Here is a 115,343-nt window from a genome sequence, read left to right as displayed (position 1 = left end):
CCGGTGGCGTCAAAGACCGCCGTCATCACCAGCGCCAGCACGCTGGGCAGCACGACCGGGTTCAGCGCGCCGATGATGTCGAGGCTGCCGATCAGCGAGTTGCCTTTATCATCGCTCAGGGATGGCATGGCGAAAATACCGGAGAAATGGACGTTCGGATCGAAAATCAGGCCGACAATCGACACGCCGATAATGGTCAGCAGAATACCGCCTGGTACTTTCATTTTTTCCAGACCGATGATCACCGCGAGGCCAATCAGCGACATCACCACCGGGAAGCTGGCAAATTTGCCCAGCGCCACCGGCAGACCATCCAGCGGGTTTTTGATCACCAGACCAACGCCGTTGGCAGCGATCAGCAGCAGAAACAGGCCAATCCCGATCCCGGTACCGTGTGCCACACCCTGCGGCAGGTTGCGCAAGATCCAGCTGCGGATGCCGGTTGCCGAAATCACCGTAAACAGGACACCCATCAGGAATACTGCGCCGAGGGCCACCGGAATACTAATGTGCTGCCCCAGCACCAGGCTGAAGGCGGTGAAGGCGGTCAGCGAGATAGCGCAGCCAATGGCCATTGGCAGATTCGCCCATAGCCCCATCGCCAGCGAGCCAACGCCCGCCACCAGACAGGTGGAAACAAATACCGCGGCCGGCGGGAAGCCCGCTTTACCGAGCATTACCGGCACTACGATGACGGAGTACACCATCGCCAGAAAGGTAGTGAGACCTGCAACAATCTCCTGACGCACGGTGCTGCCGCGCGCCGAAATTTTAAACCAGGCGTCTAATGAACCGCCGGTACGCGCTGAAGGCGTAGACATAGAAAACTTCCCCTGAAAATTTTTATTGTTCGTTGGTATGCGTGGTGGACCCTCCACTGCCAGTTAAACGCGATCTCCTTGTACCGAATCGCAGCGCCAGGGGGGCTGCAAAAAAGCAAACGTTTAACTCCACGCATACACTACGGTGTGTCAACCTTGTCTCCTCCCCCTGGATAGCAGATAAAAGAGGGAGCAAAACAGAAAGGCAAACGATTATCCGGCCTTTAGATAACCCTTTTCAACCGATGTTTATCGTATTTCGCTAAATTTCGCTTATGACGAACAGAAAATAACCAGCTGATGCGCAAACGTTATCGTCCATGCGCAATCCGCTAACAATTTTTTAGTCAGTTGCTTTCATTTAGCCGCGTCATCGGATCCGCTGATACCTCAGGCGCCGGGTAAGGTGAAGGGGCCGCCGCGCTCGATGGCCCGCTGCCAGGCCGGGCGCTGCTCCACCCGCTGTCGCCAGGCCTCGATATGGCGAAGATCATCCATGCCGCCGCGGGACAACAGCGCCATCACCGGGAAGCTCATCTGGATATCGGCCATGCTCAGCTGCTCGCCGGCAAACCATGGCCGCGTGGCCAGATGGTTGTCAATGAACCGCGCATGGGTGGCCAGTTGGGGATCGAGCCACGCTTTCTGGATACCTTTGCCCAGCAGCGAGCCCAGCGAGCGGACGCCAAAGGGCACCGGAGGTCTGCCGAGGCTGGCGAACACCAGCTTCATTAACAGCAGCGGCATCAGCGAACCTTCGGCATAGTGCAGCCAGAAGCGGTACTGCAGTTTGTCATCTGTGCCCTGCGGCTTCAGCAGCCCATCGCTGTCCCAACTCTCCTGCAAATACTCAAGGATCGCGCCGGACTCCGCCAGCACATAGCCGTTGTCTTCCAGCACGGGCGATTTACCCAGCGGGTGGATTTTCTTCAATGCCGCTGGCGCCAGCATCGACTTTTCCCGCTGATAGCGGACTATCTGATAAGGCAGCTGTAGCTCCTCCAGCGCCCACAGTACGCGTTGCGATCGTGACTGATTAAGATGGTGTACCGTCAGCATGGGCCTCTCCCGTCGTTTGTTCAAATTAACTATAGGAACAGGCGCTGATTGCCGGGAAAATTTCGGCAAAATAGTGAGGAAAAAACGGCGGCAGATGCCATAGTTAAAGTGTCGACGCAAACCGGAACCTCCATCAACAGATTGCGCAATACTGAGGGACGTCGACGTCGGGGGAAACCCTCTCGTGAACCAACGAGATAATGCGAAAGACCAAGACCGGAAAACAACTAAAGCGCCCAGTTGTGGCGCTTTAGTTTTATCACTCCTCTTCCAGCAGCCGAGCGCCGGTCCCCTCTTCCCCCAGCTTATCGCCCGGGTTGCGTAGCGGGCAGTCGCGCCGCGATAAACAGCCACAGCCAATGCAGCCGTCGAGCTGGTCGCGCAGCGCCGTCAGGGTGTGGATACGCCGGTCAAGCTCCTCGCGCCACTGTGATGACAGCATTTTCCACTCTTTTGCGCTGAGATTGTGCCCTTCTGGCAGCACGCCAAACGCGTCGCCGATGGTGGCCAGCGGGATGCCGATACGTTGCGCAATTTTGATAATCGCCACCGCGCGCAGGACATCGCGCCGGTAGCGCCGCTGATTGCCGGCATTCCGCTGGCTATGGATCAGCCCTTTACTCTCATAAAAATGGAGGGCCGAGACCGCCACGCCGGTTCGTTTTGCCACTTCCCCGGGCGTCAGCAGCATTTTGATGCGGGGTGATTTCTTTTCCATAAAGCGCTTTACCTCAAGTTAACTTGAGGAATTATACTCGCCCGCAGACAAAACGACGAATCGAGAATTGAGAGAGGCCGCTTTATGTCCCATCAGGATATTATTCAAACACTGATTGAATGGATTGATGAACATATCGATCAACCACTTAACATTGATGTAGTCGCCAAAAAGTCAGGATACTCGAAGTGGTACCTGCAGCGGATGTTCCGCACCGTGATGCATCAGACGCTGGGGGATTATATTCGTCAGCGCCGTCTGCTGCTGGCGGCGGAGGCGTTGCGAACCACCCAGCGGCCGATCTTTGATATCGCTATGGATCTGGGCTATGTCTCGCAGCAAACCTTCTCGCGGGTATTCCGCCGGGAGTTTGACCGCACCCCCAGCGACTACCGCCATCAGATCTCCGCGTGACGCGGCGGCTGAGGCACGTTCACGGGCGCGGGCGCATTGGCTAACCACTGCATAAACTCCCGCGCCGGCATCGCTTTCGCAAACAGCCAGCCCTGGCAATACTGCACGCCGCGCTTGTAGAGCCAGCTTACCTGCTCCGGCGTCTCCACGCCTTCCGCGATAGTCTTTAAACGCAACCCGCGCGCCATCTCGATGATGTGCTCGGCAATGAGGTGGCTGGTGTTGTTGGTGGTCAGCGTATCAACGAAGGTTTTATCGATTTTAAGGATATCGACGTTCAGGGCGTGCAGATTATGCAGATTCGAGTAGCCAGTGCCGAAATCATCGATGGCAATTTCATAGCCCGCTTCGCGAAACGCCTGGATCACCGGCGTGGTCTTCGGCACGTCGATAAACCCCCGCTCGGTAACTTCGATTTTGATCTGTCCGATACAGACCGCATAGCTGCGCGCTTTCTCACTGATCTGTGAAATCAGCCGCGCCGAGTGGAAATCCGACGCAGAGAGATTGATCGCCACGTACAGCTGCGGATGGCTGGCAAGAAACTCGCCCATTTCGTAAAACAGCTCATCCACCACGTAGTCCGTCACCTGGGCAATCATGCCTTCATTTTCCGCCAGCGGAATAAACTCCGCCGGGTTCATCACCGGGCCGTCAAACCCTGGCCAGCGCAGCAGCGCTTCCGCTCCGACGCAGCGGTTATTTTTAATATCGATAATCGGCTGGTAGTGCAGGCGCAGCTGGCGGCAGCTCAGAGCCCGCTGCAGCATATTGCGCGGCGAGTGATACTGCCGGCGGGTGCGCGACCACACCAGCACCAGTAAAATACTGCAAATGATCCCCAGCGGCAGCGTCAGGCTGGCCTGGTCACAAAAGTTGTGATAATAGCTGGCCCGCGAGGTGGACATAATGACGGCGATCGGCCGGATAGCGGAGCGGGCTATCGTATACACCCGGCCATTCTGATTAAAAAAGGTATCGCCTTCGCGAATCAACGCATGAAGTTCCGCGGGCTCGACATTGTTACTGACCGAGAAAAAGAGGTTGGTTTTGGTATCAAATACGCCATAGGCTAAATCGCGATCGCTGGCGATTACCGAGCTGTACGAGAAGGGATTGACCACCACCACATAGGGCCCCTTCTGCATATAATTCATGGCAAAGCCCGGATAAAACGGCGTGTCCCGGTAATAGTAAATCGCGACATCCGGCTTTTTGGTGTAATTGGCCGCCGGCATCCGCCAGCCGGTTTGCTGATGAACGGACGTTGAACAGATAAAGCGCTGGCCGTTAGCGTAGATCAGATCTTCCACATACAGCAGGCCACGAACGATATGCAATAAATAACGCTGATGGTCCGCTGAGCATAGCTCCCCGCGATACTGGCTGGCTTTCGCCCGGGCCTGATCCGCTTCGCGGATGACCATTTCCGTTTTTTGCAGCGCCAACTGCGAAAATGAGTGTAATTGATCAATGGTTTCGGCTTTCGCCCGCAGCTGGGCAAACCACAATGCCAGTACCACTGGCAATAAAATAACCAAACCCGTTCCGATGAGCCTTAGCGCCTTATGCGGCGCACTGTCACCCATTTACGCTTACATCCATGCGATATGCCTTAATTAAGGTAGACCAAACACGTTAGCAATCGCGACTGCGATAGACATCAGCAGATTTTCTGCCAGCCCTCACGGGCGTCAGCTTTACCCCTGATGGTGAAGAATAATACTTATTTATCAGGTATTCGGAAGATATTCCGCCAAGATTAAGAATAGACGCGTATCTGACTCGGTTTCTCCGTGTAATAAACAAGAACAGGTAATAAAACCCGCAGAATAATAATCATTAGCAAGGCAATGAAAATAAGATCAGCGGGGGTTGCTCACTAATATCCACACAAATAACGTTGCTATTAAACGCAGCGAAAGCTCATTTTTTGACTGGTGAAGAAAGCGCCAAGTGTGATATAGTTCACACAAGTTGATGAAACAGAAATGGCGTTTCATCACTCTCTAGTACGCCAGTTGAGACCAGAGCGCTATGCCATCGTCAGTCGCGCCAGGTCGTCCATGGCTCCCCGACTTTCTTTGAGGATAGGTTAATGGCTTCCATTACTACCAGTGTCGTGTTGTTGCGCTGGCCCCTGGTGAGCGCAGTACTCATGTTTCTCGCCAGCTCACTGAATATTCAGCTTCGCAAAAGCGATTACGCCGGTCTGGCGGTGATCTGCAGCTGCCTCGGCCTTGCCGCCGCCTGCTGGTTCGCCACCGGTTTGCTCGGCATCACCCTGCTCGATATTGCCAAAATCTGGGGCAATATCAAAGATGTGATGATTGAAGTCATGAGTCAGACGCCGCCAGAATGGCCAATGATGATGACCTGAGGTTAAAAAGCTTCCCGACGGGAAGCTTTTTCGTTTTCTGCAGCTCTTATTTCCCCAATTTCGCCATCATCTCCGGACGCATAAATTTATGGATCACCACCATAAAGAGCAGCGATGGCACCAGCAAAATCAGCGCGGTAATCGACGAGACCTGATAGTTACCCGACATGCTGGCGTTATAGAGCAGCAGCGGCAGCGTAGTGATATCCGGCGCCCCGACGAAGAAGGTGCCGGTAAACTCATCCAACGACTCCAGAAAAACAAAGATGCAGGCGGCAACGATCCCTGGCGCCGCCTGCGGCAGCACGATGTGCCAGAAGGTATACACCGGTCCGGCGCCCAGGTTACGCGATGCCCGCGCCAGCAGCGGGTCGATGGCTGAAAACGCGGCCACACAGATCCACACCGAGTACATCAGACCATGGACGCTATGCACCAGCACCACCCCCGCGATAGTTCCGTTCAAGCCCCACTGGTAAAACAGACGAGCAATATTCATGTATACCGTCAGGTTGGGAAAGGCCTGCGGGAGGAGAAACAGCAGCATAAACAGCACCCGCAGCGGCATTTTCCGCCGGGAAAGCGCATAGCCGGCGGGAACGGAAATCAACAAACAGACCCCCACCGACAGCAGGGCGATCAGTATGCTGGTTAACAGCGAGCTGGAGACATCGCTGTACGGATTGAAAACCTGATACCAGTACTTCAGGCCCCACTGGCTGGGCAGCGAATGGGGAAAATACCAGCTTTCCGCTACGGTCCAGATCAACAGGTTCAGAAGCGGGCCAAACATCGCCAGCAGCATAAACAGCAGCAGCAGGGTCTGCAGCACCGGGCTGGCGTTCACTTTACGGCGTCCTCTTACCCACCATGACGGAGAGGAAGCAAGGTTCAGCGCTTTCATCATTCACCGCCTTTTTGCTGCAGGCTATGGCGCAGGTAAAACCACGACAGCGCGCCGCAGATCGCCAGCGACACCACGCCAAGCGCATTCGCCACCGCGTAATCACCATAGGAATTGACGCGAAACGCCATATCCACGGTCAGCATCGTCGGCGTCCCCACGCCGATCATCAGCGGTACCGACAGCACCGACATCATGGTTACCGTCGACAGCACCAGCGCCACGCCGATGGTCGGCAGGACCTGCGGCAGCATAATATCGAACAGCAGCCGCGGCCGGGAGGCGCCAAGGTTACGTGCGGCGAGGATCTGCGACGGCTCCAGCGCCGCCATCGCTCCGCAGATCAACAGCGTAGCAAAGGCCAGCTGCTTCCAGACAAAGGTAATGACAATTCCCTTCCATCCCAGCCAGGAGAGGGTCTCCAGCGGCCTGACCAGATCGGCCGCCACCAGCGCATTGTTCATCAGGCCATTTTTGGCGAGAAAAGTGCGCATCATCTGAGCGACGACGATAAAAGGAATAAACAGCGGCAGGCGATACAAAAAACCCAGCAGGCGAACAACGGGCCGGCAAGGCGACAGCGCAATCACTGCCGACAGGGTAATGGCGATCAGCGCTAACAACGCCACCGAGATCAGCACGATAAGCAGCGAAAAGAGCACATCGTTGGCGTAAAGCGCGTAGACCTTGCGAAAATGATCGAGGGTGAACGGCTGTCCCGGCGCGGTAAACGCCGAGACCAGCGAAAACCCCAGCGGATACAAAAACAAGATCGCGACCATCAGCGCGGCCGGGGCAACCAGCAGCAAATATTTTAATGAACTGGACATAAAGAACCTGGCGTTGGCACAAGCAAGCGCCCGGGTCGGCGACCCGGGCTGGAAAAAGGGTTAATTGGCCACCTGGCTTTCGTAACCCTCTTTGATATCGTCAAAGTAGGGAGCGATCGGGAAGCTTTTGCCATACTTCGCCAACGCTTCTGGCGAGATTTCGGCAAACAGTTTTTGCCAGGTCGCTGCATCCAGCTTCGGCTTCACCTGCCCGGCGTCGATGCCCGGATACCAGTTGAACTGCTTAACGATCCCCTGCGCCTGCACTTCCGGGCTGGTGGCCAGCGCGATAAAGTCGCGCGCCAGCTGCGGATTCGCCGCTTTCGCCGGAATGACGTAATACATCGGCTGACCCGGCATGCCCGGGGCCAGTAAAGCGAGCTTAATCGATGGCGGCAGCTTGCCCTGATCTTTCCAGCTATAGAACATGTCGACCCATACCGGGCCCATGGCAATCTCTCCCCGACTTAGCATGTCGAGCGTACCAGCGTTGCCCGGAGTGAAAGTGACATTTTTATTGAACGCCTTCAGTTTCTCATAGGCTTGCTGCCAGCCCTTTTCGACGCTTTTATCATAAGGCGCGGAGGAGAGGCGCTCGGCGTCGGTCCCGTAGGCGTAGATCCAGCCCACCACAAAGCTAACGCCGGACATGCCGTTCTTGATGCCGTTATAGCCAAAAGCCTGAGGATGTTTCTGCGTCCAGGCCACCAGCTCGTCATACGACGCCGGTGGCGTATTGACGAGATCGCTGTTCCAGGCGATAGCGGTCTGGCTTAAGAACATCGGCATGACGTATCCGTCGACGTTAACGCCCAGCGCCTGGGTGGCGCTCGGCGAGCTCACCATGCCGCCGGTCTGAATATCCTGGCGATATTTTTGCAGCAATCCCTTTTCCACCTGCTCCCCGCCCGCCTTCTGATGCACCACGGCGACGTCGATATCCCATTGCTGCGCGCCGCTCTCCTGCTGGGCGCTCAGCTTCTCGCTAATTTTATTCGACCCGGCGTCGCCTGGGCCGGTACCGATCACCCGCACCTTGACGCCGGGATGAGCGGCTTCAAATTTTGGCCCCAGCCAGGTTTTCACGTAATCCACCATATTCTGATCGCCCGCGGTGGCGACGTTAAGAAAGGTGTCGGCCTGGGCGCTAACGCTCAGGCAGAGGGTCGTTAAGATCGCTGCTTTCGTCTTAGTAAACATGGATTGTCCCCAGAATGAACACGCTGATATCACTGTGATAGTGGTAAAGGAAAAATATGGAGGGCCGGCATCGGCACATGGAGCCTGACGCGGCTTTTCGTCGGCCAGCACTGAGCGGAGTCGGCCTGCAGCAGGCGGTCATGACAGCGCACGCTGTGGCGATACAGATTGCCCAGAAACGCGCTCTGCTCCACCATCCCCTCCAGGGCGAGCCCTTCCTGCGGCGCGGGCTGCGTTAATTCAGCGAGCGTGGCATCGGCGCTGCGAAAATAAATGACTTTTTCACCCTGCTGAGCAGCGGATAAACCGGATATTGCGGCAGCGGATATTTCATCAGAGGTTATTTTATTATCGGCGCCCATAAAATCAGCGACGAAGGGTGTCGCGGGTCGCTGATATATTTGTTCCGGCGTGCCGGTTTGCTCAATTCGCCCCTGGTTTAATACCGCAATTCGGTCCGCCATCACTAATGCCTCCTGCTGATCGTGGGTGACAATTAATGACGTAAAGCCGAGTTTCTTTTGCAGAGATTTAATTTCATGGCGCACATTGAGCCGCACTTTGGCATCCAGATTAGATAACGGCTCATCCAGCACCAGCACCTGAGGCTCTATCGCCAGCGCCCTCGCCAGCGCCACCCGCTGCCGCTGGCCGCCCGAGAGTTCGGTCACCTTCACGTCAGCCAGCCCGTCGAGATTGACGATCCGTAGCAGCTCCGCCACTCGCCGTGTGATATCCGCCCCGCGCCATTTGCGCAGCTTCAGGCCATAGCCAATATTGCGCGCCACCGTCAGGTGCGGCCACAGGGCGTAGCTTTGAAACACCATGGTGATATTGCGCTGCTCCGGCGCCTGATGGGTGATCGATCGGCTGGCGATGGCGATCTCCCCGCTTTCCACCGGAATAAAACCGCAGAGGGCATTCAGCAGGGTGGTTTTTCCACATCCGGAAGGGCCGAGCAGGGCGATCATCTCCCCCTGTTCGACCGCCAGATCGATATTATGTAAAACCACTTTATCGCCATAACTAATTTTAAGGCCAGAGATCTTTAAATAACTCATATTCGCTACCTGAAAGCGCTGTTGCGGGCATTTTTTATTGGTATGAACACGTGTTCATTTAGCTGTAAAAAAAATGCAACGTTGACTCGACATGATGTGAGCCTACTTTGTCGGGTATTTATGACAATTTAATTAAGCGGCAAAAATTTTTGGCGAGGGTAAATGAAAATAGATGTGCTTGGCTGCGGGAGCGCCTTTTCCTGCACGCAAAATACTTCCGCGTTGCGGGTAATCGACGCGGACAACAAACAGTGGTTAATCGACTGCGGCCCCACCGTTCCCCGCGCGCTCTGGCAGCGCGGCGGCGGGGTCAACGATATCGACGCGATCTACTTCACCCACGTTCATCCGGACCACTGCACCGGTCTGACGGCGCTGCTGAATTACTGGAAAAGCGGCTCCCGCCAGAAGCCGTTGATTATCTACTGCCAGCCGGCGCAGCAGCCGGTGCTCAAGCAGCTGGCCGCGCTGGCGAACTGGCCGCAGGCGGAGCTTGGCTTCACCCTCGACTGGCAAGCGTGTCGCGACGCCTGGACGTGGCAGGACTGGCAGATCCGCACTGCCCCCACCCAGCATGAGCTGAGTAATCGCGCCATCCGTATCACCATTGCCGGGCAGACGCTGTTTTACAGCGGCGATGGCCGGCCGACCGCCGACTCGATGGCCCTGATGGCCGGCGCCGGGCTGGCGTTTCAGGAGTGTGCCTCGGTGGCGGCTCTGGACGATGACGCCTCTCATGGCGATTTCCCCTCTTGCCTGATGCTGTTCAGAACGCTGCAGCTCCCGGCGCTGGGGCTCTATCACTGCGAGGACGCTTCCCTGCCGGCGCTGAAGCAGGCCTGCCAGCCGTGGCCGGGTTTATTCGTTTCCCGGGATGGGCTCGCCTTAACGTTGCCGCGTCCCACGTTTAACGACGAGGCGCATATCCTATGAGCCCTGCACCCCGTAAACCCAGCGTCACCGCCCAGGACGTTGCCCGGCGAGCGGGCGTCTCCCGGGCGGTGGTGTCCCGGGCGTTGAGCAGCAACGGCAGCATCTCTCCCGATGCCCGGGCGCGGGTGTTGCGCGCCGCCGAAGAGCTGGGGTATCAGGTTAATTTCCTCGCCCAGGGGCTGAACCGCCAGCGCAGCCACTTAATCGGCGTGATCGTCTCGCGCATCAGCGATCCTTTTCGCAGCGCCCTGCTTGATGCCCTGCTCAACGAGATCCAACGCCAGGGCTTTCAGGCGCTGGTGAGCGAGATCCATAGCGAGCAGGATCTGGCGCACACCCTGCGCCGTTTCGCTCAGTTTCGCGTCTCCGGAGTTATCGTTACCTCCGGCCAGCCGCCGGAAGCGCTGGTGAACGAGTGCGTTCAGCAGCATATTCCGGTGGTGGGCATTAACCGTCAACCGACGATCCCCGGGGTGGATTATGTCTGCTCTGATAACGCCGCTGGCGCCGAGCTGGCCGCCGACCAGCTGTTGCGCAGCGGCTGTCGGCGCTTCGGCTGGCTCAATATTCACCCTTCCACCTGGGCCGGACGCATGCGCGGGGAAGCGTTCAGCCGGGCGCTACAGACGCGCGGAGTGGACATCGAACGCGACCTGGCGCACCTCGCCTGTCCGGAAGAGGGCTACGTCGGCGGTGAGCAGGCCGCGGCGCTCGCTGGCGAGGTGCCTGAGGGGATCTTTTGCGCCAATGCCCAGCTTGCCTGTGGCTTTCTCGATGGAATGCGCCAGCGCGGCAAACAGGCGCCTGAGGATTACCAGCTGATTGGTTTTGATAACACGCCGCCGACCGCGCAATATAGCTACCAGCTCACCACCCTACATCAGGATGTGGCGGCGATTTCCCGCCAGGCGCTTACCCGGCTGCAGGAGCGCGCCGCCGACCCTTTACAACCTTCACGCACCACCTGGGTGGAGGTGACATTAATTCACCGGCGCACGTCGCCCTTTGTTATCTGAGAGCAGGACTATGACGGAAGCACAACGAGAGTCATTATGCGCCTTGATTCGCCAGGCTGGCGCCCACGCCCAGGCGCTGCGCGATGCGGGATTACAGGTCGATAAAAAATCGCGCCAGGACTTTGTGTCCCAGGCGGATCTCGCGGTAGAACAACAGATTAAAGGCTGGCTGCAGGCCCATTTTCCCCAAGAGGGTTTCCTCGGCGAGGAGAGCGGTTTTGCTGGCGATGAACAGACCGTCTGGGTGCTCGACCCTGTCGATGGCACCACCAACTTTATCCTCGGTATGGATTACTGGTGTATCTCGCTGGCGCGAGTATGCCAGGCCGAGCTGACGCTTGGCATTATCTACGCTCCCGATCGCGATGAGTTGTTCTTCGCCGGCCGCGGCGAAGGCGCGTATCTCAACGGCCAGCGTCTGACGCTACGCGAACCGGATCCGGATGCGGTGGTGGTGGGTATGGGCCGTTCCAGCCGCGCCCCGGCCAGCGACTACGCCCAGGCCATCGCGACCCTGCTCGACGCCGGCCTGGAATATCGCCGCTTCGGCGCGGGGGCCCTGATGCTGGCGCATGTCGCCGCCGGCCAGCTCCATGCCTATTATGAAGCGCATATGAACAGCTGGGACGCGCTGGCAGGCATGCTGTTGATTGAGGAGGCGGGGGGAAAGTGCAATGCGTTTCTCGCCAATGAGGGTCTGCGGCGAGGCAACCTCGTGCTGGCGGGCTGCGCAAGCGTCCAGCCGCGGCTGGCGGCCCTGCTGGCGAAATAACGCCACGCCGCCGGCGGCTGGCCGGCGGCGTGGACTGACTACCGCCAGGGTTCGCTGCGGGGAATATTATTCGGACAGCGCTTAATTGCGCAAAAGGACTGGTAAAAACAGGAGTCAGACCGCTCGCCGCCGGCATGGTATGGGCAAGATGGCCGCTCACGTAATTTTTCCCATTGCGCCTCATCGTACACCGTAATATTGTAGATTTTTAATGAATGATACTGGTCATTAATTAAAACTCTCGAGGAATAGAGCTTCATCGACTCGCCGGGCAGCAGGATCACATCGGCCTCGTACCACATGATAAATTTTAAGAAACGCAGACTGGATATTGCCGAGAAGGCGATGCCGGATTGCGGGCAGATCAGAGTATTAAGAATAGTCCATTTCATATTCCTTCCTTATACAGATGCTACAAATTGTTACCGTATATAGTGATAGCATTCATTATTATAAACCGCAAGCGTCCCTGACAATTATGTGACTTAAGACAATTCCTAACAACACAACCCATTATTAGTAAGGTTTCATTTTCCTCTCAAAATTTATGATTAGGCCCGATAAAAAACAGCCAAATTAACCTTAAAAAAGAAAATATAATAAAAAATAAGATAATATAAACTTAATTGACAATACGTCTTAGTCCCTCTGGATGAGGCCTCAGTCATTGGTATTAGATGATGCAGCACTGAGCATTACCCGCGGTTGTCAAGAAAAGAGGACCGTAGCAGGCAGCTATTTATTGCGCGGTTACCTCGTCGTACGTCACCAGCTCCGCGAGGCCCTCAGACCGCGCTCGGGTAAATGTCGCGGGTGTCCCGCCAGATCGCATTCCTTAGCGATAATATCGACATAGCGATTGAGCATATTCTGCTCAATCGCTATGTCGGAAGACAGTCCACAGAATATTGCCACGCCGGTCTAACAAGCCCCGCTGAGGCCCTACCAGGTTTTGCCGATATTAAACTGAAACTGTTCTGCTTTATCACCATCGTACTTTTTAAACGGCTCTGCCCAGGAGAAGACCAGTGGACCAAGGGGAGACATCCACTGCACGGCAATCCCCGCGGAGAGACGAATATGACTCGGATCGCCGTAGTCAGGGATACCTGCCGCCAGCGTCTGCGCGGTGTTGTGCCAGGAGGTGCTCCAGACCGTCCCCGCGTCAACAAACAGCGAGGTTCGCAGACTATCGGCGTATTTGTCATTCACAAAGGGGGTTGGAATGATAAATTCGCTGTTCAGCACCGCCATGGCATTCCCGCCGACCGCATCAGACGAGGCGTCCAGCGGGCAGGCGCTATAGCTGCTTTCGCTACCATTGCAGCGGTAATAAGCCGCTTTAGGCCCAATGGTGTTAGAAGAGAAGCCGCGCACCGACGACGAACCGCCAGCGTAAAAATTATCGTAGAACGGCACACTTTTGCCGTCTAACCCGCCGGCATAGCCTGCGCGCAGGCGTTCCATCCAGACCCAGCGCTTGTTTTCGCTCAGCGGCAGATACTGGGCGGTGTCAAAAGAGAGTTTGTAGTAGTTATTATCCGAACCGGGGAGCGTCACTTTACCGCTCAGGCTGCTCTTGTTTCCCGCACGCGGGAAGAAGCCGCGATCGAGATCGTTGTAGCCCCATCCAAGACTCACAAAATAATCGTTGGCGCTATATTTTGCGCCACTGTCGCCATCTTTCGTCACCACGCTGGGCTCGATTCCCCGAGAGCTGAGGTAGCGCCAGGTCGTCAGCTCCGGATCCATATTGGTCAGGCGATTATGGACATAATCCAGCCCCAGGTTCAGGGAGTTATTTTCGCTAATGGGAAACCCTAGCGTACTGCCTAAGCCATAGCTCTGCTGGTTATAGCTCCCGGCATCCGCATCGGAAGCATCATAGCTGTTATAAAAAATCTTTCCGCCCAGGCTGATGCCATCAACGGTAAACCACGGGTTCGTCGCCCCCAGTTCAAGATAAGACTGATAGCTGTTGCGCGTCCCATTGAAGCTCACGCTATTGCCCGTACCCAGCCAGTTATCCTGCGTCACGCCAAGCTGATAGCTCACGCCGCTATCCGTACCAAATCCCAGGCCCACGTTGAATGAGCCGGTGTTGCGCTCCTTCACCTTGTAGACCACATCGACCTGATCCGCCGTTCCATTGACCGGAACGATCTGCTGTTCAACGTTCTCAAAAAAACCCGTTCGATCAAGACGTACTTTCCCTTGCTCGACTTTTTCGTTGTTGAGCCACGCCCCTTCCATTTGGCGCATTTCACGACGTAACACCGCGTCCCGGGAGGTGTCGTTACCGGAAAAGCGGATCTGGCGTACCGAGTAACGGCGGCCGGCGTTGACCTGAATATGCAGCGTCACACGATGATGCGCGTCATCGATTTCCGGCGTGGTCGTCACCTGCGGCCAGGCATAACCATACTTACCAAAACGCTTTTTGATCTCATTTTCAACCGTGGTGACTTGCGCCCCGCTATACCATGCCCCCGCCAGCGGCTGGGCAAGGGCCTCGATCTCCGGTCCATGCTGCGCCAGGTCGCCTGTCACCTGAGTTCGGTCGACCTGATAACGTTCGCCTTCATTGAGGGTGATGGTGATATACAGGGATTTTTTATCTGGCGTCATACTGACCTGCGTGGACTGGATCGCAAAGCGCGCATAGCCGCGATCGAGATAAAAACTGCGCAGCGTTTCCAGATCGGCTTCCAGCTTCTGTTTCTGATATTTTTTATCCGCTACCACATTCCACCACGGCACATTATCGCGTAGCTGAAGCTGGTCCAGGAGCGTCTCTTCCCGAAACGCCTGATTACCGATAATGTTTATTTGTGCGATTTTCGCCGATACGCCTTCCTGAAAGACGAACGTTAAGTCAACGCGATTACGCGGTAACGGTGTCACCACAGCGTGAACCTGCGCGCTGTATTTCCCCGCGCTGTAATAGAAATCCTGCAACCCCTTTTCTATTTCGCTAAGCGAATTTCGATCCAGTGCGCTACCTGCTGAAATACCTGTCGCGGTGAGATTTTCCTTTAACGCATCATCCTTCACCGACTTATTCCCGGAAAAACTGATGCTGGCAATAGTGGGCCTCTCCTTAACCTGCACCACCAGCGTTTTCCCATCGCGCAGGATCTGCACATTCTCGAAATTGCCGCTCGCATACAGCGCGCGCACTGCCTCGCTGACTTCCTCTGCCGTCACCGCTTCTCCCGCGTGCAACGGCATACTTAATAGCGCCGCCCCGACGGTCACGCGCTGCAGCCCTTCAAAACGGATATCATCAACTTGATATGAGGTTGCGGCGTACAGCGTTAAAGGAGTAATCAATAATCCGCTGATGATATGAGTCTTTTTTAACATGAATGTGTCGTCTACGAGATAATGAGCAATAGCAGTTATCTGCTGGCGTTGAGCTTATTTGTTCAGGATGCGTATCTAAGATATGCGACAGAAATAACCTGAGCGAGGCGCAGAATTACATGCAATTATGGCGACAAAATGGAGAAAAAAAGGATGTTAAATCATGTTTAAAAATATATTTAATGATGGAACTTTTCCTGAACGCCGTGGTTCTAATGGCCAACACCAGAGCTATATTTAGATTTACCTGAACGGTCTTTATTGAAAAAGCCCCCTTTCTTGCTAATGGAAAGGGGGAAGGATCTCGTTAGGAATGTTGTTCTCTGGAATCACCAGGAACAGGCACAATCATATTCTTAAAGCCAGCAGATATAATGAAGAGAAATTGAATAAATTATGCAATCGACATCACAACATTTTATCTTGTATTCACCACCAGACGCCGATGGCGAACATCTCCATATTTTCCTCAAAATAGCAGAATACAGTAGGGACGCCTTATCAAGGCATCAAGGAAAGTCTATCGTTATCTACAATAGCCAAGCAGTGGCGCCTCGCCAGGGAAGGTGAGGCATAGGCTTCACCATCCTGCCGCCTCCCATCATCAATCACAGGGAATCGCGTATGACACGCTTACTTAAAACGATGTTACCTATCATTCTCTGCACCCTCGTTGGGTTATCGTTCGCTTCACCCACGCAGGCTGCCTCCAGTCTGCCGATTGTTCTCCCCGCGCTAACATGCGATGCGCTAAGCGCTACCGACTTCAGCGCCGCCGTTGGCGCAAAGGTCACTATCAACCACACTGAAATGCAGACCTCTGCGCAGGGAAGCTGGTGCAAGGTGAGCGCCACTATCGCCCCCCAGATTGGCGTGCAGATTGCCCTGCCGACCCAGCGCTGGAGTCAACGTTTCTTGCAGGTCGGCTGCGGCGGACTGTGCGGGAGTATTAACCTGAGTCTGTCGAATGCCAGCGGCTGCCTACCGGCAATGAACGGCGAGTTTGTGGTGGCAGCAACCGATATGGGGCACCATGGCAGTATGATGGATGCGTCATGGGCAGAAGATCCGCAAAAGCGCATCGATTTTGCCTGGCGCGCCAACCACCTGACCGCAGTGCTGGCCAAAGCGGTGATGCAGACGCTTTACCGCCAGCCGCCAAAGTACGCGTACTTTATGGGCTGCTCAGACGGCGGTCGCGAAGCATTGATGGAAGCGCAGCGCTTTCCGCAGGATTTTGACGGTATCAGCGCTGGCGCGCCAGCGGCCTTTTTCCAGTTTCAGAACTCCTTCTTCCACGGCTGGAATGTGGCCGCCAATCAGCGTCCGGACGGTACCGCTATCTTGTTGAAAGATCGCTTACCTTTGATTCACCAGGCCATACTGGCTCACTGTCCGACGCTTTCCGGCGTGCAGGACGGCATCCTGCAAAACCCCTATGCCTGTCAGTTCTCTGAGACTTGGCTCCCCCGCTGTCCTGCCAACGCTCAGGACCGTTCCGCCTGCCTGACACAGGAAGAGATTGAGGTAGTGAAAAAGCTCTACCGCGGCGCTTACGACAGCCACGGCGCCCAGTTCGTCGCTGGCGGTCTTCCGCTGGGCTCCGAGCTACGCTGGCCGGTGCCGGAGACGCCGACCGGCCACTCAATGTCGGAAATGATGGTACTACCGGCTCTGCAATCCGTGCTCCTGCCGGGAGGAAAACAGAAGATCCAATCGATGCGGGATTTCCCACTTAATCAGCAGAATTTTGACGCCGTCGCTCAACTGGCACCGCTCTATAATGCGGCAAATACCAATCTTCATGCCTATCAGCAGCGCGGCGGCAAGCTTATCCTCTGGCACGGTCTGGCCGATGACTCCGTCAGCCCAGCCTTTTCTATCGCCTATTACCGCGGCGTAGAAGCAGAGATGGGCCATGCCGCAACGGATTCCTTCCTGCGGTTATTCCTGCTGCCTGGGGTAGCACATTGCGGTAATGGCGAAGGTTACGATCAAATTGATCTCCTTACCCCGCTGATGCGCTGGACCGAGGAAGGCATCGCGCCGCAAGAGATTATGGCCGGCAAACGGGCGCCAGCCGCCGCCAGGCTGCCGCCGATGACAGAAAAACCAGATGCCCAAACGCAGTTTCACGGCGTGCAGAAAGTCAGTCAGCCTTACGCTGACGCCGCTCCAGCCGTTATCGCAACGCGTCCGGTGTATCCCTTCCCGGCCATTGCCCGTTATAACGGGCACGGCAACGTGAATGACGGCGAAAATTATCATGCAGAGCAATCAACCGCGTTTGGTCATCTGCAGGTGGCAAAACCCGCCAGCGACTTTATTGGCCCTGATAACCAAAAAAATTATCAGGTTCGCCACGGCGAGCTCACCGTTCAATAAATCCAGGGCTCCTCATTGAGGAGCCCTTCGTTTTTGGGATTGGCCTCAATCATGCATAGCAAAACGCTCCAGCAATCGGTGTTAAGCGACCTGCTCTTGTGGATCGATAATAATCTGGATAAGAAACTGACCGTCGACGATCTGAGCGATATCTCTGGTTATTCCCCCTGGCATTTGTTTCGGCTCTTCCGTCATTATTTTGATCGATCGCCGATGGAATATATCCGCCAGCAGCGCATGTCGCTCTGTCGCCGTTTATTGCTGACGACGCCTGGTTACCGTATTGTCGATATTTGTATTATGGTTGGTTATGACGATCTCAGTGCGTTTAATCGTACCTTCAAAAAATATCATGCGCTCACCCCCACTCAATATCGTCATCAGGTCACCCGGCAAAAATAAGGAAGGTCCCCCTCCTCCGCATCGCTGCGGTTGGGAATGGAAGGGGGACAGGGGGGTATTGCAGAAGGGAAATAGCAGGGTGCTATTATCGAGCCCGATCGGGATCAACGACCTTGCGCGACGGAAATCAGTATAAAAGGATATTTTGAGCTAATAATGTAGAGGGCGTGAAGATTTTGTCACCATTTATAATTGTCTCCACCGCTCTCATCTGAAATAAAAAAACCGGGCCGCGCTGCACCCGGTTTCATTCTCACCAGCACCATCAGAAGTGAGTATTTACGCTCACAAAGAAGGTCCGCCCCGATTCGTTATAGGTCTCGGCACCCGCGCCATACAGATAAGCTCCCGTCGTCGCGTTGCCGGTCGTTTGCGCATTCCCTGCCCGATAGTGGCGGATATCAAACAGGTTATCTATCCCGCTGGTGAAGCTCAGGTTTTTGTTCACATCCCAGGTCGCACTGAGACCAACAATACTGTATGGGCTGACTTCGTTTAATTCGCTGCCGCTGACCGCCTCGCCCTTATAATTAAAGCGTTTTGGTTTCTGTCGGCCATACCAGGTAAAGGTGCTCTGCAGAGAGAGATCTTCACGGACCTGCCAGCTCAAAGTCGAGTTCAGGGTAAACTGCGGGATCACTGACAGTCGGTCGCCTGTCGTCTTATTCTTGCTCTGCAGCATCCATGTCAGGTTATTGCTCCAGTTAACCGTCTCCCCCATCGGAAGATTCAACGTTCCTTCCAGGCCTTCCACTAACGCCTTTGGTACGTTTTCCCACTGATAGATATTGGTGGTGCCGTTGCTGGCAGTGCCCACCGCCGCGTACCCTGACTCAATCTTGTTGTGATAGTCGTTACGGAACCAGGTGATTCCCGCCTGATAGCCCTCATGCTTATACTCAAGACCAATCTCTTTATTAACGCTGGTCTCCGCTTTCAGGTCGCTATTCCCCATCAGATAGCAGGCGGAACTACTGGCGTAACAGCCTTGACCGTTGCTGTAGAGAATATAGTTCGGGTTCAACTGGTAGAGGTTAGGCGCCTTGTAAGCGCGGGCAATGCCCAGCTTCAGCGTCCAGTCGTCCGTCAGCTCCTGGGACAGGTTCAGTGAGGGGCTCCAGTTATTGCCGACGATGCTGTGGTGGTCGAAGCGCAGAGCGGGTGTCAGCATGGTGCTGTCCGTTAGCGCCATATTATCTTCGGTAAACAGCGAGAAGATCTCGGCGCTGGAGTACGGGCTACGACCGGTAGCCGATACGCCATTGATAGCACCGTAAGAGAGCGCCTGGGTTGTCGATACGCCATCTTTCATCCGCTGCTGATTCCATTCTGTCCCCAGCGTCAGATTCTGATCGACCCCCAGCGTAAACGGAATATTCACTTCGCTATGTAGCAGAACATCGGCCAGATCGATATCTGAAAACTCGCTACTGGAGAAGATCCCTTCCGTCCCCCCCGCCAGCCCTTCATTCATTCGCGAGTTGCGGGTGTGTTCGTACTGGGCATAGCTGTTGCTGGTCACGCCATTATCCCAGCCGCCGGTCCATGTCACGCCATAAGTTTGCCGGTAGAGACGGTTAGTCTCTTTCCCGTACATGCTCTTCACCAGCGTACTGGTATTGGTGTTTTGTGTGTCGCCGGCATAGAGGTTGCCCTGTCGGCTGTAGCCGGCCTCAAACTCCAGGGCCTGCATCGGGGCGAACTCCCAGCGCAGCTTACTGTGAATATCTTTGTTCACCACCCCTTCACGCCCGGCAGGATAAGAGCCCGCGTAGGAGCCTGTACGCTCGGCTTCATGCCCGGCGTTAATGTCCTGAGCATCGGCCTGGGTTTTACTCAGATTACCCCAGAGATTGAAGCTGACACTGTCTGACAGCGGACCATTGAGGCTAAAGTTGGTACGTTTCGTCGACCCTTCTTTACGATGCTGCGGAGCATTCATATAGGTATTCCACGACCCATGCCATTCAGGCGTGGTCGGTTTGGTCACGATGTTGACGACCCCGCCCATCGCGCCATTACCATAGCGCGCCGCCGCCGGGCCGCGGATCACATCGATATGATCGATCATCTCTGCCGGCACCCAGTTGGTATCGCCACGGGAATCACGATCGCCGCGCCAGCCAAACCGCACCGAGTTACGGCTGGTGACCGGTTTTCCATCGACCAGCACCAGAGTGTTCTCTGGTCCCATCCCACGGATATCAATTTGCCGGTTGTTGCCTCGCTGACCGCTGGTGGAGTTACCGGTCAGATTGACTCCGGGTTGCGTGCGAATTAACTCCGACACATCGCGGGCGGGGGGATGTTTGCGAATCTCGTCCGCAGTAATGGTCGACACGCCCGGCGCCTGCAGGTTCTGCCTGGCGGCAGTCACCACCATCGTTTCCTCGTGATGTTCAGCAGTGGGGGTGCTCTCGTCAGACGTCGATGGTTCGATAACGCTCTCTGTCGCCTGCAGCGGCACGCTACAGGCAAACAGAGGAATGGCGATCCCCAGTGGGAAGAGAGACGTGTATTTCATAGAATATGCCCTGTTTTCTGTTGCTGTCGGGCATAACGCCTTCCCCAATTGAAAAAACAATGGGATAAAATACTTGCCTCAGCGCCTCGCCAGATTTTGGCGCAGGTCAGCGCCTTCCCGGCATTAATGGGAATAAGAAGACAGCGTGAGGCATAATAAAATTAAGTGCCCTGTTTCATCATTAGAGAAAAAGCGCTGCGCGCTATTCTTTGATAGCGTAATCCAGACAGCGTGTCATTAGAGTAATGTGCCGTGTTACGGTAATAAAAATGAGATTCATTATCAAGATGATAATAATCAATATCAGAGAAAAATAAAATAACATTTACCAATCAGCTGGTTACCAAAAAACAAACGGAAGAGAATAAAGTAAAAATAAAATCATCACTTTCTATTCATCATTAAAAAAACATATTTTTATCATATTATCTCCATAGTTAAATTAAAGACAAAAGCACATTAATAGTAAGTAATACTATTTGCGAAAGACTCTTTGTCGGTATCGTTACACCTTTTCCCCCATGTCCTACCCAGCTAACGGCGGCCGTTCTGCTAAAATAAACACATCCCCCTGCGGAGTGCTCCTCCATGAACGCCAACTCGCTATCACGCCTGTTTATCGCCTGGCTTACCTGCCTCGCGACGCTGTTATTCGCCCCTTTTCTGCCGGCGGCGGAGGCGGAAATCGCGCCGCCGGTGGCAACCGAAGACAATACGCTGTCGATCCATATCGACGACATGCTGCAGCCGTGGAAAGGCGATCTGCCCGGCATGCTCGATCGGCGCACCATCCGGGTATTAACCACCTACAGCAAGACCTTCTTTTTTATTGATAAAGGCACCCAGCGCGGGGCAACGCACGACATTTTTATCGCGCTGGAAAACGATCTGAATAAACAGCTGGCGAAAGATAAAAAGCTAAAACAGCGCCACCTGAAGCTGCACATCGTTTTTGTGCCGGTCAGTCGGGATAATCTCTTTACCGCGCTTAATGAAGGTAAAGGGGATATCGCCGCCGCCAACCTGACTATCACGCCCTCGCGGGAAGCCCAGGTCGATTTCGCCCAACCGCTCTACAGCAACGTGAAAGAATTACTGATCTCCGGCCCGGCATCGCCGAAGGTCGACAGTCTGGAGCAGCTCTCCGGTCAAACGGTCTTTGTTCGCCGCTACTCCAGCTATTACGAAAGTCTGCAAGCGCTGAACGCCCGATTTGCCAGCGAGTCACGACCGCCGGTTACCCTGGAAGCGGCGCCGGAAGCGCTGGAGGATGAAGATCTGCTGGAAATGCTCAACGCCGGGCTGGTGCCGTTGATCATCGTCGATCAGCATAAAGCGGTTTTCTGGAAACAGGTATTTCCGAAAATCCAGGTCCATGACAACGTGGTGCTGCGCGACGGCGGCAACATTGCGTGGGCGGTACGCCAGGACAGCCCGCAGCTGCTGGCGCTGCTGAACAACTTCGTGAAAAAGAATCGTCAGGGCACCACGCTGGGTAATACCCTGCTGCTGCGTTACCTGAAAAATGCCCAATATGTTAAAAATGCCGCAGCGAGTAAGGAACGGCGCAAGTTCCTCGCCATGGTGGACGTCTTCCGTAAATATGGCGATCGCTATGATGTCGACTGGCTGCTGATGGCGGCCCAGGGATACCAGGAGTCGCGGCTGAACCAGTCGGTTCGAAGCCACGTTGGCGCCGTCGGGGTGATGCAGGTGATGCCCCGCACCGGAAAAGAGCTGAAGGTGGGCGATATTAAACAGCTGGATCCCAATATTCATGCTGGCGTGAAATATATGCGCTGGATGATAGATCGTTACTATGCTGATGAGCCCATGACCCGGCTGGATAAAGCGCTATTTGCCTTTGCCTCCTACAACGCCGGTCCGGCGCGTATCGCCCGCCTGCGCACCATGACCAAACAGCGCGGGTTTGATCCAAACGTCTGGTTCGGTAACGTCGAAAATCTGGCGGCAGAAAAAATCGGCGCGGAAACGGTGACCTACGTCAGCAATATCTATAAGTATTACATCGCCTATCGGCTGATCGTCGATGACATGGCCCGCAAACAGAAAGCGACGGCGGCGCCGCGGCAGGAGCCGGTGGCGCCGCCAGCCAAACCGCAGCCCAGCGTGGCGATGCCCGCGACCGCTCAGGTGCCCGCGGCCTGAAGCGCTTGCGGCCAGCGGTCAAAACCACTTCTGAGGCGGTGGTGAAATAATCATAAAAAAAGCCCCGGCGAAACCGGGGCTTTCTGTGTTAACTACGTGGATATTGCGTTTAAGGCAGGCCTTAGAACGGGATATCGTCGTCGAAGTCCATCGGCGGTTCGTTGGAAGGCGCTGCCGGAGCCTGCTGCTGCGGACGGGACTGCGCGCCGCCGCTGAACTGGTTGCCGCCCTGCGGCTGCTGAGGCTGACCCCAACCGCCCTGCTGCTGTCCGCCGCCTGCCGGTGCGCCGCCGCCCTGACGGCCGCCCAGCATCTGCATGGTGCCGCCAACGTTTACCACCACTTCAGTGGTGTATTTGTCCTGACCGGATTGATCGGTCCACTTGCGGGTACGCAGTTGGCCTTCAATGTACACCTGAGAGCCTTTACGCAGATACTCACCAGCGACTTCAGCCAGTTTGCCGAACAGCACAACGCGGTGCCATTCAGTCTGCTCTTTCATTTCGCCGGTCTGCTTGTCACGCCAGGATTCGGAAGTTGCCAGCGTGAAGTTGGCGACTGCGCCGCCACTTGGCATGTAGCGTACTTCCGGGTCCTGCCCCAGATTACCGACGAGAATCACCTTGTTTACGCCTCTGCTGGCCATGTTCGTGTCTCCTGAATACGTTTCTTAATAGTGTAAACGCGCGAGTGTACCATTTCCACGTAGCATTTTAATAGCTGCGAGGCTGATTCCAGAGATAGTACCCGGCTACGACATTGTTGCACACTCGACCTGAATTTGCATTCCGATACTGTATATTCATTCAGGTTAAATTGTGTCATAATTAGCCGTTTCTGCCGTTTGTCCTTCAAGCAAACCAGGCAATCCGTGTATCTACCTACCGGGAAAGGTGAATGGATAAGATCGAAGTTCGGGGCGCCCGCACCCATAATCTCAAAAACATCAACCTCGTTATCCCGCGCGACAAACTCATTGTCGTCACCGGGCTTTCCGGGTCTGGCAAATCTTCACTCGCTTTCGACACCCTGTATGCCGAAGGCCAGCGTCGCTACGTCGAATCGCTCTCCGCCTATGCGCGACAGTTCCTGTCGCTGATGGAGAAGCCGGACGTCGACCATATCGAAGGGCTGTCGCCGGCGATTTCCATCGAACAGAAATCAACCTCTCACAACCCCCGCTCGACGGTGGGTACGATTACCGAAATTCACGACTACCTGCGTCTGCTGTACGCCCGCGTCGGCGAGCCGCGCTGTCCGGACCACGACGTGCCGCTGGCGGCGCAGACCGTCAGCCAGATGGTCGATAATGTGCTCTCTCAGCCGGAAGGTCAGCGCCTGATGCTGCTCGCGCCCATCATTAAAGAGCGTAAAGGCGAGCACACCAAAACGCTGGAAAACCTCGCCAGCCAGGGCTATATCCGCGCACGGATCGACGGCGAAGTCTGCGATCTCTCGGATCCGCCGAAGCTGGAGCTGCAGAAGAAACACACCATCGAGGTGGTCATCGACCGCTTCAAGGTCCGCGACGATCTGGCGCAACGTCTGGCCGAGTCGTTTGAAACCGCGCTGGAGCTCTCCGGCGGTACCGCCATCGTGGCCAATATGGATGATGAGAAAGCGGAAGAGCTGCTGTTTTCCGCCAACTTCGCCTGCCCGATCTGCGGCTACAGCATGCGCGAGCTGGAGCCGCGCCTGTTCTCCTTCAACAACCCGGCGGGTGCCTGCCCGTCCTGCGACGGTCTCGGCGTGCAGCAATATTTCGACCCCGATCGCGTGGTGCAAAATCCGGAGCTGTCGCTGGCGGGCGGCGCCATCCGCGGCTGGGATCGGCGTAACTTCTACTACTTCCAGATGCTGAAGTCGCTGGCGGAGCACTATAAGTTTGACGTTGAAGCGCCGTGGGGCACCCTCAGCGCCAGCGTGCAGAAAGTGGTCCTGTACGGTTCCGGTAAAGAGAATATTGAATTCAAATACATGAACGACCGCGGCGACACCTCGGTGCGCCGCCATCCGTTCGAAGGCGTGCTGCATAACATGGAGCGCCGCTACAAAGAGACGGAATCCAGCGCGGTGCGCGAAGAGCTGGCGAAGTTCATCAGCAATCGCCCGTGCGCCAGCTGCGACGGTACGCGTCTGCGCCGTGAGGCGCGCCACGTGTTTGTGGAAAACACCCCGCTGCCGACCATTTCCGATATGAGCATCGGCCACGCGATGGACTTCTTTAACAATCTGAAGCTCTCCGGCCAGCGGGCAAAAATCGCCGAAAAAGTGCTGAAAGAGATTGGCGATCGCCTGAAGTTCCTCGTCAACGTCGGCCTCAACTACCTGACGCTCTCCCGCTCGGCGGAAACGCTCTCCGGCGGCGAGGCCCAGCGTATCCGTCTGGCGAGCCAGATTGGCGCCGGACTGGTTGGCGTGATGTACGTCCTGGATGAGCCCTCCATCGGCCTGCACCAGCGCGATAACGAGCGCCTGCTCGGGACCCTGATCCACCTGCGTAATTTAGGCAACACGGTGATCGTGGTTGAGCATGACGAAGACGCCATTCGCGCCGCCGACCATGTGATCGATATCGGCCCCGGGGCCGGGGTCCACGGCGGCCAGGTGGTGGCGGAAGGGCCGCTGGAGGCCATTATGGCGGTACCGGAATCCCTGACCGGCCAGTTCATGAGCGGTAAGCGCAAAATTGAAGTGCCGAAGCAGCGCGTGCCCGCCGATCCGGAGAAAGTCCTCAAGCTAACCGGCGCGCGCGGCAACAACCTGAAAGACGTGACGCTGACCCTGCCGGTGGGCCTGTTTACCTGCATCACCGGCGTCTCCGGCTCGGGTAAATCCACGCTGATCAACGACACCCTGTTCCCCATTGCCCAGCGTCAGCTTAACGGCGCGACCATCGCCGAACCGGCGCCGTATCGCGATATTCAGGGGCTGGAGCACTTCGATAAAGTCATCGATATCGACCAGAGCCCGATCGGCCGCACGCCGCGCTCCAACCCCGCGACCTATACCGGGGTGTTTACGCCGGTGCGCGAGCTGTTCGCCGGGGTGCCGGAATCACGTTCCCGCGGCTATACGCCGGGCCGTTTCAGTTTTAACGTCCGTGGCGGTCGCTGCGAAGCCTGCCAGGGCGACGGGGTAATCAAGGTCGAAATGCACTTCCTGCCGGATATCTACGTACCGTGCGACCAGTGCAAAGGTAAGCGCTATAACCGCGAAACGCTGGAGATTAAGTACAAAGGCAAAACCATCCACGAAGTGCTGGATATGACTATCGAAGAAGCGCGCGAGTTCTTTGATGCCGTACCGGCGCTGGCGCGTAAACTGCAAACCCTGATGGACGTGGGTCTGACCTATATCCGTCTCGGCCAGTCGGCGACGACCCTGTCCGGCGGCGAGGCGCAGCGCGTCAAGCTGGCGCGCGAGCTGTCCAAGCGCGGTACCGGCCAGACGCTGTATATCCTCGATGAGCCGACCACCGGTCTGCACTTCGCCGATATCCAGCAGCTGCTGGAAGTGCTGCACCAGCTGCGCGATCAGGGCAATACCATCGTGGTGATTGAGCACAATCTCGACGTGATAAAAACGGCCGACTGGATTGTCGATCTCGGCCCGGAAGGCGGCAGCGGCGGCGGCGAAATTCTGGTTTCCGGTACCCCGGAAACCGTCGCCGAGTGCGAAGCCTCGCACACCGCGCGCTTCCTGAAGCCGATGCTAAAATAATTAGCGAGAAAGCTGCTGCCGGACCGGCTCCGGCAGCATTTTCACCGCCTGCTGATAAGACGCATCGACCAGGTAGTAGATTTGCGAATCCGGCAGCGAGCCATCCAGAAAGACGGTGCTCCAGTGCGCTTTATTGAGATGCTGGCTGGGCCGGACGTCGCGATGCTGCTGCCGTAGCAGCTCCGCCAGCTCCGGGCTCGCCTTCAGCGCAACCGCCGGCCGCTGGTCTTCGACCTCCTTCACCATGGCAAACAGCACGTCCGAGACCTTAATCTGCGTGGCTTTCCAGTCGCTGTGGACGCTCTGCTCTGCTCCCGGCTTCGCCATGCAGTACTGCAATAACTCCGAAATTGTCATCTTTTATTCCCCCATGAGCGTCGCAACGATGTGCCGCGAACCGCCGTGTATCCGATGCTCCCCCAGCCAGATGCCCTGCCAGGTCCCCAGCCTGACGCGTCCGTCCTCAACCGGCAGCATCAGCGACACGCCAAGCATCGATGATTTGATGTGCGACGGCATATCGTCAGGGCCTTCATAATCATGTTCGTACGGCGCATTGCCCGGCACGGCGTTGAGAAAATACTGCTCCATGTCATACCGGACGGTGGGATCGCAGTTTTCGTTGAGCGTCAGGGAAGCGGAAGTATGCTGGAGCAGGAGGTGTAGCAGGCCGACCTTCACCCCGGACAGCCCGCGGATCTGGCCGAGGATTTCGTCGGTGACCAGATGAAAACCACGGGATTTAGGCCCAAGCGTCAGGGTTTGCTGATACCACATCATCGACTCCTTTTTGCGAATGAATCCCTCTAAGTGTGCAGCAATACGTGAAAAGGTAAAACCTTCCACCCCGGATTTTGCATAAAAAAACGGCAGCGTCACCGCTGCCGTTTATCACGTTCTGACGCCTGTCAGTATTCGGAATTGACGATCACTTCTTCGCCCAGCGCGCCGGCCATCGGCAGCGGCTTATAGGAGGAGTTGGCGGCACGCAGCACGCGGATCCCGCGGGCGCCCGCCTCGCGGGCGGCGGTAATATCGTTATCCGAGTCGCCATAGAAAACCTTTATCTGCTTCGTCTGCAGCCACTGGGTCTTGGTATTCTGACCCGGCTTATCGCCAGCGAAAATCACTGGGTTCATATTGGCGGCGGGGATAAGAAAATCATCCTGCAGGGTTTTAGAAACGGTTTCTGTTTTGGTCTGGCTGCGGCCGGTGACGAACCAGATGCTGTCGCCACGCTTCACATGCATGGCAATCAGCTGGCGCGCCACCTCTTTTGGCATGCTGAATTCGTCCCAGCCGTTGTTCATTTTTTCCCAGAACTGCGGGTTTTTCAGGTAATCCTCACTGCCGGGAGAGAAGGTTTTTTGCCCGCGCCAGAAACCAGGACTGGAGAAGAGAACGGTGTCATCGATATCAAAGCCGACGGCCATCGGCGGACGCCCCAGCAGGCTGTTCTCAATTTGCGCCACCGAAACCCAGTGGATCGGCGCCTGCTCGGCCAACTGGGCCACGTTGGTGCCGACCCACAGCGGCTGTGGCGTGGAGGCGCGCGCTACTACGGCGCTGTTCAGCGTGAACAGGAGAGAAGCCGCCGCAAGGGCGAGAGTAAGTTTGCGCATATTTATCCCTAAATCTATCAATCATTATTGTTTTCAATAATGTGCATGCTTAGTAACGCCCCGACCTTACCCGCAGGCGACAGGGATGAAAAGCCTTTTTCGCGTAGATGTCATAGAAAAAGAGGATGATCACAATCAGAGGGGGTTGCCCCTGCCCGTTGACCGGCAGAGACAACCTGCTGGAGAGCGGCTTACATTACCGCGGCAAAGGCTTTCGCGACCTGCTGAACATTACGTGAGTTTAACCCCGCCACGCACATGCGTCCGCTGGCAATCAGGTAGACGCCAAACTCGTCGCGCAGGCGATCCACCTGCGCCGCACTGAAGCCGGTGTAGCTGAACATCCCGCGCTGCTTGAGCAGGTAATCCACATCGCTGCCCGGGGCAACCTGCTGCAGCGCGTCGACCAGCGCCTGACGCATAGTCAGGATATGCGCGCGCATGGCGTCCACTTCCGCCTGCCAGGTGGATTTCAGCCCGGCATCGTTCAGCACCGTCGCCACCACCTGCGCGCCAAAGCTCGGCGGGCTGGAGTAGTTGCGGCGCACGGTGGCCTTCAGTTGGCCAAGCACGCGGCCTGCGGTTTCACTGTCTTCACAGACCACCGACAGGCCGCCGACGCGCTCCCCGTACAGGGAGAAAATTTTGGAGAACGAGTTGCTGACCAGCATCGGCATCCCGGCGCTGGCGATGGCGCGAATGGCGTAGGCATCCTCTTCCAGCCCTGCGCCAAAGCCCTGGTAGGCGATGTCGAGGAACGGGATCAGCTGACGCGCTTTCAGGATCTCCACCACACGATCCCACTGTTCCGGCGTCAGGTCGGCGCCGGTCGGGTTGTGGCAGCAGGGGTGCAGCAGCACAATGTCGCGCGCCGGCAGCGTTTGCAGCGTCGCCAGCAGCGCTTCAAAGCGCACGCCGTTGGTGGCTTTATCAAACCAGGGGTAAGTACTTACTTCGAAGCCAGCCCCTTCAAATATGGCAATGTGGTTTTCCCAGGTCGGGTCGCTGACCCAGACATGAGACTCAGGAAAGTAGCGTTTGAGGAAGTCGGCCCCGACCTTCAGCGCGCCCGAACCGCCGACCGTCTGAATGGAGGCGATGCGGTTTTGCTTAAGCGCGCTATGCTCCGCGCCAAACAGCAGCGGCGCAATTGCCTGGCGGTAGCCGCTCAGCCCTTCCATCGGCAGATACAGCGAGGCGCCGTGCGGCTCGGCGTTCAGGCGCGCTTCCGCTTCCGCCACCGCCTGCAGCTGCGGGATAATGCCGTCATCGTTGTAATACAGCCCGATACTCAGGTTGACTTTGTCGCTTCGCGGGTCTTCTTTGAAGCGTTCCATCAGAGAAAGAATAGGGTCGCCGGCGCAGGCGTCAACTTTTTGAAACACGCGATGTATCTCCAGGTTTACATGGGGCAGGTTCTTACACAATAAACCGGATATGACGGCAGGTCGAGAGGATGTTGAGGGGAAAGTGACCGCGCAGCGGTATAAACCGCTTTTTTGTCCGCGGCTATACCGATAGCGTACCGGATAAGCGTCTGAGCTATCCGGTACGAACAAGGCTTAGTTGAGGTATTTCATGGCGACGCGGGAGGTCAGTCGCGTAATAAGTTCGTAAGCACTCACTTTCGTTATCTCGGCGATGCGCTCTACCGGGAGTCCCTCTCCCCACAGCACCACCGCGTCGCCGGCTTTATCCTGGGCCTGCGGGCCGAGGTCAACGCAGATCATATCCATCGCCACCCGGCCGACAATCGGCACTTCGCGGCCATTAACCAGCACCGGGGTGCCCGACGGCGCGGCGCGCGGATAACCGTCGCCATAGCCCATCGCGACCACGCCGAGACGCGTGTCGCGTTCGCTGACCCAGGTGCCGCCGTAGCCGACGGGCTCCCCTGCTTTATGCTCGCGCACGGCAATCAGGCTGGACGTCAGGGTCATCACCGGCTGACAGCCAAAATCTTTCCCGGTGGAGCGATCGTCCAGCGGCGACACGCCATACAGGATAATGCCCGGACGCACCCAGTCAAAATGCGACTGCGGCCACAGCAGGATACCGCCCGAGGCGGCAATAGAGCGCAATCCCGGCTTGCCTTCGGTAAAGGTGGTGAAAATATCCAGCTGGCGTTCGGTGGCGCCGCAGGTCGGCTCATCGGCGCGGGCGAAGTGGCTCACCACATTAACCGGCTGGCGGACGTTTTTGCACTGGCTCAGACGCTGATAAAACGCCTCGGCTTCCTCCGGACGCACCCCTAAGCGATGCATGCCGGTATCCAGCTTCATCCACACGGTCACCGGCTCGGGGAGATCGGCTTGCTCCAGGGCCGCCAGCTGTTCGGGGCTATGCACCGCGGTATGCAGACGCTGAGCGGCGATCACCGCCAGGTCTTCCGCCGCAAAAAAGCCTTCCAGCAGAAGAATCGGCTGCGCGATCCCCCCCGCTCGCAGGCGCAGCGCCTCTTCCAGGCGGGCGACGCCAAAAGCGTCGGCGTCGGTCAGCGTTCGCGCGGTCTCAAGAAGACCGTGTCCGTAGGCGTTCGCTTTCACCACCGCAACCAGTTTGCTGGCAGGCGCCAGTTCACGCAGACGTTGCAGGTTGTGTCGCAGAGCGCGGCGGTTGATAACTACAGTTGCCGCTTGCATTTGAATTCCTTAATAAAAGAAGGAGGAAGGGTTACTCATCATCATACTGAGGACCGGCATAATTATCGAAACGCGACCACTGACCGTTGAAGGTCAGTCGCACGGTGCCGATCGGGCCGTTACGTTGTTTACCAATGATAATTTCCGCGATGCCCTTAAGATCGCTGTTCTCGTGATAGACCTCATCACGGTAAATGAACATGATTAAGTCGGCATCCTGTTCGATAGAGCCGGACTCACGCAGGTCGGAGTTGACCGGACGTTTATCGGCACGTTGTTCCAATGAGCGGTTCAGCTGCGACAGCGCCACCACCGGCACCTGTAGCTCTTTGGCCAGCGCCTTCAGCGAGCGGGAGATTTCGGCGATCTCCAGGGTACGGTTGTCAGAGAGCGACGGCACGCGCATCAGCTGCAGGTAGTCGATCATAATCAGCCCGATGCCGCCATGCTCGCGGGCGATACGCCGCGCGCGGGAACGCACTTCCGTCGGCGTCAGGCCGGAGGAGTCATCGATATAGATGTTACGTTTTTCCAGCAGGATGCCCATGGTGCCGGAGATCCGCGCCCAGTCTTCATCGTCCAGCTGACCGGTACGAATGCGGGTCTGATCGACGCGCGACAGCGAGGCCAGAGAACGCATCATGATCTGCTCGGAGGGCATCTCGAGACTGAAGATGAGTACCGGTTTGTCCTGCAGCATCGCTGCGTTTTCCACGAGGTTCATCGCGAAGGTCGTTTTACCCATCGACGGACGGGCGGCGACGATAATCAGATCCGACGGCTGCAGGCCGGCGGTCTTTTTGTTGAGGTCGTCGTAGCCGGTGTTGACCCCGGTAACGCCGTCATGCGGCTGCTGGAACAGCTGTTCGATACGGGCGACGGTGGCGTCGAGGACATCGGCGATGTTTTTCGGCCCTTCGTCTTTATTGGCCCGGCTTTCAGCGATTTTAAAGACGCGGGACTCGGCGAGATCGAGCAGATCTTCGCTGGTTCGCCCCTGCGGGTCGAAGCCGGCCTCGGCGATCTCATTGGCCACCGAGATCATCTCGCGCACGACCGCGCGTTCGCGCACGATGTCGGCATAGGCGCTGATGTTCGCCGCGCTGGGGGTATTTTTGGACAGTTCCGCCAGATAGGCAAAGCCGCCCACGCTGTCCAGCTGTCCCTGACGCTCCAGCGACTCCGCAAGGGTGATCAGGTCAATCGGGCTGCCCGACTCCTGCAGGCGCGCCATCTCGGTAAAAATATGACGATGCGGACGGGTATAAAAGTCGTCGGCAACGACGCGTTCGGCAACGTCGTCCCAGCGCTCGTTATCCAGCATTAAACCGCCCAACACCGACTGCTCCGCTTCAATCGAGTGCGGCGGGACTTTCAGCCCGGCGAGCTGCGGATCGCGTTCGCGGGTTTCTGTCTGTGGTTTGTTGAAGGGTTTATTTCCTGCCATAGCCTAACATTTCACCGATACGGAAAAGAGCGTGACAGTATAGCGAGAAAGCCATTGCCGCTAAAGAACCCATTAAGCATGGCTGGCCTGAGGCGGGTAAGAAAATCCGTCGCTGCCGCCGCAGGCTGTTAAGCTTACTGGATAATCTCAGAACAACACAGGAGCGAACATGGCAACACGCATCGAATTTTCAAAACACGGGGGGCCGGAGGTGCTTCAGGCGGTTGAGTTTACCCCTCGCGATCCTGCGGAGCATGAAATTCAGGTCGAAAACAAAGCTATCGGCATCAATTATATCGACACCTATGTTCGCAGCGGCCTCTATCCGCCGCCGTCGCTGCCGAGCGGTCTGGGCACCGAGGCGGCCGGCATCGTCAGTAAAGTCGGCCATGGGGTGACGCACATTAAGGCAGGCGATCGGGTGGTGTACGCCCAGTCGGCGCTCGGCGCCTACAGCACGGTGCACAATGTGCTGGCCGATAAAGCGGCGGTCTTGCCGGACGCCATCTCTTTCGAACAGGCCGCCGCGTCGTTCCTCAAAGGATTAACGGTCTGGTATCTGTTGCGTAAAACTTACGAAATTAAGCCTGATGAGATGTTCCTGTTTCATGCCGCCGCCGGCGGCGTGGGGCTGATTGCCTGTCAGTGGGCGAAAGCGCTGGGGGCGAAACTTATCGGCACCGTCGGCAGCGCGCAGAAGGCGCAGCGCGCCAAAGCGGCGGGCGCCTGGCAGGTGATTAACTATCGCGAAGAACCTATCGCGGAGCGGCTCAAAGCGCTCACCGACGGTAAGAAGGTCGCCGTAGTCTATGACTCGGTAGGGAAAGATACCTGGGAAGCCTCTCTGGACTGTCTGCAGCGCCGCGGCCTGATGGTCAGCTTTGGCAACTCCTCCGGCCCGGTGACCGGCGTTAATCTGGGGATCCTGAATCAGAAAGGTTCTCTGTACGTCACCCGCCCATCGCTGCAGGGCTATATCACCAACCGGGAAGAGCTGGCTGAAGCCTGCAGTGAGCTGTTTTCGCTGATCGCCAGTGGAGTAATCAAAGTGGACGTGCCGGAGAGTCAGACCTATCCGCTGACCGAAGCGCGACGGGCGCATGAAGTTCTGGAGAGCCGGGTGACACAGGGGTCGAGTCTGCTGCTGCCGTAAGCGGACAAAAGAACAAAAGTTTAGGGCTTCCACCTGGGAAGCCCTTACTTTTTTTTAGTTCGGCTGTATGTAGGGTACAGCGCGATGAATTCGTTAACGCGCTAATAGTGACAGATTTGCGTAGCGATGCCTACGCGGTTCTGTGCAAAATTGTTCAGGTTGTGACACACCCCTCAATACCTTAGTAACGCCAACGGTTATTGTCGCGAAAAGCGTTTCCCTCCGGGGTTTTCAGCGCCCGAATAACCCACACCACCACCACCGCCAACAGCAGCCACGGCAGCAATTTGATCATTAAAGCAAACAAACCGCCGACGAACATCAGCGCCGTAGCCACCACGATGGCGGCGATAATCCCCAACAGCGATACGCCGGTGACCAGCAGCATGACAAAAAATCCGATGACAAATAACAGTTCCAGCATGGCTCTCTCCCCACAGTCATTAATATGTCGCTCTGCAGGTATTACAAAAAACATGCCAACAATAACAAACTGAATTTAAAAGAAAACGCCCCGCAATAGTGTGCGAGGCGTGGTCAATTTCACCAGGTTTTGGTGAGAAACTAACGCTTATCGGCCACCAGCTTTAGGGCCTGCTCCAGCACCGCAATGTCGGCGCCGGGTTTATGCGCATTTTCGCTCAGGTAGCGACGCCACTGGCGGGCGCCTGGGATACCCTGAAACAGTCCCAGCATATGACGGGTGATATGGCCCAGATAGGTGCCCTTGCTGAGCTCGCGCTCAATATACGGGTACATGGCCCGCACGACGGCCACCGGATCGGCATCCGCGCCGGCGACGCCGAAAATCTCCCGGTCGACCGAAGCCAGAATACCCGGATTCTGATAGGCCTCACGCCCGACCATCACCCCATCCATATGCTCAAGCTGCATTCTGGCTTCATCCAGCGATTTGATACCGCCGTTAATCGCCATCGTCAGGTGGGGGAAGTCACGCTTCAGCTGCCAGACGCGGGGGTAATCCAGCGGCGGGATCTCGCGGTTCTCTTTCGGGCTCAGACCGGAGAGCCAGGCTTTGCGGGCGTGAATAATAAACATCTCACATTCGCCCTTGCCGGAGACCGTCTCAATGAAATCACAGAGGAATTCATAGCTATCCTGGTCGTCGATGCCGATACGGGTCTTCACCGTGACCGGGATCGACACCACATCGCGCATCGCTTTGATACAGTCGGCCACCAGCGGCGCGTTACCCATCAGGCAGGCGCCAAACATCCCGTTCTGCACGCGATCGGAGGGGCAGCCGACGTTGAGATTGATCTCGTCATAGCCGCGCGCCTCGGCCAGCTTCGCGCACTGCGCCAGGGCCTGCGGGTCGCTGCCGCCGAGCTGCAGTGCGACCGGGTGCTCTTCTTCGCTATACGCCAGGTAGTCGCCTTTGCCATGAATAATCGCCCCGGTGGTCACCATTTCGGTATACAGCAGCGTATGCCGCGACAGCAGCCGCAGGAAGTAGCGGCAATGTCGGTCAGTCCAGTCGAGCATCGGCGCGATGGAGAAGCGATGAGCAGGGAAAACAGGTGACGTTGATTCAGGCATCATGGCGAATAAATAAGCATCCGGGTAAAAAGGGGCGCTACTATAGCATAAAGATAAACCACAGGCGCGTAGTGCGCCGCGCTTCGCCCCTTCCCGGTGTCGATTACTTTATCCGCGGTTTGCCGTCATGTGGGCCAAAGAACTGCGGCGGATGGTCAACCCAGCGATCCTGGCGCGTCGCGGCATAGCCAGGATTGAGCGGGTAGTAAATTCGGTTGTACTTTTTGTTGGCCTCACCCACCACCAACAGACGAACCTCCTGCTCGGTGTTATTGAGAAAAGTGTGGCAGATGCCGGTACCAGCGGGAAAACCCACGCTGTCCCCCGGCTCCAGTTTCCAGAGATAGCCGTTTATCCACACTTCCGGATAGCCCTCCAGCACATAGATGAACTCTTCCTCATCGCTCTCCGCGTGCGGGTAAGAGGTGCGCCGCCCGGGCGGCAGTCTCTCGTGGTGGATCCCCAACCGATTGAGGCGTAAACCGCGCCCCAGCGGCGCGCCAATGGAAAAACGCTCCGGGCTGTCGGGATAAGTGGCATCGTCGGGCCCTTCCAGTTCGCGCCAGTGGCGAATGCAATCAGGTCGTTTCATCGTTTTCTCCCGAAAATGAGACACTTCAGATATAGCATACCTGGGTCAGGCGTGTTGCGATTAAATCGGGCATGACGGTTTTAGCGGCCGGCTAAGGCGCAGCCTCCACGAGCGTCAGCGGCCAGCACCCGGAACTGGCGCAGGCACCGACAACCTGAAGTATGACCCGCATCACCCGTCGGGTCTCGGCGTTTTCCGCGGAACGTGATAAAGTAACAGATTCAATTTCACGCAACCTGAGGATGCTCATGGATAAGACCCCTTCGCAAGAGATGTTAGCGCATGCTGAAAAGCTGTGTGCGCAACGCGGCGTACGCCTGACCCCACAGCGTCTGGAAGTGTTGCGCCTGATGAGCCTGCAGCAAGGGGCAATCAGCGCCTACGACCTGCTGGATCTGCTGCGCGAGAAAGAGCCGCAGGCGAAGCCGCCGACGGTCTACCGCGCGCTGGAGTTCTTACTCGAGCAGGGTTTTGTCCACAAGGTGGAATCGACCAACAGCTATGTGCTGTGTCATCTCTTTGACCAGCCGACCCACAGCTCGGCCATGTTTATCTGCGACCGCTGCGGCGTGGTGAAGGAAGAGGCGGCTGAAGGGGTGGAAGATATCATGCATACGCTGGCGGCCAGAATGGGCTTCGCCCTGCGCCACAATGTGATTGAAGCTCACGGCCTCTGCGCGAGCTGCGTGGAAGTAGAAGCCTGCAGCACGCCGGGACACTGCCACCACGATCATACTATTCAGCTCAAAAAGAAAGCCCGCTGAGCGGCAGCCGCAGCGGGAAAAAGGGTTAACGGCGCGTCCCTGCGCCATTCAGACAGGCACTAACACAAATGCTTCTTTCTTCGGATCAAGGAACGCTACCAGCGATAGTCGTTCTTATGCTCCCAGTCTGAGACTTCTTTCTCAGCCTGATCTTTCGCATAGCCGTAACGCTCCTGAATTTTGCCGACCAGCTGGTCGCGCTTCCCTTCGATTACGGTCATATCATCATCGGTAAGTTTGCCCCACTGTTCCTTGGCTTTACCTTTCAACTGTTTCCAGTTACCGCCGATTTCGTCTTTATTCATGATAACGTCCTCATCATTCGGTGGGTTTACAGCCCGTTTTGTGCCGGACATGGTATTAACTATAGATGAGAATGCTGGCGCCGATTCGTTATTCGGAATTTTTAACCACCATACCGATGGATAAGGCTGAGGAGATTTCCCCGGCTTGCGCTACGCTGAGCCGGGCTACTGAGTTGCCCCGGTAAGCGGTGCGCAACCGCGGGAATTCATGGATAGCCGTTATGAACGGCAATAACTAGCTAAACCAGGTGCCGCGTCGCCAGTGGCGGCGCCAGATCAGCGCGAGCGACAGGCCGCGCAGGGCGAGAAACACGGCCAGCGCCAGCCACAGGCCGTGATTGCCGAGCACCGGGACCGTAAGCAGCGTCACGGCGAAGCCGGCCGCGGCGACCGCCATGCTGTTCCGCATCTCCGCGCCGCGCGTCGCGCCGATAAACATGCCGTCCAGCAGATAGCACCAGACCCCGACCACCGGCAGGATCGTCTGCCAGATCAGATAGCGATCGGCCAGCTGCTGCAGGGAAGGCAGCGAGGTTAACAGCGCGATGATGTGCCCCCCCGCCAGGCTGTAAACCAGGGCAAACGCCAGCGCCACCATACCGGACTGCCGGCAGGCCGCCCGCCACACCTCCAGCAGCTGGCTGCCGTCGCGCGCGCCGTAGGCCTGGCCGGAGTGGGCCTCCACGGCATAGGCAAAGCCATCCAGCGCGTAGGCGGTAAAAGTCAGCATGGTCATCAGTACGGCGTTGACCGCCACGATATCGCTGCCCAGCCGGGCGCCGAAGACGGTCAGCGCGCCAAAGCACAGCTGCAGCAGGAGGGAGCGCAGCATGATGTCGCGATTCAACGCCAGCAGACGGCGCATGTCTCCGCGCCAGGCGTTTTTCAGCATCGCCAGCGACACGCCGCGCAGCGTCAGCACCCGCTTCGCCATCATCAGGCCGATAATCAGGGTCGCGTACTCCGCGGTGACCGTGGCCAGCGCCGCCCCCTGGACGTTCATCCGCAGGCCCATCACCAGCCACAGGTCGAGCACAATATTCAACAGATTACCGACCACCAGCAAAATCACCGGCGCCCGGGCGTACTGGACCCCCAGCAGCCAGCCGAGCAGCACCAGGTTGGCCAGCGAGGCGGGCGCGCTGAGCCAGCGGATTTCGAGAAACCGTCTCGCCTGCTCGAGAACCGCCTCGCTGCCGCCGACGATATGCAGGGCGAGGTTAATCAACGGCAGGCGAAACAGGATAATCACCACCCCGGCGCCCAGCGCCAGGACCAGCGGCTGCACCAGCGCCCGCGCCAGTCGCAGCGGATCTTTGGCCCCCCAGGCCTGAGCGGTCAGCCCGGTGGTGCTCATGCGCAGAAACAGCAGCAGCATAAACAGGAAACTGGTGGCCGTTGCTCCGACCGCGACGCCGCCGAGGTATACCGGGCTGTCAAGGTGGCCGATCACTGCGGTATCCACCAGCCCCAGCAGCGGGACGGTGATATTGGAGAAAATCATGGGGAGTGCAAGGCGCCACAGCGCTTTATCGGCAGCGTTGAGCAGCATGTTCAGGGACCTGATTGAGGACAAACGTCGCAGCGTCATGCATCAGATGACGCTGCGCAGGGGCAGGCGTTACAGCCATTCTCCATTACGGATCACGCCAACGGCCAGACCCTCAATGGTAAAACTCTGCTGACGCAGATCGACAACGATAGGGGTAAACTCGCTGTTTTCTGGCAGCAGTTCGACGACGTTGCCCTGCTTTTTCAGGCGCTTGACCGTCACTTCATCGTCAATGCGCGCTACCACCACCTGACCATTGCGCACATCCTGGGTTTTGTGGACCGCCAGCAGATCGCCATCCAGAATACCGATGTCTTTCATCGACATCCCGCTGACGCGCAGCAGAAAATCGGCGTTGGGCTTGAACATCGACGGGTCGACCTGATAGTGGCCTTCAATATGCTGCTGCGCCAGCAGCGGCTCACCGGCGGCGACGCGGCCGATCAGCGGCAGGCCATGCTCTTCTTCCGTCAGCAGGCGGATACCGCGCGAGGCGCCGGAGACGATCTCGATTGCGCCTTTACGCGCCAGCGCTTTCAGGTGTTCTTCCGCCGCGTTTGGGGAACGGAACCCCAAGCGCTGAGCGATCTCCGCACGCGTCGGCGGCATGCCCGTCTGGCTGATATGATCCCGAATGAGATCAAACACCTCTTGCTGCCTGGTCGTTAACGCTTTCATTCCGCCCCCTGGGTGTATATACAGTTATGCTGTGAGTATATACAGCTAACGGTGATTTTGGAACCACATGGCACACAAAAATCGGCAGATTGTTTATATTTTGCGAGGGTTAGCGAAGAACGTTAGTGATAATGGCTCCACAGCAGCGTTCCCCAGGTGATCAGCGCGATGATAATCGCCAGCAGGACAGCCGCCGACCCCATGTCTTTGGCGCGCCCTGAAAGCTCATGATAATCCGAGCCAATACGGTCCACGACCGCCTCAATCGCGCTGTTGAGAATTTCGACTATCATCACTAGCAGGACCGAGCCAATCAGCAATACGCGGGTGATGGCGTCGACGTCCAGCCAGCAGGCTATTGCGACGGCCACAATGGCGGCGACGCCTTCCTGACGAAACGCGGCCTCGTTGATCCACGCCGCGCGAAATCCTTTCCAGGAGTAACCTGCCGCCTTAATGATTCGGGTTAACCCGGTGGTATTATTGGCCATCACAAAACCTTTTTTATGTAAATGACGTCGATGAGTGTACGCGTTTGCCGCGCGGTAACGGAAATTTTGCCCGCTTTCTGTTATTCTTGCCGCGCATTTGCATGATTAACCAGAGGCTTCACATCGTTTATGTCCGGCTGGCAACGAATTTACTATAAATTACTGAATTTACCATTACGGGTGCTGGTAAAAAGCAAGTCTATTCCGGCAGAGCCTGCTCAGGAATTAGGACTCGATACCTCGCGTCCGGTCATGTACGTCCTGCCCTATAACTCCAAGGCGGACCTGCTGACGCTGCGCGCCCAATGCCTGGCGCATGATTTACCTGACCCGCTAGAACCGCTGGAAATCGACGGCGCCCTGCTGCCGCGCTACGTATTCATCCACGGCGGGCCGCGCGTATTCACCTATTACACGCCAAAAGAAGAGTCCATCAAGCTGTTCCACGACTACCTCGATCTGCACCGCAACCATCCGGATCTCGATGTGCAAATGGTGCCGGTGTCGGTGATGTTCGGCCGCTCGCCGGGTCGTGAGAAAGGGGAAGTCAATCCGCCGCTGCGGATGCTTAACGGCATTCAGAAATTTTTCGCCGTCTCCTGGCTCGGCCGCGACAGCTTCGTGCGCTTCTCGCCTTCCGTATCGCTGCGCCGCATGGCCGATGAGCACGGTACCGATAAGATCATCGCCCAAAAGCTGGCTCGCGTCGCGCGGATGCATTTTGCCCGCCAGCGCCTGGCCGCCGTCGGCCCGCGTCTGCCGGCCCGCCAGGATCTGTTTAACAAGCTGCTGGCGTCGAAGGCCATTGCCCGTGCGGTGGAAGACGAAGCGCGCAGCAAGAAAATTTCCCACGAGAAGGCCCAGCAGAACGCGATTGCACTGATGGAAGAGATTGCCGCGAACTTCTCTTACGAGATGATCCGCCTGACCGACCGCATTCTCGGCTTCACCTGGAACCGCCTGTATCAGGGCATCAACGTGCATAACGCCGAGCGCGTACGCCAGCTGGCGCACGACGGCCATGAGATTGTCTATGTCCCCTGCCACCGCAGCCACATGGACTATCTGCTGCTCTCTTACGTCCTGTATCACCAGGGGCTGGTGCCACCGCACATCGCGGCGGGTATCAACCTTAACTTCTGGCCGGCCGGGCCAATCTTCCGCCGCCTCGGCGCGTTCTTTATTCGCCGCACCTTTAAGGGCAACAAGCTCTACTCCACGGTGTTCCGCGAGTACCTTGGTGAACTGTTCAGCCGCGGCTATTCCGTGGAGTATTTCGTCGAAGGCGGCCGCTCCCGTACCGGCCGTCTGCTCGATCCGAAGACCGGTACGCTGTCGATGACCATCCAGGCGATGCTGCGCGGCGGCACCCGGCCGATCACTCTGGTGCCGATCTATATCGGCTACGAGCACGTGATGGAGGTGGGGACCTATGCCAAAGAGCTGCGCGGCGCCACCAAAGAGAAAGAGAGTCTGCCGCAGATGGTGCGCGGCTTAAGCAAGCTGCGCAATCTTGGCCAGGGCTACGTTAACTTCGGCGAACCGCTGCCGCTGATGACCTACCTGAACCACCATGTGCCGGAGTGGCGGGAAGCGATTGACCCGATCGAAGCGGTCCGCCCCTCCTGGCTGACGCCGACGGTGAATAACATCGCCGCTGACCTGATGGTGCGCATCAACAACGCCGGCGCGGCCAACGCCATGAACCTGTGCTGTACGGCGCTGCTGGCCTCCCGCCAGCGTTCGCTGACCCGTGAGCAGCTCACCCAGCAGCTGGAGTGTTATCTCGCGCTGCTGCGCAATGTGCCCTATTCGCCGGATGCCACCGCGCCGTCCGCTTCGGCCAGCGAGCTTATCGACCATGCGCTGCAGATGAACAAGTTCGAAGTTGAAAAGGACACCATTGGCGACATCATCATTCTGCCGCGCGAGCAGGCGGTGCTGATGACCTACTATCGCAACAACATCGCCCATATGCTGGTGATGCCGTCGCTGTTAGCCGCCCTGGTGACTCAGCATCGGCATCTCAGCCGCGCCGAAGTGCTGCGCCATGTGGAAACGCTCTATCCGTTCCTCAAAGCCGAGCTGTTCCTGCGCTGGGAGAAAGCGGAGCTGGCCGGAGTAATGGATGCGCTGATTGCCGAGATGCTGCGTCAGGAGCTGATCGTCATCGATGGCGATGTGATGAGCCTTAACCCGTCGCACTCTCGCTCCCTGCAGCTGTTGGCCGCAGGCGCTCGCGAGACGCTGCAGCGCTACGCCATCACCTTCTGGCTGCTGAGCGCTAACCCGTCGATCAACCGCAGCTCGCTGGAGAAAGAGAGCCGTACCGTGGCGCAGCGCCTGTCGGTGCTGCATGGCATCAACGCGCCGGAGTTCTTCGACAAAGCAGTGTTCAGTACCCTGGTGTTGACCCTGCGCGATGAAGGCTATATCAGCGATACGGGCGATGCCGAGCCGGAAGAGACCCTGAAGGTCTACCGGATGCTGGCGGATTTGATTACATCGGATGTACGTCTGACGATCGAAAGCGTCACGCAGGACGACGCGTAACGCGGCGTTTGCCGTCCCACCGCCGCCCCCCCGGAAAACCGGGGGGATGGGGACAGGGGTTTTACAGGTAGCTCATCGCCAGGCCGAGGAACAGCACCAGCCCGACGTAGTTATTGTTCATAAACGCTTTAAAGCAGTTATCGCGGTCGCGATTGAAGATAAGCTTCTGCTGCCAGCCAAACAGACCCGCCGCCACGAACAGCGACCAGTAGTATTCCCAGCCCAGCCCATTCAGCCAGCCCACCGCGCCCATCAGCGCCAGCACGGCCACCTGCAGGATACCGATAATCAGACGATCGTTTTCGCCGAACAGGATCGCCGTCGATTTAATGCCGATCTTGACGTCGTCATCGCGATCCACCATCGCATACTGGGTATCGTAGGCCACCGCCCACAGAATGTTGGCGAGGAACATCAGCCAGCAGCTCAGCGGCAGCGATTCACTGACGGCCGAGAAGGCCATCGGGATCGACCAGCCAAAGGCCGCCCCCAGCACCACCTGCGGCAGATGGGTGTAGCGCTTCATAAACGGATAGACCCACGCCAGCGCCAGCGCCGCCACCGACAGCAAAATCGTCATGGTGTTGAGGGTAAGCACCAGCAGGAAGGAGAGCAGCACCAGAACGATAAACAGCGTTCGCGCCTCTTTCTCGGTGACGTCGCCGCTCGGCAGCGGACGGCGGGCGGTACGCTTTACGTGACCATCAAATTTTCGATCGGCATAGTCATTCACCACGCAGCCGGCGGCACGCATCAGCCAGACGCCGGCGACAAAGACCGCCAGGATCCACAGCGGCGGGACGCCCGGCGAGGCCACCCATAGCGCCCACAGCGTCGGCCACAGCAGCAGCAAGGCGCCGATCGGTTTGTCAGTGCGCATCAGGCGATGAAACGCCAACAGCTTATTCTGCGACAGACTCCACTCCATTTTTTCTTCCTCTTAGTACAACGGCGACGCAGGCAAAAACAGCTCGGTCAGCAGCAGGGGTTTGCCGCTTAGCCGCAGGCGGGAACGACGTCCCCACAGCGCTGCATCGCGACCAATTTCAATAAAATCGCGGGTTAACGTCGACGACGTGAACAGGTATCGCCCCAGCGGGGTCTGCCCGAGCTGCTGTAGCGCCAGCTCCGGCCCACACAACGTCGACTCCGGCACCACCGTGCGCCCGGCCAGCCAGGGCTCACCGTCGGCATTGAGTATAATCTCCCGCAGCCAATAGCGCGGCTCGTCGGGCAACAGCGCCGCTTCGTCAGCCAGCGCCTCACGCCCGATATACCCTTCGTTAACCAGGGTGACGGTGACCTGCTTTCCTTGTTGCTCAAAACGCTGGGTCATTGAGTCCTCCAGCAGCAGCCAGTCACTCAGAGGCGGCGCCAGGGGCGGCATAACGGCAAAATAGCGCAGCGCACGCAGTCGCGTAAGCGCAGGATGGGACATGCCTGATTCTCCGGTACATAACGTGAGAGCATTGTATCGCAGAATAGGCGGTTGGTGGCGGGCAAACGTCAATATACGATCATTCACGCAACAGCCATGCAACAGGCCGCCGCGCGTGCAAAAAAAGGTGCATCCCGGAGGATGCACCTAAAGGCTGTGCCTAAACATCAGCATTGTGGGGAGACGATTACCCCTTGCCTTTTACACTGCTGATAAAGGTGGAACGAGCGGATTTCGAGCCGAGGCGCTCAGCTTCGTTCATCAATTTCAGGGCTTTATCGATGTCACCTTGTTTCACCGCCTGCTTAATACCGTTGTTGAAGTAGGTTTCGGTATCGCTGAGCATCGGTTCGCTTTTAGCGGCCGGCGCAGCAGCAGCTGCGGCGGCTGGCGCGGCTACCGGCGCCGCGGTGTTACCGACGGTGACCGGGCCCGGGCCGGAGGAGCCGAACAGCGGCCCCACCAGCACGCTGGAGGTGCTGTTGGTTTTCACTTTCAGCTTCAGCACGCCATCGGTGGTATGTTTGGCGATGGGATCCGGGATGTCCGGCGCCGCATTGCCTGCGCCTTTGGCATAGGCTTTCGCCGGATCCAGCAGGGTGGTGGTCTGCTGGAGATCTTTCTCAGTGGTAAACACCAGTACATAGAGCTTCTGCTGGCCCAGCGCCGGAGTCAGGCGCATCACGCCGCCCAGGCGATCGGCAGTCATCACGCCCGGCTGCTGATAGGTGAAGTAGTTGCTGGGGAAGAACGCCGCTGGCGTCATGTTCTGGTCGAGAATCAGCACGTTCGGCGCAAAAATCTGCTTATGTTTGTTCAGCTCGCTGTCGAGGGTCAGGGTCAGCTCACCGATATTGGCCGGCACGCTCCAGGCGGCGACCGGTCCGACGATCCCCGGTACATCCAGGCGTTGACCGCCGGTGGTTAAATCTACGCTCTGCGTCTTCGATTGATCGGCAGGCGTCCAGATCAGCTGCTGCAGCGCACTGGCTGGAATAGACGGCGCGGCGCTGGTGTTCTGCGGTACAAAGTTAACATCGGCAAGGCTCATCCCCGGCACGCATGCCAACATCCCTGCGGATAAACACAGAGCGACGAGAGTTTTCTTCATTTTCATTCTTCTCACCTTGGATAGCATCGGTTTAGCGGTAGCCAGGCAATAGCGCGCTAACCCTGAATAGTCAGGAGGGGCCGATGCCCCTCCCAGGTTACACCCGTCCTGCGGACGGTATTACCACCACACTTCCATCTGGGCACCGAAGGTAACTTCGCTGTCGTCACCGCGGCTGGAGGTGAAAGCGCCGCTTCCGCTGCTGTCTTTTGTCTGCAGACCGGAGGTGTTGCTGTAGCCCCAGTTTTCATCCCACTTCGCGTAGGTTGCGAAGATACGGATAGCCGGACGAGACCAGACGCTGTTCCCTGCCTGCCATTGCTGAGCCAGAGTAATTTTGTACTGGTTGTTGTTTTCGCTGGTACGCTGGGATTTCACGTTGTCGTAACCGATTTCCAGCTGGGTGCTCATGATCGGCGTCCATTTGTACATCGGACGAACACCCACGGTATACCAGGTGGAGCCGTTTTTGCTGTCCAGATCCACGTCCTGGTACATCGCAACGTACATCAGGCCCCAGTCATCGTTGAAGTCCATCGCGCCGTGATCCAGAACGCGGATCATGCTGCCGTTGTTATCGATGCTGGTCCCTTGAGAGTGGCCGCTGTTCCAGGAGGTCATTGCGTCAGTGGCGTACTGAACGACAAACTTGTTGAAGCCGCCCCAGATGGACTGAGTATGTTCACCGGTCCACATCCAGCCGTCTTTCGACGCGCCGTCTTCCAGACGGTAGTCATCCTGCGGGTTAGCACGGCCGTAATCGACGCCTAACTCCAGCACGCCGCCCGGGTTGGTTTCCAGGCCCGCCAGACGGATGTCAAAGACGTCGTTGGCAGTTTTCGCAGCATATTTTTTGGTGTCATCGCTGGAGAAAGTATAAGAGCCGCCGCTTTCTGAGTTACGAGTAGCGGCCAGAGAGAGCTTACCGAAGCCAAGGTCAACGTTTTCCAGACCTGCACCCGGGCCGGAGATATCCCAGTAGTAGAAGTCGATCATGTGAACGTCATGACGCTGATAGAAGCGTTTACCCGCCCACAGCGTGGAGCCCGGCAGCCAGTCGATCAGGTTTTTACCCTGGATGTTGGCTTCACGGAACGCCGGAGAGGTGCTTTCCCAGTCATCTTCCTGATTCACGGAATAGGCAACGTTAGTATCGAAATAAAAACTCTTATCCCCTTCCTTCCACAGCTCCTGGCCCAGCTTCAGTTCCGCATAGGTTTCACATTCGTTACCAAGACGATATTTACTTTGAGCGCCGGTCGCTTTGAAGCACTGTTGCTCGCCGCCGCTGCCGGTCCAGCCAATGCCGGAACGCGCGTAGCCATGGAAATCGACAGCCAGCGCCTGAGCAGACATAACGCCTGCCGCGACGGCGACCGCCAGTGGAAGTTTGCGCAGAGTAATCATCATTCTATCTCCTGAGATCATTGCTTTTCTTTGCACGCTTCGCCGGTGTACCGCCAGCCGGGTTCGCGCCTTTTTTTAATGGGAAGCCTTACACGCCCGGCTCTTTATGCAGCCGACGACAAGCGGTGCCATCCTCACGGAATAAATGGCAACGTTCTGGCGGCAAACCGATGGCGAATGTGGCTCCCTCTTCTACCAACACCACGTCGTTCTGGCGGTAAACCAGGTTCTGACGGATGGCGGGGATCTGGATATGAATTTGCGTTTCGTGACCTAACTGCTCGACGACCTGAACCTCACCTTCGAGGGTCACATCGGCGATATCGCTGGGCAGTAAATGCTCCGGGCGGATACCTAAGGACATGTTGGCGCCCGCCTGAACGTTGGCGCTGTCCACCGGCAGCCAGATTTGCTGACGGTTCGGCAGTTCAACCTGCACCTGATCGATAGCCGTCGCGGTGACTTTAACCGGCAGGAAGTTCATCTTCGGTGAACCGATAAAGCCGGCGACGAAGCGGTCAGCCGGATAGTGATAGAGTTCCAGCGGTTTCCCGACCTGCGCCACCCGGCCAGCGTCGAGGACCACGATCTTGTCCGCGAGGGTCATCGCTTCCACCTGATCGTGGGTGACATAGATCATGGTGCGGCCCAGTCGCTTATGCAGACGGGAGATTTCGATACGCATCTGGACGCGCAGGGCGGCATCGAGGTTGGAAAGCGGCTCATCCAGCAGGAAGACGCTCGGCTCAGCCACCAGGGTACGACCAATCGCCACGCGCTGGCGCTGACCGCCGGAGAGGGCTTTCGGTTTACGCTCCAGCAGATGGGCCAGCTGCAGCACTTCCGCAACCTGGGTCACCCGCTGGTTAATCAGATCTTTTTTCGCGCCGGCCAGCTTCAGGCCAAACGACATATTTTCCGCAACGGAAAGGTGGGGATAGAGCGCATAAGACTGGAATACCATCCCAACGCCGCGTTCTGCCGGTGGGATCTCGTTCATGCGGGTGTCCCCGATAAACAGGTCCCCGCTGGTAATAGTTTCTAACCCGGCAATCATACGCAGCAGGGTAGATTTGCCGCAGCCCGATGGCCCGACAAACACGACGAATTCCCCTTCGTGGATATCGAGATTGATATCTTTCGATACCACCACGTCACCCCAGGCTTTCGTTACATTTCGCAGCTGTACGCTCGCCATGCCCTTCTCCCTTCGTTACAACCTGTCACTAACAGTCACATTCAAGATGGGTCGACTATGCGGCATTCATTAGCCGGGCAAATCCTCCACCCCCCGGCTTTTTTATGGGGGAGGAGATGGGAGGATGAGAGATTGGCTCTCGCCGCGGGGGATGGCGGGCGGCGCGTGATTTCGTGATGGAGGCGACAAAATTGGGCGCTTTTTTCTGTGCTCCAGGACGCAATACGGCCGTTTTTGCAATGGAGATCACACAACCAGCGGGTGGGGCGTAGACCTGGGGAGGATGGAAAGGGGTTGTTAAAAAAGGAAACTCATCATCGTTAAGCCACCGAAGTGTATCCACGAGTACAACACCAAAAAGGACGGGTATATGAAAATCAAAACTGGCGCTCGCATCCTCGCGCTGTCGGCACTGACCACGATGATGTTTTCCGCCTCTGCCCTCGCGAAAATTGAAGAAGGTAAGCTGGTTATCTGGATTAACGGCGACAAAGGCTACAACGGCCTCGCTGAAGTGGGTAAAAAGTTTGAAAAAGACACCGGCATTAAAGTTTCCGTAGAACACCCGGACAAGCTGGAAGAGAAATTCCCGCAGGTTGCGGCGACCGGCGACGGCCCGGACATCATCTTCTGGGCGCATGACCGTTTCGGCGGCTACGCGCAGTCCGGCCTGCTGGCGGAAATCACCCCGGACAAAGCGTTCCAGGACAAACTCTATCCGTTCACCTGGGATGCCGTTCGCTATAACGGCAAACTGATCGCCTACCCGATCGCGGTGGAAGCGCTGTCCCTGATTTACAACAAAGACCTGGTGCCGAACCCGCCGAAGACCTGGGAAGAGATCCCGGCGCTGGATAAAGAACTGAAAGCGAAAGGTAAGAGCGCGCTGATGTTCAACCTGCAGGAACCGTACTTCACCTGGCCGCTGATCGCTGCCGACGGCGGATACGCGTTCAAGTTTGAAAACGGCAAGTACGATGTGAAAGACGTCGGCGTGGACAGCGCAGGCGCGAAAGCGGGCCTGACCTTCCTGGTTGACCTGATCAAGAACAAGCACATGAATGCCGATACCGATTACTCCATCGCGGAAGCGGCCTTCAACAAAGGTGAAACCGCGATGACCATCAACGGTCCGTGGGCGTGGTCTAACATCGATAAGAGCAAGGTTAACTACGGCGTGACCCTGCTGCCGACCTTTAAAGGCAAACCATCGAAACCGTTCGTTGGCGTGCTGAGCGCGGGGATCAACGCCGCCAGCCCGAATAAAGAGCTGGCGAAAGAGTTCCTCGAAAACTACCTGATGACCGATCAGGGTCTGGAATCGGTTAACAACGACAAACCGCTGGGTGCCGTGGCGCTGAAATCCTTCCAGGAAAAACTGGAAAAAGATCCGCGCATCGCCGCCACCATGGCGAACGCCCAGAAAGGCGAAATCATGCCTAACATCCCACAGATGTCTGCCTTCTGGTATGCCGTTCGTACCGCGGTTATCAACGCCGCCAGCGGTCGTCAGACTGTCGATGCTGCGCTGAAGGATGCCCAGAGCCGTATCACCAAGTAAGAAAACGGCGGGTGGCGCTTGCGCTTACCCGCCCTACCACTACGGCTCGGACCGTAGGTCAGGTAAGCGAAGCGCCACCTGACAAATAAGCTTTCACCGCTGTAGAGGATGATCCCCATGGATGCCGTTAAAAAGAAACACTGGTGGCAAAGTCCGCAACTCACATGGTCTGTGATTGGCTTACTGTGCCTGCTGGTGGGTTACCTTGTTGTTTTGATGTACGCCCAGGGGGAGTACCTGTTCGCCATCATGACGCTGATTTTAAGCTCAGTTGGCCTGTATATTTTCGCTAACCGCAAGGCTTATGCCTGGCGCTATGTCTATCCCGGCCTCGCCGGCATGGGCCTGTTTGTCCTGTTTCCGCTGATCTGTACTATCGCTATCGCGTTCACCAACTACAGCAGCACCAACCAGCTGACCTTTGAGCGCGCGCAGCAGGTGCTGATGGATCGCTCCTTCCAGGCCGGCAAAGCCTATAACTTCACGCTGATCCCGGCAGGCGACGAGTGGAAGCTGGCCCTGACCGACGGTGAGAGCGGTAAAAACTACCTTTCCGACGCCTTTAAATTCGGCGGCGAGCAGAAGCTGGCGTTAAAAGAAACCGACGCCCTGCCGGAAGGCGAGCGCGCCAACCTGCGCGTCATTACCCAGAACCGCACCGCGCTGAACCAGCTGACCGCCGTGCTGCCTGATGACAGCAAAGTGATCATGAGCTCGCTGCGCCAGTTCTCCGGCACCCAACCGCTGTATACGCTTGGCGAAAACGGCGTGCTGACCAACAATCAAACCCACGTCAAATACCGCCCGAACAACGACGTTGGTTTCTACCAGGCCATCAACGCCGACGGTAGCTGGGGCACAGAAAAGCTGAGCCCGGGCTACACCGTGACTATCGGCTGGGACAACTTTACCCGCGTCTTCCACGATGAAGGCATCCAGAAACCGTTCTTCGCGATCTTCGTCTGGACGGTGGTGTTCTCGGTGCTGACCGTGGTGCTGACCGTCGCGGTGGGGATGATCCTTGCCTGCCTGGTGCAGTGGGAAGCACTGAAAGGCAAAGCGATTTACCGCGTCCTGCTGATTCTGCCGTATGCCGTACCGTCATTTATTTCGATTCTGATTTTCAAAGGTCTGTTCAACCAGAGCTTTGGTGAAATCAACATGATGCTCAGCACGCTGTTCGGCATTAAGCCGGCGTGGTTTAGCGACCCGACCACCGCGCGCACCATGATCATCATCGTCAACACCTGGCTGGGCTACCCGTACATGATGATCCTGTGCATGGGGCTGCTGAAGGCGATTCCGGACGATCTGTACGAAGCGTCGGCAATGGATGGCGCCGGCCCGTTCCAGAACTTCTTTAAAATTACCTTCCCGCTGCTGATTAAGCCGCTGACGCCGCTGATGATCGCCAGCTTCGCCTTTAACTTTAACAACTTCGTCCTGATTCAACTGTTGACCAACGGTGGTCCGGACCGTCTCGGCACCACCACCCCGGCCGGTTATACCGACCTGCTGGTGAGCTACACCTACCGTATCGCCTTTGAAGGCGGCGGCGGTCAGGACTTCGGCCTGGCGGCGGCTATCGCAACGCTTATCTTCCTGCTGGTTGGCGCGTTAGCGATTGTGAACCTGAAAGCCACACGCATGAAGTTTGATTAATTGGAATAACCAGGCGTTATTGGCGCGGGCAGTTTGGACTCGGCCAGCGCGGAAGAACCGGAGCGTACACGTAGTACGTGAGGATTCTGAGCACTGCCCGAGTTCAAAATGGCAAGCAAAATAGCCTGGTGCGAAGTCAAGGGGAGTAAAATTACAATGGCTATGGTCCAACCCAAATCGCAGAAGCTACGTTTATTTACCACGCATCTCCTGCTACTGATTTTTATCGCCGCGATTATGTTTCCGCTGCTGATGGTTATCGCCATCTCGCTGCGCGAGGGTAACTTCGCCACCGGCAGCCTGATCCCGGATACCATCTCCTGGGAGCACTGGCGTCTGGCGTTAGGCTTCAGCGTCGAACACGCGGATGGCCGCGTCACGCCGCCGCCGTTCCCGGTCCTGCTGTGGCTGTGGAACTCGATTAAGGTCGCCGGGATTACCGCGATCGGTATCGTCGCCCTCTCCACCACCTGCGCCTACGCTTTTGCCCGTATGCGCTTCCCGGGGAAAGCGACCCTGCTGAAAGGGATGTTGATTTTCCAGATGTTCCCGGCGGTGCTGTCGCTGGTGGCGCTGTACGCGTTGTTTGACCGCCTGGGCCAGTACATCCCGTTCGTCGGCCTCAACACCCACGGCGGCGTGATCTTTGCCTACATGGGCGGTATCGCCCTGCACGTCTGGACCATCAAAGGCTACTTCGAAACCATCGATGGCTCGCTGGAAGAAGCGGCGGCGCTGGATGGCGCGACCCCATGGCAGGCGTTCCGCCTCGTACTGCTGCCGCTGTCGGTGCCGATTCTGGCGGTGGTCTTTATTCTGTCGTTCATCGCTGCTATCACCGAAGTGCCGGTCGCCTCGCTGCTGCTGCGCGATGTGAACAGCTATACCCTGGCGGTAGGTATGCAACAGTATCTCAACCCGCAGAACTATCTGTGGGGCGACTTTGCCGCCGCGGCGGTACTCTCCGCCATCCCGATTACGGTCGTGTTCCTGCTGGCGCAGCGCTGGCTGGTGAACGGCCTGACGGCGGGCGGGGTGAAAGGTTAAGTTTTTTTGTAACACCGGCCCCAAATTTCAGAGGAGGGCCGACGGTCTAGCCGCAATACACGACCCCAACCGGGTATTGTCGCCGTCGCCCTCAGCTGAAAAAGTAAGGCCAATGCCACTGCTATCCTCAACTGGACCCTACATAAATTCTATTTGTGACTGTTGGTCAGCGGCCCTGGAGGCCGCTTTTTTTTATTCGCGTTTCAGGCGATTAGAGTTACACAGCCAGAGCGTAATCACCAGAATCAGGATCGCGGCGGAATAAATAAGTACCGCCATCGGCGACTCATGGTCGATGATGATCAGACGCACAATCGCGGTGATGCCGATATAGACAAAATAGCGCAGCGGGAAATGGAACCCCGACTGAAAATACTTGACGATCAGCGCGATAAACTCGAAGTAGAGAAAGTAGACCACCAAACCTTCCACCAGCCGGTACTTACTGGTCGGCTCCGGGGTAAAGAGGACATCGGCCAGATGCAGCGTCTCTTTACCGAGGAAGACGATCAGGATAATCCCCAGGCACAGCAGCCCAAGATTCAAAACCGTTTGCATCGCAGTGGCGATAAAATTCACCAGTGGGCGATAAACCAACGACATATTCACACCTCATAATCAGTCCTTGTTGCGTCCGGTATAGCGCAAAAGTGTGATCCAGATCTACAGTTACCCCTCACCGCGTGGGCTTTAAATTTTTGCGCCCTCAGGGCAGGATTTCGGCAAAAGAGAAAAATGCTCTCCTTAACGGCGTGTGATCGACATAACTGATTCCCATGATTTGCATAAAAATTTGCTTATACAATCATTGTTAATCAATAGCTTAATTTACATACAAGCCTGCATGTTTAGATATGGCTAAAAATAAAATTTTTCTCCAGACCTTAATAAATAAAGGGTTATTTGAGAAGGTTTTTTTCTGCCGATTCCCTTAGCATATTTCCTCATCATCTTACGTCCAGGAATCATAATAATGTCTGACCAAACATCCTCTCTTTTTATTCGCTGGCTACAGCGAGAAGTCGTACCAGCATTAGGTTGTACTGAACCCGTTGCTATTTCATTTACCACCGCTTACGCCGCGAAACATTTAGCGATACCCTGCGAAAAAATTAGCGGTTTTATTTCTGCCAACCTGTATAAAAACGCCATGGGCGTCACGATTCCCGGCACGACAGTGAATGGCGTCGCGCTGGCCGCCGCCATCGGCGCCTTTGGCGGCGATGCCGATAAGGGATTACAGACCCTGGCAGGCATTACTTCACAGCATGTGGAACAGGCACAAGCGCTGGTGGACGCCGGCCACGTTAATATTGACGTCCAGGACACGCCTGACTTTATTCATCTCGATCTCACCCTCAGCGCCGGTGACCAGACCTGTCGCGTCGTGGTAAAAGGCACGCATACCAATGTGGTCGAGTTATATATTAATGGCGAACAGCAGCCATTACACGCCGGGGAAAATAGCGCCACAGCGCAGGCCGAACTGCCAACTTTCTCTCTCCAGGAAGCGTATGACTTTATTATCTCCACCCCGGTTGAGAATATTACGTTTATTCTGGAAGCCGCCCGCCTCAATAGCGCACTGGCTGCAGAAGGAAAATCGAAAAAGTATGGGTTGAATATTAACGGAACATTCTCTGAAGCTGTTAAAAATGGTTTGTTAAGCAATGACTTAATGAGTGAGGTCATTATCAACACCGTCGCGGCTTCCGATGCGCGTATGGGCGGCGCCCCGGTGGTCGCTATGTCGAACTTCGGCTCTGGCAACCAGGGGATCGCGGCGACCATGCCGGTGGTAACCGTCGCCGAGCATCTGAATGCCGATGAAGAGACGCTCGCTCGCGCGCTGGCGCTCTCGCATCTGACGGCCATTTCCATCCATTCGCGCTATACCCGCCTGTCCGCACTGTGCGCGGCCTCCACCGCCGCCATGGGCGCCGCCGCCGGTATGGCATGGCTGTTTACCCGCAATATCGAAACCATCAACACCGCCATCATCAATATGATTAGCGATGTTACCGGCATGATTTGTGATGGCGCCTCCAACAGCTGCGCGATGAAGGTGTCCTCGGTGGTCTCCAGCGCCTTTAAATCTGTATTGATGGCGATGCAAAACCGCTGCGCCAGCGCCAACGACGGCATTGTCTGCGCCGACGTCGAACAGTCGATTAATAACCTGTGCCGCCTCGTGATTAAGCCTATGGCGCAAACTGATAAAGAGATCATTCGTATTATGGTCAGCAAATAAGACCAGCCCTTTTGTACCCTACGCAATAATGATTTATTGCCTGCACCAACAGGTATTTTACGATGAATAAAAAAGTCATATTACGCGGCGCCAGCGCCATTATGCCCCTGTGCATCGGGGACTTTCCTTTCTCGTTCATTGTTGGCGCGTTAAGCGTCAGCGCCGGAATGAGCGTCTGGCAAAGTACCGCGTGGTCGGCGATTGTGATTGCCGGCTCGGCGCAGATGCTGGCACTGAATATGTTAAAAACCGGCGCCACGCTCGGCGTGATTATTTTCACCACATTAATTATTAATCTTCGCCACGTGCTGTATAGCGCCTCTATTTCCGGTACCGTGCGCGAAGCCTCATTCTTTAAAAAATGCTTTATGTCCTATGCGCTCACCGACGAGGTGTATGCCACCACCGTCAAAGAGATGGAAGGAAATAAAAAGGAAAAATATCTGTTTTATGGCTCGGCGATGATCACCTTCTGGGCGATTTGGGTGCTGGCCGATTTTCTTGGCGCGCTGGTCGGCGCCTCGTTTCCCCACATTGAAAAATACGGTCTCGATTTCGCCATGGTCGCCGCCTTTATCGCCATCGTGGTGCCGCAAATTAAAAGCCAGGCCTGCACCGTCGCCGCGGTAGTGGCCGCCGTTTCCGGCGTGCTGTTAGTGGTCCTGCCCTACTCGCTGGGTATCGTCGTCGCCTCCGTGCTCGGCGTCCTCGCCGGCCTGTGCGTCGACCTGGCGGAAGAGCGCAAGCAGAGGGCAACAACCGAATCCGATATGCCGTTAGTGGAGGCGCTGGAAAATGAGTAATAGCTACTTTATCGCCCTGACGCTGGGCATGGCCGCGGTCACTTTTCTTATTCGTTTCTCGTTTATCGGCCTGGCCGGCAAGATCCAGATGTCTGAGCGGGTGACCAAAACATTGCGCTTCGTGCCGGTCACCGTCCTGCCGGCCATCATCACCATTCAGATCCTGAGCGTGAATTCCAGCATGGAGTTCGACTTAAAAAACCCGAAGGTGATCGCCGCTATTATCTGTACGCTCGCCAGCTTCCGTTTGGGTCTGGTGTGGGTGGTGGTCAGCGGCGTCGGCTCACTGGTGCTGTTGAATTATTTTCTGTAACTGTTTGAAGGGTAACCCCATGATTATTACTACCGCTGACGCACCCGCCGCGATTGGTCCGTACGTTCAGGGCGTCAATCTCGGCGCGATGACCATCACCTCCGGCCAGCTGCCCATTAATCCGCAGGACGGCACCATGGCCGACGACATTGCCGAACAGGCGCGCCAGTCGCTGGAGAACGTGAAAGCCATCGTCGAAGCCGCCGGCCTCAGCGTTGGTCAGATCGTCAAAACCACGGTGTTTGTGAAAGACCTGGCGGATTTTGCCGCCATCAATGCCGCCTACGAGGCCTTCTTTACCGAACATCAGGCGGCCTTTCCGGCGCGCTCCTGCGTGGAAGTGGCCAGGTTGCCGAAAGACGCTGGCGTCGAAATCGAAGCGATCGCTTTCGCCCGTTAACCCCCCGGCTGGAGGTAGAACCTCCAGCCCCTTACCCACCGATTTTTGACGTTCCACGTTGTTCATATTACAGGCACTATAGCCACTGAACGACCCGAGGAAAGCAGCATGTTGACTATCCGAAAGGCATTACCCGAGGACGCGCCACAACTGAGCGCGATGGGTTATGCCAGTTACCAGCACCACTTCGCCCATCTCTGGCGCAATGCCGATGAACTGGCGTTATTTCTTAAGCAAGAATATGCCGAAGATGCGCTACATCGGAGTCTGACCGATGCCAACCATCATTGGCTCATCGCCGAAGCCGCTTCCCCCGTTGGTTTCGCTAAATATAGCTATCAACAGCGAATGGCTGACGACGGCACGACGGGTACGCTGCTGCATAAGCTCTACCTGATGCCGGGGAAGACTGGCCACCGCTACGGCGAGCAGATTTTTCACGCCGTCGAGACGCGAGCAAAAACGGCCGGTGAAAGCTGGCTGTGGCTGGAAGTACTCGCCGCGAATCCCGCCGCGCGCCGTTTTTACGAACGCCAGGGGATGCAGCACATCAGAGACGCAACTTTTCATTCCGCCAGCCAGCAAAGCACCTTACATATTCTGGCCAAACCGCTATGAGAGGAACTATGCCTGAGCTTCGTGACACCGGCGTACGTAACGTCGTTTGTGGTGAAAATGTCGTTATTTACCAGCCCGCCAACCTGTATAACTGCACGCTGGGCGATAACGTCTTCGTCGGGCCGTTCGTTGAGATCCAGGGGAATACCCGCATCGGCGCGGAGAGTAAAATCCAGTCTCATACCTTTATCTGCGAGTACGTCACCATTGGTCGGCGCTGTTTTATCGGTCACGGGGTGATGTTCGCCAACGATCTGTTTCGCGACGGCAAACCAAACGCCGACCGCGCCAGTTGGGGGCGGATTGAGATTGGCGACGACGTGTCGATCGGTAGCGGCGCCACGATTCTGGCCGTCAGTATCTGCGACGGCGTGGTGATTGGCGCGGGCAGCGTGGTGACGAAGTCCATCACCGAGAGAGGCGTGTGGGCGGGGAATCCAGCCCGCCTGCTGCGACGGCTGTAAAAAAAATGCCGACCATAAGGTCGGCATTCCGTCTTAGCTGCGCAAGCGTTATGCGCGCCAGGCTTTATAACGGTTAATCAGACCGTTAGTGGAGCTGTCGTGGCTGCTGACTTCGCTGCCGTCTTTCAGCTCCGGCAGGATGCGGTTAGCCAGCTGTTTGCCCAGCTCAACGCCCCACTGGTCGAAAGTGAAGATGTTGAGGATCGCGCCCTGGGTGAAGATTTTGTGCTCGTACAGAGCAATCAGCGCCCCGAGGCTGAACGGGGTGATCTCACGCAGCAGGATGGAGTTAGTCGGGCGGTTGCCTTCGAACACTTTGAACGGCACCACGTGCTCCAGGGTCGCCGGATCTTTACCCTGATCGCGATATTCCTGCTCCACCACCTCACGGGATTTACCGAAGGCCAGGGCTTCGGTCTGGGCGAAGAAGTTGGACAGCAGCTTCGGATGATGATCGGAGAGCGGGTTGTGGGTGATAGCCGGGGCGATGAAATCGCACGGTACCATTTTGGTGCCCTGATGGATCAGCTGGTAGAACGCGTGCTGACCGTTGGTGCCCGGCTCGCCCCAGATGATCGGACCCGTCTGGTAGTCCACGGCGTGGCCGTTACGGTCAACATACTTACCATTGGACTCCATGTTGCCCTGCTGGAAGTAGGCGGCAAAACGGTGCATGTACTGGTCGTACGGCAGAATCGCTTCGGTTTCTGCCCCGAAGAAGTTGTTGTACCAGATACCGATCAGCGCCAGCAGTACCGGCAGGTTTTTCTCCGCCGGGGTGGTGGAGAAGTGTTTATCCATCGCATGCGCGCCGGACAGCAGCTCAACGAAGTTGTCGAAGCCCACGGAGAGAATGATGGACAGGCCAATCGCCGACCACAGGGAGTAACGGCCGCCAACCCAGTCCCAGAATTCGAACATGTTGGCGGTGTCGATGCCGAACTCGCCAACCGCTTTCGCGTTGGTGGAGAGCGCCGCGAAGTGTTTAGCCACGTGCTTGTCGTCGCCCGCGGTCGCCAGGAACCAGTCGCGCGCGCTGTGGGCGTTGGTCATGGTCTCCTGGGTGGTGAAGGTTTTGGACGCGACCAGGAACAGGGTGGTTTCCGGATTGACGCTCTTCAGCACTTCGGCAATGTGGGTGCCATCGACGTTGGAGACAAAGTGCATGTTGAGGTGGTTTTTATACGGACGCAGCGCTTCGGTGACCATGAACGGACCGAGGTCGGAGCCGCCGATACCAATGTTGACCACGTCGGTGATCGGTTTGCCGGTGTAGCCTTTCCAGCTACCGGAGATAATCGCTTCAGAGAAGGTTTTCATCTTCTCCAGCACAGCGTTCACTTCCGGCATCACATCTTTGCCATCAACCACAATCGGCGTGTTGCTGCGGTTGCGCAGCGCGACGTGGAGTACCGCGCGATCTTCGGTGCGGTTGATCTTTTCACCGGAGAACATCGACTTGATGGCGCCCGCCAGGTCGGTCTCTTTCGCCAGATCCTGTAGTTTAGCCAGCGTCTCTTCGGTGATGCGGTTTTTGGAGAAGTCCACCAGCATCAGATCGTCAAACGTCGCGGAAAACTTAGAAAAACGGTCGCTATCTTTGGCGAACAGCTCGCTGATAGTGACATCTTTCATTTCGTCGAAGTGTTTCTGTAATGCCTGCCAGGCAGAGGTCTGCGTTGGGTTGATGTTTTTCATTAGCAATACTCTTCTGATTTGAGATTGTGACTTCGGTCGATTGTAGCGCCGGTGACGGAAAATTGTGATGATTTTTGTGACTTGTCCCTGACGCCGGTCAGGAATCGGGTCAATACGGAGTAAAAAGCCCCATTAGTATAGCTATCATAAGGCTTTTTTCTGTTAGCCGCAGGGGCATGAAAAATCCGCATAACCGCAGCGTTGACATAGCTGGCGTTAAGCCTTTATATATCCGCAGTGCTTACGTATTGTAAGTATCTATTGCTCGCGCATTTCACGCTACAGCGAAAGGGTATTCGCGGGGGATATAATGTCCTTATTCCCCCGGCCAGGTGAAAGACGTCGGTAATTGCCAGAAGAGGTGCGTTGCCCAGGTAACCGTATTGGAGGAACCAGTCCGGCGAAAATACGTGAGGGGGAGCAACGCCGAGGTGAAAGAGCGTCTGGTTACGCTCCTCACCGGCCACAGGGGCTGAATCCCCTGGGTTGTCACCAGAAACGTTCGCAGTCGGGCGTTTCATACCCGAACACTTCAGCGCCCAGAGCGGTGAGTCGGGTCTACAAGGTGGAGCACTTCTGGGTGACATCGTAGTTGTTTATCATTCTGCGCCACCCTGTTTATCGCTCTTCCCTTGTGCCATGGCTGAATAATTTGGCCTGGCTTATTAAGACATTTTGTTGCGATCCGGCGGCATCCAGCCCCTGCCAGGATAGGTGTTCAGGAATCGTTTTAATAAGTCAGGCCCCCTGACACGAGGTTGTTATGACAGATTTAGTCGTCGCCAAATTTGGCGGCACCAGCGTTGCTGATTTTGACGCGATGAACCGCAGCATTGATGTGGCGCTGCTTGATGCCAATACCCGTATTGTTGTGCTCTCCGCCTCTGCCGGCGTGACCAACATTCTGGTGGCCTTAGCGGAAGGGCTGGAACCCACCGAACGTTTTTCCCAGCTGGACGCTCTGCGCCAGATCCAGTTCAATATTCTGGAGCGTTTGCGCTATCCCAACGTGATCCGCGAAGAGATTGAGCGCCTGCTGGAAAATATCACCACGCTGGCGGAAGCCGCCGCGCTCGCCTCCTCTAGCGCGCTGACTGACGAACTGGTCAGCCATGGCGAACTGATGTCCACCCTGCTGTTTGTGGAGATTCTGCGTGAACGCGGAATTCAGGCGCAATGGTTTGACGCCCGTAAAGTGCTGCGCACTAACGATCGCTTTGGCCGCGCCGAACCGGATATCGCCGCTGTCGCCGAACTGACCCAGCAGCAGCTGACGCCGCGTCTGGCGGAAGGCCTGGTGGTGACGCAGGGCTTTATCGGCAGCGAAGCGAAGGGCCGCACCACCACCCTCGGCCGCGGCGGCAGCGATTATACCGCCGCTCTGCTCGGCGAAGCGCTGAATGCCACCCGCGTCGATATCTGGACCGATGTGCCCGGGATCTATACGACCGACCCGCGCGTCGCACCAGCGGCGAAACGCATCGACGTCATCGCCTTTGAAGAGGCGGCGGAAATGGCCACCTTCGGCGCTAAAGTGCTGCATCCGGCGACCCTGCTGCCTGCCGTGCGCAGCGATATCCCGGTATTTGTCGGCTCCAGTAAAGAACCTAAAGCGGGCGGTACGCTGGTGTGTAAAACCACCGAGAACCCGCCGCTGTTCCGCGCGCTGGCGCTGCGCCGCCGCCAGACGCTGCTGACGCTACACAGCCTGAATATGCTGCACTCCCGCGGCTTCCTCGCCGAAGTGTTCGGTATTCTGGCGCGCCATAACATCTCCGTCGATTTGATCACCACCTCCGAAGTGAGCGTGGCCCTGACCATGGACACCACTGGCTCAACCTCTGCGGGCGATACCCTGCTGACCCAGGCGCTGCTGACCGAGCTCTCCTCGCTGTGTCGCGTGGAAGTGGAAGAAGACCTGGCGCTGGTTGCCCTGATCGGCAACGAGCTGTCGAAAGCCTGCGGCGTCGGCAAAGAGGTGTTTGGCGTCCTTGATCCGTTTAACATCCGCATGATCTGCTATGGCGCATCCAGCCACAACCTCTGCTTCCTGGTCCCTGGCGCCGATGCGGAGAAGGTGGTGCAGACGTTGCATCATAATTTGTTTGAATAAAATTCCTTAGCACGATAAACAATACCTATAGCCGGGCTCGAACCCGGCTTTTTTATAACAACATCAACACAACCAGCTGACCAGCTCGCCGCCCTACCGGTTCGGCGCGGCCGGTTTGCGTATCGCAAGGAACACAACATGCTCGCAACTCTGACGCGGCTGTTCCCGTTATGGGCGCTGCTGCTCTCCGTTCTGGCCTATTACACCCCCACCACTTTCACCCCGATCGGCCCGTGGGTTACCACCCTGCTGATGCTGATTATGTTCGGTATGGGGGTACATCTAAAGCTGGCGGATTTCAAACGCGTCCTGTCGCGTCCGGCGCCGGTCGCTGCAGGGATATTTCTGCACTATCTGGTGATGCCGCTCGCCGCCTGGCTGCTGGCGCTGCTGTTTCATATGCCGCCGGAGCTCTCCGCCGGGATGGTGCTGGTGGGCAGCGTCGCCAGCGGGACGGCCTCCAACGTGATGATCTTTCTGGCCAAAGGGGACGTGGCGCTGTCGGTGACTATCTCCTCGGTCTCCACCCTGGTCGGCGTCATCGCGACGCCGCTGCTGACCCGTCTGTACGTCGACGCGCACATTCAGGTCGACGTCATGGGGATGTTGCTGAGCATTCTGCAGATTGTGGTCATTCCCATCGCCCTGGGGCTGATTGTCCATCATCTGCTGCCGAAGGTGGTGAAAGCGGTGGAACCGTTCCTCCCCGCTTTCTCGATGGTGTGCATTCTGGCGATCATCAGCGCGGTGGTGGCGGGTTCCGCGGCCCATATCGCGTCCGTTGGCCTGGTGGTGATTATCGCGGTGATCCTGCATAACACCATTGGCCTGCTCGGCGGCTACTGGGGCGGACGTCTGTTTGGTTTTGATGAATCCACCTGCCGTACGCTGGCGATCGAGGTAGGGATGCAGAACTCCGGCCTGGCGGCCGCGCTGGGTAAAATTTACTTCGGCCCGCTGGCGGCGCTGCCGGGAGCCCTGTTCTCCGTCTGGCATAACCTGTCCGGTTCGCTGCTGGCCGGATACTGGTCAGGGAAGCCCATCGCCAAAAAAGCCAGCAAGCGCTGAGCGTGACACGTCCGGGCGCCGGCCCGGGCGTGTGCGTTATCCAATCTGCAAACGTACTGGTTTACCTAACTTCATTAACATCATGACTAACGCATCCAGGGTAAACTTACTGGTTTTCTGATTGACCACATCTGAAATGCGTGGGCGCGAAATGCTCAACTTCGCGGCAGCATCGGCCTGCTTCAATTGATGTTCATCTATCCACTCAGCGATTTCCTGCATTAACTGTCGTTTAAGCGCCATCAACTGCTCAACTTCTTTTTCCGCTTGTCCGCGAAGCTGCTCTGCGTCAGCATCATCAAAGCCCAGTTCACTGAATATATTGCTCTCTTCAGAGGTCACATGACGGATACCATCCACACTCTTACGATTCATTTATGACTCCTGTGTTCCTGCTGTATAACCCGCAAACGGCTTCTGACAATCTGTTTTTCGTGTTCGGCGGTCCGGCGCGTCTTTTTGTTAAAACAGTGCAGGACATATATCGCCTCTGCAAAACGGGCCAGATAAATTACCCGATATGCACCGGAAAAGTGGCGCAGGCGGATTTCTTCAACCCCCCGCCCCAGTTGAGGCATTGCTTTCCAGTCCGCAGCCTCTAAACCTGACTGTAAACGATAAAGCTGGAATCCAGCATCTCTGCGGACGTCCTCAGGAAACTGGCGCAGATCGTCAAAGGAAGAGCCCATCCAGACGATACGCCTTAATCTTGGTTGCTGATTGAGCATACCACATCCTTGTATAAAATTTTATACACCACTCGCCCGATATTTATCGTCGATAACAGGTTGATCGTGCCGTTACCCTAAGCCAGTTCACCTCACGGGTCACGAACGAGGGAAATATTCTGCGAGGCGCTTTCCGGATGCGTTCTATTTTGCGCTGATTACCGTACACTGGGTGCTCTGGTCTGACTGAGGGCACCACCATGGCACTCCCCCGAATTACACAAAAAGAGATGACCGAGCGCGAACAGCGCGAATTGAAAACGCTGCTTGACCGCGCGCGCATTGCGCACGGCCGCCCGCTGAGCAATGCGGAAACGAACAGCGTGAAAAAGGAATATATCGATAAGCTGATGGCGCAGCGCGAAGCGGAAGCGAAGAAAGCCCGCCAGGTGAAAAAACAGCAGGCTTATAAGACGGATAAGGAAGCAACCTTTTCCTGGTCGGCGAATACGCCGACCCGCGGCAGGCGTTAGCGCCCTTTCTTTTTACGTCCCGGCTGGGTGAAACGTTTGCCGTTGCCAGCCGGGCGGCCTTTATCGTTGCTATTTTCCACCTTCACCACCGGGCGCTTGATCCCGGGGGTCGCCGCTTTGGCCTTCGGCTTCGCTTTCGGCTTCGCTTCGGAAGAGGAGTTTTCAATCAGCTTGAACAGGTCGATCAGCTCGTCATCGGTCAGATCGCGCCACTCACCCAACGGGATCCCCGTCAGGCTGACGTTCATAATCCGCGTACGCTCAAGCTTCGTCACTTCATAGCCAAAATGCTCGCACATGCGACGGATCTGGCGGTTTAACCCCTGCACAAGGGTGATGCGGAAAACGAACGGCGCTTCTTTCTTTACCTTACATTTTTTGGTCACGGTCCCGAGAATCGGTACCCCCGCGCCCATGCCGCGAATGAACTCATCGGTCACCGGCTTATCGACCGTAACCAGATACTCTTTTTCATGGTCGTTTCCGGCACGCAGGATCTTATTCACCAGGTCGCCATGATTGGTGAGGAAAATCAGCCCCTGGGAGTCTTTATCCAGACGGCCGATAGGGAAGATACGCTTGCTGTGGTTGACGAAATCGACAATGTTGTCGCGCTCGCCGTCTTCTGTGGTGCTCACAATGCCGACCGGCTTATTTAGCGCAATCAGCACCAGATCATCCGCTTCGCGCGGCTCAATCAACCGTCCGTTAACTTTGACCAGGTCGCCAGGCTTCACCTGATCGCCAATCGTGGCGCGCTTGCCATTGATAAAGACGTTGCCTTGTTCAATAAAGCGGTCCGCTTCGCGACGCGAGCAGATGCCGCTTTCACTGATGTATTTGTTTAATCGGGTTGATGAGTCGGGCAGCATAGATTCTCCTGTAAAAGCGAAATATACCCTACCTTGTGGGCGAGAAAAAACCTGGATTGTGTGATTCATTATCCAGAAGCTTCGTCGGGCTTGTGAACAGCATTCCGCTTACCTACATCATGCGCCATATCAGCGCGCCGGTATGGGGGCGATGCTAGAATTTCTGCTTCAATAATATTTTTAAAACAGGAAGAAAAGATGGAACTGCTGTTACTCAGTAACTCCACGCTGCCGGGGAAAGCCTGGCTGGAACACGCCCTGCCGCTGATTGCCGGTCAGGTCAAAGGCCGCCGTAAGGCGGTATTCATCCCCTTCGCTGGCGTGACGCAATCCTGGGATGATTACACGGCCAAAGTGGCTGCGGTTATGGCGCCCATGGCGGTCAGCGTAACCAGTATCCACAGCGTCGACGACCCTATCGCCGCCATTGAAAGCACCGAGATGGTGATCGTCGGCGGCGGGAACACCTTCCAGCTGTTGAAAGAGTGCCGCAGTCGCGGTCTGTTGGCGCCGATTGTCGATGTCGTCAAACGCGGGGCGCTGTATATCGGCTGGAGCGCAGGTTCAAACCTCGCCTGCCCGACCATTCGCACCACCAACGATATGCCGATTGTCGATCCGCAGGGATTTGATGCGCTGGGGCTGTTCCCGCTACAGATTAACCCGCACTTCACCAACGCGTTGCCGACCGGGCATCAGGGCGAAACCCGCGAACAGCGTATCCGCGAACTGCTGGTCGTGGCGCCGGAATTAACGGTGATTGGTTTGCCGGAAGGAAACTGGATCCAGGTCACCGATGATCACGCGACGCTCGGTGGCCCGAACCCGACGCTGTTGTTCAAAGCGGGGGAAGAAGCGATAACCCTGCCTGCGGGCCACCGCTTCTGAGCCTGGGGGGCTAACGTTTCCCGGATAGCGGCGCATTGCGCCTTATCCGGGCTGCTTCAACGGGACGTCCAAACGCCAAACCCCGGTTAGCACAGCGCCGCCGGGGAATGGCTCAGTAGTCATCCCGTTCGTCGTCTTCATCCGGTTGCTCCATCACGCTGTAAGCCACCGAGCAGAACAGGCTGTTCAGGCGCTTCATATCCCCCAGCAGCGCCAGATGCAACGTACTGGTTTCGATACTCTGCACGTTCTGCTGATGCAGGCGGTCAACGTGCGCATGCGAGTAGCGGCGGTTAAGAATGCGGAACCGGTGTTTGCTGCGCCGCAGGCGACGGGCGCTCGGCACATCGCTGGAGAAGAAGACCGACATCGCCAGCTGCAGATTGCTGAGCAGCAGATCGTACAGGGCGTCCAGCTCCTTTAACCCTTCCACCGAGAAGGCGCGACGCGCCGCCAGCGATTTATCGGCGATCTCGCTGCCCATCCGCTCGACGATATCGGAGGCCTGCTCGAGGTTTAACGACATCTCAATAATTTCCGCCCAGCGCCGGGACTCCTCTTCCGCCAGCTCATCCTTTGGCATTCGCGCCAGATAGAGCTTAATGGCGGTGTAGAGCACGTTGATATCGTCCGCCATGCGGCGTAGCTCTTTCTCCTGACGCGGTTCGCCATGCATCACCTTATGCAGGCTCTCCAGCATTTGCTCCATCGCGTCACCAATGCGCAGCGTCTCGCGCGCGGCATTGGCCAGCGCCAGCGCCGGGGTGTCCAGCGCCGACGGGTCGAGATGCTTGGGTTTGAGATGGTTATCCAGCTCGGGTTCATCGCGGATCATGCGCTGGCACAGCTTCGCCATCGGTCCGGCAAAAGGCACCATCGCGATGCAGCGCAGCAGGTTGTAAAAAACGTGGAAGTAGATAACCAGCTCGGACTCGGCCAACGGCAGCTTATGCATCGCCGCGGCCAGCGGATGGACGAACGGCAGAATGATCAGGCTCCCCACCAGCTTAAACAACAGGCTGCCCAGCGCCACCCGGCGCGCCGCCGCGTTCGCCGCGCTGTTGTTGAGCATCGCCAACAGCCCCGATCCCAGGTTGGCGCCAATCACCAGGCACAGCGCCACCGGGAAAGAGATCGCTCCCGCCGCGGTCAGCGTCGCGGTCAGCAGCACCGCCGCCAGGCTGGAGTAGCTAATGATCGCGAATACAGCGCCAATCAAGGCATCCAGCATGATATCCCCGGTCAGCGAGGCAAAAATCACCTGCACGCCGTTGGCCTGGGTAATGGGGTGGACGGCCTGCACAATCAGCTCCAGGGCCAACAGGATCAGCCCAAGGCCGATCCCTACTCGCCCCAGCTGCCCGGCGCGGGTCTGCTTGCGGCCGAGGAAGAAAATCACCCCGATAAAAATCAACAACGGCGACAGCCACGACAGGTCGAAGGTCAGTACCCTCGCCATCAGCGCCGTCCCAACGTCGGCGCCCAGCACCATCACCAGCGCCGGCGTGAGGCCCACTAAATCCTGGGCGACAAACGAGGTCACCAGCATGGTGGTGGCATTGCTGCTTTGTACCAGCGCAGTCACGCCAAGACCCGCGCAGAAGGCGAGCGGCTTTTTTTCTACGCTGCTACTGAGAACGGTACGTAGGCGAGCGCCATAGACGCGCATCACCCCGGTACGCACGATATGCGTGCCCCACACCAGCAGAGCGACCGCGGACAACAGGTGTAGCAGAGTTAACACGGAATCAGCTTCTCCTTATCGTTATAGGTGTTCCGACGTTCTGGAACCTATCTCAGTATAAGGGGTTAACCTCAATAAAGAGACAAGGCGCTCACAGAGCGCCTTGTTAGTTGTAAGGAAAGATGACGACTAGTCCGCATCATAGCCCAGATTAGGGGCTAACCAGCGCTCGACTTCCGCCGGGGTCATCCCTTTACGCCGCGCGTAGTCTTCGACCTGGTCGCGCTGGATCTGCGCCACGGCGAAGTACTTGCTGTCCGGATGGCTGAAATACCAGCCGGAAACCGATGCCCCCGGCCACATGGCGAACGATTCGGTAAGCTTCATGCCGGTATGGGCTTCGACGTCCAGCAACTGCCAGATGGTGCCTTTTTCAGTGTGCTCCGGACAGGCCGGATACCCCGGCGCCGGACGGATCCCTTGGTAATTCTCGCGAATAAGTTCCTCATTGCTGAGGTTCTCATTGGCCGCATACCCCCAGTAGACCTTGCGCACTTTCTCGTGCAGATACTCGGCGAAGGCTTCCGCCAGACGATCGGCGATGGCCTTGATCATGATCTTGTTATAGTCGTCATGCTGCGCTTCATAGGCCTCCGCCAGCGCGTCCTCCTCCAGGCCGCCGGTGACGGCGAAGGCGCCGATGTAGTCCGCTTTGCCGCTCAGCTTCGGCGCCACAAAGTCGGCGAGGCAGTAGTTGGCGAAGCCGACCTTCTCCGTCTGCTGGCGCAGGTGATGGCTCACCGTCAGCACATGGGTGCGGGTTTCATCGCGATAGATTTCAATATCGTCGCCCACCCGGTTGGCCGGGAACAGGCCCACCACGCCGCGCGGGTTGAGGGTTTTCTCTGCGCTCAGTTTATCCAGCAGCTCGTTAGCGTCTTTGAACAGGCGCTGCGCCTCTTCCCCTACCACTTCATCTTCCAGAATGCGCGGATATTTACCCGCCAGCGACCAGGTCATAAAGAACGGCGTCCAGTCGATGTAATTGCGTAGCGTCTCGATACTGGCTTCCACCTCCTGAATCCCCAGGCGATGGGCCACCGGCGGCGTATAGCTCTCCCAGTCAAAGGCCAGATCGTTTTCCCGTGCGGCCGCCAGGGTCACCGGCGGGGTGCGCGGTTTTTTACGTCCATGCTGGATACGCACGGTTTCATACTCTTTGCGCGTGCGGGCGACAAACTCATCGCGCTGCGTATCCGAGAGCAGCGCAGCCACCACCCCGACGGTGCGCGAGGCGTTCTGTACGTAAACGGTCGGGCCGCTGTAGTTCTGCTCGATTTTCACCGCCGTATGCGCTTTCGAGGTGGTTGCGCCGCCAATAAGCAGCGGGATGGTAAAGCCCTGACGCTCCATCTCTTTCGCCACGTTAACCATCTCGTCGAGCGACGGGGTAATCAGCCCGGAAAGGCCGATGAGATCCGCGTTTACCTCTTTGGCGGTTTTGAGAATTTTATCCGCCGGGACCATCACGCCAAGATCGATGATTTCGTAGTTATTACACTGCAGCACCACGCCGACGATGTTTTTGCCGATGTCATGAACGTCGCCTTTTACCGTGGCAATCACCATTTTGCCGTTACTGGAGCCCTGTTCTTTACTGGCTTCGATAAACGGCTCAAGGTAGGCCACCGCCTGTTTCATGACGCGAGCGGATTTCACCACCTGCGGCAGGAACATTTTGCCTTCGCCGAACAGATCGCCGACCACGTTCATGCCGTCCATCAGCGGCCCTTCGATCACCTCAATCGGGCGGGCAGCCTGCTGACGCGCTTCTTCGGTGTCCTGTTCGATAAATTCGGTAATGCCCTTCACCAGCGAATATTCGAGGCGTTTTTTCACCTCCCAGCTGCGCCACTCCGCCTGCTGGGCATTGGCGCCGTCGTCAACTTTACTGCCGCGATATTTTTCCGCCAGTTCGAGCAATCTTTCGGTGCTGTCATCGCGGCGGTTGAGGATCACGTCCTCCACCGCGTCGCGCAGCTCGCCCGGCAGGTCATCATAGATGGCCAGCTGACCGGCATTGACGATCCCCATATCCATGCCGTTGCGGATCGCATAGTAGAGGAATACGGCGTGGATCGCCTCACGAACCGGGTCATTGCCGCGGAAAGAGAAGGAGACGTTGGAGACCCCGCCGGAGATCAGCGCATGCGGCAGCTCGCGTTTGATGTCTTCGCAGGCGCCGATAAAGTCCTGGGCATAGTTATTGTGTTCTTCGATACCGGTCGCCACCGCAAAGATATTCGGGTCAAAGATAATATCTTCTGGCGGGAAGCCGACCTCTTCGGTGAGGATTTTGTAGGCGCGACGGCAAATCTCAATTTTACGTTCGCGGGTATCAGCCTGGCCCACTTCGTCAAAGGCCATCACCACTACCGCAGCGCCGTAGCGGCGAACCAGTTTCGCATGGTGGATAAAGGGTTCGACGCCCTCTTTCATCGAAATCGAGTTAACGATGCCTTTGCCCTGAATGCATTTCAGGCCTTTCTCAATAACTTCCCACTTGGAGGAGTCGATCATGATCGGCACGCGGGCAATGTCCGGCTCGCCGGCAATCAGGTTGAGGAAGCGCACCATCGCCGCTTCTGCGTCGAGCATCCCCTCGTCCATGTTGATATCGATAATCTGCGCGCCGCTTTCCACCTGCTGACGCGCGACGTCCAGCGCTTCGCTGTACTTCTCTTCTTTGATTAAGCGTTTAAATTTCGCCGAGCCGGTAACGTTGGTACGTTCGCCGACGTTAACGAACAAGCTGTCATCGCCGATATTGAGCGGCTCAAGGCCGGCGAGGCGGCAGGCCACCGCGATTTCCGGCAGCTGGCGCGGCGGCAGGCCCGCTACCGCCCGGCTCATGGCGGCGATATGCTCCGGGGTCGTACCGCAGCAGCCGCCGACGATATTAAGGAAACCGGCTTCCGCCCATTCGCGGATCTGCGCCGCCATGGTATCGGCATCCAGATCGTATTCGCCGAAGGCGTTGGGCAGGCCGGCGTTCGGGTGCGCGGTGACGTAGCATTCAGCGATGCGCGACAGCTCCTGGACGTACTGGCGCAGTTCGTCCGGCCCGAGGGCGCAGTTCAGACCAAACGATAAGGCTTCGGCGTGGCGCAGCGAGTTATAGAAAGCTTCGGTGGTCTGCCCGGAAAGCGTGCGGCCGGAGGCATCGGTAATGGTGCCGGAGATCATCAGCGGCAGGTCAACGCCCAGCGCCTCCAGCTCCTCTTTCACCGCATAGATGGCCGCTTTGGCATTCAGGGTATCAAATACCGTTTCAATCAGGATCAGATCCACGCCACCTTCCACCAGCGCCCGGGTGGACTCGCGATAGGCGGCCACCAGCTGGTCAAAGGTAATATTACGGAACGCCGGATCGTTCACATCAGGCGAAATAGAGGCGGTGCGGTTAGTTGGGCCAAGCACGCCCGCCACGTAGCGCGGTTTTTCCGGCGTGCGGGCCGTCCAGGCGTCGGCGCTGGCGCGGGCCAGCTTCGCCGCCGCAAAGTTGATCTCTGCCGACAGGGATTCCATCTGGTAATCCGCCATCGCGATGGTTGTCGAGTTAAAGGTGTTGGTCTCAATGATATCCGCGCCGGCCTCGAAGTAGGCGTCGTGGATCTCACGGATCACCTCGGGCTTGCTGAGCACCAGCAGGTCGTTGTTGCCTTTCAGGTCGCACGGCCAGTCAGCAAAGCGCTCACCGCGAAAGTCCTGCTCACTCAGACGATAGCCCTGGATCATGGTGCCCATGCCCCCATCCAGAACCAGAATACGTTCTTTTAACTGCTGATGCAGTTGCTCAACTTTGCTGCTCACACTTGCTCCCGACAACGCTCAACTCAGGCCAAATAGCCAACAAACCATACTGGCATAAACCACCGGAGCGGAAAAGACAACAACGGGCAATATGAGACATGTTCAGCTTCACTCCTCCGATGAGTCCGGTAGTGATTGCATTATCGCCAAATAAAACGAAAATTATTTCCACGATACAGAAAAAGGAGTCCGCGATGGCCACTACCCCCGTTCCCGCGAAACGCGGCAGAAAACCCGCGGCTGCCACCGCCCAGCAGGCTGGCGGTCAGGTTCAGTCGCTGACCCGCGGCCTGAAATTGCTCGAATGGATTGCCGAATCCCACAGCAGCGTCGCGCTGACCGAGCTGGCGCAGCAGGCGGGTCTGCCTAACTCAACCACTCACCGCCTGCTGACCACCATGCAGCAGCTGGGTTTCGTCCGCCAGGTCGGCGAGCTGGGCCACTGGGCCGTCGGCGCGCATGCCTTCGTGGTCGGCAGCAGCTTTCTGCAAAGCCGCAATCTGCTGGCGATTGTCCACCCGATCCTGCGCCAGCTGATGGAAGATTCCGGTGAAACGGTGAATCTGGCAGTGCTTGACCAGAGCGACCACCAGGCGATCATTATCGACCAGGTGCAGTGCACCCAGCTGATGCGGATGTCGGCGCCGATCGGCGGAAAACTGCCGATGCACGCCTCCGGCGCCGGGAAGGCGTTTCTCTCGCAGCTGAGCGAAGAGCAGGTTACCAGCCTCCTGCACCGTAAAGGGCTACATGCCTATACGCATGCCACGCTGGTCTCGCCGCTGCATCTGAAGGAAGATTTAGCGCAGACCCGCAAGCGGGGCTACTCGTTCGACGACGAGGAGCACGCGCTCGGCCTCCGCTGCGTCGCCGCCTGCATTTATGATGAACACCGCGAACCGTTCGCGGCAATCTCCATCTCCGGCCCCATCTCACGCATGACCGATGACCGGGTGACCGAGCTGGGCGCGCTGGTCATTAAGGCCGCGAAAGAGGTCACGCTGGCATACGGCGGGGTTAAATAAAAAAAAATGCCCCACCGGGGCATTTTAAGTAGGCCTGATAAGCGTAGCGCCATCAGGCAGATCGGCGCACCTTGCCGGATGGCGGCGTAAACGCCTTATCCGGCCTACTGTCGGCGCCATAGCGCACGCTAAAACGCTGCTTGCGCCGGTAGGCGTAGACATCTTCCACATGGCCGTTTTTAATCCGCGTCTGCAGTTCGCGCCAGTAGTCGGCGCGCAGCAGGTCGGCATGCATCTCCTCAAACAGCGGCCCAATGCGCGGGTCGGCACACAGCCAGTGGCGGAACTCCTCCGGGAACACATCCCCCGGCGAGACGCTGTACCACGGCTCGCTGGCCAGTTCATCCTCGGGATAGCGCGGCGGTGGGATCTGGCGAAAATTCACTTCCGTCATATAGCAGATTTCGTCATAGTCGTAGAACACCACCCGGCCGTGGCGGGTGACGCCGAAGTTTTTAAACAGCATATCACCGGGAAAGATGTTGGCGGCGGCCAGCTGGCGGATAGCATTCCCATACTCTTCTACCGCATCGCGTAGCGCCTGGCCGTTAACCTGCTCCAGCCACAGGTTGAGCGGCACCATTCGCCGTTCAATATACAGATGACTGATGACAATCCGGTCGCCGAGGTCGGTCAGTTTGTTCCCCGCCTCCGCCTGCAGCAGCGCCAGCAGCGCCGGCGCGATTTGTCGTTTCTCCAGCACGAAATTTTCAAACTCCTGCGTGTCCGCCATCCGCCCGACGCGGTCATGCTCCTTTACCAGCTGATAGCAGGCGCGCACGTGGGCGGCGGTCATCTCTTTCTGCGGCGCGAAGCGGTCTTTGATCACCTTAAACACCCGGTCAAACCCCGGCAGGGTAAACACCAGCATCACCATCCCGCGAATGCCCGGCGCCTCAATAAACTGCTCATCGCAGCGAGCGATGTAGTGCAGATATTCACGATAGCTTTCGGTTTTAGCGTGCTTCTGGCAGCCAATCGCCATATACAGCTCGGCCGTGGTTTTCCCCGGCAGGATCTCGCGCAGCCATTCCACCAGGGCGCCGGGCAGTGGCGCATAAACCATAAAATAGGAACGCGCGAAGCCAAACACGATGCTCGCTTCGGCATGGGTGGTCAGGCAGGTATCGACAAACAACTCGCCCTCGTCGCTGCGATGGATCGGCAGCAAAAAGGGCAGCGTGGTCATCGGCATCACCAGTTTGCCCACCAGCCAGGCGGCTTTATTACGATAGAACAGCTCATTGGCGACCTGCAGATGACAGGTGGCGAGCAGTTCCTCCCCCAGCGCCTCCTGCAGACTGGCAATGATATAGCCGATATCCCGCGCTTTATTTTGCCACGGCAGCCGCAGCGGCAGATCGGACAGCACTTTACCCAGCAGGTGCGGCCAGCCGCGATCGGCAAAAAAATCTTTCGCCAGCGGTCGCGGAAGGGTGCGAAAAGGACGCTCGGGCTGCGAGCTGAAAATAAAGAGCCGCTCGGGGGTCAGCGAGCGGTGGTCAAACAGGCGGCAGTAGACCGAATTGAAAAAGCTCTCGGCAATTTCAAAACGAGGGTAATCCGGCAGCAAACGGGTGTAGTGGGCTTTCACCCGCAGCAAAAAGTCGGCATCCGTGCTCTTTCCTTCCGTGATGCAGCGCAGCTGCTCCACCACCAGACCCACATGGTGGTCATAGAGGTGGATCCGCTGTTTCATCGCCTGCTGCACCGCATGCCAGTCGGCCTGTTCAAAGCGCTGCTGCGCGCCGGAAGTCACTTCGAGAAAACGCCCATACTGAGCGTCAAATCCCTGCAATATCGTTTGGGCAATCAGTAATTCCAGACCACGCGTCATCGAACTCCCCCATCCGGCACCACGTCAGGCCGGATGGCGCGCTCGCTTATCCGGCCTGGATCCCTTCACAGGCCCGGTTAGCGTCGTGCCACCGGGCATGGCTCAAAACTGATCTTCTTCGGTCGAGCCGGTCAGCGCCGTCACCGACGAGGCACCGCCCTGGATAATGGTGGTGACCTTGTCGAAGTAGCCGGTACCCACCTCCTGCTGATGCGAGACGAAGGTATAGCCTTCCGGCCCGGCGGCGAATTCCGGCTGCTGCACTTTTTCAACATAATGGCGCATCCCCTCACCCTGAGCGTAAGCATGGGCGAGGTCGAACATGTTGAACCACATGCTGTGGATCCCGGCGAGGGTAATAAACTGGTACTTGTATCCCATGTCCGACAGCTGCTGCTGGAAGCTGGCGATGGTTTTATCATCGAGATTTTTCTTCCAGTTAAACGACGGCGAGCAGTTATAGGCCAGCAGTTTGCCCGGGAAACGCGCATGAATGGCTTCAGCAAAGCGACGCGCCTGCTCAAGATCCGGTTTCGACGTTTCACACCACACCAGGTCCGCATACGGCGCATAGGCCAGCCCGCGGCTGATCGCCTGCTCGATCCCGGCGTGGGTGCGGAAGAACCCTTCGCTGGTGCGATCCCCGGTAATAAACTCACGATCGTACGGATCGCAGTCTGAGGTAATTAAATCGGCAGCGTCAGCATCGGTACGGGCGATCACCAGCGTCGGGACCCCCATCACGTCAGCCGCCAGACGCGCCGCCACCAATTTCTGTATCGCTTCCTGGGTCGGGACCAGCACTTTACCGCCCATATGACCGCACTTCTTCACCGACGCCAGCTGATCTTCGAAGTGAACAGCCGCTGCACCGGCTTCAATCATCGATTTCATCAGCTCGAAGGCATTAAGGACGCCGCCAAAACCGGCTTCCGCATCCGCCACGATCGGCAGGAAATAGTCGATAAAGCGCGGATCGTTCGGCTCAATCCCGGCTGACCACTGGATCTGATCGGCGCGGCGGAAGGTATTGTTGATCCGATCCACCACCGCCGGTACCGAGTTGGCCGGGTACAGCGATTGATCCGGGTACATGCTGGACGCCAGGTTAGCATCCGCCGCCACCTGCCAGCCGGAGAGATAAATGGCTTCGATGCCGGCCTTCGCCTGCTGTAAGGCCTGGCCGCCGGTCAGCGCGCCAAGGCTGTTGATGTACCCTTTCTTCGCTTCACCGTGCAGCAGACGCCACATTTTCGCCGCGCCAAGCTGCGCCAGCGTGCATTCCGGGTTCACCGAGCCGCGTAATTTCACCACCTCTTCCGCGCTGTACGGGCGGGTAATCCCTTCCCAGCGCGGGTTCGTCCACTCTTTGTTTAATTCTTCGATTTGTTGGGTACGGGTTTTCATGTGCAGATGCTCCATATAATTTCCTGGCTCTCCAGGCGCATTGGTGAAGGACTAAATGGCGAACCACACCATCTGGCGATTAGGCCAGCAGGCGGTAGCCCGGTAATGTCAGAAAATCAATCAGTTCATCAGAGGTGGTGATCTGCTCCATCAGCCGCGCCGCATCGTCAAAGCGGCCATGGCTGAAGCGGTGCTCTCCCAGCTCTTCCTGAATCACCATCAGCTCTTCCGCCAGCCACTGGCGGAACAGCGCTTTTGTGACCGGCGTGCCGTCGTTCAGGGTTTTCTGATGATGGATCCACTGCCAGATAGAGGTGCGCGAGATCTCGGCTGTCGCGGCGTCTTCCATCAGGCCATAAATCGGTACGCAGCCGTTGCCGGAGATCCAGGCTTCGATGTACTGCACCGCCACGCGAATATTGGCGCGCATCCCGGCTTCCGTGCGCTCGCCCTCGCAGGGGGCCAGCAGCTGTTCGGCGGTAATGGGCGCGTCCTCGATACGGGTCACCGAGAGCTGATTCGGCTTGTCGCCGAGCACGCGGTTAAACACCGCCATGGCGGTATCCGCCAGCCCAGGATGGGCGATCCAGGTGCCATCGTGACCGTTGTTCGCCTCCAGCTCTTTGTCGGCGGTGACTTTATTCAGCACCTGACGGTTACGCTCGACATCTTTGCTCGGGATAAAGGCCGCCATCCCGCCCATTGCAAACGCCCCGCGTTTGTGGCAGGTCTTAATCAACAACCGTGAGTAGGCGCTAAGGAAGGGTTTATCCATCGTCACCACCTGGCGGTCCGGCAGTACGCGGTCCGGATGGTTTTTCAGCGTCTTGATATAGCTGAAGATATAGTCCCAGCGGCCGCAGTTCAGGCCGACAATATGGTCGCGAAGCGCATGCAGGATCTCATCCATCTGGAACACCGCCGGCAGTGTTTCAATCAGCAGCGTGGCCTTGATGGTGCCGCGCGGCAAATCAAAGCGATCTTCAGTAAAGCTGAAGACATCGTTCCACCATGCCGCCTCTTGCCAGGCCTGGGTTTTTGGCAGATAGAAGTAGGGACCACTTCCTTTCGCCAGAAGCGCCTGGTAGTTATGAAAGAAATAGAGCGCAAAATCGAAAAGACTGCCGGGGATGGCCTCATTACGCCAGGTCACATGCTTTTCCGGCAGGTGCAGACCGCGCACACGGCATACCAGCACAGCGGGATTGGGCTGCAGTTGATAGATTTTGCCAGCCTCATTGGTGTAGCTGATGGTCCCGTTCACGGCATCGCGTAGGTTGATTTGACCATCAATGACTTTACGCCAGTCAGGCGCCAGCGAATCCTCAAAGTCCGCCATAAAGACTTTTACGTTAGCGTTCAACGCGTTAATGACCATCTTGCGCTCGACGGGGCCGGTAATTTCAACGCGGCGATCCTGTAAATCCGCCGGGATACCACGAATGGTCCAGTCGCTATTTCTAATGGAAGCAGTTTCCGAAATAAAATCCGGCAGCTGTCCATCGTCAATAGCCTGCTGCTGCTGCAGACGCGCGGCCAGCAGTTTATTGCGCGCCGGCGTAAAGCGGCTCACCAGTTCCGTCAGAAATTCTACCGCCTCAGGCGTTAAGATCTGCTTCTCCTGCTCGCCATAGGGCTGACTAAAGGCCAGTTCATCGGTGATTGTCGCCTGCTGCGTCATTGTGCTGCTCCTCTTGGTTGATCCGCTGGAAGCGAGCGAAAGATCGTTGTGCAGTTTTCGCTCAGCACAATTAAGACTACTCAATTAATTTTCAAAATCAAAAACAATTTCCATTTTAATTTTAAAATGACATTAACATATTGATAACAATGGAATTAAAGTTATCATCAGCTGTGAGGTGAATTTCGGAAATAAAAAAGGCACCCGAAGGTGCCAGAGGCAAAGTGCTGAAACGCTTTAGGATCGTTTCGTGCGGAGTATTACTCCAGCGTTGGATTCATATGCCGCAGATCGTATGGTGTAATTTGGTAGACGTAATAGTTCAGCCAGTTAGCGAACAGCAGATTACCGTGGCTGCGCCAGGTAGCGCGCGGTTTGTTCTGCGGGTCGTTTTGCGGAAAATAGTTGTGGGGAACCTCAGGGTTCAAACCGGCTTCCACATCGCGGAAATATTCACTTGCCAAGGTATTGGCATCGTACTCGGGGTGGCCGGTGACAAAGGCGATACGCTTATCTTTACTGGCGAACAGATACGCATCGCCCTCTTCTGTCTCCGCGAGGATCTCGAGATCGGTATAGTCACGGATAAGCCCTGCCGGAAAGTCAGCATAGCGTGAGTGTGGGGCGAGGAAAGAGTCGTCGAAACCGCGGGTCAGTAAGGCGTGTGGGTGTAGAATATGGTGTTCATAGACGCCAGAAATCTTTTCGGCGCGGGTTTGCTTGGGAATGCCGTACAGAATATTCAGCGCGGCCTGCACCGCCCAACAGACAAACAGCGTCGAAGTGACGTGATCCTTGGCCCACTCCAGCACCTGTTTGATCTGCGGCCAGTAAGCGACATCATTAAATTCAACCAGGCCTAAAGGAGCGCCGGTGACGATCAGGCCGTCAAAGTTCTGATCGCAGATCTCATCGAAATTGCAGTAAAAATTATTCAGATGCTCCGCCGGCGTATTACGTGACTCCCGCGCATCGATACGTAATAACTGGATGTCCACCTGCAGCGGAGAGTTCGACAGCAGACGCAGGAACTGATTCTCCGTCTCGATTTTCTTCGGCATCAGGTTGAGGATTAACACCTTCAGGGGGCGGATTTCCTGAGTTGTTGCACGCGTTGTCGTCATTACAAAGACGTTTTCATTGCGCAAGAAATTGACGGCTGGTAGCTCGTCCTGCACCCGAATTGGCATAACTCTATTACCTCATAGCATACGTATAAACGTTTAGACATCCAGATAGCTGAAGATAACTAGGAATCGGGTGAATGTCGAGTCTGCATGTTCACGGTGAGAAAATTTCACGGCGCGCATTGAGTTAGAATATAAGAATGAAGAAAAGGAGAAAATATGGTTATTAGCATCCGCCGTTCCCGGCCTGATGAAGGGGATAAACTGATTGCGATCTGGTGTCGGTCGGTCGACGCCACCCACGACTTTCTGTCAAAAGCGTATCGAAAGGAGCTGGAGGAGATGGTACGCGCATTTTTACCGGAGGCTCCGCTGTGGGTGGCGGTTAACACGGAGGACCAGCCGATCGCCTTTATGCTACTGACCGGAGATCATATGGATGCGCTGTTCGTCGATCCAGATGTCCGCGGCTGCGGCGTGGGGAGATTGCTGATTGAGCATGCGCTGTCGTTAACGCCGAAGCTGACGACCAACGTAAATGAGCAGAATGAACAAGCGGTCGGGTTTTATCAGAGAATGGATTTTAGGGTGACAGGGCGGTCTGAAACGGACGATCTGGGGCAACCGTATCCGTTATTGAATTTGATACATGAGCAGCAGGCTGAAGCAGACTAAGATTGACGTCGCAACTGCTAACCCTTAGACAGGAGCCTCCCCGGAGGCGGTGCTGCGCACCTTGTCCGGGCTACGGATCGTGTAGCCCAGGTAAGCGCAGCGCCACCGGGGAGGCATACCAGCATTCTCGCCGGATGACACAAAAGCAAAAAAGCTCAGCCTTCCGACTGAGCTTTCTGCTTTATTTGATGCCTGGCAGTTCCCTACTCTCACATGGGGAGACCCCACACTACCATCGGCGCTACGGCGTTTCACTTCTGAGTTCGGCATGGGGTCAGGTGGGACCACCGCGCTAGTGCCGCCAGGCAAATTCTTTGTGCTCAGTACGAAATATTTTATCGCATCAGCTGCGTTGGCAGCATTCGCCCGCAGCAGTCACATACTTATGTATGCTCCTGCTGACGTGCATCATTTGCCGCCTTGCTGCTGCGCAAACTATTTCGTACTTCTGAATCAATGCTGAAAATCTTCTCAAATCGCCAAAACATCTTCGGCGTTGTAAGGTTAAGCCTCACGGTTCATTAGTACCGGTTAGCTCAACGCATCGCTGCGCTTACACACCCGGCCTATCAACGTCGTCGTCTTCAACGTTCCTTCAGGAGACTTAAAGTCTCAGGGAGAACTCATCTCGGGGCAAGTTTCGTGCTTAGATGCTTTCAGCACTTATCTCTTCCGCATTTAGCTACCGGGCAGTGCCATTGGCATGACAACCCGAACACCAGTGATGCGTCCACTCCGGTCCTCTCGTACTAGGAGCAGCCCCCCTCAATTCTCCAGCGCCCACGGCAGATAGGGACCGAACTGTCTCACGACGTTCTAAACCCAGCTCGCGTACCACTTTAAATGGCGAACAGCCATACCCTTGGGACCTACTTCAGCCCCAGGATGTGATGAGCCGACATCGAGGTGCCAAACACCGCCGTCGATATGAACTCTTGGGCGGTATCAGCCTGTTATCCCCGGAGTACCTTTTATCCGTTGAGCGATGGCCCTTCCATTCAGAACCACCGGATCACTATGACCTGCTTTCGCACCTGCTCGCGCCGTCACGCTCGCAGTCAAGCTAGCTTATGCCATTGCACTAACCTCCTGATGTCCGACCAGGATTAGCTAACCTTCGTGCTCCTCCGTTACGCTTTGGGAGGAGACCGCCCCAGTCAAACTACCCACCAGACACTGTCCGCAACCCCGATAAGGGGCCAACGTTAGAACATCAAACATTAAAGGGTGGTATTTCAAGGTTGGCTCCACGCAGACTGGCGTCCACGCTTCAAAGCCTCCCACCTATCCTACACATCAAGGCTCAATGTTCAGTGTCAAGCTATAGTAAAGGTTCACGGGGTCTTTCCGTCTTGCCGCGGGTACACTGCATCTTCACAGCGAGTTCAATTTCACTGAGTCTCGGGTGGAGACAGCCTGGCCATCATTACGCCATTCGTGCAGGTCGGAACTTACCCGACAAGGAATTTCGCTACCTTAGGACCGTTATAGTTACGGCCGCCGTTTACCGGGGCTTCGATCAAGAGCTTCTCCTTACGGATAACCCCATCAATTAACCTTCCGGCACCGGGCAGGCGTCACACCGTATACGTCCACTTTCGTGTTTGCACAGTGCTGTGTTTTTAATAAACAGTTGCAGCCAGCTGGTATCTTCGACTGGTCTCAGCTCCATCCGCAGGGACTTCACCTACACACCAGCGTGCCTTCTCCCGAAGTTACGGCACCATTTTGCCTAGTTCCTTCACCCGAGTTCTCTCAAGCGCCTTGGTATTCTCTACCTGACCACCTGTGTCGGTTTGGGGTACGATTTGATGTTACCTGATGCTTAGAGGCTTTTCCTGGAAGCAGGGCATTTGTTACTTCAGCACCGTAGTGCCTCGTCATCACACCTCAGCCTTGATTATCCGGATTTGCCTGGATAATCAGCCTACATGCTTAAACCGGGACAACCGTCGCCCGGCTAACATAGCCTTCTCCGTCCCCCCTTCGCAGTAACACCAAGTACAGGAATATTAACCTGTTTCCCATCGACTACGCCTTTCGGCCTCGCCTTAGGGGTCGACTCACCCTGCCCCGATTAACGTTGGACAGGAACCCTTGGTCTTCCGGCGAGCGGGCTTTTCACCCGCTTTATCGTTACTTATGTCAGCATTCGCACTTCTGATACCTCCAGCAACCCTCACAGGTCACCTTCGCAGGCTTACAGAACGCTCCCCTACCCAACAACACATCGTGTCGCTGCCGCAGCTTCGGTGCATGGTTTAGCCCCGTTACATCTTCCGCGCAGGCCGACTCGACCAGTGAGCTATTACGCTTTCTTTAAATGATGGCTGCTTCTAAGCCAACATCCTGGCTGTCTGTGCCTTCCCACATCGTTTCCCACTTAACCATGACTTTGGGACCTTAGCTGGCGGTCTGGGTTGTTTCCCTCTTCACGACGGACGTTAGCACCCGCCGTGTGTCTCCCGTGATAACATTCTTCGGTATTCGTAGTTTGCATCGGGTTGGTAAGTCGGGATGACCCCCTAGCCGAAACAGTGCTCTACCCCCGAAGATGAGTTCACGAGGCGCTACCTAAATAGCTTTCGGGGAGAACCAGCTATCTCCCGGTTTGATTGGCCTTTCACCCCCAGCCACAAGTCATCCGCTAATTTTTCAACATTAGTCGGTTCGGTCCTCCAGTTAGTGTTACCCAACCTTCAACCTGCCCATGGCTAGATCACCGGGTTTCGGGTCTATACCCTGCAACTTAACGCCCAGTTAAGACTCGGTTTCCCTGCGGCTCCCCTATACGGTTAACCTTGCTACAGAATATAAGTCGCTGACCCATTATACAAAAGGTACGCAGTCACACCCGAAGGTGCTCCCACTGCTTGTACGTACACGGTTTCAGGTTCTTTTTCACTCCCCTCGCCGGGGTTCTTTTCGCCTTTCCCTCACGGTACTGGTTCACTATCGGTCAGTCAGGAGTATTTAGCCTTGGAGGATGGTCCCCCCATATTCAGACAGGATACCACGTGTCCCGCCCTACTCTTCGAGTTCACAGCCTGTGCATTTTGGTGTACGGGACTATCACCCTGTACCGTCGGACTTTCCAGACCGTTCCACTAACACACAAGCTGATTCAGACTCTGGGCTGCTCCCCGTTCGCTCGCCGCTACTGGGGGAATCTCGGTTGATTTCTTTTCCTCGGGGTACTTAGATGTTTCAGTTCCCCCGGTTCGCCTCGTTAACCTATGTATTCAGTTAACGATAGTGCAACGAATTGCACTGGGTTTCCCCATTCGGACATCGCCGGTTATAACGGTTCATATCACCTTACCGACGCTTTTCGCAGATTAGCACGTCCTTCATCGCCTCTGACTGCCAGGGCATCCACCGTGTACGCTTAGTCGCTTAACCTCACAACCCGAAGATGTTTCACTTCGTGTCGCGAAAATTTGAGAGACTCGAACACACATTAACTGTGTGTCGTTTCAATTTTCAGCTTGATCCAGATTTTTAAAGAGCAAATATCTCAAACGTCACCCGAAGATGAGTTTTGAGATAGTTCGGCACGCGTCTTTCACTCACGAACCAGCAAGTGGCGTCCCCTAGGGGATTCGAACCCCTGTTACCGCCGTGAAAGGGCGGTGTCCTGGGCCTCTAGACGAAGGGGACACTGAAGTCTCAATCGCAAGACGCCTTGCTTCTTTACTTTCATCAGACAATCTGTGTGAGCACTACAAAGGCAGGTTCTTTAAGGTAAGGAGGTGATCCAACCGCAGGTTCCCCTACGGTTACCTTGTTACGACTTCACCCCAGTCATGAATCACAAAGTGGTAAGCGCCCTCCCGAAGGTTAAGCTACCTACTTCTTTTGCAACCCACTCCCATGGTGTGACGGGCGGTGTGTACAAGGCCCGGGAACGTATTCACCGTAGCATTCTGATCTACGATTACTAGCGATTCCGACTTCATGGAGTCGAGTTGCAGACTCCAATCCGGACTACGACATACTTTATGAGGTCCGCTTGCTCTCGCGAGGTCGCTTCTCTTTGTATATGCCATTGTAGCACGTGTGTAGCCCTGGTCGTAAGGGCCATGATGACTTGACGTCATCCCCACCTTCCTCCAGTTTATCACTGGCAGTCTCCTTTGAGTTCCCGGCCGAACCGCTGGCAACAAAGGATAAGGGTTGCGCTCGTTGCGGGACTTAACCCAACATTTCACAACACGAGCTGACGACAGCCATGCAGCACCTGTCTCACAGTTCCCGAAGGCACCAAAGCATCTCTGCTAAGTTCTGTGGATGTCAAGACCAGGTAAGGTTCTTCGCGTTGCATCGAATTAAACCACATGCTCCACCGCTTGTGCGGGCCCCCGTCAATTCATTTGAGTTTTAACCTTGCGGCCGTACTCCCCAGGCGGTCGATTTAACGCGTTAGCTCCGGAAGCCACGCCTCAAGGGCACAACCTCCAAATCGACATCGTTTACGGCGTGGACTACCAGGGTATCTAATCCTGTTTGCTCCCCACGCTTTCGCACCTGAGCGTCAGTCTTTGTCCAGGGGGCCGCCTTCGCCACCGGTATTCCTCCAGATCTCTACGCATTTCACCGCTACACCTGGAATTCTACCCCCCTCTACAAGACTCTAGCCTGCCAGTTTCGAATGCAGTTCCCAGGTTGAGCCCGGGGATTTCACATCCGACTTGACAGACCGCCTGCGTGCGCTTTACGCCCAGTAATTCCGATTAACGCTTGCACCCTCCGTATTACCGCGGCTGCTGGCACGGAGTTAGCCGGTGCTTCTTCTGCGGGTAACGTCAATCGACAAGGTTATTAACCTTATCGCCTTCCTCCCCGCTGAAAGTACTTTACAACCCGAAGGCCTTCTTCATACACGCGGCATGGCTGCATCAGGCTTGCGCCCATTGTGCAATATTCCCCACTGCTGCCTCCCGTAGGAGTCTGGACCGTGTCTCAGTTCCAGTGTGGCTGGTCATCCTCTCAGACCAGCTAGGGATCGTCGCCTAGGTGAGCCGTTACCCCACCTACTAGCTAATCCCATCTGGGCACATCTGATGGCATGAGGCCCGAAGGTCCCCCACTTTGGTCTTGCGACATTATGCGGTATTAGCTACCGTTTCCAGTAGTTATCCCCCTCCATCAGGCAGTTTCCCAGACATTACTCACCCGTCCGCCGCTCGTCACCCGAGAGCAAGCTCTCTGTGCTACCGCTCGACTTGCATGTGTTAGGCCTGCCGCCAGCGTTCAATCTGAGCCATGATCAAACTCTTCAATTTAAGTTTGATGCTCAAAGAATTAAACTTCGTAATGAATTACGTGTTCACTCTTGAGACTTGGTATTCATTTATTGTCCGAAGACATTAAGAATCCATGTCACTTTGAGTGCCCACACAGATTGTCTGATAAATTGTTAAAGAGCAGTTGCGACGCGCTTTAGCGCTCTGTCGCGAGGTGGCGTATATTACGCTTTCCTCTTTCAGAGTCAACCCGTTTTTCAGGATTTTTCTCTTCAACCGAACCGGCTGTTTGTGTGAAGTGATTCACATCCGCCGTGTCGATGGAGGCGCATTATAGGGAGTTCTCGAGCGCCCGCAATAGAAAAATGGCAGAAAAATGACTGACTGCTGCATTCCCCAGCAAAACCCCGCTTTATACCCATTTACACACAGAATTATCCACAGGAGAGCGTCAAACCAGGACCGAAAGCGCCGCGGATCGGCAGCTATATAGAAGAAGAACCATCGGCCTAAAGAGAAAGATAAAAATTCGCGAGCGTTGCGCAAACGTTTTCGTTACAATGCCGCGCTATGACACGGATGCCCGGTTGGGTGCGTTAGGTGAGTTTTTAGGCAAAAACTCACCTAACGCTCTCTGTAATGTTCAAATCCTGGGGATTTAATACCATGCAACAACGTCGTCCAGTCCGCCGCGCTCTGCTCAGTGTTTCTGACAAGGCCGGTATCGTCGAATTCGCGCAGGCGCTTTCCGCTCGTGGTGTCGAGCTGCTGTCCACTGGCGGCACTGCTCGCCTGCTGGCAGATAAAGGCCTGCCGGTAACCGAAGTCTCTGACTACACCGGTTTCCCGGAAATGATGGATGGACGCGTGAAAACCCTGCATCCGAAAGTACACGGCGGCATCCTCGGCCGTCGCGGTCAGGATGACGGCATCATGCAGCAGCACGGGATCGCGCCTATCGATATGGTGGTCGTTAACCTCTATCCGTTTGCCCAGACCGTCGCTCGCGAAGGATGCTCGCTGGAAGACGCGGTGGAAAACATCGATATCGGCGGCCCGACCATGGTCCGCTCCGCGGCGAAGAACCACAAAGACGTCGCCATCGTGGTGAAGAGCAGCGACTACACCGCCATCATTAATGAGATGGATGCCAACGAAGGCTCCCTGACGCTGGACACCCGCTTCGACCTCGCCATTAAAGCCTTCGAACACACCGCCGCGTACGACAGCATGATTGCCAACTACTTCGGCAGCATGGTTCCGGCCTATCACGGCGAAAGCAAAGAAGCCGCTGGCCGCTTCCCACGCACCTTGAATCTGAACTTCATTAAGAAGCAGGATATGCGCTACGGCGAAAACAGCCACCAGCAGGCTGCCTTCTATATAGAAGAGAATGTCAAAGAAGCTTCCGTGGCAACCGCTACCCAGCTGCAGGGCAAAGCGCTCTCCTATAACAACATTGCCGATACCGATGCGGCGCTGGAGTGCGTGAAAGAGTTCAACGAACCGGCCTGCGTGATCGTTAAGCACGCTAACCCATGCGGCGTTGCCGTTAGCGACTCGATCCTCGACGCCTACGATCGCGCATACAAAACCGACCCGACCTCCGCGTTCGGCGGCATCATCGCCTTCAACCGCGAACTGGATGCCGACACCGCGCAGGCGATCATCTCTCGCCAGTTTGTCGAGGTGATCATCGCCCCGTCCGCCAGCGAAGAAGCGCTGAAAATCACTGCCGCGAAGCAGAACGTCCGCGTACTGACCTGCGGTCAGTGGGATGCGCGCGTTGCCGGTCTCGATTTCAAACGCGTTAACGGTGGTCTGCTGGTTCAGGACCGCGATCTCGGTATGGTCACCGCGGGTGAACTGCGCGTGGTCAGCAAACGTCAGCCGAGCGAGCAAGAGCTGCGCGATGCGCTGTTCTGCTGGAAAGTGGCGAAATTCGTCAAATCCAACGCCATCGTGTATGCCAAAGACAATATGACCATCGGCATAGGTGCCGGCCAGATGAGCCGCGTCTACTCGGCGAAAATCGCCGGGATTAAAGCCGGTGACGAAGGTCTGGAAGTGAAAGGCTCCGCCATGGCCTCTGACGCCTTCTTCCCATTCCGCGACGGGATTGACGCCGCGGCAGCGGTCGGCATCACCTGCGTTATTCAGCCGGGCGGCTCTATCCGCGACGACGAAGTGATTGCCGCCGCTGACGAACACGGCATCGCCATGATTTTCACCGACATGCGCCACTTCCGCCATTAATTCATGGAGCAGCAGATGAAAGTATTAGTAATCGGCAACGGCGGGCGCGAACACGCCCTGGCCTGGAAAGCGGCCCAATCGCCGCTGGTTGATACCGTCTACGTCGCGCCGGGCAACGCCGGTACCGCGCTGGAGCCGTCGCTGCAAAACGTCGCCATCGGCGTTACCGATATTCCGGCGCTGCTTCGCTTCGCCCAGGATGAAAATATCGACCTGACCATCGTTGGCCCGGAAGCGCCGTTGGTCATTGGCGTGGTTGACGCGTTTCGTGCCGCCGGGCTGGCCATCTTCGGGCCAACCGAAGGCGCTGCGCAGCTGGAAGGTTCGAAGGCCTTCACCAAAGATTTCCTTGCTCGTCATCATATCCCGACGGCGGAATATCAGAACTTCACCGACGTTGAGCCAGCGCTGGCTTATCTGCGCGAGAAAGGCGCGCCGATCGTCATCAAAGCCGACGGTCTGGCGGCGGGTAAAGGCGTTATCGTGGCGATGACCCTCGAGGAAGCCGAAGCGGCGGTCAAAGACATGCTGGCCGGTAACGCTTTCGGCGACGCCGGACACCGCATCGTCATTGAAGAGTTCCTCGATGGCGAAGAGGCCAGCTTTATTGTGATGGTCGACGGCGAGCACGTCCTGCCGATGGCCACCAGCCAGGATCACAAGCGCGTCGGCAACGGCGATACCGGCCCAAATACCGGTGGGATGGGCGCTTATTCTCCGGCGCCGGTCGTGACTGATGAAGTCCATCAGCGCACCATGGAGCGGATTATCTGGCCAACCGTGAAGGGCATGGCCGCGGAAGGCAACACCTATACCGGTTTCCTCTACGCCGGTCTGATGATCGACAAGCAGGGCAACCCGAAGGTGATTGAGTTCAACTGCCGCTTTGGCGACCCGGAAACCCAACCGATCATGCTGCGCATGAAGTCCGACCTGGTCGAGCTGTGCCTCGCCGCCTGCGCGGGCAAGCTGGACGAGAAAACCTCCGAGTGGGATGACCGCGCGTCGCTGGGCGTGGTGGTTGCCGCCGGCGGCTATCCGGGCAGCTACAACACGGGTGATGAGATCTACGGCCTGCCGCAGCAGGAAGTCGCAGACGGTAAGGTCTTCCACGCCGGCACCAAACTGTCTGACGACCAGCGCGTGGTCACCAACGGCGGGCGCGTGCTGTGCGTCACCGCCCTGGGCGATACCGTAGCGCAGGCGCAGCAGCGCGCCTATCAGCTGCTGACCGATATTCGCTGGGATGGCAGCTTTAGCCGAAACGATATCGGCTGGCGTGCCATTGAGCGTGAAAAGGCTAACGGCTAAGTTTCGCCAGCAGCGTTTTCCGCGTAATGCCTAACTGACGGGCGGCTTCGGTTTTGTTGCCGCCCGTTTTTTCCAGCGCCGCCAGAATCACCTCTTTTTCGACTTCCACTAGCGGCTGAATCAGCCCCTCCTCGCTCCCGCCTGACGGCAGCGGCGTACCGGCGATCGCCAGCGGCAGTTCCCGCCCGGAGATATAGTCCCCGGTCAGCAGCACCACCGCCCGCTCCACCGCGTTTTCCAGCTCGCGAATATTGCCCGGCCAGGAGTAGTGGATCAGCAGGTCCATCGCCTGTGGCGTGAACCCCTTTACCGCCTTACGATTGCGTTCGGCATAGCGTTTGAGAAAGTGCTGCGCCAGCTGCGGAATATCTTCCCGGCGCCGGCGCAGCGGCGGCATCTCAATAGTCACGACGTTCAGGCGGTAATAGAGATCTTGGCGAAAACGCCCGGCGCTGACCTCTTCGGCGAGGTTGCGGTGGGTGGCGGCGATCAGCCGCACATCAACGGCAAGCGTCTGGTTGCTGCCGACACGCTGCACCTCCCGCTCCTGAATCGCCCGCAGTAGCCGGACCTGCATCAATGGCGAGATATCGCCAATTTCATCGAGGAACAGCGTGCCGCCATCCGCTTCGACAAAGCGCCCCTCACGTCGCCGCTCCGCGCCGGTAAACGCCCCTTTTTCATGGCCGAAGAGTTCCGACTCCAGCAGCGACTCATTCAGCGCCGCACAGTTGAGCGTCACCAGCGGCTTATCACCGCGCCCGCTGCAGGCGTGGATGGCGCGCGCCACCAGTTCCTTACCGGTTCCCGACTCCCCATGGATCAGCACCGTCGCGTCCGAAGGGGCTACCAGCGTAATTTCGTTAAGAAGCGCCTGCATCGCCGGGCTGTCGCCAATCATGCCCCACCGTAGATCCGTCGCAACGCTGGGGTCGCCCTCGCTATGACGGGTGTGTGCCAGTGCCTGGACTAACGTCTGCTGTAACGTGTCAAAATCCAGCGGTTTAATCAGATAATCCAGCGCCCCGGACTTAATGGCCTCCACCGCCGTATCGACGCTGGAGAACGCCGTCATGATCAGCACCGGGATCGCCGGGTTATAGGCTTTTATCTCTTTTAACGTTGCGATACCGTCCAGCTCCGCCATGCGAATATCGCACAGTACCAGGTCGAAAACCTGATGATGGATCTGCTCCAGCGCCTGCCGGCCGTTGTGGGCTAATGCCACCTGATAGCCCCAGCCGCGCAGCAGCGCCTGCAAGATCGTGCAGTGGCTGATGTCATCATCGACAACCAGAATCTGTACCTTATCGCTGCTCATCTTCCCTCCGTTGAGCATCCAGCGGTAGCCAAAGCGTAAATATCGCTCCAGCCCCCGGCTGACTTTCGGCGCGGATCGTCCCGCCATGTTGTTCGATAATATTCTGCACCACCGCCAGCCCCAGCCCGGTGCCGTCCGCCTTGGTAGTGAAATAAGGAGTGAAGATGGCCTGTAGCTCTTCATCGCTCATCCCCTTACCGCTATCCTTAACGACTATTTTCATACGTCGCCGATCGGCTTCACTTGCCGATACGTGAATGACGCCGTCGCGGCCAATCGCCTGCATCGCGTTCAGGTACAGGTTCAACAGCACCTGGTTCAGGCGGTCGGCATCGGCGTTGATCGTGGAGAGCTCCGGGCGCGGAGTAAATTGCAGCGCGATCCCGCGACTCTGCGCATCCTGGCTAACCAACTGCAATGAGTGGTGGATAAGCGCGTTAATATCCACCGGCTGGTAATTTAAATGCGCGGGCCGGACCAGCTCCAGCAGCTCACTGACCACCCGATTGAGGCGGTCGGCCTCTTTGGCCATCACCTGCGCTAACTGATGCGACTCACCGCCCGGCGGCGTGCGCTCGGCAAAATATTTTGCCAGCCCTTTAATCGACGAGAGCGGATTGCGGATCTCGTGCGCCACGCCTGCCGCCAGATGGCCAAGTGCCAGCAGTTTCTCTTTGCGGGCCATCGCCTCCAGCAGTTGTTTCCGTGAGCGGCGATAGCGGCGGAACCAGAACTGGGCAAGGATCGTTGCCGCTGTCACCAACGCGGCGGCGCCCAGCATGATGGCCATATTCCGCTGCCCCCTGGCCTGCGCGGCATCCAGCTCGCGGCTATCAAAGGCGATAAAAATCACCTGCGGGATACTGGCTTGAGCCAGGGCGCTGTTGCCGCGATTCATCATGCCCATATGGTGGCCGCGGGCCGGATTGAGCGGGCGAAACTGGCGATAGATCTCCATGGCCGGCTGCGGCTCGCTAAGCCGCCGCCAGCGAGCCTGTTCGCCAACCGCCAGCGCACGCATCTGCGCGGGGCTGTAGAGCGTTTGACCCACCTGCTGCGGATCGCTGTGGGCGATGATGGCGCCATTGTCATCAGTCACCGCGAACCACAGGACGCCCGGCTGCCAGGCCATCTCTTCCAGCAGGGCCTGCAGCTGCGCGTGGTGCATCCGCATTCCCATGCCAACGCGCGTGCCGGACTCCAGCGCGCGGATCAGTACGCTCCCCTTCTCCTCGATAGTTTGTCGGGCGGCGGTCGTCTCACGACCGTAGTCGCGGACGATCATCGCGGAGAACAGCACCACCAGCAGCACTACCGTACCGGTCAGCAGCCAGCTCAGCGCGCCAGCGGCAGCGTCCCGGGAAAAAGGTTTGATCTTCATCGGCGAGTCCTTGTCATCTCCTTTTCGCTATCAGCAGGATCTTTCAGCAGAAATCATGCCATGTTTCCGCGCGGCCAAACCTGCTCTCAAATATATCGCCTGCGCTTTAGCGAGTAAAAATGACTCGCCGGTCCCGGGCGGAACGGGTCATTTTTACTCGCTCTTCTCTTTAACGGCCTCGGCAGGCCTGCACGGACGGGCTTTTTCAGGCTGGCATGAAAGATGCAATACCGAGAGAAACCACACAGGAGAAAATGCCATGAAACGGAACCGTACCTTACCTCTCGCCCTCGTTACCTTAGCCGCGCTGACCTTCGGCAGCAACACGGCCTGGGCCAACCACCACTGGGGCAACAATAACGGGATCGGCAACCAGGGCTACAGTCAGCTGACCCAGGAGCAGCAGGCTACCGCGCAAAAGCTGCATAACGATTACTATGAGCAAACCAGCGCCCTGCGCCAGCAGTTGCAGTCCAAACGCTATGAGTACAATGCGTTGCTCACGGCGCAAAAGCCGGACAGCGGCAAGATTGAAGCCGTCGCTCAGGAGATGGAAGGCTTACGCCAGAAGCTGGATCAGCAGCGGGTGAAATTAGATCTCGCCCTGGCTGAGGCTGGCGTTCCCCGCGGCGCAGGAATGGGATATGGCGGCTGTCGCGGTAGCGGCGGCGGTCATATGGGCATGAATCACTGGTAAAGGTTAGAAGCTTTTTTCCGTCGGCTGCCAGGTGCAGAAGTTTTCATTGGCCACCAGCAGCAGTTGAGAGCCTTCCGGCGCCTCCAGCCAGGCAATGCTCACCGCGGCGGAAGCGTGGCTCTGCCGACGTTCAATGTGCGCCAGAGCCCGACTATCGAGGTCGGGCGTGACCGTCTGCCCTTCACAGGTCAGCACGCTATGCGCAGCGGCGTTCCAGCGTCCCTGACGCAGGACGACCCGTCCCTGGCGGAGGGCGTCGCTGGTCTGGCGGATCTGCTCGGCGCGATAACGGTACAGCGCGACCTGGTCGCTGGAGAGTTGCTGCTTCTGCCCGTCAACTTCCCGCTGCATAAAGCTAAGATCGCCCTGCGCGTCGAAGCGGGCGCGAATATGTTCCGGCGGCTTGCCGTAGACATTGAGTTCAATCAGCGTCAGCTGATCGCCCTGCCAGCGATATTCGCTGGTCGAGGTGTCCCCGTGACGCCACGGGCTGAAGGCGGCGAGAAGATGGACTTCATCGCCAGAATCTTTACGCCAGATACGCATCGCCCCCTGGTTGTCCGCATAACCGCTGGCGGTAAATGGTGGTAGCGACGCGTTATGGCTACAGGCAGTCAGCAACAGGATGCCCGCCAGCGCCAGAGGCCGGCGCCAGACAGACAAAAGGGGCTTAATAGCCCCTTCGATAAAACTGTTCACTGCCACGCGGTCTTACTTAACTGCGTCTTTCAGTGCTTTGCCAGAAACAAATGCCGGCACGTTAGCTGCAGCGATTTTGATCTCTTTACCGGTCTGCGGGTTGCGGCCAGTACGCTCAGCGCGGTGGTTCACTTTGAAGGTACCGAAACCAACCAGTTGAACAGCATCACCTTCTTTCAGAGACTCAGTAATTGCAGCCAGGGTAGATTCCAGGGCAGCTTTAGCCTGTGCTTTGGACAGGTCAGCTTTGTCCGCAATTACATCAATCAGTTGAGTCTTGTTCATAAGTTATCCTTACAATGTGTTTATCGCTTGCTAAGCATCGAGTGCGACGGAAATGCCAAAAAAGCACCCTCCTGCATACACGCACCGATAGCCACTTTTTTTCGCCCTCCAAATGTAGACCAGACGGGGGGCGGAATGGAAGCCTTCAGACGCTACAATTCAGGCGGTAAATCACGTTTTCTGGTCTCACTGCTGAAAATTTATACCAATATTGCTCTCGCCGGCCTCACGCAGGTCCGCGCGCAGGCCTTTTATCAGCTCAAGGTCACGCTCTTCGCAGTCGGCCAGCAGGCGGAAAATTTCCCACTGAATGTCCCATTCCTGCTCTACCGCCGGGTTCGCTTTCAGCTCTTCGTCGGTCATTTCGCGACCTTCCTGGGTCATTTCCAGCATCGCCACGGTGGTGATAGAGGTTTTGCTCACCTCGATCGCGTGCTCGAGCGTTTCGCCGCTCAGACGTGAATGGATCAGTTCGCTCAACGCCACGCAGGCGTCTATGGCCGGATAAACACCGTACAGGTCGAAATCATCTGCCGCCGGGATCGCCTCTTCCAGTTTCTCCAGCTGACTATCGAAATTCACCTTCGCATCTTTGACCGTCAGCGTTTCCCAGATCAGATCCAGGATACGACGGTACAGCTGGCCGTCGCCAAACTCGGTTTGCTTGCAGAACATCGCGTAGTTGGGGTACATACGCTCGCACAGGCAGGCCATAAAAGTGACATGCTGCCAGCTTTCCAGCTTCTCCAGGCGCAGGTGAATCGGGTTTTGTAACATGATGAATTCTCGAAGTCAGAAATTAGGCGCAGTGTACCTGAATCAGCTGTGATTTGCTTGCCAACGCACAAACGACGGACGGCGGGAAGCCACCGCATCGGCCCAGCGCGTCGGTTCGGGCAGACGATAGCCTCGCATGCAGCGTTCGACCCACATTAAAGCGCTGTCCATGCCTACCCGGTGGCCGGTGCTAATAAACAGCGGGTTGCAGCGCACTTTGCTGCGCCAGACCCAGGCCAGTTGCTCATTTTTATCCATCAGCGGGGCCAGCGCACCGGGCTCATCACCCAGGTCGCCGATTTTGCCGCACAGCCGTTTTTTCGCCACCCCGATGGTCGGCACGTCGATCATCAGGCCAAAATGGCTGGCGACGCCCAATCTCCGGGGATGAGAAATGCCGTGGCCGTCAACAAACAACAGGTCCGGTTTTTGCGAAAGCTGCTCCCACGCCGCCAGCAGCGCAGGGGTTTCGCGAAACGAGAGAAAGCCGGGAATATAGGGCATGGAAGTGGCGACGCGCGCCACCTGATACTCCACCAGCTCCAGTTCAGGCCAGGTCAGCAGCACCATCGCAGCCCGGGTGATCTCCCCTTCCTGCTCAAACCCGACATCCGCGCCGCCGATCAACGTCGGTGGGTCACGATCCAGTCGATCCGCGCGCTCTACCGACGCGGCTAACTGTTGCTGCTGGATACGGAGTGCGGCTAAATCCATATGGCTGATCTCCTACTGGTGATAGGGTGCGGAAAGACGATGCACCGCTTCAACAAAGACGCCCGCATGCTCAGGGTCAACGTCCTGATGGATGCCGTGGCCGAGGTTAAAGACGTGGCCTTCTCCCTGACCAAAGCCGGCGAGGATGGTCGCGACTTCTTCTTCAATACGCGCGGGGGGCGCATAGAGCATGGACGGATCCATGTTGCCCTGCAGCGCGACTTTGTCGCCCACGCGACGACGGGCATCGGCAATATCGGTGGTCCAGTCGAGACCCAGCGCGTCACAGCCGGTCTCCGCCATCGCTTCCAGCCACTGACCGCCGCCTTTGGTGAACAGGGTCACCGGCACGCGGCGGCCTTCGTTTTCCCGCAGCAGGCCATCGACGATTTTATGCATATAGTAGAGGGAAAACTGCTGATAGTCGCGACCGGTCAGCACCCCGCCCCAGGTGTCAAAAATCATTACTGACTGCGCGCCGGCTTTGATCTGCGCGTTGAGGTACAGGGTGACGCTCTTCGCCAGTTTATCCAGCAGCGCGTGCAGCGCCTGCGGTTCGGCGTACATCATCTTTTTGATGACGGTGAAAGCCTTACTGCTGCCACCTTCCACCATGTAGGTCGCCAGCGTCCATGGGCTACCGGAAAAACCGATCAGCGGCACTTCGCCTTTCAGTTCACGGCGAATGGTGCGCACGGCATTCATCACGTAGCCCAGTTCCTGCTCGGGATCCGGGACTGGCAGCTTGTCGACGTCGGCTTTGCTTTTCACCGGCGAGATGAAGCGCGGGCCTTCGCCTGCCTCAAAGTACAGCCCCAGTCCCATGGCGTCCGGGATGGTCAGGATGTCCGAAAAGAGGATCGCCGCGTCCAGCGGATAACGACGCAGCGGCTGGAGCGTCACTTCGCAGGCCAGCTCGGCATTTTTACACAGCGACATAAAGTCGCCCGCTTGCGCACGGGTGGCTTTGTACTCCGGTAAATAGCGGCCCGCCTGGCGCATCATCCACACCGGGGTGACATCAACCGGCTGACGCAGCAGCGCGCGCAGGTAACGATCGTTCTTCAGTTCGGTCATTTTTACATTCCTTTAGCGTTGATACGCCCAGTGTAACATGTCACTCGAACTCTGCCCGACACATCGCGACGGTATCTTCGATAAGCCGGCGCGCCACCGTACCTGGCGGCGGCAGAAGCGGCAGATCGTCGTAGCGGTACCAGTCCGCGCTGAGTAACTCTTTTTTATCCACCACGATATCGCCCTCTGCGTAATCCGCCATAAAGGCAGTCATCAGCGACTGCGGGAACGGCCATGGTTGAGAAGTCACGTAGCGCAGATTTTTCACCTTGATACCGCTCTCCTCCATCACCTCACGGGCGACCGCCTGCTCAAGGGTTTCGCCAACTTCGACGAATCCGGCCAGCACGGTGTGTACCCCATTGCGATGTCGGGTATGTTGCGCCAGCAGGATCGCATCGTCGCGACGGATAGCGACGATAATGCACGGGGCGATTTGCGGATAGTAACGTTCACGGCAGTGGCTGCACAGCATCGCCCATTCACTTTTACTGGCATGCATCGGGTGGCCGCAGTAGCCGCAAAATTTATGCGATCGGTAAAATTCGGCAAGCTGGATCCCTCGCCCCGCCAGCTGGAATAGACCCGGATCCTGATCCAGCACCTGGCGTAACGATCCCATGTCATGGCGGCGATCCTGGCGCACCATCCAGACGGGCTCCCCCTGCCATTCGCCAATATGCAGCGCATGCTGGCCGACAAGATCGAAATTAACCGCTTCGCCATGTGGTAATTCTCCACCAGGCAACCATAATTTTTGTTCGTGACTGACAACCCACCAGCCGCGATCTAATTTTTCAATAATACGATCCATATCTATTGCACTACCTTTGCTTCACTGGCATGTTGTTAACATTATATTTACATTTTGGTGAGCAGATTTAAATCAAAACTAGCGGAGTCAATCATGCTAAACCAGCTGGAAAATCTGACGGAGCGCGTTGGCGGTAGTAATGAACTGGTCGATCGCTGGCTACAAGTGCGTAAGCATCTGCTCGTGGCTTACTACAATCTGGTTGGCCTGAAACCGGGCAAAGAGTCGTTTATGCGGCTAAACGAAAAGGCGCTGGATGACTTTTGCCAAAGTCTGGTGGATTACCTCTCGTCCGGTCATTTTAGTATTTATGAACGCATTATTGGCGAAATGGAAGGCGATACCCCACTTTTAGCCGCCACCCGGCTTTACCCGCAGCTGGAAGCCAATACCCAGCAGATGATGGACTACTACGATACCTGCCTCGAAAACGCCATTGATCATGATAACTACCTTGAATTTCAGCAGGCGCTGTCGGATATCGGCGAGTCGCTGGAAGCGCGTTTCGCCCTGGAAGATAAACTGATCGCCCTCGCCGTCGCCCATCACCTGAGCGATGAGGTGCGCGATAATATTGCCCCGACCGCTTGAGTTGTGCGCAATTAACGAGTAGTTTACCTCCATTCCCCCTCCCCGGAGGGGATGTCATCTTGTCGGAGTGCTTATTTTCCATGTGAAGGCTACATGGAAAAGGCTGAGACCGTTAATTCGGGATCCGCGGAACCTGATCAGGCTAATACCTGCGAAGGGAACAAGAGTAAACTGCTGTTCGCGTCAGTCCGTCAGGGCCGATCGCATCTGTTACTCCATCCGTCGTCTGACAAGCCATGTCCTTTATATCTGGAATGCGCTATGTCTACTACCAAACTGACCCGTCGTGAGCTACGCGAGCACGCGCAGCGATTTATCGATACGCTGGAAGGCGCTGCTTTTCCTAATTCGCGCCGTATCTACATTCAAGGTTCACAAGCGGATATCCGCGTCCCAATGCGTGAAATCCAGCTCAGCCCGACCCTCGTCGGCGGCGATAACGATAACCCCCATTACGAAGCCAACGAACCGATCCCGGTGTATGACACCTCCGGGCCTTATGGCGACCCGGATATTGGCATTGATGTCCGCCAGGGGCTGGCCAGGCTGCGCCAGCCGTGGATCGACGCACGTAATGACTGCGCCCCGCTCAGCGAACGCAGCTCGGCCTATACCAAAGCGCGGCTGGCCGATGACGGCCTCGATGAGCTGCGCTTCAATAGCCAGCTGACGCCGAAACGCGCCGTTGCCGGCAAATGTGTTACCCAACTGCACTACGCCCGCCAGGGGATCGTCACCCCGGAGATGGAGTTCATCGCCATACGCGAAAACATGGGCCGTGAACGTATTCGCAGCGAAGTTCTGCGCCAGCAGCATGCCGGAGAAGGCTTCGGCGCCCGCCTGCCGGAAAACATTACCCCCGAGTTCGTCCGCGATGAAGTGGCCGCCGGGCGCGCCATCATCCCGGCCAATATCAACCACCCGGAGTCTGAGCCGATGATTATCGGGCGCAACTTCCTGGTGAAAGTGAATGCTAATATCGGCAACTCAGCGGTGACCTCCTCCATCGAAGAAGAGGTCGAGAAACTGGTCTGGTCTACCCGCTGGGGCGCCGATACGGTGATGGATCTCTCTACCGGCCGCTATATCCACGAAACCCGCGAGTGGATCCTGCGTAACAGTCCGGTCCCCATCGGCACTGTGCCGATTTACCAGGCACTGGAGAAGGTCAACGGCATCGCCGAGAACCTCACCTGGGAAGTCTTCCGCGATACCCTGCTGGAACAGGCCGAACAGGGAGTCGACTACTTCACCATTCACGCCGGCGTACTGCTGCGCTACGTCCCGATGACCGCGAAGCGTCTGACCGGCATCGTCTCGCGCGGCGGCTCGATCATGGCCAAATGGTGTCTGTCGCACCATCAGGAAAACTTCCTCTACCAGCATTTCCGCGAAATCTGCGAAATCTGCGCCGCCTATGACGTTTCGCTGTCGCTGGGCGATGGCCTGCGCCCCGGCTCCATTCAGGATGCCAACGACGAAGCACAGTTCTCCGAGCTGCGCACCCTCGGCGAGCTGACGAAAATCGCCTGGGAGTATGACGTGCAGGTGATGATCGAAGGTCCCGGCCACGTGCCGATGCAGATGATCCGCCGCAATATGACCGAAGAGCTGGAGCACTGCCACGAAGCGCCGTTCTACACCCTCGGGCCGCTCACCACCGACATTGCGCCGGGCTACGACCATTTCACCTCCGGCATCGGCGCGGCGATGATCGGCTGGTTCGGCTGCGCCATGCTGTGCTATGTCACGCCGAAAGAGCATCTCGGCTTGCCCAACAAAGAGGATGTGAAGCAGGGGTTGATTACCTACAAAATCGCCGCCCACGCCGCTGACCTGGCGAAAGGCCATCCAGGGGCGCAGATCCGCGATAACGCCATGTCGAAGGCGCGCTTCGAATTCCGCTGGGAAGACCAGTTTAACCTCGCGCTGGATCCGTTCACCGCTCGGGTCTATCACGATGAAACCCTGCCGCAGGAATCCGGCAAAGTTGCCCACTTCTGCTCCATGTGCGGTCCGAAATTCTGTTCAATGAAGATCACTCAGGAAGTCCGCGACTACGCCGCCAGGCAGGCCATCGACGCCGGCATGGCCGATATGTCGCATCACTTCCGCGCCCGCGGCGGCGAAATCTACCTGAAACAGGAGGAAGTCTGATGTATCAGCCTGATTTTCCACCCGTCCCGTTTCGTCTCGGGCTCTACCCGGTAGTGGACAGCGTGGCGTGGATTGAACGCCTGCTCGAAGCTGGAGTACGCACCCTTCAGTTACGCATCAAGGACCGACGCGACAGCGAGGTGGAGGATGACGTCATCGCCGCCATCGCCCTTGGCCGCCGCTATCACGCCCGGCTGTTCATTAACGATTACTGGCGACTGGCGATCAAGCACCAGGCCTACGGCGTACATCTCGGACAAGAAGATCTGGAAACCACCGATCTGAGCGCCATCCGCAAAGCCGGGCTACGTCTTGGCGTCTCCACCCATGACGATATGGAGATTGATATCGCCCTGGCGGCGCGTCCCTCTTACATCGCTCTGGGTCACGTCTTCCCGACGCAAACCAAACAGATGCCCTCCGCGCCGCAGGGACTCGAGCAGCTTGCCAGACATATCCAACGCCTGGCGGATTACCCCACCGTGGCGATCGGCGGAATTAGCCTTGAAAAGGCCCCGGCGGTGCTGGCGACCGGCGTCGGCAGCATCGCAGTGGTCAGCGCCATCACCCAGGCGGCGGACTGGCGGGCAGCGACCGACCAGCTGCTGGCGCTGGCAGGAGCGGGCGATGAATGATCACGACTTTATGCGCTATAGCCGCCAGCTGCTGCTGGAGGATATTGCCATCGAGGGTCAGCAGAAGCTGTTAGCCAGCCGGGTGCTGATTATCGGCCTTGGCGGGCTGGGCTCCCCGGCAGCGCTCTATCTGGCCGGGGCTGGCGTCGGGACGCTGACCCTGGCCGATGACGACGCCGTGCATCTCAGCAATCTGCAGCGGCAGATCCTGTTCACCAGCGCGGATATCGATCGGCCAAAAGCCGCGGCGGCAAAGACGCGGCTCAGCCAGCTAAATCCGCAGATCACACTGGTTGCGCTCCAGCAGCGCTTAAGCGGCGAGGCGCTGCGCGCCGAGGTGGCGAAAGCGGACGTGGTGCTGGACTGTACCGATAACATGGTCACCCGCCAGTCGATCAATGCCGCCTGCGTGGCCCTCGACATCCCGTTAGTGACCGCCAGCGCCGTCGGCTTCGGCGGTCAGCTGATGGTGCTCACCCCCCCCTGGACGCAGGGTTGCTATCGCTGCCTGTGGCCGGATAGCGACGAACCGCAGCGCAACTGCCGCACCGCGGGGATCGTCGGTCCGGTGGTCGGCATGATGGGCACGCTGCAGGCGCTGGAGGCCATTAAGCTGCTCAGCGGCATGACGACGCCGCGCAACACTCTGCGGCTGTTCGACGCCCGCACCAGCAACTGGCGTAACCTGGCGCTACAGCGTTCCCGGGACTGCCCGATTTGCGGAGGGCGGCATGCAGATCTGGTTTAACGACGAGCCGCTGGCGTGCGCCGACCATCTCAGCGTCAGCGCCCTGCTGACCCAGCTCGAACAGCTGCAGCCGGGCGTCGCGCTGGCGCTCAATCAACACATTCTGCCGCGCGACCGGTGGGAAGATCATCTCTTGCAGGAAGGCGATCGAGTCCTGCTTTTTCAGGTTATCGCTGGAGGCTGACATGTTACGTATTGCAGACAAAACATTTGAATCCCATCTTTTCACCGGTACCGGCAAATTCGCCGCCCCGGAGGTGATGGTTCAGGCGATTCGCGCCTCGGGCAGCCAGCTGGTCACCCTGGCGATGAAGCGCGTCGATTTACGTCAGCACAATGACGCCATCCTCGCCCCGCTGTTGGCGGCGGGAGTCAGCCTGCTGCCGAATACCTCGGGCGCCAAGACAGCGGAAGAGGCGGTGTTTGCCGCCCGCCTGGCGCGGGAAGCCTTGGGCACCCACTGGCTGAAACTGGAGATCCACCCGGACGCCCGCTGGCTGCTGCCCGACCCGATTGAAACCCTGAAAGCGGCGGAGCTGCTGGTCCGCGAAGGGTTCGTGGTGCTGCCCTACTGCGGCGCCGACCCGGTGCTGTGTAAACGGCTGGAAGAGGCTGGCTGCGCGGCGGTGATGCCCCTGGGCGCGCCGATCGGCTCCAATCAGGGGCTGGAAACCAAAGCCATGCTGGAGATTATTATCGAGCAGGCGACGGTGCCGGTGGTGGTCGACGCCGGCATCGGCGTCCCAAGCCATGCGGCGCAGGCGCTGGAAATGGGCGCGGACGCGGTGCTGGTCAATACCGCTATTGCCGTCGCCGACGATCCCGTGGCCATGGCCCACGCTTTCCGTATGGCGGTCGAGGCCGGCTTGCTGGCCCGTCAGGCCGGACCGGGGGCGCGCAGCGCGCAGGCGCAGGCCACCAGCCCGCTCACCGGATTCCTGGAGGCGCTGGCATGAAAACCTTCAGCGATCGCTGGCGGCAGCTGGAGTGGGACGACATCCGCCTGCGCATCAACGGTAAAACCGCCGCCGATGTCGAACGGGCGCTGGCAGCCAAACAGCTGACCCGCGACGACATGATGGCCCTGCTTTCGCCAGCGGCGGCCGGGTATCTTGAACCTCTGGCCCAGCGCGCGCAGCGGCTTACCCGTCAGCGCTTCGGCAATACCGTCAGCTTCTACGTGCCGCTGTATCTCTCCAACCTGTGCGCCAACGACTGCACCTACTGCGGCTTCTCGATGAGCAACCGCATTAAGCGCAAGACGCTGGATGCTGCCGAGATTGCCCGCGAGTGCGCCGCGATCCGCGACCTGGGCTTTGAGCATCTGCTGCTGGTGACCGGTGAGCATCAGGGCAAGGTGGGAATGGATTATTTCCGCCAGCACCTGCCGGCAATCCGCAGCCAGTTTGCCTCGCTGCATATGGAGGTGCAGCCGCTGGCGACCGACGAGTATGCCGAGCTGAAAACCCTGGGGCTCGACGGGGTGATGGTCTATCAGGAGACCTATCACGAAAGCATGTACGCTCAGCACCACCTGAAAGGGAAAAAGCAGGATTTCTTCTGGCGGCTGGATACGCCGGATCGCCTGGGCGAGGCGGGGATCGATAAGATCGGCCTTGGCGCGCTGATCGGCCTTTCCGACAGCTGGCGGGTGGATTGCTTTATGGTCGCTGAGCACCTGTTATGGCTGCAGCAACGCTACTGGCGCAGCCGCTATTCGGTCTCCTTCCCGCGTCTGCGTCCCTGCGCCGGCGGCATTGAACCGGCCTCGCTAATGGATGAGCGTCAGCTGGTGCAGACCATCTGCGCCTTCCGCCTGCTGGCGCCGGAGGTTGAGCTGTCGCTATCCACCCGTGAATCTCCCTGGTTCCGCGACCGGGTGATCCCGCTGGCGATCAATAACGTCAGCGCCTTCTCCAAAACCCAGCCCGGGGGTTACGCCGACGACCATCCGGAGCTTGAGCAGTTCGCGCCGCACGATGGCCGTCGGCCTGAAGAAGTCGCCAGCGCGCTGGCTGCCCGCGGCCTGCAGCCGGTGTGGAAAGACTGGGACAGCTGGCTGGGACGCGCCTCGCAAACCTCATGATGTACAGTGTAAGCGCCTGATATTTTTGCGCGCCTGCACGAGAGATGAAAAACGGAGGCTGGCCCGCCAGGCGCCCTTTTTCTATTCTGCCCGGGTCAGCAGCGGACGCTGACCAGGGCGAACCTTTTCTTCCTCATTTTCGCCCTGCCTCTCCGCGCTGATCGAGGGCCTGTACATTGTCGCCGAATATAAATCACGATACATGAAGGCCTCAGAGTTATAATTGAGCAATAGTTAACTGATTCGATCGGCAGGCGTCGCAGTCGCAACCTGCGTTCGGACCCATGGTTTATACATCCGGGACGATTAACGATTCATGGCTCTACACAACAGAAAGCTCTCTTTCACGACGCCGATCGTCGTGGGGTTTGCCGGCATCTTGCTCAGTTTTATGCTGATCGCTATTTTTGTCACCCTGGCGCAGCGAAAAGATTTTCTTGAAGATTATCACGACATTAACCGCAACTTTACCCACAACCTGGCGATCAACTACACGGAAACCCTGCTGCGGGAAAATGATTTTATCCTTGGGCGCGCGGTCGCCTTCTTTGCCCGCAATGACGAACTGAATCGCGCAGTCAATGTGGAACCGGAGAAAGGGTTAACGACGCTGATGCAGTTACAGAACATGATGCCGAGCGTCTCATCCATCTCGCTGGCGGATACCGAGGGCCACTATCTGCGCGCCCCGGAGGTGCTGGAAAATGAAGACAGTCAGGCTTTCGATCCCAGAACGCGGCCCTGGTTTATCAAACAGGCGGAAGCCAGCACCTTCAGCCACTACACCAGCCCATATATGGATTTTTTTACCCACCATCCGACGATTACCATTTTCAAACCCATCATCACCCCGGAGGGGAAACTCAAGGGCAGCCTGGCCTTTCATCTTGATCTCACCTCCATGGGGTTCGCGCTGCGTCAGATGGTGGCCCCCGTACAGGGCGAGTTTTTTGTGGTGCAGCGTGATGGCAAAGTGGTCCTGCACTCCGACCCTGGTGCGCTGTTTAAACCCTTCGTCAGTAATGAGCTGATGGATAAAATGACCAGCGGCGAGGGGCAGCTTTACGATCCCGGAAGCGACACCTGGTATTACTATTACTCCTTTACCAATCCCGACTGGTTTGTGATTTTCCGTGTTGATAACACCACCCTGGTCAATCTGACGCGCCATGAAACCAATTTAGTGATCGGCGGTTTTGCCCTCGCGGCGATCATCATCATCCTGTTCGGCCTTTATCTGCGTCATGCCTCCCGCACCGTGCTGATGAATATCATCAATGCGATTAAAACCGGCGACGTCAAACGCGCCCCCCGCCTCGAGGCGATGCTGAGTAAAGCCATTGAAACTAATAAGCAGCGCGAGCTGACCTACGTCCGCCAGGCGACCATCGACGCGCTCACCGGCTGCAAGAACCGCCGCGCCTTCGATAGTGATATTGCCGCGCTGATGAACGATCATCAGCCGTTCGCCCTCGCGCTGGTCGATATCGATAACTTCAAATCGATCAACGACACCTGGGGTCACCTCAACGGCGATATCGTTCTGCGAAACGTCGCCCGCGAAGGACTGCAGGTCCTCCAGCCGCTGGAGATATCCCTCTATCGCTATGGTGGCGAAGAGTTCGCGGTGGTCTTTCCTGCCGAACATATTGATAACGCCCGCACGCTGCTGGAAACATGGCGGGTAAACGTCGAACGGCGCACCTGGCGCGAAGATGGCCTGACGGTCACCTTCAGCGCCGGGCTGGGGGAATGGAACATGGAGCCGCTGGATAAGCTGGTGGTGAGCGTCGATGAAGCGCTGTACAAAGCCAAACAGCAGGGTAAAAACCGCATCCTGCGCGCCTAGGTCTTCAGCGCCGCAACCGCCCACTTCGGTGGGCTTTTTTATTTTTTTCGGCAAAAATGAAACCGGTTTCAATTTTTGTGTGATGACTTACACACAATCACGGTAAAGCGGTTGTCGCATCGCCAGGGCCGCGATAAAGATAGGACATCACGGAACACAAGGGCCACTGACTATGAAGAATATCGTTTTGTGCTGTGCCGCCGGTATGTCTACCAGCATGCTGGTTCAGCGTATGCAAGATGCCGCGCAGAAGAAAGGTGTTGAAGTCTCCATCAAGGCCGTACCGGTCGCCGAGTTTAAAGATAATCTGGCCGCCGCCGACATTATTCTGCTCGGCCCGCAGGTGAAATATGAGCAGGCGAAGCTGCAGGCGCTGGCCGACCCGTTCGGCAAAAAGGTCGCCGTGATCGATATGATGGACTACGGCATGATGAAAGGCGATGCCGTTCTGGATAAAGCCCTTAAGATGCTGGAGTAATCGATGGAAGATTTAGAAACGATCATCATGGAGCTGCTGGTTAACGCGGGTTCTGCGCGCAGCGCGGCGCTCACGGCGCTACAGCTGGCGCGGAAAGGCGATTTTGCCGCAGCGGAGCAGGCCATGGCCGAGTCCCATGAGTTCGTCAAACATGCGCATAAAATTCAGACCCAGCTTATCGGCCTGGATGAAGGCAGCGGTAAGTTACCGGTCAACCTGATCACCGTGCATTCTCAGGACCATCTGATGAACGCCATGGTCATTCAGGATCTGGCGACCGATATGATTGAACTATACCGTCGCCTGCCCCTCGCGCAATAATCTCTCGAATTAAACGGGCGTCGCTGCCGGCGCCCGTCCCCGCTTACAGAAAGCCGTACATCGCCGCGAATACCCAGCCAAACACGCAGGAGACGCCAACGCCGATGAGCCCGGGCAGGATAAAGCTGTGGTTAATCACAAAGCGGCCTATATGGGTGGTCCCTGAGCGGTCAAACTGGATCGCCGCCAGATCGCTTGGGTAGGTCGGCAGTATATAGTAGCCATAGCAGGCCGGCGCAGAAGCCACGATATAGGCCGGATCAACGCCGATGGCCAGGGCCACCGGAACAATCGCCGCCAGCGCTGCCGCCTGCGAGTTCACAAACTTCGAAACCAGCAGCAGAACGATGGCATAGGCCCATGGATACTCTTTGACCATCTCCCCGAGCACGCCTTTAATCTCGGTCATGTGCGCGCCAAACATGGTCTCCGCCATCCAGGCGATGCCGTACACCGCGACGATAGCGATCATTCCCGAACGAAAGACCTCATTTTTGGAAATCGATGCCGGGTTGGTTTTAGTAATGATGATGATCAGCGCCCCGGAAAGCAGCATAAACATCTGGATCACCAGCACCATCGACAGCGGTTTACCGTCAAAGGCCGGACGCAGTTCAGAGAAGGCGCCAAGCAGCGCCACCACAGCGATGGAGGCCAGAAAAATCCACATCGCTATCCAGTTGCTGGTGGGCAGCTTTTTATCCAGCAGCGTCGCCGTATCGCCATAGACGTAATGGCGGTTCTCCGGTACCGCAATAAACGCCTGGAAGGCTTCGTCTTTATCCAGATCTTTGCCGCGGAACCAGCTGAAGATGCCAATCGCTAAAATGCCCAGCAGCGTGGACGGAATGGTTATCGCCAGCAGATCGAGAAACTCCAGATGTTTACCGTTAAAGGTAAAATTCCCCAGCATCGCCACCAGCGAAACCACCGCCACTGAGACCGGGCTGGCGATGATCCCCATCTGGGCGCCAATGGAGCTGGCGGCCATCGGACGCTCCGGGCGAATGTTATTCTTAATCGCCACATCGTAGATAATCGGCAGGATGGTATACACCACGTGACCGGTACCGCAGAGGATGGTCAGCGTGCAGGTGACGAAAGGCGCCACAATAGAGACATATTTTGGGTTACGCCGCAGCAGCTTCTCAGCAATCTGCAGCATGACATCCAGACCGCCGGATGCCTGCAGCGTCGCCGAGGCCGCCACCACCGCAATGATCACCAGCATCACATCAACCGGCGGTTTGCCCGGCTGGAGATGAAAAACAAAAACGAGGATCACCAAACCGATGCCGCCCAGCAGCCCCAGCGCAATACCGCCTTTTCGGGCACCGTAAAACAGACAAATTAAGATAATAATGAGTTGTATCGCGAATTCCATGCAGCCCCCAGAGCCTGTCCGCTCAGACCTAAAGTAATGATCCATACCTGTCTGCCGGGGTTATTTCTGCGCCTTGTTGGGGGAAGCATGAGATGCAGCGTTCCCTCTCCAGAGCCGTCGCGCCGAAGATAAAGCAGCAGCAGTAATCCCATGATTCATCAGGTATTTTGAATATATCCTCTTTGAATTGATTATTTTTTGATATGAGTAGAAGTTTTACCCATATATAAAGAAAGGTTTTTGAGATGATAGATTAATGGATATTTTGTATGAATTAATTGCTAAAAAATTGCAGCCTGGATATGGCGTAAATGTAATTAAAGACGGGTGCTGCGGAGAACAGGCAATAAAAAAGCCGGTCAGGAAACCTGACCGGCTTTTCAGCAGTGCATCAACGATTAATCGTTGTCAGAACCGCCCAGACCTGCGTTCAGCAGCTCTGCCAGGTTGGCAGATGCTTCTTCCACGCTCACCTGCGGTGCCGCCGGCAGTTCGCCAGCAGCGCGACGGCGCATACGATCCTGGTGGTACGCATAACCGGTACCGGCCGGGATCAGACGACCCACGATGACGTTCTCTTTCAGACCGCGCAGTTCGTCGCGTTTGCCCGCAACGGCTGCTTCGGTCAGCACGCGAGTGGTCTCCTGGAACGATGCCGCGGAGATGAAGGACTCGGTGGCCAGAGACGCTTTGGTGATACCCAGCAGATCGCGGGAGAACGTTGCGCCCACTTTGCCGTTCGCTTCCAGTTCGCGGTTCGCGATCTTGACGCGGGAGTATTCCACCTGCTCGCCTTCGAGGAAGTCGGAGCTGCCTGCGCTTTCGATGGTGGCTTTACGCAGCATCTGACGAACGATAACTTCGATGTGTTTATCGTTAATCTTAACGCCCTGCAGACGGTATACGTCCTGGACTTCGTTAACAATGTAACGGGTCACAGCATGTACGCCACGCAGACGCAGAATGTCGTGCGGCGCTTCCGGACCGTCGGAAACCACGTCACCACGTTCTACACGTTCACCTTCGAACACGTTGAGCTGACGCCATTTCGGAATCATCTCTTCGTACGGTTCGCTACCGTCTACCGGGGTGATAACCAGGCGACGTTTCCCTTTGGTTTCTTTACCGAAGGAAATGATACCGCTGATTTCAGCCAGGATTGCCGGCTCTTTCGGACGACGTGCTTCGAACAGGTCCGCAACGCGCGGCAGACCACCGGTGATGTCCTTGGTACCGCCGGATTCCTGCGGAATACGCGCCAGGGTGTCACCAGAGCTGATCTGTACGCCATCTTCCAGCTGAACAATCGCTTTACCCGGCAGGAAGTACTGAGCCGGCATATCGGTACCTGGGATCAGAACGTCGTTGCCCTGAGCATCAACGATTTTCAGCGCCGGACGCAGATCTTTACCACCTGCGGTACGTTCTGCAGAGTCCAGAACCACCAGCGAAGACAGACCGGTCAGCTCGTCGGTCTGACGAGTAATGGTCTGGCCGTCGATCATGTCAGTGAAGCGGATGAAACCACTCACTTCGGTGATAACCGGCATGGTGTGCGGATCCCAGTTTGCGACGGTTTCACCGCCGGCAACCTGCTCACCGTCGCCTTTCGCCATAACCGCACCGTAAGGCACTTTATAGCTCTCTTTGGTACGGCCGAATTCGTCGATCAGTTTCAGCTCGGTGTTACGGGAAGTGATAACCAGTTTACCGCTGGAGTTCACAACCGACTTCGCGTTGCTGAGCTTGATGCTACCTTTGTTTTTCACCTGGATGCTGGATTCAGCAGCCGCACGAGATGCCGCACCACCGATGTGGAACGTACGCATCGTCAGCTGTGTACCCGGCTCACCGATGGACTGTGCCGCGATAACGCCGATAGCCTCACCTTTGTTGATGATGTGGCCACGCGCCAGGTCACGACCATAGCAGTGCGCACATACACCAAAGTCGGTGTCACAGGATACAACGGAACGCACTTTGACGGAGTCAACGGAGTTCGCTTCCAGCAGGTCACACCAGTGCTCGTGCAGCAGCGTGTTGCGTGGAACCAGAATATCCGCGGTACCCGGCTTCAGCACGTCTTCCGCAGTCACACGACCCAGTACGCGATCGCGCAGCGGCTCTTTAACGTCGCCACCTTCGATAACCGGCGTCATGGTGATGCCTTCCAGGGTGCCGCAGTCGTCTTCAGTGACGACCAGGTCCTGGGCAACGTCGACCAGACGACGAGTCAGGTAACCGGAGTTCGCTGTTTTCAGTGCGGTATCCGCCAGACCTTTACGCGCACCGTGCGTGGAGATGAAGTACTGGAGTACGTTCAGACCTTCACGGAAGTTCGCGGTGATCGGCGTTTCGATGATGGAGCCATCCGGCTTCGCCATCAGACCACGCATACCGGCCAGCTGACGAATCTGTGCAGCAGAACCACGCGCACCGGAGTCGGCCATCATGTAGATGCTGTTGAAGGAAACCTGCTGCTCTTCCTGACCGTCACGGTTAATCACGGTTTCGGTTTGCAGGTTATCCATCATCGCTTTGGATACACGATCGTTCGCCGCAGCCCAGATATCGATAACTTTGTTGTAGCGTTCGCCCGCGGTCACCAGACCGGACTGGAACTGTTCCTGAATCTCAGCAACTTCCGCTTCCGCTTCGCTGATGATTTCGTATTTTTTCTCCGGGATGACCATGTCATCGATACCAACGGATGCACCTGAACGCGCTGCGTAAGCAAAGCCGGTGTACATCGTCTGGTCCGCGAAAATAACGGTCGGTTTCAGGCCCAGAATACGGTAACAGGTGTTCAGCATCTTGGAGATCGCTTTCTTACCGAGCGCCTGGTTCACGATAGAGAACGGCAGACCTTTCGGTACGATCATCCACAGAATGGCACGGCCAATGGTCGTGTCTTTCAGGCTGGTTTTCGCGACAAACTCACCATTGTCGTCTTTTTCGTATTCAGTGATACGCACTTTAACGCGCGCATGCAGAGACGCCAGGCCGGCGCGATAAATACGCTCAGCTTCTTTCGGGCCAGTCAGCACCATGCCTTCGCCTTTGGCGTTAACACTGTCACGGGTCATGTAGTACAGACCCAGTACAACGTCCTGAGACGGAACGATGATTGGTTCGCCGTTCGCCGGGGACAGGATGTTGTTGGTAGACATCATCAGCGCACGCGCTTCCAGCTGGGCTTCCAGCGTCAGCGGTACGTGAACAGCCATCTGGTCACCATCGAAGTCGGCGTTATATGCCGCACAAACCAGCGGGTGCAGCTGGATGGCTTTACCTTCGATCAGAACCGGTTCGAATGCCTGAATACCCAGACGGTGCAGGGTCGGCGCACGGTTCAGCAGAACCGGGTGTTCGCGGATCACTTCGTCAAGGATATCCCAAACGACAGCTTCTTCGCGCTCAACCATCTTCTTAGCGGCTTTGATGGTGGTGGCCAGGCCACGCAGTTCCAGCTTGCCGTAGATGAACGGTTTGAACAGCTCCAGCGCCATTTTCTTCGGCAGACCGCACTGATGCAGACGCAGGTATGGACCTACGGTGATAACAGAACGACCGGAGTAGTCAACACGCTTACCGAGCAGGTTCTGACGGAAACGACCCTGTTTACCTTTGATCATATCGGCCAAAGATTTCAGAGGACGTTTGTTAGAACCGGTGATCGCACGACCGCGACGACCGTTGTCCAGCAGGGCATCTACCGCTTCCTGCAGCATACGTTTTTCGTTGCGTACGATGATATCCGGCGCAGCCAGATCCAGCAGACGTTTCAGACGGTTGTTACGGTTGATCACGCGACGATACAGATCGTTGAGGTCAGACGTCGCGAAACGACCGCCATCCAGCGGAACCAGCGGACGCAGATCTGGCGGCAGTACCGGCAGAACGGTCAGGATCATCCACTCCGGCTTGTTGCCAGACTGTACGAAGGCTTCCAGCAGCTTAATGCGCTTGGTCAGCTTTTTACGCTTGGTTTCGGAGTTGGTTTCGTTCAGCTCTTCACGCAGCTGCTCGCACTCCTGCTCCAGATCCATATTGCGCAGCAGCGCCTGGATCGCTTCCGCACCCATCTTCGCGTCGAATTCGTCACCGAACTCTTCCAGCGCGTCCAGGTACTGTTCTTCCGTCAGAATCTGGTTGCGTTCGAGGTTGGTCATGCCACCTTCGATAACCACATAGGATTCAAAGTACAGTACACGTTCGATATCGCGCAGCGGCATATCCAGCAGCAGGCCGATACGGGACGGCAGAGATTTCAGGAACCAGATGTGCGCAGTCGGACATGCCAGCTCGATGTGGCCCATGCGCTCACGACGCACTTTAGTCTGGGTCACTTCAACGCCGCACTTCTCACAGATCACACCGCGGTGTTTCAGGCGCTTGTACTTACCGCACAGGCACTCATAGTCTTTTACCGGCCCAAAGATACGGGCGCAGAAAAGGCCGTCACGCTCAGGTTTGAACGTACGGTAGTTAATGGTTTCCGGCTTTTTAACTTCACCGAAAGACCATGAACGGATCATGTCTGGCGAAGCCAGAGCAATTTTGATCGCATCAAACTCTTCGGTTTTAGTTTGCGCTTTCAGAAACTTTAATAAGTCTTTCACGGATTTGCTCCCGTCGGAGTTAGCACATTCCGCTGCCGGGCGTTAACCCGGCAGCAGTGACCTGTTTGAGCGAGAATTACTCGTCTTCCAGTTCGATGTTGATGCCCAGCGAGCGAATTTCTTTCAACAGTACGTTGAAGGATTCCGGCATGCCCGGTTCCATCTGGTGATTGCCGTCCACGATGTTTTTATACATCTTAGTACGACCGTTCACGTCATCAGACTTAACGGTGAGCATTTCCTGCAGGGTGTAAGCTGCGCCGTATGCTTCCAGCGCCCACACTTCCATCTCACCGAAGCGCTGACCACCGAACTGCGCCTTACCACCCAGCGGCTGCTGAGTAACCAGGCTGTAAGAACCGGTGGAACGCGCGTGCATTTTGTCGTCGACCAGGTGGTTCAGTTTCAGCATGTACATGTAACCCACGGTTACCGGACGCTCGAACTGCTCACCGGTGCGGCCGTCGAACAGGGTGATCTGACCGGAAGTCGGCAGGTCGCCCAGCTGCAGCAGCGCTTTAATTTCCGCTTCTTTCGCACCGTCGAACACCGGCGTTGCGATCGGCATACCTTTACGCAGGTTTTCAGCCAGACGCAGAACTTCTTCATCGCTGAAGGTATTCAGGTCAACTTTCTGACGAACGTCAGCGCCCAGATCGTAGGCACGCTGGATGAACTCGCGCAGTTTCGCGACTTCCTGCTGCTGTTTCAGCATGGCGTTGATCTTATCGCCGATGCCTTTCGCAGCCATACCCAGGTGAGTTTCCAGGATCTGACCGATGTTCATACGAGACGGTACGCCCAGCGGGTTGAGGACGATATCTACCGGCGTACCGTTAGCATCGTGCGGCATATCTTCGATCGGGTTGATCTTAGAGATAACACCCTTGTTACCGTGACGACCCGCCATCTTGTCACCAGGCTGGATACGGCGTTTAACGGCCAGGTATACCTTAACAATCTTCAGCACGCCCGGTGCCAGATCGTCGCCTTGGGTGATTTTGCGGCGTTTCGCTTCGAGTTTTTTCTCGAACTCGTGTTTCAGTTCGTCGTACTGCTCAGCCAGCTGTTCCAGCTGATTTTGTTTCTCTTCGTCGGTCAGGCCCAGTTCCAGCCAGCGATCGCGCGGCAGTTTGTCGAGCTTCTCAGCTTCAACGCCACCGGAGACCAGCACCGCATAGATACGACTGAACAGACCGGCTTCGAGGATCTGCAGTTCTTCAGACAGGTCTTTTTTGGCCTGCTTCAGCTGCATCTCTTCGATTTCCAGCGCACGTTTGTCTTTTTCTACGCCGTCACGGGTAAAGACCTGAACGTCGATAACGGTACCAGAGACACCGTTCGGTACGCGCAGAGAAGAGTCTTTAACGTCAGACGCTTTCTCACCGAAGATCGCACGCAGTAGTTTCTCTTCCGGCGTCAGCTGGGTTTCACCTTTCGGCGTAACCTTACCAACCAGAATGTCGCCGCCGGTCACTTCCGCACCGATATAAACGATACCGGACTCATCCAGTTTGGAGAGCGCAGCTTCACCCACGTTCGGGATGTCAGCGGTGATCTCTTCCGGCCCCAGCTTGGTGTCACGGGACACGCACGCCAGTTCCTGAATGTGGATAGTGGTGAAACGGTCTTCCTGGACAACACGCTCGGAAACGAGGATGGAGTCTTCGAAGTTGTAGCCGTTCCACGGCATGAACGCTACGCGCATGTTCTGACCCAGCGCCAGCTCACCGAGGTCGGTGGACGGGCCGTCGGCCAGCACGTCGCCGCGCTCAATAGGTTCGCCCAGGGACACGCAAGGCATCTGGTTGATGCAGGTGTTCTGGTTAGAACGGGTGTACTTAGTCAGGTTATAGATGTCGATACCTGCTTCGCCCGGGTACATCTCGTCTTCGTTAACTTTGATAACGATACGGGAAGCATCCACGTACTGAACGGTACCGCCACGTTTAGCCACCGCAGTAACACCGGAGTCGACGGCCACAGCACGTTCCATACCGGTACCAACCAGCGGCTTATCAGCGCGCAGAGTCGGAACGGCCTGACGTTGCATGTTCGCACCCATCAATGCACGGTTGGCGTCATCGTGTTCCAGGAACGGGATCAGGGACGCACCGACGGATACCACCTGCTGGGTGGATACGTCCATGTAGTCAACCTGGTCACGGCTGAACAAGCTGGATTCGCCTTTGCTACGGCAGGTCACCAGGTCTTCTACGAAGTGGCCGTTTTCATCCAGGTTGGAGTTCGCCTGAGCGATAACGTAGTTGCCTTCTTCGATAGCAGACAGGTAGTGAATTTCGTCAGTAACCACACCGTCGGTCACTTTACGATACGGCGTCTCAAGGAAGCCATATTCGTTGGTCTGCGCGTACACGGACAGGGAGTTGATCAGACCGATGTTCGGACCTTCAGGCGTTTCGATTGGACATACGCGACCGTAGTGAGTCGGGTGTACGTCTCGAACTTCGAAGCCTGCGCGCTCACGGGTCAGACCGCCTGGGCCGAGTGCGGAGATACGACGTTTGTGCGTGATCTCAGACAGCGGGTTGTTCTGGTCCATAAACTGAGACAGCTGGCTGGAACCAAAGAACTCTTTCACTGCTGCGGAAATCGGCTTGGCGTTGATCATATCCTGAGGCATCAGGGTATCCAGATCGCCCAGAGACAGACGCTCTTTCACCGCACGCTCTACACGTACCAGGCCAACGCGGAACTGGTTCTCCGCCATTTCGCCAACGGAACGGATACGACGGTTACCGAGGTGGTCGATATCGTCCACTTCGCCTTTACCGTTACGGATATCGATGAGCTTCTTCATCACTTCAATGATGTCGTCTTTGCTCAGGATACCGGAACCTTCGATTTCGTCGCGCAGCAGAGAACGGTTGAACTTCATACGACCAACCGCGGACAGATCGTAGCGGTCTTCGGAGAAGAACAGGTTCTCAAACAGGCTTTCAGCGGCTTCACGAGTCGGCGGCTCGCCAGGGCGCATCATGCGGTAGATTTCTACCAGCGCGCTCAGACGATCGTTAGTCGGGTCGACGCGTACCGTTTCAGAGATGTATGGACCGTGGTCCAGATCGTTAGTGAACAGCGTTTCGATGCGCTTGTGGCCAGACTGGCTCAGCTTAGCCAGCAGATCCAGGCTCAGCTCCATGTTCGCCGGGCAGATCAGTTCGCCAGTCGCTTCATCGATATAGTCTTTAGCCGCCACTTTGCCCGCGATATATTCAACCGGCACTTCGATATGCTTGATATCGTCTTTTTCCAGCTGACGGATATGACGAGCCGTGATGCGACGGCCTTTCTCAACGTACACTTTGCCGTTGGCTTCGATATCGAAGGAGGCGGTTTCGCCGCGCAGACGCTCCGGAATCAGCTCCATCTGCAGCTTGTTGTCGCGAATTTCAAAGACCACTTTTTCGAAGAACAGGTCAAGGATCTGCTCAGTGGTGTAATTCAGCGCGCGCAGGATGATGGTAGCCGGCAGCTTACGACGACGGTCGATACGAACGAACAGGTTGTCTTTCGGGTCGAATTCGAAGTCCAGCCAGGAACCACGGTAAGGGATGATGCGTGCGTTATACAGAACCTTACCGGATGAGTGAGTCTTACCTTTGTCACTGTCAAAGAAGACGCCCGGGCTACGGTGCAGCTGAGAAACGATAACACGTTCGGTACCGTTGATGACAAAGGTACCGTTGTCGGTCATGAGCGGGATTTCGCCCATGTAGACTTCTTGTTCTTTAATGTCTTTGACGGTGCCTTCCGGCGCTTCGCGCTCGTAGATCACCAGACGCAGTTTTACGCGCAGCGGTGCAGAGTAAGTCACGCCACGGATCTGACATTCTTTAACGTCAAAAACCGGTTCGCCCAGACGGTAGCTGACGTATTGCAGCTCGGAATTACCGCTGTAGCTCTGAATTGGGAATACGGAACGGAAAGCAGCTTCCAGACCATACTGCCCTTCAGGATCTTGCTCGATAAACTTCTGGAACGAGTCAAGCTGGATAGAAAGGAGATATGGCACATCCAGAACTTGTGGACGTTTACCAAAATCCTTACGAATACGTTTTTTCTCGGTATAGGAGTAAACCATAGGGTTCCTCAGCTCGCTGACAAGTCGACCCATCTGCCCGCAGAGGGCAGTTTTTTATGCAACACTATTTTGTTGACCGGAAAATGGAACACTTTCCGCAATGCCTGTTGCTATCACGCTTAAACCATTTCATTGCGATTTACACAGCCCAGGAACCCTAACCTGTCGCAGTATATTAAGTCGTCGATAGAAACAAGCATTGAGAGGCAAACCAGTAGTCAAACAGCGTGAAACGCTACTGGCGCCTTACAGCGCAAAAAGGCTGGTGACCAAAAAGTCACCAGCCTCAGCCTGATTTCTCAGGCTGCAACCGGAAGGGTTGGCTTATTTAACTTCAACTTCAGCGCCAGCTTCTTCCAGAGATTTTTTCAGAGCTTCAGCGTCGTCTTTGCTGATGCCTTCTTTCAGTGCAGCCGGAGCAGATTCTACCAGGTCTTTAGCTTCTTTCAGACCCAGGCCAGTCGCGCCACGTACTGCTTTGATAACAGCAACTTTGTTAGCGCCAGCAGCTTTCAGAATTACGTCGAATTCAGTTTTTTCTTCAGCAGCTTCAACCGGGCCAGCAGCTACAGCTACAGCAGCAGCAGCGGAAACACCGAATTTTTCTTCCATTGCAGAGATCAGCTCAACAACGTCCATTACGGACATAGCGGATACTGCTTCAATGATTTGATCTTTAGTGATAGACATTTAAATTGTTCCTGAATATCAGAATAAGTTTATACGTAAGCGAATGCTTTACAAAGATAACTGCGATTAAGCAGCTTCTTTCGCATCGCGTACAGCAGCCAGAGTACGAACCAGTTTGCCAGCCGAAGCTTCTTTCATGGTTGCCATCAGGCGTGCAATTGCTTCTTCGTAGGTCGGCAGAGTTGCCAGGCGGTCGATCTGCGACGCCGGGATCAGCTCACCTTCAAAGGCAGCGGCTTTGACCTCAAATTTTGCATTCGCTTTCGCGAACTCTTTGAACAGACGAGCAGCAGCGCCCGGGTGTTCCATAGAGTATGCAATCAGGGTCGGACCAACAAACGTGTCTTTCAGGCACTCGAACTGAGTACCTTCAACGACGCGGCGCAGCAGGGTGTTACGAACAACACGCATGTATACGCCAGCTTCACGACCTGCTTTACGCAGTTCAGTCATTTTATCTACAGTTACGCCACGGGAATCCGCAACTACTGCAGACAGCGCGCCTTTGGCTACTTCGCTGACTTCAGCAACAATCGCTTGTTTGTCTTGAAGATTTAAAGCCATTAGCTTTGCTCCTGGATGTTTGCCAGAGCCTATGCTCTGGAACTCACTTCACTCAATTCAACGAATAGAGCGTCTAAATACGGTGAGCAGAAACAAGCCAGAATATCCAAAAATAATCTTAGCGTTCTGTCACCGTCTACGCAGGGCATTAAGTTTCTTGCGAAACACCTGCGGTCTTCGACGGAGGTCTGGATAGGCCAGACTCCAACGAACAATTCGGTTACCTGCTAACCTTAGTTAGCAAACGTGGGCGAAGATTGTAGACAAAATCACCGCCCACGTAAAGGCATTAGTTTGCAGAAGCGTTCAGGCCAGCCTGATCTACTGCAACACCTGCACCCATGGTGGTGGAGATGCTAACTTTCTTGATGTACACGCCTTTCGCCTGAGTCGGTTTTGCTTTTTTCAGCGCAACCAGCAGAGCTTCCAGGTTTTCTTTCAGTTTGTCAGCGTCAAAGTCCACTTTACCGATGGTGGTGTGGATGATGCCGTTTTTGTCGTTACGGTAACGAACCTGACCTGCTTTCGCGTTTTTAACCGCTTCAGCAACGTTCGGAGTTACGGTACCCACTTTCGGGTTCGGCATCAGGCCACGCGGACCCAGAACCTGGCCCAGCTGGCCAACAACGCGCATTGCATCCGGAGAAGCAATAACAACGTCAAAGTTCATTTCGCCTTTTTTGATCTGCTCAGCCAGATCTTCCATACCTACCAGCTCAGCGCCTGCAGCTTTAGCAGCTTCAGCGTTTGCACCCTGGGTAAATACGGCTACGCGAACGGAACGGCCAGTACCGTGCGGCAGTACAGTTGCGCCACGGACGTTCTGGTCAGATTTACGAGCGTCGATGCCGAGGTTAACGGCAACGTCTACGCTTTCGGTAAATTTAGCGGTGGCCAGCTCTTTCAGCAGAGCGATGGCTTCGTTGATGTCGTACTGTTTAGTTGCATCAACTTTCTCACGGATCACGCGCATGCGCTTGGTCAGTTTAGCCATTTCTTAGTCCTCCACTACCAGGCCCATGGAACGTGCAGTACCTTCGATGGAGCGAGTCATCGCTTCAATGTCGGCACCAGTCA

The 115,343-nt window shown here is 56.7% G+C and carries 96 protein-coding genes, 1 tRNA gene, 3 rRNA genes and 2 riboswitches (2 of these 102 only partly in view); of the genes, 40 read left to right on the top strand and 60 right to left on the bottom strand.

What is annotated here, in order from left to right; genetic code table 11:
- The 3 genes from CE636_RS16740 to soxR all read right to left on the bottom strand — a co-directional run.
- Positions 1-821, bottom strand: the 5' portion of a protein-coding gene (locus CE636_RS16740; RefSeq protein ID WP_017900106.1) for an NCS2 family permease. The gene continues 529 nt to the left of window position 1, outside the view; only the first 821 of its 1,350 coding nucleotides appear in the window; the start codon lies at positions 819-821; the stop codon falls past the left edge of the window.
- 390 nt (positions 822-1,211) lie between these two features.
- On the bottom strand, positions 1,212-1,880 hold the full coding sequence (locus CE636_RS16735; protein ID WP_017900107.1) for a glutathione S-transferase family protein: 669 nt from the start codon (positions 1,878-1,880) through the stop codon (positions 1,212-1,214).
- A 259-nt stretch (positions 1,881-2,139) separates the two neighbouring features.
- Complete coding sequence (gene soxR / locus CE636_RS16730; RefSeq protein ID WP_004206331.1) at positions 2,140-2,598, bottom strand: redox-sensitive transcriptional activator SoxR; 459 nt, start codon at positions 2,596-2,598, stop codon at positions 2,140-2,142.
- A gap of 84 nt (positions 2,599-2,682) precedes the next feature.
- Here soxR and soxS point away from each other — a divergent pair, with 84 nt between their 5' ends.
- A complete protein-coding gene (soxS, locus tag CE636_RS16725) occupies positions 2,683-3,012 on the top strand; it encodes a superoxide response transcriptional regulator SoxS (RefSeq protein ID WP_004206330.1) in 330 nt (109 codons plus the stop codon).
- Here the strand turns inward: soxS and CE636_RS16720 are convergent.
- Complete coding sequence (locus CE636_RS16720; protein WP_017900108.1) at positions 2,997-4,601, bottom strand: EAL domain-containing protein; 1,605 nt, start codon at positions 4,599-4,601, stop codon at positions 2,997-2,999. The two genes, soxS and CE636_RS16720, sit on opposite strands and share 16 nt — an antisense overlap.
- A gap of 509 nt (positions 4,602-5,110) precedes the next feature.
- Here CE636_RS16720 and CE636_RS16715 point away from each other — a divergent pair.
- Entirely contained in the window at positions 5,111-5,392 is a 282-nt protein-coding gene (locus CE636_RS16715) for a YjcB family protein (RefSeq protein WP_002885064.1), read from the top strand.
- A gap of 46 nt (positions 5,393-5,438) precedes the next feature.
- Here the strand turns inward: CE636_RS16715 and CE636_RS16710 are convergent, their stop codons facing one another.
- From CE636_RS16710 to CE636_RS16695, 4 genes are read right to left on the bottom strand one after another with little or no spacing between them, the layout of a single operon-like run.
- Positions 5,439-6,296, bottom strand: coding sequence for an ABC transporter permease (locus CE636_RS16710; RefSeq protein ID WP_004206327.1), 858 nt, complete (start codon positions 6,294-6,296; stop codon positions 5,439-5,441).
- The gene (locus CE636_RS16705) at positions 6,296-7,126 is read right to left on the bottom strand and encodes an ABC transporter permease (protein WP_004206325.1); all 831 of its coding nucleotides are present in this window, start codon (positions 7,124-7,126) and stop codon (positions 6,296-6,298) included. The genes CE636_RS16710 and CE636_RS16705 overlap by 1 nt, the downstream gene beginning before the upstream one ends.
- 60 nt (positions 7,127-7,186) lie before the next feature.
- A complete protein-coding gene (locus tag CE636_RS16700) occupies positions 7,187-8,326 on the bottom strand; it encodes an extracellular solute-binding protein (protein WP_004206323.1) in 1,140 nt (379 codons plus the stop codon).
- Positions 8,327-8,355: 29 nt separating this feature from the next.
- Positions 8,356-9,387 (bottom strand): ABC transporter ATP-binding protein, encoded by a 1,032-nt coding sequence (locus tag CE636_RS16695; RefSeq protein ID WP_004206321.1) that lies wholly within the window; start codon positions 9,385-9,387, stop codon positions 8,356-8,358.
- 162 nt (positions 9,388-9,549) lie between these two features.
- On the opposite strand from CE636_RS16695, the gene CE636_RS16690 reads away from it, so the two are divergent.
- Genes CE636_RS16690 through CE636_RS16680 form a run of 3 tightly spaced genes read left to right on the top strand, consistent with a single transcriptional unit; the run spans position 9,550 to position 12,108 of the window.
- A complete protein-coding gene (locus tag CE636_RS16690) occupies positions 9,550-10,320 on the top strand; it encodes an MBL fold metallo-hydrolase (protein WP_004206319.1) in 771 nt (256 codons plus the stop codon).
- Complete coding sequence (locus CE636_RS16685; protein ID WP_004206317.1) at positions 10,317-11,336, top strand: LacI family DNA-binding transcriptional regulator; 1,020 nt, start codon at positions 10,317-10,319, stop codon at positions 11,334-11,336. The genes CE636_RS16690 and CE636_RS16685 overlap by 4 nt, the downstream gene beginning before the upstream one ends.
- A 10-nt stretch (positions 11,337-11,346) precedes the next feature.
- The gene (locus CE636_RS16680) at positions 11,347-12,108 is read left to right on the top strand and encodes an inositol monophosphatase family protein (protein WP_017900109.1); all 762 of its coding nucleotides are present in this window, start codon (positions 11,347-11,349) and stop codon (positions 12,106-12,108) included.
- A gap of 38 nt (positions 12,109-12,146) precedes the next feature.
- On the opposite strand, the gene iraM is transcribed toward CE636_RS16680, so the two are convergent.
- Positions 12,147-12,500, bottom strand: coding sequence for an anti-adapter protein IraM (gene iraM, locus CE636_RS16675; RefSeq protein WP_004206315.1), 354 nt, complete (start codon positions 12,498-12,500; stop codon positions 12,147-12,149).
- Positions 12,501-13,050: 550 nt separating this feature from the next.
- Positions 13,051-15,474, bottom strand: a complete 2,424-nt coding sequence (gene bamA, locus CE636_RS16665) for an outer membrane protein assembly factor BamA (RefSeq protein ID WP_017900110.1) — start codon at positions 15,472-15,474, stop codon at positions 13,051-13,053.
- A gap of 624 nt (positions 15,475-16,098) precedes the next feature.
- On the opposite strand from bamA, the gene CE636_RS16655 reads away from it, so the two are divergent.
- Both CE636_RS16655 and CE636_RS16650 read left to right on the top strand, forming a co-directional pair.
- A complete protein-coding gene (locus CE636_RS16655; RefSeq protein ID WP_017900111.1) occupies positions 16,099-17,859 on the top strand; it encodes a tannase/feruloyl esterase family alpha/beta hydrolase in 1,761 nt (586 codons plus the stop codon).
- Positions 17,860-17,892: 33 nt separating this feature from the next.
- Positions 17,893-18,261: a helix-turn-helix transcriptional regulator gene (locus tag CE636_RS16650; protein ID WP_017900112.1), complete on the top strand. Its 369-nt coding sequence runs from the start codon at positions 17,893-17,895 to the stop codon at positions 18,259-18,261.
- A gap of 265 nt (positions 18,262-18,526) precedes the next feature.
- Here the strand turns inward: CE636_RS16650 and CE636_RS16645 are convergent, their stop codons facing one another.
- Positions 18,527-20,785: a TonB-dependent siderophore receptor gene (locus CE636_RS16645; RefSeq protein ID WP_017900113.1), complete on the bottom strand. Its 2,259-nt coding sequence runs from the start codon at positions 20,783-20,785 to the stop codon at positions 18,527-18,529.
- A gap of 588 nt (positions 20,786-21,373) precedes the next feature.
- On the opposite strand from CE636_RS16645, the gene CE636_RS16640 reads away from it, so the two are divergent.
- Positions 21,374-22,954: a lytic transglycosylase F gene (locus tag CE636_RS16640; protein ID WP_017900114.1), complete on the top strand. Its 1,581-nt coding sequence runs from the start codon at positions 21,374-21,376 to the stop codon at positions 22,952-22,954.
- A gap of 121 nt (positions 22,955-23,075) precedes the next feature.
- On the opposite strand, the gene ssb1 is transcribed toward CE636_RS16640, so the two are convergent.
- A complete protein-coding gene (ssb1, locus tag CE636_RS16635) occupies positions 23,076-23,600 on the bottom strand; it encodes a single-stranded DNA-binding protein SSB1 (RefSeq protein WP_004151744.1) in 525 nt (174 codons plus the stop codon).
- 251 nt (positions 23,601-23,851) lie between these two features.
- Between ssb1 and uvrA the strand changes: the two genes are divergently transcribed.
- The gene (gene uvrA / locus CE636_RS16625; RefSeq protein ID WP_017900115.1) at positions 23,852-26,677 is read left to right on the top strand and encodes an excinuclease ABC subunit UvrA; all 2,826 of its coding nucleotides are present in this window, start codon (positions 23,852-23,854) and stop codon (positions 26,675-26,677) included.
- Here uvrA and CE636_RS16620 read toward each other — a convergent pair whose 3' ends face one another.
- The 6 genes from CE636_RS16620 to dnaB form a co-directional block, all read right to left on the bottom strand.
- Entirely contained in the window at positions 26,678-27,034 is a 357-nt protein-coding gene (locus tag CE636_RS16620) for an MmcQ/YjbR family DNA-binding protein (protein WP_004206305.1), read from the bottom strand.
- A gap of 3 nt (positions 27,035-27,037) precedes the next feature.
- Complete coding sequence (locus CE636_RS16615; RefSeq protein ID WP_017900116.1) at positions 27,038-27,454, bottom strand: secondary thiamine-phosphate synthase enzyme YjbQ; 417 nt, start codon at positions 27,452-27,454, stop codon at positions 27,038-27,040.
- A 131-nt stretch (positions 27,455-27,585) separates the two neighbouring features.
- Positions 27,586-28,299, bottom strand: coding sequence for an acid phosphatase AphA (gene aphA / locus CE636_RS16610; RefSeq protein WP_004206302.1), 714 nt, complete (start codon positions 28,297-28,299; stop codon positions 27,586-27,588).
- A 191-nt stretch (positions 28,300-28,490) separates the two neighbouring features.
- A complete protein-coding gene (tyrB, locus tag CE636_RS16605) occupies positions 28,491-29,684 on the bottom strand; it encodes an aromatic amino acid transaminase (RefSeq protein WP_017900117.1) in 1,194 nt (397 codons plus the stop codon).
- Between the two features lie 177 nt (positions 29,685-29,861).
- Complete coding sequence (gene alr / locus CE636_RS16600; RefSeq protein ID WP_017900118.1) at positions 29,862-30,941, bottom strand: alanine racemase; 1,080 nt, start codon at positions 30,939-30,941, stop codon at positions 29,862-29,864.
- Positions 30,942-30,972: 31 nt separating this feature from the next.
- On the bottom strand, positions 30,973-32,388 hold the full coding sequence (gene dnaB / locus CE636_RS16595; RefSeq protein ID WP_002884942.1) for a replicative DNA helicase: 1,416 nt from the start codon (positions 32,386-32,388) through the stop codon (positions 30,973-30,975).
- 169 nt (positions 32,389-32,557) lie between these two features.
- On the opposite strand from dnaB, the gene CE636_RS16590 reads away from it, so the two are divergent.
- Positions 32,558-33,541, top strand: coding sequence for a quinone oxidoreductase (locus tag CE636_RS16590; protein ID WP_004177848.1), 984 nt, complete (start codon positions 32,558-32,560; stop codon positions 33,539-33,541).
- Positions 33,542-33,722: 181 nt separating this feature from the next.
- Here CE636_RS16590 and pspG read toward each other — a convergent pair whose 3' ends face one another.
- The 3 genes from pspG to CE636_RS16575 all read right to left on the bottom strand — a co-directional run bounded on the left by pspG (position 33,723) and on the right by CE636_RS16575 (position 35,693).
- Entirely contained in the window at positions 33,723-33,965 is a 243-nt protein-coding gene (gene pspG, locus CE636_RS16585) for an envelope stress response protein PspG (protein ID WP_017900119.1), read from the bottom strand.
- A 140-nt stretch (positions 33,966-34,105) separates the two neighbouring features.
- Complete coding sequence (gene dusA, locus CE636_RS16580; protein ID WP_017900120.1) at positions 34,106-35,104, bottom strand: tRNA dihydrouridine(20/20a) synthase DusA; 999 nt, start codon at positions 35,102-35,104, stop codon at positions 34,106-34,108.
- A 100-nt stretch (positions 35,105-35,204) separates the two neighbouring features.
- The gene (locus tag CE636_RS16575; protein WP_004206295.1) at positions 35,205-35,693 is read right to left on the bottom strand and encodes a cupin domain-containing protein; all 489 of its coding nucleotides are present in this window, start codon (positions 35,691-35,693) and stop codon (positions 35,205-35,207) included.
- Positions 35,694-35,941: 248 nt separating this feature from the next.
- Between CE636_RS16575 and zur the strand changes: the two genes are divergently transcribed.
- Positions 35,942-36,457, top strand: a complete 516-nt coding sequence (gene zur / locus CE636_RS16570; protein WP_004206294.1) for a zinc uptake transcriptional repressor Zur — start codon at positions 35,942-35,944, stop codon at positions 36,455-36,457.
- Positions 36,458-36,552: 95 nt separating this feature from the next.
- Here zur and CE636_RS16565 read toward each other — a convergent pair whose 3' ends face one another.
- From CE636_RS16565 to CE636_RS16550, 4 genes are all read right to left on the bottom strand, one after another.
- Complete coding sequence (locus CE636_RS16565; protein WP_004206293.1) at positions 36,553-36,762, bottom strand: CsbD family protein; 210 nt, start codon at positions 36,760-36,762, stop codon at positions 36,553-36,555.
- Between the two features lie 235 nt (positions 36,763-36,997).
- Complete coding sequence (gene dinF / locus CE636_RS16560) at positions 36,998-38,314, bottom strand: MATE family efflux transporter DinF (RefSeq protein ID WP_004206292.1); 1,317 nt, start codon at positions 38,312-38,314, stop codon at positions 36,998-37,000.
- Between the two features lie 69 nt (positions 38,315-38,383).
- Positions 38,384-38,992, bottom strand: a complete 609-nt coding sequence (gene lexA / locus CE636_RS16555; RefSeq protein ID WP_004206291.1) for a transcriptional repressor LexA — start codon at positions 38,990-38,992, stop codon at positions 38,384-38,386.
- A 122-nt stretch (positions 38,993-39,114) separates the two neighbouring features.
- Entirely contained in the window at positions 39,115-39,483 is a 369-nt protein-coding gene (locus CE636_RS16550; protein WP_004206290.1) for a diacylglycerol kinase, read from the bottom strand.
- 129 nt (positions 39,484-39,612) lie between these two features.
- On the opposite strand from CE636_RS16550, the gene plsB reads away from it, so the two are divergent.
- Positions 39,613-42,036, top strand: coding sequence for a glycerol-3-phosphate 1-O-acyltransferase PlsB (plsB, locus tag CE636_RS16545; protein ID WP_017900122.1), 2,424 nt, complete (start codon positions 39,613-39,615; stop codon positions 42,034-42,036).
- A gap of 61 nt (positions 42,037-42,097) precedes the next feature.
- Here plsB and ubiA read toward each other — a convergent pair whose 3' ends face one another.
- The 5 genes from ubiA to malK all read right to left on the bottom strand — a co-directional run bounded on the left by ubiA (position 42,098) and on the right by malK (position 47,190).
- Complete coding sequence (ubiA, locus tag CE636_RS16540; protein WP_002884808.1) at positions 42,098-42,964, bottom strand: 4-hydroxybenzoate octaprenyltransferase; 867 nt, start codon at positions 42,962-42,964, stop codon at positions 42,098-42,100.
- Between the two features lie 12 nt (positions 42,965-42,976).
- Positions 42,977-43,474, bottom strand: coding sequence for a chorismate lyase (ubiC, locus tag CE636_RS16535; RefSeq protein ID WP_017900123.1), 498 nt, complete (start codon positions 43,472-43,474; stop codon positions 42,977-42,979).
- Positions 43,475-43,661: 187 nt separating this feature from the next.
- On the bottom strand, positions 43,662-44,591 hold the full coding sequence (gene malM / locus CE636_RS16530) for a maltose operon protein MalM (protein WP_008807310.1): 930 nt from the start codon (positions 44,589-44,591) through the stop codon (positions 43,662-43,664).
- Positions 44,592-44,705: 114 nt separating this feature from the next.
- On the bottom strand, positions 44,706-45,995 hold the full coding sequence (locus CE636_RS16525) for a maltoporin (RefSeq protein WP_002884747.1): 1,290 nt from the start codon (positions 45,993-45,995) through the stop codon (positions 44,706-44,708).
- Positions 45,996-46,080: 85 nt separating this feature from the next.
- A complete protein-coding gene (gene malK / locus CE636_RS16520; protein WP_002884743.1) occupies positions 46,081-47,190 on the bottom strand; it encodes a maltose/maltodextrin ABC transporter ATP-binding protein MalK in 1,110 nt (369 codons plus the stop codon).
- Positions 47,191-47,560: 370 nt separating this feature from the next.
- Between malK and malE the strand changes: the two genes are divergently transcribed.
- The 3 genes from malE to malG all read left to right on the top strand — a co-directional run bounded on the left by malE (position 47,561) and on the right by malG (position 51,460).
- Positions 47,561-48,751, top strand: a complete 1,191-nt coding sequence (malE, locus tag CE636_RS16510) for a maltose/maltodextrin ABC transporter substrate-binding protein MalE (protein ID WP_004206285.1) — start codon at positions 47,561-47,563, stop codon at positions 48,749-48,751.
- A gap of 117 nt (positions 48,752-48,868) precedes the next feature.
- Complete coding sequence (gene malF, locus CE636_RS16505; protein WP_017900124.1) at positions 48,869-50,413, top strand: maltose ABC transporter permease MalF; 1,545 nt, start codon at positions 48,869-48,871, stop codon at positions 50,411-50,413.
- A 156-nt stretch (positions 50,414-50,569) separates the two neighbouring features.
- Positions 50,570-51,460, top strand: coding sequence for a maltose ABC transporter permease MalG (gene malG / locus CE636_RS16500; RefSeq protein ID WP_002884725.1), 891 nt, complete (start codon positions 50,570-50,572; stop codon positions 51,458-51,460).
- A 192-nt stretch (positions 51,461-51,652) separates the two neighbouring features.
- Here malG and psiE read toward each other — a convergent pair whose 3' ends face one another.
- Positions 51,653-52,063 carry a phosphate-starvation-inducible protein PsiE gene (gene psiE / locus CE636_RS16495; RefSeq protein WP_017900125.1) on the bottom strand — a complete coding sequence of 137 codons (411 nt, stop codon included), beginning with the start codon at positions 52,061-52,063 and terminating at the stop codon, positions 51,653-51,655.
- A gap of 370 nt (positions 52,064-52,433) precedes the next feature.
- On the opposite strand from psiE, the gene CE636_RS16490 reads away from it, so the two are divergent.
- The 6 genes from CE636_RS16490 to CE636_RS16465 all read left to right on the top strand — a co-directional run bounded on the left by CE636_RS16490 (position 52,434) and on the right by CE636_RS16465 (position 56,309).
- Positions 52,434-53,711 carry a serine dehydratase subunit alpha family protein gene (locus CE636_RS16490; protein WP_017900126.1) on the top strand — a complete coding sequence of 426 codons (1,278 nt, stop codon included), beginning with the start codon at positions 52,434-52,436 and terminating at the stop codon, positions 53,709-53,711.
- A gap of 62 nt (positions 53,712-53,773) precedes the next feature.
- Positions 53,774-54,514: an AzlC family ABC transporter permease gene (locus CE636_RS16485; RefSeq protein ID WP_004206277.1), complete on the top strand. Its 741-nt coding sequence runs from the start codon at positions 53,774-53,776 to the stop codon at positions 54,512-54,514.
- A complete protein-coding gene (locus tag CE636_RS16480; protein ID WP_004206276.1) occupies positions 54,507-54,827 on the top strand; it encodes an AzlD domain-containing protein in 321 nt (106 codons plus the stop codon). The genes CE636_RS16485 and CE636_RS16480 overlap by 8 nt, the downstream gene beginning before the upstream one ends.
- A gap of 19 nt (positions 54,828-54,846) precedes the next feature.
- Positions 54,847-55,227 (top strand): Rid family detoxifying hydrolase, encoded by a 381-nt coding sequence (locus CE636_RS16475; RefSeq protein WP_004206274.1) that lies wholly within the window; start codon positions 54,847-54,849, stop codon positions 55,225-55,227.
- 108 nt (positions 55,228-55,335) lie between these two features.
- On the top strand, positions 55,336-55,845 hold the full coding sequence (locus CE636_RS16470; RefSeq protein WP_025999230.1) for a GNAT family N-acetyltransferase: 510 nt from the start codon (positions 55,336-55,338) through the stop codon (positions 55,843-55,845).
- Positions 55,846-55,853: 8 nt separating this feature from the next.
- A complete protein-coding gene (locus CE636_RS16465) occupies positions 55,854-56,309 on the top strand; it encodes an acyltransferase (RefSeq protein WP_017900128.1) in 456 nt (151 codons plus the stop codon).
- A 48-nt stretch (positions 56,310-56,357) separates the two neighbouring features.
- On the opposite strand, the gene pgi is transcribed toward CE636_RS16465, so the two are convergent.
- Positions 56,358-58,007 (bottom strand): glucose-6-phosphate isomerase, encoded by a 1,650-nt coding sequence (gene pgi, locus CE636_RS16460; protein WP_004206271.1) that lies wholly within the window; start codon positions 58,005-58,007, stop codon positions 56,358-56,360.
- 348 nt (positions 58,008-58,355) lie between these two features.
- Positions 58,356-58,591: riboswitch (Lysine riboswitch) on the top strand.
- Positions 58,592-58,770: 179 nt separating this feature from the next.
- Between pgi and lysC the strand changes: the two genes are divergently transcribed.
- Both lysC and panS read left to right on the top strand, forming a co-directional pair.
- Positions 58,771-60,120, top strand: coding sequence for a lysine-sensitive aspartokinase 3 (gene lysC, locus CE636_RS16450; protein WP_017900129.1), 1,350 nt, complete (start codon positions 58,771-58,773; stop codon positions 60,118-60,120).
- Positions 60,121-60,258: 138 nt separating this feature from the next.
- Complete coding sequence (gene panS / locus CE636_RS16445; RefSeq protein ID WP_017900130.1) at positions 60,259-61,188, top strand: ketopantoate/pantoate/pantothenate transporter PanS; 930 nt, start codon at positions 60,259-60,261, stop codon at positions 61,186-61,188.
- Between the two features lie 36 nt (positions 61,189-61,224).
- On the opposite strand, the gene CE636_RS16440 is transcribed toward panS, so the two are convergent.
- The gene (locus CE636_RS16440; protein ID WP_004206819.1) at positions 61,225-61,563 is read right to left on the bottom strand and encodes a helix-turn-helix domain-containing protein; all 339 of its coding nucleotides are present in this window, start codon (positions 61,561-61,563) and stop codon (positions 61,225-61,227) included.
- Positions 61,560-61,916, bottom strand: a complete 357-nt coding sequence (locus tag CE636_RS16435) for a type II toxin-antitoxin system RelE/ParE family toxin (protein ID WP_004206820.1) — start codon at positions 61,914-61,916, stop codon at positions 61,560-61,562. Before CE636_RS16435 ends, CE636_RS16440 begins: the two co-directional genes overlap by 4 nt.
- A gap of 200 nt (positions 61,917-62,116) precedes the next feature.
- On the opposite strand from CE636_RS16435, the gene CE636_RS16430 reads away from it, so the two are divergent.
- On the top strand, positions 62,117-62,389 hold the full coding sequence (locus CE636_RS16430) for a DUF3811 domain-containing protein (RefSeq protein WP_004177859.1): 273 nt from the start codon (positions 62,117-62,119) through the stop codon (positions 62,387-62,389).
- Here the strand turns inward: CE636_RS16430 and rluF are convergent.
- Entirely contained in the window at positions 62,386-63,261 is an 876-nt protein-coding gene (rluF, locus tag CE636_RS16425) for a 23S rRNA pseudouridine(2604) synthase RluF (protein ID WP_017900131.1), read from the bottom strand. The genes CE636_RS16430 and rluF overlap by 4 nt on opposite strands.
- Before the next feature lie 198 nt (positions 63,262-63,459).
- On the opposite strand from rluF, the gene pepE reads away from it, so the two are divergent.
- A complete protein-coding gene (gene pepE / locus CE636_RS16420; protein ID WP_017900132.1) occupies positions 63,460-64,149 on the top strand; it encodes a dipeptidase PepE in 690 nt (229 codons plus the stop codon).
- A 112-nt stretch (positions 64,150-64,261) separates the two neighbouring features.
- Here pepE and CE636_RS16415 read toward each other — a convergent pair whose 3' ends face one another.
- Together CE636_RS16415 and metH are read right to left on the bottom strand one after the other, a co-directional pair.
- The gene (locus CE636_RS16415; protein ID WP_004206824.1) at positions 64,262-65,893 is read right to left on the bottom strand and encodes a Na/Pi cotransporter family protein; all 1,632 of its coding nucleotides are present in this window, start codon (positions 65,891-65,893) and stop codon (positions 64,262-64,264) included.
- 129 nt (positions 65,894-66,022) lie between these two features.
- A complete protein-coding gene (gene metH, locus CE636_RS16410; protein WP_017900133.1) occupies positions 66,023-69,706 on the bottom strand; it encodes a methionine synthase in 3,684 nt (1,227 codons plus the stop codon).
- Positions 69,707-69,900: 194 nt separating this feature from the next.
- Between metH and iclR the strand changes: the two genes are divergently transcribed.
- On the top strand, positions 69,901-70,731 hold the full coding sequence (gene iclR / locus CE636_RS16405) for a glyoxylate bypass operon transcriptional repressor IclR (RefSeq protein WP_004206826.1): 831 nt from the start codon (positions 69,901-69,903) through the stop codon (positions 70,729-70,731).
- A gap of 52 nt (positions 70,732-70,783) precedes the next feature.
- Here iclR and aceK read toward each other — a convergent pair whose 3' ends face one another.
- The 4 genes from aceK to metA form a co-directional block, all read right to left on the bottom strand.
- Positions 70,784-72,568 carry a bifunctional isocitrate dehydrogenase kinase/phosphatase gene (gene aceK / locus CE636_RS16400; RefSeq protein WP_004206827.1) on the bottom strand — a complete coding sequence of 595 codons (1,785 nt, stop codon included), beginning with the start codon at positions 72,566-72,568 and terminating at the stop codon, positions 70,784-70,786.
- Positions 72,569-72,670: 102 nt separating this feature from the next.
- Positions 72,671-73,975 (bottom strand): isocitrate lyase, encoded by a 1,305-nt coding sequence (gene aceA, locus CE636_RS16395; RefSeq protein ID WP_004206828.1) that lies wholly within the window; start codon positions 73,973-73,975, stop codon positions 72,671-72,673.
- A gap of 79 nt (positions 73,976-74,054) precedes the next feature.
- Entirely contained in the window at positions 74,055-75,656 is a 1,602-nt protein-coding gene (gene aceB / locus CE636_RS16390; RefSeq protein WP_017900135.1) for a malate synthase A, read from the bottom strand.
- 260 nt (positions 75,657-75,916) lie between these two features.
- Entirely contained in the window at positions 75,917-76,846 is a 930-nt protein-coding gene (gene metA, locus CE636_RS16385; RefSeq protein WP_004206830.1) for a homoserine O-acetyltransferase MetA, read from the bottom strand.
- A 156-nt stretch (positions 76,847-77,002) separates the two neighbouring features.
- Between metA and CE636_RS16380 the strand changes: the two genes are divergently transcribed.
- Positions 77,003-77,458: an acetyltransferase gene (locus CE636_RS16380; protein ID WP_017900136.1), complete on the top strand. Its 456-nt coding sequence runs from the start codon at positions 77,003-77,005 to the stop codon at positions 77,456-77,458.
- A gap of 190 nt (positions 77,459-77,648) precedes the next feature.
- On the opposite strand, the gene rrf is transcribed toward CE636_RS16380, so the two are convergent.
- The 4 genes from rrf to CE636_RS16360 form a co-directional block, all read right to left on the bottom strand.
- Positions 77,649-77,764 (bottom strand): 5S ribosomal RNA (gene rrf, locus CE636_RS16375).
- Positions 77,765-77,958: 194 nt separating this feature from the next.
- Positions 77,959-80,860 (bottom strand): 23S ribosomal RNA (locus CE636_RS16370).
- Between the two features lie 182 nt (positions 80,861-81,042).
- A tRNA-Glu gene (locus CE636_RS16365) sits at positions 81,043-81,118 on the bottom strand.
- 85 nt (positions 81,119-81,203) lie between these two features.
- A 16S ribosomal RNA gene (locus tag CE636_RS16360) occupies positions 81,204-82,743 on the bottom strand.
- Together the 16S, 23S and 5S rRNA genes with 1 tRNA gene alongside form the textbook arrangement of a ribosomal RNA operon.
- Before the next feature lie 627 nt (positions 82,744-83,370).
- On the opposite strand from CE636_RS16360, the gene purH reads away from it, so the two are divergent.
- Both purH and purD read left to right on the top strand, forming a co-directional pair.
- On the top strand, positions 83,371-84,960 hold the full coding sequence (purH, locus tag CE636_RS16350; protein WP_004206735.1) for a bifunctional phosphoribosylaminoimidazolecarboxamide formyltransferase/IMP cyclohydrolase: 1,590 nt from the start codon (positions 83,371-83,373) through the stop codon (positions 84,958-84,960).
- 15 nt (positions 84,961-84,975) lie between these two features.
- A complete protein-coding gene (gene purD, locus CE636_RS16345; RefSeq protein ID WP_017901123.1) occupies positions 84,976-86,271 on the top strand; it encodes a phosphoribosylamine--glycine ligase in 1,296 nt (431 codons plus the stop codon).
- Here the strand turns inward: purD and zraR are convergent.
- Positions 86,261-87,592, bottom strand: a complete 1,332-nt coding sequence (gene zraR / locus CE636_RS16340) for a sigma-54-dependent response regulator transcription factor ZraR (protein WP_017901122.1) — start codon at positions 87,590-87,592, stop codon at positions 86,261-86,263. The genes purD and zraR overlap by 11 nt on opposite strands.
- Positions 87,579-88,973 carry a two-component system sensor histidine kinase ZraS gene (gene zraS / locus CE636_RS16335; protein WP_017901121.1) on the bottom strand — a complete coding sequence of 465 codons (1,395 nt, stop codon included), beginning with the start codon at positions 88,971-88,973 and terminating at the stop codon, positions 87,579-87,581. The genes zraR and zraS overlap by 14 nt, the downstream gene beginning before the upstream one ends.
- A gap of 259 nt (positions 88,974-89,232) precedes the next feature.
- Here zraS and zraP point away from each other — a divergent pair, with 259 nt between their 5' ends.
- A complete protein-coding gene (zraP, locus tag CE636_RS16330; RefSeq protein WP_017901120.1) occupies positions 89,233-89,670 on the top strand; it encodes a zinc resistance sensor/chaperone ZraP in 438 nt (145 codons plus the stop codon).
- 3 nt (positions 89,671-89,673) lie between these two features.
- Here zraP and CE636_RS16325 read toward each other — a convergent pair whose 3' ends face one another.
- The 6 genes from CE636_RS16325 to nudC form a co-directional block, all read right to left on the bottom strand.
- Positions 89,674-90,369 (bottom strand): DUF1481 domain-containing protein, encoded by a 696-nt coding sequence (locus tag CE636_RS16325; RefSeq protein WP_017901119.1) that lies wholly within the window; start codon positions 90,367-90,369, stop codon positions 89,674-89,676.
- A gap of 12 nt (positions 90,370-90,381) precedes the next feature.
- On the bottom strand, positions 90,382-90,654 hold the full coding sequence (gene hupA, locus CE636_RS16320) for a nucleoid-associated protein HU-alpha (RefSeq protein WP_002884342.1): 273 nt from the start codon (positions 90,652-90,654) through the stop codon (positions 90,382-90,384).
- Between the two features lie 186 nt (positions 90,655-90,840).
- On the bottom strand, positions 90,841-91,431 hold the full coding sequence (locus CE636_RS16315) for a YjaG family protein (protein ID WP_004206742.1): 591 nt from the start codon (positions 91,429-91,431) through the stop codon (positions 90,841-90,843).
- A 42-nt stretch (positions 91,432-91,473) separates the two neighbouring features.
- Positions 91,474-92,145 carry a deoxyribonuclease V gene (gene nfi, locus CE636_RS16310; protein ID WP_004206743.1) on the bottom strand — a complete coding sequence of 224 codons (672 nt, stop codon included), beginning with the start codon at positions 92,143-92,145 and terminating at the stop codon, positions 91,474-91,476.
- A gap of 12 nt (positions 92,146-92,157) precedes the next feature.
- A complete protein-coding gene (gene hemE, locus CE636_RS16305) occupies positions 92,158-93,222 on the bottom strand; it encodes a uroporphyrinogen decarboxylase (RefSeq protein WP_017901118.1) in 1,065 nt (354 codons plus the stop codon).
- A gap of 40 nt (positions 93,223-93,262) precedes the next feature.
- Positions 93,263-94,036 carry an NAD(+) diphosphatase gene (gene nudC, locus CE636_RS16300; protein ID WP_004206745.1) on the bottom strand — a complete coding sequence of 258 codons (774 nt, stop codon included), beginning with the start codon at positions 94,034-94,036 and terminating at the stop codon, positions 93,263-93,265.
- Between the two features lie 93 nt (positions 94,037-94,129).
- Between nudC and CE636_RS16295 the strand changes: the two genes are divergently transcribed.
- From CE636_RS16295 to CE636_RS16250, 10 genes are all read left to right on the top strand, one after another.
- Entirely contained in the window at positions 94,130-94,627 is a 498-nt protein-coding gene (locus CE636_RS16295) for an Rsd/AlgQ family anti-sigma factor (protein WP_004206746.1), read from the top strand.
- A gap of 53 nt (positions 94,628-94,680) precedes the next feature.
- A riboswitch (TPP riboswitch) is annotated at positions 94,681-94,804 on the top strand.
- An 84-nt stretch (positions 94,805-94,888) separates the two neighbouring features.
- A complete protein-coding gene (gene thiC, locus CE636_RS16290; RefSeq protein WP_017901117.1) occupies positions 94,889-96,784 on the top strand; it encodes a phosphomethylpyrimidine synthase ThiC in 1,896 nt (631 codons plus the stop codon).
- Positions 96,784-97,419: a thiamine phosphate synthase gene (gene thiE, locus CE636_RS16285; protein WP_017901116.1), complete on the top strand. Its 636-nt coding sequence runs from the start codon at positions 96,784-96,786 to the stop codon at positions 97,417-97,419. Before thiC ends, thiE begins: the two co-directional genes overlap by 1 nt.
- Positions 97,412-98,167: a thiazole biosynthesis adenylyltransferase ThiF gene (gene thiF, locus CE636_RS16280; protein WP_017901115.1), complete on the top strand. Its 756-nt coding sequence runs from the start codon at positions 97,412-97,414 to the stop codon at positions 98,165-98,167. The genes thiE and thiF overlap by 8 nt, the downstream gene beginning before the upstream one ends.
- Entirely contained in the window at positions 98,151-98,351 is a 201-nt protein-coding gene (gene thiS / locus CE636_RS16275; protein WP_017901114.1) for a sulfur carrier protein ThiS, read from the top strand. The genes thiF and thiS overlap by 17 nt, the downstream gene beginning before the upstream one ends.
- 1 nt (position 98,352) lies before the next feature.
- Positions 98,353-99,123 (top strand): thiazole synthase, encoded by a 771-nt coding sequence (gene thiG, locus CE636_RS16270; RefSeq protein WP_017901113.1) that lies wholly within the window; start codon positions 98,353-98,355, stop codon positions 99,121-99,123.
- On the top strand, positions 99,120-100,253 hold the full coding sequence (gene thiH / locus CE636_RS16265; protein ID WP_017901112.1) for a 2-iminoacetate synthase ThiH: 1,134 nt from the start codon (positions 99,120-99,122) through the stop codon (positions 100,251-100,253). Before thiG ends, thiH begins: the two co-directional genes overlap by 4 nt.
- A 316-nt stretch (positions 100,254-100,569) precedes the next feature.
- Positions 100,570-102,102, top strand: a complete 1,533-nt coding sequence (locus tag CE636_RS16260) for a sensor domain-containing diguanylate cyclase (RefSeq protein WP_017901111.1) — start codon at positions 100,570-100,572, stop codon at positions 102,100-102,102.
- A gap of 172 nt (positions 102,103-102,274) precedes the next feature.
- Complete coding sequence (locus CE636_RS16255; protein WP_002884150.1) at positions 102,275-102,580, top strand: PTS sugar transporter subunit IIB; 306 nt, start codon at positions 102,275-102,277, stop codon at positions 102,578-102,580.
- Between the two features lie 3 nt (positions 102,581-102,583).
- Positions 102,584-102,901, top strand: coding sequence for a PTS lactose/cellobiose transporter subunit IIA (locus CE636_RS16250; RefSeq protein WP_004206755.1), 318 nt, complete (start codon positions 102,584-102,586; stop codon positions 102,899-102,901).
- Positions 102,902-102,944: 43 nt separating this feature from the next.
- Here CE636_RS16250 and dcuB read toward each other — a convergent pair whose 3' ends face one another.
- The 7 genes from dcuB to rplK form a co-directional block, all read right to left on the bottom strand.
- Positions 102,945-104,285: an anaerobic C4-dicarboxylate transporter DcuB gene (gene dcuB, locus CE636_RS16245; RefSeq protein ID WP_008808003.1), complete on the bottom strand. Its 1,341-nt coding sequence runs from the start codon at positions 104,283-104,285 to the stop codon at positions 102,945-102,947.
- 398 nt (positions 104,286-104,683) lie between these two features.
- Positions 104,684-108,907, bottom strand: a complete 4,224-nt coding sequence (gene rpoC, locus CE636_RS16240; protein WP_004206757.1) for a DNA-directed RNA polymerase subunit beta' — start codon at positions 108,905-108,907, stop codon at positions 104,684-104,686.
- 76 nt (positions 108,908-108,983) lie between these two features.
- Positions 108,984-113,012 (bottom strand): DNA-directed RNA polymerase subunit beta, encoded by a 4,029-nt coding sequence (gene rpoB / locus CE636_RS16235; protein ID WP_004206758.1) that lies wholly within the window; start codon positions 113,010-113,012, stop codon positions 108,984-108,986.
- 324 nt (positions 113,013-113,336) lie between these two features.
- Positions 113,337-113,702 carry a 50S ribosomal protein L7/L12 gene (gene rplL, locus CE636_RS16230; RefSeq protein WP_002884142.1) on the bottom strand — a complete coding sequence of 122 codons (366 nt, stop codon included), beginning with the start codon at positions 113,700-113,702 and terminating at the stop codon, positions 113,337-113,339.
- Positions 113,703-113,768: 66 nt separating this feature from the next.
- Entirely contained in the window at positions 113,769-114,266 is a 498-nt protein-coding gene (rplJ, locus tag CE636_RS16225) for a 50S ribosomal protein L10 (RefSeq protein WP_001207203.1), read from the bottom strand.
- 289 nt (positions 114,267-114,555) lie between these two features.
- The gene (gene rplA / locus CE636_RS16220) at positions 114,556-115,260 is read right to left on the bottom strand and encodes a 50S ribosomal protein L1 (protein ID WP_002884036.1); all 705 of its coding nucleotides are present in this window, start codon (positions 115,258-115,260) and stop codon (positions 114,556-114,558) included.
- A 3-nt stretch (positions 115,261-115,263) separates the two neighbouring features.
- A protein-coding gene (gene rplK, locus CE636_RS16215; protein WP_002884034.1) for a 50S ribosomal protein L11 crosses the window boundary here: on the bottom strand, positions 115,264-115,343 show its 3' portion. 349 nt of this gene lie beyond the right edge of the window; only the last 80 of its 429 coding nucleotides appear in the window; its start codon lies off the right edge, out of view; its stop codon occupies positions 115,264-115,266.

The sequence above is a fragment of the Klebsiella sp. LY genome, assembly GCF_004010915.1.
Taxonomy (GTDB): domain Bacteria; phylum Pseudomonadota; class Gammaproteobacteria; order Enterobacterales; family Enterobacteriaceae; genus Klebsiella; species Klebsiella quasipneumoniae.
The sequence above is the reverse complement of the archived record's forward strand: the minus strand, read 5'-3'. Positions and strand labels throughout refer to the sequence as shown.

Bases quoted from the DNA above. Each gene is read 5' to 3' on its own strand.
- malF (WP_017900124.1), top strand. From the start codon at position 48,869: ATGGATGCCGTTAAAAAGAAACACTGGTGGCAAAGTCCGCAACTCACA.
- pgi (WP_004206271.1), bottom strand. From the start codon at position 58,007: ATGAAAAACATCAACCCAACGCAGACCTCTGCCTGGCAGGCATTACAG.
- CE636_RS16715 (WP_002885064.1), top strand. From the start codon at position 5,111: ATGGCTTCCATTACTACCAGTGTCGTGTTGTTGCGCTGGCCCCTGGTG.
- CE636_RS16485 (WP_004206277.1), top strand. From the start codon at position 53,774: ATGAATAAAAAAGTCATATTACGCGGCGCCAGCGCCATTATGCCCCTG.
- thiF (WP_017901115.1), top strand. From the start codon at position 97,412: ATGAATGATCACGACTTTATGCGCTATAGCCGCCAGCTGCTGCTGGAG.
- thiE (WP_017901116.1), top strand. From the start codon at position 96,784: ATGTATCAGCCTGATTTTCCACCCGTCCCGTTTCGTCTCGGGCTCTAC.
- zraR (WP_017901122.1), bottom strand. From the start codon at position 87,592: ATGAGCAGCGATAAGGTACAGATTCTGGTTGTCGATGATGACATCAGC.
- thiH (WP_017901112.1), top strand. From the start codon at position 99,120: ATGAAAACCTTCAGCGATCGCTGGCGGCAGCTGGAGTGGGACGACATC.
- plsB (WP_017900122.1), top strand. From the start codon at position 39,613: ATGTCCGGCTGGCAACGAATTTACTATAAATTACTGAATTTACCATTA.
- hupA (WP_002884342.1), bottom strand. From the start codon at position 90,654: ATGAACAAGACTCAACTGATTGATGTAATTGCGGACAAAGCTGACCTG.
- ubiA (WP_002884808.1), bottom strand. From the start codon at position 42,964: ATGGAGTGGAGTCTGTCGCAGAATAAGCTGTTGGCGTTTCATCGCCTG.
- malK (WP_002884743.1), bottom strand. From the start codon at position 47,190: ATGGCGAGCGTACAGCTGCGAAATGTAACGAAAGCCTGGGGTGACGTG.
- ubiC (WP_017900123.1), bottom strand. From the start codon at position 43,474: ATGTCCCATCCTGCGCTTACGCGACTGCGTGCGCTGCGCTATTTTGCC.
- dcuB (WP_008808003.1), bottom strand. From the start codon at position 104,285: ATGGAATTCGCGATACAACTCATTATTATCTTAATTTGTCTGTTTTAC.
- soxR (WP_004206331.1), bottom strand. From the start codon at position 2,598: ATGGAAAAGAAATCACCCCGCATCAAAATGCTGCTGACGCCCGGGGAA.
- CE636_RS16575 (WP_004206295.1), bottom strand. From the start codon at position 35,693: ATGAAACGACCTGATTGCATTCGCCACTGGCGCGAACTGGAAGGGCCC.
- CE636_RS16465 (WP_017900128.1), top strand. From the start codon at position 55,854: ATGCCTGAGCTTCGTGACACCGGCGTACGTAACGTCGTTTGTGGTGAA.
- CE636_RS16380 (WP_017900136.1), top strand. From the start codon at position 77,003: ATGGTTATTAGCATCCGCCGTTCCCGGCCTGATGAAGGGGATAAACTG.
- CE636_RS16695 (WP_004206321.1), bottom strand. From the start codon at position 9,387: ATGAGTTATTTAAAGATCTCTGGCCTTAAAATTAGTTATGGCGATAAA.
- CE636_RS16260 (WP_017901111.1), top strand. From the start codon at position 100,570: ATGGCTCTACACAACAGAAAGCTCTCTTTCACGACGCCGATCGTCGTG.
- CE636_RS16470 (WP_025999230.1), top strand. From the start codon at position 55,336: ATGTTGACTATCCGAAAGGCATTACCCGAGGACGCGCCACAACTGAGC.
- malE (WP_004206285.1), top strand. From the start codon at position 47,561: ATGAAAATCAAAACTGGCGCTCGCATCCTCGCGCTGTCGGCACTGACC.
- CE636_RS16295 (WP_004206746.1), top strand. From the start codon at position 94,130: ATGCTAAACCAGCTGGAAAATCTGACGGAGCGCGTTGGCGGTAGTAAT.
- CE636_RS16680 (WP_017900109.1), top strand. From the start codon at position 11,347: ATGACGGAAGCACAACGAGAGTCATTATGCGCCTTGATTCGCCAGGCT.
- aceA (WP_004206828.1), bottom strand. From the start codon at position 73,975: ATGAAAACCCGTACCCAACAAATCGAAGAATTAAACAAAGAGTGGACG.
- CE636_RS16640 (WP_017900114.1), top strand. From the start codon at position 21,374: ATGAACGCCAACTCGCTATCACGCCTGTTTATCGCCTGGCTTACCTGC.
- CE636_RS16435 (WP_004206820.1), bottom strand. From the start codon at position 61,916: ATGCTCAATCAGCAACCAAGATTAAGGCGTATCGTCTGGATGGGCTCT.
- CE636_RS16615 (WP_017900116.1), bottom strand. From the start codon at position 27,454: ATGTGGTATCAGCAAACCCTGACGCTTGGGCCTAAATCCCGTGGTTTT.
- CE636_RS16430 (WP_004177859.1), top strand. From the start codon at position 62,117: ATGGCACTCCCCCGAATTACACAAAAAGAGATGACCGAGCGCGAACAG.
- aphA (WP_004206302.1), bottom strand. From the start codon at position 28,299: ATGCGCAAACTTACTCTCGCCCTTGCGGCGGCTTCTCTCCTGTTCACG.
- iraM (WP_004206315.1), bottom strand. From the start codon at position 12,500: ATGAAATGGACTATTCTTAATACTCTGATCTGCCCGCAATCCGGCATC.
- dinF (WP_004206292.1), bottom strand. From the start codon at position 38,314: ATGCTGCTCAACGCTGCCGATAAAGCGCTGTGGCGCCTTGCACTCCCC.
- CE636_RS16480 (WP_004206276.1), top strand. From the start codon at position 54,507: ATGAGTAATAGCTACTTTATCGCCCTGACGCTGGGCATGGCCGCGGTC.
- CE636_RS16590 (WP_004177848.1), top strand. From the start codon at position 32,558: ATGGCAACACGCATCGAATTTTCAAAACACGGGGGGCCGGAGGTGCTT.
- rplL (WP_002884142.1), bottom strand. From the start codon at position 113,702: ATGTCTATCACTAAAGATCAAATCATTGAAGCAGTATCCGCTATGTCC.
- nfi (WP_004206743.1), bottom strand. From the start codon at position 92,145: ATGGATTTAGCCGCACTCCGTATCCAGCAGCAACAGTTAGCCGCGTCG.
- rplJ (WP_001207203.1), bottom strand. From the start codon at position 114,266: ATGGCTTTAAATCTTCAAGACAAACAAGCGATTGTTGCTGAAGTCAGC.
- CE636_RS16690 (WP_004206319.1), top strand. From the start codon at position 9,550: ATGAAAATAGATGTGCTTGGCTGCGGGAGCGCCTTTTCCTGCACGCAA.
- CE636_RS16655 (WP_017900111.1), top strand. From the start codon at position 16,099: ATGACACGCTTACTTAAAACGATGTTACCTATCATTCTCTGCACCCTC.
- thiC (WP_017901117.1), top strand. From the start codon at position 94,889: ATGTCTACTACCAAACTGACCCGTCGTGAGCTACGCGAGCACGCGCAG.
- metA (WP_004206830.1), bottom strand. From the start codon at position 76,846: ATGCCAATTCGGGTGCAGGACGAGCTACCAGCCGTCAATTTCTTGCGC.
- CE636_RS16565 (WP_004206293.1), bottom strand. From the start codon at position 36,762: ATGAATAAAGACGAAATCGGCGGTAACTGGAAACAGTTGAAAGGTAAA.
- CE636_RS16620 (WP_004206305.1), bottom strand. From the start codon at position 27,034: ATGACAATTTCGGAGTTATTGCAGTACTGCATGGCGAAGCCGGGAGCA.
- CE636_RS16315 (WP_004206742.1), bottom strand. From the start codon at position 91,431: ATGTTACAAAACCCGATTCACCTGCGCCTGGAGAAGCTGGAAAGCTGG.
- CE636_RS16735 (WP_017900107.1), bottom strand. From the start codon at position 1,880: ATGCTGACGGTACACCATCTTAATCAGTCACGATCGCAACGCGTACTG.
- CE636_RS16550 (WP_004206290.1), bottom strand. From the start codon at position 39,483: ATGGCCAATAATACCACCGGGTTAACCCGAATCATTAAGGCGGCAGGT.
- CE636_RS16490 (WP_017900126.1), top strand. From the start codon at position 52,434: ATGTCTGACCAAACATCCTCTCTTTTTATTCGCTGGCTACAGCGAGAA.
- aceK (WP_004206827.1), bottom strand. From the start codon at position 72,568: ATGACGCGTGGTCTGGAATTACTGATTGCCCAAACGATATTGCAGGGA.
- malM (WP_008807310.1), bottom strand. From the start codon at position 44,591: ATGAAAATGAAGAAAACTCTCGTCGCTCTGTGTTTATCCGCAGGGATG.
- hemE (WP_017901118.1), bottom strand. From the start codon at position 93,222: ATGACCGAACTGAAGAACGATCGTTACCTGCGCGCGCTGCTGCGTCAG.
- nudC (WP_004206745.1), bottom strand. From the start codon at position 94,036: ATGGATCGTATTATTGAAAAATTAGATCGCGGCTGGTGGGTTGTCAGT.
- psiE (WP_017900125.1), bottom strand. From the start codon at position 52,063: ATGTCGTTGGTTTATCGCCCACTGGTGAATTTTATCGCCACTGCGATG.
- panS (WP_017900130.1), top strand. From the start codon at position 60,259: ATGCTCGCAACTCTGACGCGGCTGTTCCCGTTATGGGCGCTGCTGCTC.
- ssb1 (WP_004151744.1), bottom strand. From the start codon at position 23,600: ATGGCCAGCAGAGGCGTAAACAAGGTGATTCTCGTCGGTAATCTGGGG.
- rpoB (WP_004206758.1), bottom strand. From the start codon at position 113,012: ATGGTTTACTCCTATACCGAGAAAAAACGTATTCGTAAGGATTTTGGT.
- CE636_RS16250 (WP_004206755.1), top strand. From the start codon at position 102,584: ATGGAAGATTTAGAAACGATCATCATGGAGCTGCTGGTTAACGCGGGT.
- uvrA (WP_017900115.1), top strand. From the start codon at position 23,852: ATGGATAAGATCGAAGTTCGGGGCGCCCGCACCCATAATCTCAAAAAC.
- pspG (WP_017900119.1), bottom strand. From the start codon at position 33,965: ATGCTGGAACTGTTATTTGTCATCGGATTTTTTGTCATGCTGCTGGTC.
- purD (WP_017901123.1), top strand. From the start codon at position 84,976: ATGAAAGTATTAGTAATCGGCAACGGCGGGCGCGAACACGCCCTGGCC.
- bamA (WP_017900110.1), bottom strand. From the start codon at position 15,474: ATGTTAAAAAAGACTCATATCATCAGCGGATTATTGATTACTCCTTTA.
- CE636_RS16685 (WP_004206317.1), top strand. From the start codon at position 10,317: ATGAGCCCTGCACCCCGTAAACCCAGCGTCACCGCCCAGGACGTTGCC.
- pepE (WP_017900132.1), top strand. From the start codon at position 63,460: ATGGAACTGCTGTTACTCAGTAACTCCACGCTGCCGGGGAAAGCCTGG.
- zur (WP_004206294.1), top strand. From the start codon at position 35,942: ATGGATAAGACCCCTTCGCAAGAGATGTTAGCGCATGCTGAAAAGCTG.
- CE636_RS16440 (WP_004206819.1), bottom strand. From the start codon at position 61,563: ATGAATCGTAAGAGTGTGGATGGTATCCGTCATGTGACCTCTGAAGAG.
- thiG (WP_017901113.1), top strand. From the start codon at position 98,353: ATGTTACGTATTGCAGACAAAACATTTGAATCCCATCTTTTCACCGGT.
- soxS (WP_004206330.1), top strand. From the start codon at position 2,683: ATGTCCCATCAGGATATTATTCAAACACTGATTGAATGGATTGATGAA.
- aceB (WP_017900135.1), bottom strand. From the start codon at position 75,656: ATGACGCAGCAGGCGACAATCACCGATGAACTGGCCTTTAGTCAGCCC.
- lexA (WP_004206291.1), bottom strand. From the start codon at position 38,992: ATGAAAGCGTTAACGACCAGGCAGCAAGAGGTGTTTGATCTCATTCGG.
- zraS (WP_017901121.1), bottom strand. From the start codon at position 88,973: ATGAAGATCAAACCTTTTTCCCGGGACGCTGCCGCTGGCGCGCTGAGC.
- CE636_RS16710 (WP_004206327.1), bottom strand. From the start codon at position 6,296: ATGAAAGCGCTGAACCTTGCTTCCTCTCCGTCATGGTGGGTAAGAGGA.
- CE636_RS16525 (WP_002884747.1), bottom strand. From the start codon at position 45,995: ATGATGATTACTCTGCGCAAACTTCCACTGGCGGTCGCCGTCGCGGCA.
- CE636_RS16700 (WP_004206323.1), bottom strand. From the start codon at position 8,326: ATGTTTACTAAGACGAAAGCAGCGATCTTAACGACCCTCTGCCTGAGC.
- lysC (WP_017900129.1), top strand. From the start codon at position 58,771: ATGACAGATTTAGTCGTCGCCAAATTTGGCGGCACCAGCGTTGCTGAT.
- rluF (WP_017900131.1), bottom strand. From the start codon at position 63,261: ATGCTGCCCGACTCATCAACCCGATTAAACAAATACATCAGTGAAAGC.
- CE636_RS16705 (WP_004206325.1), bottom strand. From the start codon at position 7,126: ATGTCCAGTTCATTAAAATATTTGCTGCTGGTTGCCCCGGCCGCGCTG.
- iclR (WP_004206826.1), top strand. From the start codon at position 69,901: ATGGCCACTACCCCCGTTCCCGCGAAACGCGGCAGAAAACCCGCGGCT.
- dusA (WP_017900120.1), bottom strand. From the start codon at position 35,104: ATGATGCCTGAATCAACGTCACCTGTTTTCCCTGCTCATCGCTTCTCC.
- dnaB (WP_002884942.1), bottom strand. From the start codon at position 32,388: ATGGCAGGAAATAAACCCTTCAACAAACCACAGACAGAAACCCGCGAA.
- purH (WP_004206735.1), top strand. From the start codon at position 83,371: ATGCAACAACGTCGTCCAGTCCGCCGCGCTCTGCTCAGTGTTTCTGAC.
- CE636_RS16645 (WP_017900113.1), bottom strand. From the start codon at position 20,785: ATGAAATACACGTCTCTCTTCCCACTGGGGATCGCCATTCCTCTGTTT.
- thiS (WP_017901114.1), top strand. From the start codon at position 98,151: ATGCAGATCTGGTTTAACGACGAGCCGCTGGCGTGCGCCGACCATCTC.
- malG (WP_002884725.1), top strand. From the start codon at position 50,570: ATGGCTATGGTCCAACCCAAATCGCAGAAGCTACGTTTATTTACCACG.
- rplA (WP_002884036.1), bottom strand. From the start codon at position 115,260: ATGGCTAAACTGACCAAGCGCATGCGCGTGATCCGTGAGAAAGTTGAT.
- CE636_RS16255 (WP_002884150.1), top strand. From the start codon at position 102,275: ATGAAGAATATCGTTTTGTGCTGTGCCGCCGGTATGTCTACCAGCATG.
- CE636_RS16720 (WP_017900108.1), bottom strand. From the start codon at position 4,601: ATGGGTGACAGTGCGCCGCATAAGGCGCTAAGGCTCATCGGAACGGGT.
- alr (WP_017900118.1), bottom strand. From the start codon at position 30,941: ATGCAAGCGGCAACTGTAGTTATCAACCGCCGCGCTCTGCGACACAAC.
- CE636_RS16475 (WP_004206274.1), top strand. From the start codon at position 54,847: ATGATTATTACTACCGCTGACGCACCCGCCGCGATTGGTCCGTACGTT.
- zraP (WP_017901120.1), top strand. From the start codon at position 89,233: ATGAAACGGAACCGTACCTTACCTCTCGCCCTCGTTACCTTAGCCGCG.